Annotated in this window: 109 protein-coding genes and 1 pseudogene (2 of these 110 running past the window's edge); 71 read left to right on the top strand and 39 right to left on the bottom strand. The window is 34.7% G+C overall.

The annotated features are described in order from the left end of the window. From tolB to folE, 7 genes are all read left to right on the top strand, one after another. On the top strand, positions 1 to 806 hold the 3' portion of the coding sequence (gene tolB / locus K4G57_RS01040; RefSeq protein WP_221531321.1) for a Tol-Pal system protein TolB. It extends 475 nt beyond the left edge of the window; the window shows 806 of its 1,281 coding nt (coding positions 476-1,281); its start codon lies off the left edge, out of view; its stop codon occupies positions 804 to 806. Between the two features lie 76 nt (positions 807 to 882). Next, a complete protein-coding gene (locus tag K4G57_RS01035; protein WP_221531320.1) occupies positions 883 to 1,392 on the top strand; it encodes an OmpA family protein in 510 nt (169 codons plus the stop codon). Between the two features lie 21 nt (positions 1,393 to 1,413). Then, positions 1,414 to 2,661 carry a tetratricopeptide repeat protein gene (locus tag K4G57_RS01030; protein WP_221531319.1) on the top strand — a complete coding sequence of 416 codons (1,248 nt, stop codon included), beginning with the start codon at positions 1,414 to 1,416 and terminating at the stop codon, positions 2,659 to 2,661. Positions 2,662 to 2,679: 18 nt separating this feature from the next. After that, a complete protein-coding gene (locus K4G57_RS01025; protein ID WP_221531318.1) occupies positions 2,680 to 3,195 on the top strand; it encodes an FKBP-type peptidyl-prolyl cis-trans isomerase in 516 nt (171 codons plus the stop codon). Positions 3,196 to 3,210: 15 nt separating this feature from the next. Then, the gene (gene truD / locus K4G57_RS01020; protein WP_221531317.1) at positions 3,211 to 4,335 is read left to right on the top strand and encodes a tRNA pseudouridine(13) synthase TruD; all 1,125 of its coding nucleotides are present in this window, start codon (positions 3,211 to 3,213) and stop codon (positions 4,333 to 4,335) included. A gap of 2 nt (positions 4,336 to 4,337) precedes the next feature. Next, positions 4,338 to 5,258 (top strand): zinc metalloprotease HtpX, encoded by a 921-nt coding sequence (htpX, locus tag K4G57_RS01015; RefSeq protein WP_221531316.1) that lies wholly within the window; start codon positions 4,338 to 4,340, stop codon positions 5,256 to 5,258. 15 nt (positions 5,259 to 5,273) lie between these two features. Further along, entirely contained in the window at positions 5,274 to 5,840 is a 567-nt protein-coding gene (gene folE, locus K4G57_RS01010; RefSeq protein ID WP_221531315.1) for a GTP cyclohydrolase I FolE, read from the top strand. Here the strand turns inward: folE and nth are convergent. Then, a complete protein-coding gene (gene nth, locus K4G57_RS01005) occupies positions 5,837 to 6,520 on the bottom strand; it encodes an endonuclease III (RefSeq protein ID WP_221531314.1) in 684 nt (227 codons plus the stop codon). The genes folE and nth overlap by 4 nt on opposite strands. A 10-nt stretch (positions 6,521 to 6,530) precedes the next feature. After that, a complete protein-coding gene (locus tag K4G57_RS01000) occupies positions 6,531 to 9,074 on the bottom strand; it encodes a YhdP family protein (protein ID WP_236033136.1) in 2,544 nt (847 codons plus the stop codon). Between K4G57_RS01000 and mltG the strand changes: the two genes are divergently transcribed. From mltG to K4G57_RS00970, 6 genes are all read left to right on the top strand, one after another. Further along, positions 9,040 to 9,993 (top strand): endolytic transglycosylase MltG, encoded by a 954-nt coding sequence (gene mltG, locus K4G57_RS00995; protein WP_221531312.1) that lies wholly within the window; start codon positions 9,040 to 9,042, stop codon positions 9,991 to 9,993. The genes K4G57_RS01000 and mltG overlap by 35 nt on opposite strands. 145 nt (positions 9,994 to 10,138) lie before the next feature. Beyond that, a complete protein-coding gene (locus tag K4G57_RS00990) occupies positions 10,139 to 11,080 on the top strand; it encodes a malate dehydrogenase (RefSeq protein WP_221531311.1) in 942 nt (313 codons plus the stop codon). 97 nt (positions 11,081 to 11,177) lie between these two features. Continuing rightward, positions 11,178 to 11,489 carry a 4Fe-4S dicluster domain-containing protein gene (locus K4G57_RS00985; protein ID WP_221531310.1) on the top strand — a complete coding sequence of 104 codons (312 nt, stop codon included), beginning with the start codon at positions 11,178 to 11,180 and terminating at the stop codon, positions 11,487 to 11,489. Positions 11,490 to 11,499: 10 nt separating this feature from the next. Then, positions 11,500 to 12,627: a 2-oxoglutarate synthase subunit alpha gene (locus tag K4G57_RS00980; RefSeq protein WP_221531309.1), complete on the top strand. Its 1,128-nt coding sequence runs from the start codon at positions 11,500 to 11,502 to the stop codon at positions 12,625 to 12,627. 1 nt (position 12,628) lies between these two features. After that, positions 12,629 to 13,462, top strand: a complete 834-nt coding sequence (locus tag K4G57_RS00975) for a 2-oxoglutarate ferredoxin oxidoreductase subunit beta (protein ID WP_221531308.1) — start codon at positions 12,629 to 12,631, stop codon at positions 13,460 to 13,462. Next, positions 13,459 to 14,022, top strand: a complete 564-nt coding sequence (locus tag K4G57_RS00970) for a 2-oxoglutarate:acceptor oxidoreductase subunit OorC (RefSeq protein WP_221531307.1) — start codon at positions 13,459 to 13,461, stop codon at positions 14,020 to 14,022. The genes K4G57_RS00975 and K4G57_RS00970 overlap by 4 nt, the downstream gene beginning before the upstream one ends. Positions 14,023 to 14,527: 505 nt before the next feature. On the opposite strand, the gene K4G57_RS00965 is transcribed toward K4G57_RS00970, so the two are convergent. The 5 genes and pseudogenes from K4G57_RS00965 to K4G57_RS00945 form a co-directional block, all read right to left on the bottom strand. Further along, positions 14,528 to 15,079, bottom strand: a complete 552-nt coding sequence (locus tag K4G57_RS00965) for a restriction endonuclease subunit S (protein WP_221531306.1) — start codon at positions 15,077 to 15,079, stop codon at positions 14,528 to 14,530. Positions 15,080 to 15,176: 97 nt separating this feature from the next. Further along, a complete protein-coding gene (locus K4G57_RS00960; RefSeq protein WP_221561786.1) occupies positions 15,177 to 19,715 on the bottom strand; it encodes a restriction endonuclease subunit S in 4,539 nt (1,512 codons plus the stop codon). Between the two features lie 90 nt (positions 19,716 to 19,805). Next, on the bottom strand, positions 19,806 to 21,965 hold the full coding sequence (locus K4G57_RS00955; protein ID WP_221531304.1) for a DEAD/DEAH box helicase: 2,160 nt from the start codon (positions 21,963 to 21,965) through the stop codon (positions 19,806 to 19,808). A gap of 362 nt (positions 21,966 to 22,327) precedes the next feature. After that, positions 22,328 to 22,426: pseudogene (locus tag K4G57_RS09000) on the bottom strand (DNA methyltransferase); the annotation flags it as partial. A gap of 85 nt (positions 22,427 to 22,511) precedes the next feature. Continuing rightward, complete coding sequence (locus K4G57_RS00945; RefSeq protein ID WP_221561785.1) at positions 22,512 to 23,747, bottom strand: site-specific DNA-methyltransferase; 1,236 nt, start codon at positions 23,745 to 23,747, stop codon at positions 22,512 to 22,514. Between the two features lie 150 nt (positions 23,748 to 23,897). Between K4G57_RS00945 and K4G57_RS00940 the strand changes: the two genes are divergently transcribed. Beyond that, entirely contained in the window at positions 23,898 to 24,467 is a 570-nt protein-coding gene (locus K4G57_RS00940; protein ID WP_221531302.1) for a sugar O-acetyltransferase, read from the top strand. A 58-nt stretch (positions 24,468 to 24,525) separates the two neighbouring features. Here the strand turns inward: K4G57_RS00940 and K4G57_RS00935 are convergent, their stop codons facing one another. The 8 genes from K4G57_RS00935 to K4G57_RS00900 all read right to left on the bottom strand — a co-directional run bounded on the left by K4G57_RS00935 (position 24,526) and on the right by K4G57_RS00900 (position 31,881). Further along, positions 24,526 to 24,879 carry a hypothetical protein gene (locus K4G57_RS00935; RefSeq protein ID WP_221531301.1) on the bottom strand — a complete coding sequence of 118 codons (354 nt, stop codon included), beginning with the start codon at positions 24,877 to 24,879 and terminating at the stop codon, positions 24,526 to 24,528. 175 nt (positions 24,880 to 25,054) lie between these two features. Next, the gene (locus tag K4G57_RS00930; RefSeq protein WP_429913075.1) at positions 25,055 to 25,462 is read right to left on the bottom strand and encodes an AtpZ/AtpI family protein; all 408 of its coding nucleotides are present in this window, start codon (positions 25,460 to 25,462) and stop codon (positions 25,055 to 25,057) included. 11 nt (positions 25,463 to 25,473) lie between these two features. Next, entirely contained in the window at positions 25,474 to 26,793 is a 1,320-nt protein-coding gene (hemL, locus tag K4G57_RS00925) for a glutamate-1-semialdehyde 2,1-aminomutase (RefSeq protein ID WP_221531300.1), read from the bottom strand. An 8-nt stretch (positions 26,794 to 26,801) separates the two neighbouring features. After that, entirely contained in the window at positions 26,802 to 27,971 is a 1,170-nt protein-coding gene (locus K4G57_RS00920; protein ID WP_221531299.1) for a glutathionylspermidine synthase family protein, read from the bottom strand. Between the two features lie 3 nt (positions 27,972 to 27,974). Next, positions 27,975 to 28,607, bottom strand: a complete 633-nt coding sequence (locus tag K4G57_RS00915) for a UPF0323 family lipoprotein (RefSeq protein WP_221531298.1) — start codon at positions 28,605 to 28,607, stop codon at positions 27,975 to 27,977. A 50-nt stretch (positions 28,608 to 28,657) separates the two neighbouring features. Further along, positions 28,658 to 30,316, bottom strand: a complete 1,659-nt coding sequence (locus K4G57_RS00910) for an AAA domain-containing protein (protein ID WP_221531297.1) — start codon at positions 30,314 to 30,316, stop codon at positions 28,658 to 28,660. After that, the gene (gene hypD, locus K4G57_RS00905; RefSeq protein ID WP_221531296.1) at positions 30,316 to 31,437 is read right to left on the bottom strand and encodes a hydrogenase formation protein HypD; all 1,122 of its coding nucleotides are present in this window, start codon (positions 31,435 to 31,437) and stop codon (positions 30,316 to 30,318) included. Before hypD ends, K4G57_RS00910 begins: the two co-directional genes overlap by 1 nt. Positions 31,438 to 31,446: 9 nt before the next feature. Continuing rightward, complete coding sequence (locus tag K4G57_RS00900) at positions 31,447 to 31,881, bottom strand: hypothetical protein (protein ID WP_221531295.1); 435 nt, start codon at positions 31,879 to 31,881, stop codon at positions 31,447 to 31,449. Between the two features lie 66 nt (positions 31,882 to 31,947). Here K4G57_RS00900 and truB point away from each other — a divergent pair, with 66 nt between their 5' ends. From truB to K4G57_RS00850, 10 genes are all read left to right on the top strand, one after another. Continuing rightward, on the top strand, positions 31,948 to 32,790 hold the full coding sequence (gene truB, locus K4G57_RS00895; RefSeq protein ID WP_221531294.1) for a tRNA pseudouridine(55) synthase TruB: 843 nt from the start codon (positions 31,948 to 31,950) through the stop codon (positions 32,788 to 32,790). Then, on the top strand, positions 32,784 to 33,014 hold the full coding sequence (csrA, locus tag K4G57_RS00890; RefSeq protein ID WP_221531293.1) for a carbon storage regulator CsrA: 231 nt from the start codon (positions 32,784 to 32,786) through the stop codon (positions 33,012 to 33,014). The genes truB and csrA overlap by 7 nt, the downstream gene beginning before the upstream one ends. Then, complete coding sequence (locus K4G57_RS00885) at positions 33,014 to 33,868, top strand: 4-(cytidine 5'-diphospho)-2-C-methyl-D-erythritol kinase (RefSeq protein WP_236033134.1); 855 nt, start codon at positions 33,014 to 33,016, stop codon at positions 33,866 to 33,868. The genes csrA and K4G57_RS00885 overlap by 1 nt, the downstream gene beginning before the upstream one ends. Continuing rightward, positions 33,865 to 34,326: an SsrA-binding protein SmpB gene (gene smpB, locus K4G57_RS00880; protein WP_221531292.1), complete on the top strand. Its 462-nt coding sequence runs from the start codon at positions 33,865 to 33,867 to the stop codon at positions 34,324 to 34,326. The genes K4G57_RS00885 and smpB overlap by 4 nt, the downstream gene beginning before the upstream one ends. Before the next feature lie 25 nt (positions 34,327 to 34,351). Further along, entirely contained in the window at positions 34,352 to 34,771 is a 420-nt protein-coding gene (gene exbB / locus K4G57_RS00875; RefSeq protein WP_221531437.1) for a TonB-system energizer ExbB, read from the top strand. After that, positions 34,768 to 35,154 (top strand): TonB system transport protein ExbD, encoded by a 387-nt coding sequence (exbD, locus tag K4G57_RS00870; RefSeq protein WP_221531291.1) that lies wholly within the window; start codon positions 34,768 to 34,770, stop codon positions 35,152 to 35,154. The genes exbB and exbD overlap by 4 nt, the downstream gene beginning before the upstream one ends. Before the next feature lie 9 nt (positions 35,155 to 35,163). After that, the gene (locus K4G57_RS00865; RefSeq protein WP_221531290.1) at positions 35,164 to 35,340 is read left to right on the top strand and encodes a hypothetical protein; all 177 of its coding nucleotides are present in this window, start codon (positions 35,164 to 35,166) and stop codon (positions 35,338 to 35,340) included. A 15-nt stretch (positions 35,341 to 35,355) separates the two neighbouring features. Next, positions 35,356 to 38,007 carry a rhoptry family protein gene (locus K4G57_RS00860; protein ID WP_221531289.1) on the top strand — a complete coding sequence of 884 codons (2,652 nt, stop codon included), beginning with the start codon at positions 35,356 to 35,358 and terminating at the stop codon, positions 38,005 to 38,007. Then, positions 38,007 to 38,804, top strand: a complete 798-nt coding sequence (locus tag K4G57_RS00855; RefSeq protein ID WP_221531288.1) for an OmpA family protein — start codon at positions 38,007 to 38,009, stop codon at positions 38,802 to 38,804. Before K4G57_RS00860 ends, K4G57_RS00855 begins: the two co-directional genes overlap by 1 nt. An 84-nt stretch (positions 38,805 to 38,888) precedes the next feature. After that, complete coding sequence (locus tag K4G57_RS00850) at positions 38,889 to 40,520, top strand: N-6 DNA methylase (protein ID WP_221531287.1); 1,632 nt, start codon at positions 38,889 to 38,891, stop codon at positions 40,518 to 40,520. 107 nt (positions 40,521 to 40,627) lie between these two features. Here K4G57_RS00850 and K4G57_RS00845 read toward each other — a convergent pair whose 3' ends face one another. After that, a complete protein-coding gene (locus K4G57_RS00845; protein ID WP_221531286.1) occupies positions 40,628 to 41,797 on the bottom strand; it encodes a pyridoxal phosphate-dependent aminotransferase in 1,170 nt (389 codons plus the stop codon). A gap of 260 nt (positions 41,798 to 42,057) precedes the next feature. Between K4G57_RS00845 and groES the strand changes: the two genes are divergently transcribed. The 9 genes from groES (at position 42,058) to K4G57_RS00800 (ending at position 49,280) form a co-directional block, all read left to right on the top strand. Continuing rightward, the gene (gene groES, locus K4G57_RS00840) at positions 42,058 to 42,318 is read left to right on the top strand and encodes a co-chaperone GroES (protein ID WP_221531285.1); all 261 of its coding nucleotides are present in this window, start codon (positions 42,058 to 42,060) and stop codon (positions 42,316 to 42,318) included. Between the two features lie 28 nt (positions 42,319 to 42,346). Then, complete coding sequence (gene groL / locus K4G57_RS00835; RefSeq protein ID WP_221531284.1) at positions 42,347 to 43,987, top strand: chaperonin GroEL; 1,641 nt, start codon at positions 42,347 to 42,349, stop codon at positions 43,985 to 43,987. Positions 43,988 to 44,252: 265 nt separating this feature from the next. Beyond that, entirely contained in the window at positions 44,253 to 45,995 is a 1,743-nt protein-coding gene (locus K4G57_RS00830; protein WP_221531283.1) for a M3 family oligoendopeptidase, read from the top strand. A gap of 20 nt (positions 45,996 to 46,015) precedes the next feature. Further along, positions 46,016 to 46,489 (top strand): hypothetical protein, encoded by a 474-nt coding sequence (locus K4G57_RS00825; protein WP_221531282.1) that lies wholly within the window; start codon positions 46,016 to 46,018, stop codon positions 46,487 to 46,489. A gap of 42 nt (positions 46,490 to 46,531) precedes the next feature. Next, positions 46,532 to 47,278: a DUF5644 domain-containing protein gene (locus K4G57_RS00820; protein ID WP_221531281.1), complete on the top strand. Its 747-nt coding sequence runs from the start codon at positions 46,532 to 46,534 to the stop codon at positions 47,276 to 47,278. Positions 47,279 to 47,286: 8 nt separating this feature from the next. Beyond that, the gene (locus K4G57_RS00815) at positions 47,287 to 48,105 is read left to right on the top strand and encodes an HdrB C-terminal domain-containing protein (RefSeq protein ID WP_221531280.1); all 819 of its coding nucleotides are present in this window, start codon (positions 47,287 to 47,289) and stop codon (positions 48,103 to 48,105) included. Beyond that, positions 48,105 to 48,380 (top strand): hypothetical protein, encoded by a 276-nt coding sequence (locus K4G57_RS00810; RefSeq protein ID WP_221531279.1) that lies wholly within the window; start codon positions 48,105 to 48,107, stop codon positions 48,378 to 48,380. Before K4G57_RS00815 ends, K4G57_RS00810 begins: the two co-directional genes overlap by 1 nt. A 7-nt stretch (positions 48,381 to 48,387) precedes the next feature. After that, the gene (gene cutA, locus K4G57_RS00805) at positions 48,388 to 48,747 is read left to right on the top strand and encodes a divalent cation tolerance protein CutA (RefSeq protein WP_221531278.1); all 360 of its coding nucleotides are present in this window, start codon (positions 48,388 to 48,390) and stop codon (positions 48,745 to 48,747) included. Positions 48,748 to 48,794: 47 nt separating this feature from the next. Next, on the top strand, positions 48,795 to 49,280 hold the full coding sequence (locus K4G57_RS00800; protein WP_221531277.1) for a hypothetical protein: 486 nt from the start codon (positions 48,795 to 48,797) through the stop codon (positions 49,278 to 49,280). Here the strand turns inward: K4G57_RS00800 and uvrC are convergent. Together uvrC and K4G57_RS00790 are read right to left on the bottom strand one after the other, a co-directional pair. Further along, a complete protein-coding gene (uvrC, locus tag K4G57_RS00795; protein ID WP_221531276.1) occupies positions 49,277 to 51,112 on the bottom strand; it encodes an excinuclease ABC subunit UvrC in 1,836 nt (611 codons plus the stop codon). The two genes, K4G57_RS00800 and uvrC, sit on opposite strands and share 4 nt — an antisense overlap. Before the next feature lie 13 nt (positions 51,113 to 51,125). After that, the gene (locus tag K4G57_RS00790) at positions 51,126 to 51,575 is read right to left on the bottom strand and encodes a hypothetical protein (RefSeq protein ID WP_236033133.1); all 450 of its coding nucleotides are present in this window, start codon (positions 51,573 to 51,575) and stop codon (positions 51,126 to 51,128) included. Between the two features lie 110 nt (positions 51,576 to 51,685). Between K4G57_RS00790 and K4G57_RS00785 the strand changes: the two genes are divergently transcribed. After that, positions 51,686 to 53,161, top strand: a complete 1,476-nt coding sequence (locus K4G57_RS00785; RefSeq protein WP_221531275.1) for an L-aspartate oxidase — start codon at positions 51,686 to 51,688, stop codon at positions 53,159 to 53,161. Positions 53,162 to 53,171: 10 nt separating this feature from the next. Beyond that, a complete protein-coding gene (locus K4G57_RS00780; RefSeq protein WP_221531274.1) occupies positions 53,172 to 53,345 on the top strand; it encodes a hypothetical protein in 174 nt (57 codons plus the stop codon). A gap of 13 nt (positions 53,346 to 53,358) precedes the next feature. On the opposite strand, the gene K4G57_RS00775 is transcribed toward K4G57_RS00780, so the two are convergent. The 3 genes from K4G57_RS00775 to K4G57_RS00765 all read right to left on the bottom strand — a co-directional run bounded on the left by K4G57_RS00775 (position 53,359) and on the right by K4G57_RS00765 (position 55,514). Beyond that, complete coding sequence (locus tag K4G57_RS00775; RefSeq protein ID WP_221531273.1) at positions 53,359 to 54,096, bottom strand: amino acid ABC transporter ATP-binding protein; 738 nt, start codon at positions 54,094 to 54,096, stop codon at positions 53,359 to 53,361. An 8-nt stretch (positions 54,097 to 54,104) separates the two neighbouring features. Next, on the bottom strand, positions 54,105 to 54,758 hold the full coding sequence (locus K4G57_RS00770) for an amino acid ABC transporter permease (RefSeq protein WP_221531272.1): 654 nt from the start codon (positions 54,756 to 54,758) through the stop codon (positions 54,105 to 54,107). 111 nt (positions 54,759 to 54,869) lie between these two features. Continuing rightward, positions 54,870 to 55,514, bottom strand: a complete 645-nt coding sequence (locus K4G57_RS00765; RefSeq protein WP_221531435.1) for an amino acid ABC transporter permease — start codon at positions 55,512 to 55,514, stop codon at positions 54,870 to 54,872. Positions 55,515 to 55,671: 157 nt separating this feature from the next. Here K4G57_RS00765 and hemJ point away from each other — a divergent pair, with 157 nt between their 5' ends. From hemJ to K4G57_RS09190, 20 genes are all read left to right on the top strand, one after another. Continuing rightward, positions 55,672 to 56,103 (top strand): protoporphyrinogen oxidase HemJ, encoded by a 432-nt coding sequence (gene hemJ, locus K4G57_RS00760; protein ID WP_221531271.1) that lies wholly within the window; start codon positions 55,672 to 55,674, stop codon positions 56,101 to 56,103. 9 nt (positions 56,104 to 56,112) lie between these two features. Beyond that, the gene (gene argH / locus K4G57_RS00755; protein WP_221531270.1) at positions 56,113 to 57,522 is read left to right on the top strand and encodes an argininosuccinate lyase; all 1,410 of its coding nucleotides are present in this window, start codon (positions 56,113 to 56,115) and stop codon (positions 57,520 to 57,522) included. After that, the gene (gene ubiE / locus K4G57_RS00750; protein ID WP_221531269.1) at positions 57,522 to 58,232 is read left to right on the top strand and encodes a bifunctional demethylmenaquinone methyltransferase/2-methoxy-6-polyprenyl-1,4-benzoquinol methylase UbiE; all 711 of its coding nucleotides are present in this window, start codon (positions 57,522 to 57,524) and stop codon (positions 58,230 to 58,232) included. Before argH ends, ubiE begins: the two co-directional genes overlap by 1 nt. A gap of 3 nt (positions 58,233 to 58,235) precedes the next feature. Continuing rightward, entirely contained in the window at positions 58,236 to 59,510 is a 1,275-nt protein-coding gene (locus tag K4G57_RS00745) for an arsenic transporter (RefSeq protein WP_221531268.1), read from the top strand. A gap of 212 nt (positions 59,511 to 59,722) precedes the next feature. After that, positions 59,723 to 63,190 carry a glutamine-hydrolyzing GMP synthase gene (gene guaA, locus K4G57_RS09340; protein WP_429913074.1) on the top strand — a complete coding sequence of 1,156 codons (3,468 nt, stop codon included), beginning with the start codon at positions 59,723 to 59,725 and terminating at the stop codon, positions 63,188 to 63,190. A gap of 37 nt (positions 63,191 to 63,227) precedes the next feature. After that, positions 63,228 to 63,977, top strand: a complete 750-nt coding sequence (locus K4G57_RS00725; protein WP_221531267.1) for a BsaWI family type II restriction enzyme — start codon at positions 63,228 to 63,230, stop codon at positions 63,975 to 63,977. Then, positions 63,977 to 65,269 (top strand): modification methylase, encoded by a 1,293-nt coding sequence (locus tag K4G57_RS00720; protein WP_236033132.1) that lies wholly within the window; start codon positions 63,977 to 63,979, stop codon positions 65,267 to 65,269. The genes K4G57_RS00725 and K4G57_RS00720 overlap by 1 nt, the downstream gene beginning before the upstream one ends. A 206-nt stretch (positions 65,270 to 65,475) precedes the next feature. After that, complete coding sequence (locus K4G57_RS00715; protein WP_236033131.1) at positions 65,476 to 66,108, top strand: restriction endonuclease; 633 nt, start codon at positions 65,476 to 65,478, stop codon at positions 66,106 to 66,108. Continuing rightward, complete coding sequence (locus K4G57_RS00710) at positions 66,098 to 67,360, top strand: GMP synthase (glutamine-hydrolyzing) (RefSeq protein ID WP_221531266.1); 1,263 nt, start codon at positions 66,098 to 66,100, stop codon at positions 67,358 to 67,360. The genes K4G57_RS00715 and K4G57_RS00710 overlap by 11 nt, the downstream gene beginning before the upstream one ends. 42 nt (positions 67,361 to 67,402) lie before the next feature. Next, a complete protein-coding gene (locus K4G57_RS00705) occupies positions 67,403 to 68,083 on the top strand; it encodes a DUF3378 domain-containing protein (RefSeq protein ID WP_221531265.1) in 681 nt (226 codons plus the stop codon). Between the two features lie 24 nt (positions 68,084 to 68,107). After that, on the top strand, positions 68,108 to 69,193 hold the full coding sequence (locus tag K4G57_RS00700) for a hypothetical protein (RefSeq protein WP_221531264.1): 1,086 nt from the start codon (positions 68,108 to 68,110) through the stop codon (positions 69,191 to 69,193). Next, positions 69,183 to 70,073, top strand: a complete 891-nt coding sequence (locus K4G57_RS00695) for a DNA adenine methylase (protein WP_221531263.1) — start codon at positions 69,183 to 69,185, stop codon at positions 70,071 to 70,073. The genes K4G57_RS00700 and K4G57_RS00695 overlap by 11 nt, the downstream gene beginning before the upstream one ends. A gap of 21 nt (positions 70,074 to 70,094) precedes the next feature. Next, the gene (locus tag K4G57_RS00690) at positions 70,095 to 71,201 is read left to right on the top strand and encodes an N-6 DNA methylase (RefSeq protein WP_221531262.1); all 1,107 of its coding nucleotides are present in this window, start codon (positions 70,095 to 70,097) and stop codon (positions 71,199 to 71,201) included. After that, the gene (locus K4G57_RS08985) at positions 71,191 to 71,445 is read left to right on the top strand and encodes a hypothetical protein (RefSeq protein WP_236033130.1); all 255 of its coding nucleotides are present in this window, start codon (positions 71,191 to 71,193) and stop codon (positions 71,443 to 71,445) included. Before K4G57_RS00690 ends, K4G57_RS08985 begins: the two co-directional genes overlap by 11 nt. Positions 71,446 to 71,578: 133 nt before the next feature. Further along, positions 71,579 to 71,956, top strand: coding sequence for a R.Pab1 family restriction endonuclease (locus K4G57_RS08980; RefSeq protein ID WP_236033129.1), 378 nt, complete (start codon positions 71,579 to 71,581; stop codon positions 71,954 to 71,956). Positions 71,957 to 72,040: 84 nt separating this feature from the next. Continuing rightward, positions 72,041 to 72,817, top strand: coding sequence for a type II restriction enzyme (locus K4G57_RS00680; RefSeq protein WP_221531261.1), 777 nt, complete (start codon positions 72,041 to 72,043; stop codon positions 72,815 to 72,817). 1 nt (position 72,818) lies between these two features. Continuing rightward, a complete protein-coding gene (locus tag K4G57_RS00675; protein WP_221531260.1) occupies positions 72,819 to 73,634 on the top strand; it encodes a DNA-methyltransferase in 816 nt (271 codons plus the stop codon). Positions 73,635 to 73,917: 283 nt separating this feature from the next. Next, positions 73,918 to 75,675 (top strand): DUF262 domain-containing protein, encoded by a 1,758-nt coding sequence (locus tag K4G57_RS00670; protein ID WP_221531258.1) that lies wholly within the window; start codon positions 73,918 to 73,920, stop codon positions 75,673 to 75,675. Positions 75,676 to 76,167: 492 nt separating this feature from the next. Continuing rightward, on the top strand, positions 76,168 to 79,971 hold the full coding sequence (locus K4G57_RS00665) for a putative barnase/colicin E5 family endoribonuclease (protein ID WP_221531257.1): 3,804 nt from the start codon (positions 76,168 to 76,170) through the stop codon (positions 79,969 to 79,971). Positions 79,972 to 80,067: 96 nt separating this feature from the next. Next, positions 80,068 to 80,289 (top strand): restriction endonuclease subunit S, encoded by a 222-nt coding sequence (locus tag K4G57_RS09190; protein WP_346727922.1) that lies wholly within the window; start codon positions 80,068 to 80,070, stop codon positions 80,287 to 80,289. Positions 80,290 to 80,935: 646 nt separating this feature from the next. Here the strand turns inward: K4G57_RS09190 and cysD are convergent. The 7 genes from cysD to K4G57_RS00625 form a co-directional block, all read right to left on the bottom strand. After that, positions 80,936 to 81,817 (bottom strand): sulfate adenylyltransferase subunit CysD, encoded by an 882-nt coding sequence (gene cysD / locus K4G57_RS00655; RefSeq protein WP_221531255.1) that lies wholly within the window; start codon positions 81,815 to 81,817, stop codon positions 80,936 to 80,938. 8 nt (positions 81,818 to 81,825) lie between these two features. Beyond that, the gene (locus tag K4G57_RS00650; protein ID WP_221531254.1) at positions 81,826 to 83,205 is read right to left on the bottom strand and encodes a sulfate adenylyltransferase subunit 1; all 1,380 of its coding nucleotides are present in this window, start codon (positions 83,203 to 83,205) and stop codon (positions 81,826 to 81,828) included. Positions 83,206 to 83,370: 165 nt separating this feature from the next. Continuing rightward, entirely contained in the window at positions 83,371 to 84,096 is a 726-nt protein-coding gene (locus tag K4G57_RS00645) for a phosphoadenylyl-sulfate reductase (protein ID WP_221531253.1), read from the bottom strand. Then, entirely contained in the window at positions 84,086 to 85,117 is a 1,032-nt protein-coding gene (locus K4G57_RS00640; protein ID WP_221531252.1) for a sulfate/molybdate ABC transporter ATP-binding protein, read from the bottom strand. The genes K4G57_RS00645 and K4G57_RS00640 overlap by 11 nt, the downstream gene beginning before the upstream one ends. A gap of 8 nt (positions 85,118 to 85,125) precedes the next feature. Beyond that, positions 85,126 to 85,935, bottom strand: coding sequence for a sulfate ABC transporter permease subunit CysW (gene cysW / locus K4G57_RS00635; protein ID WP_221531251.1), 810 nt, complete (start codon positions 85,933 to 85,935; stop codon positions 85,126 to 85,128). Then, positions 85,935 to 86,753 (bottom strand): sulfate ABC transporter permease subunit CysT, encoded by an 819-nt coding sequence (gene cysT, locus K4G57_RS00630; RefSeq protein ID WP_221531250.1) that lies wholly within the window; start codon positions 86,751 to 86,753, stop codon positions 85,935 to 85,937. Before cysT ends, cysW begins: the two co-directional genes overlap by 1 nt. Then, a complete protein-coding gene (locus K4G57_RS00625; RefSeq protein ID WP_221531249.1) occupies positions 86,753 to 87,772 on the bottom strand; it encodes a sulfate ABC transporter substrate-binding protein in 1,020 nt (339 codons plus the stop codon). The genes cysT and K4G57_RS00625 overlap by 1 nt, the downstream gene beginning before the upstream one ends. 396 nt (positions 87,773 to 88,168) lie before the next feature. Here K4G57_RS00625 and K4G57_RS00620 point away from each other — a divergent pair, with 396 nt between their 5' ends. After that, entirely contained in the window at positions 88,169 to 88,363 is a 195-nt protein-coding gene (locus tag K4G57_RS00620; RefSeq protein WP_221531248.1) for a YqaE/Pmp3 family membrane protein, read from the top strand. Positions 88,364 to 88,567: 204 nt separating this feature from the next. Here K4G57_RS00620 and K4G57_RS00615 read toward each other — a convergent pair whose 3' ends face one another. Next, positions 88,568 to 88,747 carry a hypothetical protein gene (locus K4G57_RS00615; RefSeq protein ID WP_221531247.1) on the bottom strand — a complete coding sequence of 60 codons (180 nt, stop codon included), beginning with the start codon at positions 88,745 to 88,747 and terminating at the stop codon, positions 88,568 to 88,570. Between the two features lie 603 nt (positions 88,748 to 89,350). Here K4G57_RS00615 and K4G57_RS00610 point away from each other — a divergent pair. Together K4G57_RS00610 and feoB are read left to right on the top strand one after the other, a co-directional pair. Continuing rightward, entirely contained in the window at positions 89,351 to 89,593 is a 243-nt protein-coding gene (locus K4G57_RS00610; protein WP_221531246.1) for a FeoA family protein, read from the top strand. Further along, the gene (gene feoB / locus K4G57_RS00605) at positions 89,581 to 91,698 is read left to right on the top strand and encodes a ferrous iron transport protein B (RefSeq protein ID WP_221531245.1); all 2,118 of its coding nucleotides are present in this window, start codon (positions 89,581 to 89,583) and stop codon (positions 91,696 to 91,698) included. The genes K4G57_RS00610 and feoB overlap by 13 nt, the downstream gene beginning before the upstream one ends. A 12-nt stretch (positions 91,699 to 91,710) precedes the next feature. Here feoB and K4G57_RS00600 read toward each other — a convergent pair whose 3' ends face one another. Then, positions 91,711 to 92,778, bottom strand: a complete 1,068-nt coding sequence (locus K4G57_RS00600; protein ID WP_221531244.1) for a tyrosine-type recombinase/integrase — start codon at positions 92,776 to 92,778, stop codon at positions 91,711 to 91,713. Between the two features lie 339 nt (positions 92,779 to 93,117). Between K4G57_RS00600 and K4G57_RS00595 the strand changes: the two genes are divergently transcribed. Next, entirely contained in the window at positions 93,118 to 93,513 is a 396-nt protein-coding gene (locus tag K4G57_RS00595) for a hypothetical protein (protein ID WP_221531243.1), read from the top strand. Between the two features lie 140 nt (positions 93,514 to 93,653). On the opposite strand, the gene K4G57_RS09185 is transcribed toward K4G57_RS00595, so the two are convergent. Then, positions 93,654 to 95,030, bottom strand: coding sequence for a methyl-accepting chemotaxis protein (locus K4G57_RS09185; protein ID WP_221531242.1), 1,377 nt, complete (start codon positions 95,028 to 95,030; stop codon positions 93,654 to 93,656). Beyond that, a complete protein-coding gene (locus tag K4G57_RS00585; protein WP_221531241.1) occupies positions 95,027 to 95,563 on the bottom strand; it encodes a PAS domain-containing protein in 537 nt (178 codons plus the stop codon). The genes K4G57_RS09185 and K4G57_RS00585 overlap by 4 nt, the downstream gene beginning before the upstream one ends. Before the next feature lie 175 nt (positions 95,564 to 95,738). On the opposite strand from K4G57_RS00585, the gene mqnE reads away from it, so the two are divergent. Both mqnE and K4G57_RS00575 read left to right on the top strand, forming a co-directional pair. Then, the gene (gene mqnE / locus K4G57_RS00580; RefSeq protein ID WP_221531240.1) at positions 95,739 to 96,791 is read left to right on the top strand and encodes an aminofutalosine synthase MqnE; all 1,053 of its coding nucleotides are present in this window, start codon (positions 95,739 to 95,741) and stop codon (positions 96,789 to 96,791) included. 10 nt (positions 96,792 to 96,801) lie between these two features. After that, the gene (locus K4G57_RS00575) at positions 96,802 to 97,257 is read left to right on the top strand and encodes a phosphoribosyltransferase (RefSeq protein WP_221531239.1); all 456 of its coding nucleotides are present in this window, start codon (positions 96,802 to 96,804) and stop codon (positions 97,255 to 97,257) included. Positions 97,258 to 97,304: 47 nt separating this feature from the next. On the opposite strand, the gene fur is transcribed toward K4G57_RS00575, so the two are convergent. After that, on the bottom strand, positions 97,305 to 97,766 hold the full coding sequence (fur, locus tag K4G57_RS00570) for a ferric iron uptake transcriptional regulator (protein ID WP_221531238.1): 462 nt from the start codon (positions 97,764 to 97,766) through the stop codon (positions 97,305 to 97,307). A 159-nt stretch (positions 97,767 to 97,925) separates the two neighbouring features. On the opposite strand from fur, the gene K4G57_RS00565 reads away from it, so the two are divergent. Together K4G57_RS00565 and K4G57_RS00560 are read left to right on the top strand one after the other, a co-directional pair. Further along, the gene (locus K4G57_RS00565; RefSeq protein ID WP_221531237.1) at positions 97,926 to 98,237 is read left to right on the top strand and encodes a DUF2325 domain-containing protein; all 312 of its coding nucleotides are present in this window, start codon (positions 97,926 to 97,928) and stop codon (positions 98,235 to 98,237) included. 80 nt (positions 98,238 to 98,317) lie between these two features. Continuing rightward, positions 98,318 to 99,031 carry a response regulator transcription factor gene (locus tag K4G57_RS00560; protein WP_236033128.1) on the top strand — a complete coding sequence of 238 codons (714 nt, stop codon included), beginning with the start codon at positions 98,318 to 98,320 and terminating at the stop codon, positions 99,029 to 99,031. 222 nt (positions 99,032 to 99,253) lie between these two features. Here the strand turns inward: K4G57_RS00560 and K4G57_RS00555 are convergent, their stop codons facing one another. Then, entirely contained in the window at positions 99,254 to 99,622 is a 369-nt protein-coding gene (locus tag K4G57_RS00555; RefSeq protein ID WP_236033127.1) for a heat shock protein transcriptional repressor HspR, read from the bottom strand. A 9-nt stretch (positions 99,623 to 99,631) separates the two neighbouring features. Continuing rightward, entirely contained in the window at positions 99,632 to 100,492 is an 861-nt protein-coding gene (locus K4G57_RS00550; protein WP_221531235.1) for a DnaJ C-terminal domain-containing protein, read from the bottom strand. Positions 100,493 to 100,611: 119 nt separating this feature from the next. On the opposite strand from K4G57_RS00550, the gene K4G57_RS00545 reads away from it, so the two are divergent. After that, entirely contained in the window at positions 100,612 to 103,416 is a 2,805-nt protein-coding gene (locus K4G57_RS00545; protein WP_221531234.1) for a RecB-like helicase, read from the top strand. A gap of 8 nt (positions 103,417 to 103,424) precedes the next feature. Then, entirely contained in the window at positions 103,425 to 104,750 is a 1,326-nt protein-coding gene (nhaA, locus tag K4G57_RS00540) for a sodium/proton antiporter NhaA (protein ID WP_221531233.1), read from the top strand. A 335-nt stretch (positions 104,751 to 105,085) separates the two neighbouring features. Here the strand turns inward: nhaA and trmA are convergent, their stop codons facing one another. From trmA to K4G57_RS00520, 4 genes are read right to left on the bottom strand one after another with little or no spacing between them, the layout of a single operon-like run. Then, positions 105,086 to 106,138: a tRNA (uridine(54)-C5)-methyltransferase TrmA gene (gene trmA, locus K4G57_RS00535; RefSeq protein WP_236033126.1), complete on the bottom strand. Its 1,053-nt coding sequence runs from the start codon at positions 106,136 to 106,138 to the stop codon at positions 105,086 to 105,088. 56 nt (positions 106,139 to 106,194) lie between these two features. Further along, entirely contained in the window at positions 106,195 to 106,923 is a 729-nt protein-coding gene (fliP, locus tag K4G57_RS00530; RefSeq protein WP_429913076.1) for a flagellar type III secretion system pore protein FliP, read from the bottom strand. 17 nt (positions 106,924 to 106,940) lie between these two features. Further along, complete coding sequence (locus tag K4G57_RS00525; protein WP_221531230.1) at positions 106,941 to 107,828, bottom strand: flagellar motor protein MotB; 888 nt, start codon at positions 107,826 to 107,828, stop codon at positions 106,941 to 106,943. A gap of 3 nt (positions 107,829 to 107,831) precedes the next feature. After that, a complete protein-coding gene (locus K4G57_RS00520) occupies positions 107,832 to 108,596 on the bottom strand; it encodes a motility protein A (RefSeq protein WP_221531229.1) in 765 nt (254 codons plus the stop codon). A gap of 102 nt (positions 108,597 to 108,698) precedes the next feature. Between K4G57_RS00520 and glmU the strand changes: the two genes are divergently transcribed. The 6 genes from glmU to K4G57_RS00490 form a co-directional block, all read left to right on the top strand. Further along, positions 108,699 to 110,006 (top strand): bifunctional UDP-N-acetylglucosamine diphosphorylase/glucosamine-1-phosphate N-acetyltransferase GlmU, encoded by a 1,308-nt coding sequence (gene glmU, locus K4G57_RS00515; RefSeq protein ID WP_221531228.1) that lies wholly within the window; start codon positions 108,699 to 108,701, stop codon positions 110,004 to 110,006. A gap of 35 nt (positions 110,007 to 110,041) precedes the next feature. Then, positions 110,042 to 110,239: a sulfur carrier protein ThiS gene (gene thiS / locus K4G57_RS00510; RefSeq protein ID WP_221531227.1), complete on the top strand. Its 198-nt coding sequence runs from the start codon at positions 110,042 to 110,044 to the stop codon at positions 110,237 to 110,239. A gap of 66 nt (positions 110,240 to 110,305) precedes the next feature. Then, positions 110,306 to 111,316, top strand: coding sequence for an N-acetyl-gamma-glutamyl-phosphate reductase (gene argC, locus K4G57_RS00505; protein ID WP_221531226.1), 1,011 nt, complete (start codon positions 110,306 to 110,308; stop codon positions 111,314 to 111,316). Then, positions 111,306 to 112,055, top strand: a complete 750-nt coding sequence (locus K4G57_RS00500; protein ID WP_221531430.1) for a UDP-2,3-diacylglucosamine diphosphatase — start codon at positions 111,306 to 111,308, stop codon at positions 112,053 to 112,055. Before argC ends, K4G57_RS00500 begins: the two co-directional genes overlap by 11 nt. Position 112,056: 1 nt before the next feature. Then, positions 112,057 to 113,016, top strand: a complete 960-nt coding sequence (locus K4G57_RS00495; RefSeq protein ID WP_346727921.1) for a chemotaxis protein — start codon at positions 112,057 to 112,059, stop codon at positions 113,014 to 113,016. Between the two features lie 27 nt (positions 113,017 to 113,043). Continuing rightward, on the top strand, positions 113,044 to 115,343 hold the 5' portion of the coding sequence (locus tag K4G57_RS00490; protein ID WP_221531225.1) for a hybrid sensor histidine kinase/response regulator. 106 nt of this gene lie beyond the right edge of the window; only the first 2,300 of its 2,406 coding nucleotides appear in the window; its start codon is at positions 113,044 to 113,046; its stop codon lies beyond the right edge, outside the window.

Raw genomic sequence — 115,343 nt, 5'->3', positions numbered from 1 at the left:
TGGAGCGTATGGTAATTCTTGCTTATTATACAAAACCCGGAGAAAGTGATATTATAATGAGTGATTATACACTCACTTATAAAAAGGAAGTAGTGAGTGGTGGTTTAAATATTTTTCCAAAGTGGGCAAATGCTGCACAGAGCGCATTTTATTATACAAAATACTTAGATAAGCCTACGCTTTTTAGATTTGATTTAATGACAGGGCAGGATAAAAAAATGTTTGATAGCAATGGAATGCTTATAGCTTCAGATGTAAGCGGTGATGGTAATAAAATTTTGGTAACAATGGCGCCAAATGAGCAACCCGATGTTTTTATGTATGATGTGGTAAATGGTGCGTTAAAACGTCTGACAAAATATAATGGAATTGATGTTAGCGGAAATTTTATTGACGATGAAGAACGTGTGATGTTTATTTCTGATCGCTTAGGTTATCCTAATGTATTTGCGATTCCAACTAGTGGCGAAGTTTCTGGCAAAGTTGAGCAAATGGTATTTCATGGACGTAATAATAACGCAGCAAATGCACATGGTAATTACATTGTGTATTCTAGTCGTGAGAGCAGTGATGAGTTTAGTCGCAATACCTTTAATCTTTATCTCGTTTCTACAAAAAGTGATTTTATCCGTCGCTTGAGTTCAAATGGTGTCAATCAATTGCCACGCTTTTCTAAAGATGGGGAAACCATTATGTATGTTAAACATGAAGCAAACCAAAGTGCGCTTGGAATTATTCGCCTAAATTACAATAAGACACTACTTTTTCCATTACAAGGTGGTGTGATTCAGTCAATGGACTGGTAAAATAGAAAGTTTTTGCAAAAAAATAAATTTTTTCTGCTATAATATTGCGTTTTTTAAAAAAATTTAGGGAGAAGCAATGAAAAAGTTTCTAGTTTTAGGTTCATTAGCAGCTGTGTTGTTGGTAACTGGTTGTAGTCAAAAAAGTAGCGTAGATTCTAGCGCAAACGCAAATGCAAATCAGGGCAAGGGTTATGTAAGTGGTCAAGACAATTTTGCAACAATTGAAGAGAGAATTGGATATGTTGAGGGTCGTTTGCAAAATGTATTTTTTGATTTTGATAAGTTCGTTGTGCGTACTGATATGCAGAGTGTAGTTGATAGTGATGCTAGCATTTTAACATCTCCGGCAATGGGACCATTAACGGTAAGAATTGAAGGTAACACTGATGAGTGGGGAACAGATGAGTACAATTATGCTTTAGGTTTAAAAAGAGCTGTTGCTGTAAAGAGCGCACTTGTTGCTAAAGGTGTAGCAGAGGAGAGAACTGTTCTAGTGAGCTATGGCGAGAGTAAGCCGACTTGCACAACAAAAACAAAAGAATGCTGGGCTGAAAATAGAAAAGTAACATTTAAGATGTTGCCATAAAACAGCACCGGGAAATTCATATTGCAAAAGTTGTTTGCCTCAAGTTTGATTGTAGCAAGTCTAGTTTTTGCGCAAGAGCCATCTGCATTTAATGCGGGTGGTATTACCCCGCAGAAGACTGAGTTGCAAATTCTTAACGAAAAACTTTTTAATCTTTCTGCTCAAGTAAAGAATATTGAAGAATCGCAAGAAGGTTTAAAAAGTGTTTTTGAAGGACAGATTCAAAAGGTGCAAGATGTTGCAAGTAAAATTGACCTCTTAAGAGGTGAGAATAATGCGACAATTGCAGAAGTTAGAAAACATACCGATTCTAATTTTGTCTTGCAAAATGAAAATATTGAAAAGATAAAGCAAAGTATTTCTGCGCTTGGAGCACTCATTAAAAAGACAAATGCGCAAATGCAGAGCGAGATTAATATCTTAAAAGAAAAAATTGCAGTATTAGAATCCACACAGGTGATGCAGATTGCAAATAGTGAGACTGCAATAAAAGAAACAGAGAGTGCAAATGCAACGTCAAATATTTCACAAGAATCACCAGAGAGTTTAGCGGTTGATGCGTTAATTGCTAGTGCGGAGAATACGGCACAAATCAAAACGGCAAATTTAGAAACTCCAATATCAAAAACACCAAATGACAGCACAATGTCAAATGTGAAAGGCACTGAGGATTTGTCTCTTAATGAAAAAAATGAAAATACACAAAAGTTTATAAAGCAAAAAATAAACGTAGATTCTAAAACAAATTCTAAAAGTGTAAATAATAAAAGTATTGAAAAAGTTGAATCTAAAGAAGTTATTAAAGCTGAAAAAATCACAGAAATTTCAGAAAAAAATACAGAGTCTGAAAGAGTAGAATCTAAAAATAATTCTACAAAAAAAGAAACGCCAAAAGTAGTAGATTTAAAGAAAAAGTCATTAGCAAGTGTATTTAAAGATGGTGAGCAATTTTATAAAAATAAAAATTATGAAAAAGCGGATGAGTATTTGAGATTTGCAGTAAAAGGTAGTTATAAGCCAGCGCGTGGAAATTATTTGTTAGGTGAAATTTCATTTGAACAAAAACGTTATGAAGATGCAATTTACTACTATAAAACTAGTGCAACGCGTTATGATAAGGCAGAATATATGCCACGTTTAATGCTACATAGTGCGAAATCTTTTTCTGCGCTTAAAGAGGAAGATAATGCAAAGCGCTTCCTAGAGACATTAATTGCATTATATCCAAAATCTAATGAGGCAAAAGAAGCAAAAAAACTCATTAAATAATAAAACTAGGAGAAAGTAATGATTGATAAAAATCAAGTTGTAAGTATTGAATATTCTGTAAAGGAAGAGGGGACAGATGATGTTTTGGATTCCAATGTTGGCGGAAAACCGCTTGAATTTATTATGGGTGCTGGTGAGATCATCAAAGGGCTAGAAGAAGCAGTTGCCGAAATGCAAGTAGGTGATAAAAAAGAAGTAATTATTGCCCCAATTAACGCTTATGGCGAGTATGAGTCCAATTATGTGCAAGAAGTTCCTCGTGATCAATTTGTGGGGATTGACTTACAGCAAGGAATGACACTTTTTGGTCAAGGAGAAAATGGCGAAACAGTGCAAGTGATAGTAAAGGACTTTAATGATGATATAGTGATTGTCGATTATAATCATCCGCTAGCTGGCAAAACGTTAAATTTCTCTGTAACAATCTTAGCAACGCGCGAAGCAACAGAGAAAGAATTAAATTGCGGATTGCACTATCAAGAGCATAGCCATGGCGGTGGATGTTGTGGTGGCGGTGGATGTGGTTGCCACTAAAATTTATCCAATGCAATGAATCTTTCCTTTGCTTACACGCATTCCCCAATAGAATTTTATTTTAGGCAAAGTCCGCGTGATTTTGTCGTTGAAGAAGTGCCACTCTATCCCTTTAGCAGAGAAGGGATTCATCTTGTTTTAAAAATTCGTAAGAGAAATCTCACAACCTTTGAGCTATTAAAAATCTTATCCAATCATCTTGGAATTAAAGAAAAAGATATTGGCTATGCTGGATTAAAGGATAAAAATGCTCTCACAATTCAGCATATTAGTTTGCCGCTTTCTATTAGGGAAAAGCTAGAGAGTTTCATTCATGTTGATATTAAGATTTTAGAATCCACACTACATAATAATAAAATCAAAATTGGACATTTAAAAGGTAATAGGTTTTTCATTCGCATAAAAAAACTAAATTCTTTAAATGCACAAAAGGCAGTGCAGGTTATAGAATCCATTAAACAATTTGGGATTCCAAATTATTTTAGCTACCAGCGTTTTGGAATGGATTGTAAAAACTATCTGCAAGGCAAAGAAATTGTAGAGAAAAAACGTTATGTGCGTGATAAGAAAATGCGGAATTTTTTAATAAGTTCCTATCAGAGTTATTTATTTAATAAGTGGTTATCTTTGCGCATTGATATTTCACATATTATTACTACACATAGGAAACAAGAGATTCCAAAAGCAATTGAACTATATTTAAAGACAAATACGATTCCTACTTTTTTAAAAGAGTGTGCTTATTGTAATGTTTTAAAAGCCCAGAAGCATCCTTTTAAATTATTAGAGGGGGATATGCTATGCCACTATCCTTTTGGGAAGCATTTTGTATTAGAGGATTTAGAGAGGGAATCTTTACGCTTTTTGCAAAAAGATATTGCGCCAACGGGCTTACTAAGTGGAAAAAAGACAATGTTTAGTCAAAATTGTGCGAAGTTTTTTGAGGAACAATTTTTGGATTGTAGAATCCAAAGTGTGGGACAACGTCGTTATGCTTGGATTTTTCCACAGGATTTAGAATTTTTCTACAAAGAAGAAGAAGCTCAAGGAGAGCTTAGGTTTTTTTTGCCAAAGGGTGCGTATGCAACTAATTTATTACGTGAGTTAGCACACAGAGAGATTATGGAAGGGGTAGAATAAGAATGTTTGATAAGATTATAAGAGAAAACCAGTTTAAGACAAATTGTGTTATTGCATTGTATGTAATAATTTTTGTTTTAATTGGTTTGCTTGTAGATATTGTTAGAATTAATGCGAATACTCTTCTAGGAGGGTTTTATGCATTATTAAATTTGCAAGAGTTTCCGCTAGTTGCTATTATAATGCTTGGCATTGCCTTTGCTGTGGTGCTTTTTACTATTAGTAATTTTAAGCGGATTTTGCTTAGCGGGAGTGAGTATAAGGAGATTATTGCAGGTTCTGAAATAAATATGCAAGAGAAGAATCTCACAAAAATGCTTAGTGAGCTAGTAGAGACTGCAAATTTGCCCTTTTGTCCAAAACTCTATTTGATGGATGCGCCTTATATGAACGCATTCGCGAGTGGTTGGAATGCAGATAACTCACTTATTGCAGTTACTACAACTTTGGTGCGGAATCTAAGCTATGCTGAACAAAAAGCAGTGATAGCACATGAGTTAAGCCATATCCGACATGGCGATATTAGATTAACTTTAATGGTTGGAGTGTTAAGTAATATTATGCTTTTGGTTGTAAATTATGGCGTATATATGTTTTTGGGGAACTCAAGAGAGAAGGGCGCAAATACTGCACGAACAATTCTAATTGTTTTGCAATTTATTTTGCCTCTTTTGACGCTTGTATTGCAAATGTTTTTAAGTCGCTCAAGAGAATATATGGCAGATTCTGGGGCTGCGTATTTAATGGGAGATAGTGCGCCTATGATTCAAGCTTTACAAAAAATTAGCGGGAATTATGCACAATCAGATTTTTCGCAAAGTGATAGGAATCCTACAAGACAGGCGCTATATATTTTTTCAGCTGGGGAGATGTTTAGCACACATCCTAGTATTGAAAATCGTATTAAAGCACTACTTAATTAATAAGGAATTGTAAAAATGAAAAAAGAAACAAAGGATAGTGCTGAAGAGCTTATTCGTTCTATTTTTGACCACATTGGTGAAGACCGCAATCGTGAGGGGCTATTAGATACACCAAAGCGCGTGGTGAAAAGTTGGGAGCATCTTTATAGTGGATACAAAAGTAATCCTAAGGAGATTTTAGGCACGGTTTTCACAGAGGGTGCTTGCGATGAGATGGTGGTGTTAAGAGATATTGAGTTTTATTCTGTATGCGAGCACCATATGCTGCCTTTCTTTGGTAGGATTTCTATTGGTTATATTCCAGATTCTAAAGTGGTTGGAATCTCAAAATTAGCACGTCTTGTGGAAGTGTATTCTAGGCGATTGCAGATTCAAGAGAAAATGACTGCACAAATAGCCGATACATTAATGGAAGTCTTACAGCCTAAGGGTGTGATGGTTGTAGCAGAGGCAAAACATATGTGCATGGTAATGCGTGGTGTAGAGAAACAAAATAGTCAAATGCTAACAAGTGCGATTCGCGGACTCTTTAAGAGCGATCATCGCACAAGAGAAGAATTTATGGGATTAATTCGTAATTAATTACAGCGGTAAGTCGTTTTGCTTTTACACAGATGTTTTAAAAAGCATTCTTGACATTGCGGATTGACTGCTTTGCAAGTATAACGTCCAAAAAGCACCATTGCTTGATGAAGTGTAGCGAGATTATCTTTAAATATTTTTGTAAGCTCTACTTCTGTGGCAAGAGGTGTGGTAGCAGAGCTTAAACCTAAGCGGTGGGACACTCTAAAAACATGTGTATCCACAGCAATAAAATTTGCCTCTTTGGATTCTATTAATACAACATTTGCTGTTTTTTGTCCAACTCCAGGTAATGTCTTTAAAATTTCACGCTCTAGTGGAATCTCTCCATTGTATTTCTCGCAAATCTCCTTAGCCATAGCTTTTAGATTCTTTGCTTTGTTATTAAAAAAACTACAAGTCTTAATACACTCTTTAATGGAATCTAAATCAGCGTTGCTTAGTGCTTCTGGTGTGGGGAATCTTGCAAAGAGTTTTGGAGTGATAAGATTAACACGTTTGTCTGTGCATTGCGCAGAGAGCATGACCGCAATTAAAAGTTCAAAATCATTAGAAAAAACAAGCTCTGTTCTTGCTCCTTTGAAATGCTCTAAAAAGAGTGCCTTAATAGCTTTTATTTCCGCCTTAGTAGCTTTCTTTGGTGCTTTAGTTTTTATATTTTTTTTGGTAGGTTTATCCATTTGAGATTCCTTAGTTAAAAACTTCAAAAGGCGAAGTAATCGCACGTCTTAGGATATTAAAAGGAGAGAGTAGAATGTCTTGGGCTGTTTGGGTATGAATTTTTGGATCATCAATTGTTCCATTAATTTTAAAATTTGTGGAGATTGTGCCATCTTTGCCTAAAACAATGTAATTAACAAGTGGAATTTTATTGATAATTCCGCTTAAAGTTTTTGCTGTGATGAATTCTGCATTAAAATCAATATTTTTAGATTCTAGCTGGATAATTCCTTGTCCTTTAATATCAATAGAAGAACCTTTGAAATTTAGAGCATCAATGGCTAGGAATTGGTCATTTAGACCAAAATGAATGCTTCCCTCCTTTAAATAATATCCCTCTTGATTAAAACTAGGAAGTTTAAGACTCAATAAAGATGGAATCGTATCAATAAAAGCCATTAGATTCTGCAATACATTAAGTTTATTAATAGAGGTGTTAAGTAATTTCATTTCACCGATGATGACGCCTTTATCATTAGTGTTTGCATTAATAAAAAAGCGTCCTTTATTAAAAGTGTGTTCGCGTGTGATAGCATTTAGGAATGTGTCGCCAAACTCTCTTGCATCAAGAGTGATAAAAACACCACGTTTATAAATATCAGCCCTACCATTTTTATGCTTAAGAGTTCCTTGAATTGTTTCGTTATGGAGATTAAAAGTGAAAGAATCACTTAAAATTGTGCGGTCTTTAAAAATGAGATTTGTATTCCTACCTTCAATCATTGTTGGAATCTCAATATTTTTAGGATTTGTGTTTGGGAGATTCTCACTATCTAGATTAAGGTTAATGTCTTTAAAGCTTATTTTTTGCGTCTCTCCACCGCTTGTAAAGTTAAAAACATCACTATTTAGTATTAAGTTATTTTGATTATAAAGCAAGTCTAGATTAAGTGTGGAGAGTGGTGTGTTGTCGCTCTTGTTTATTAAGATATTTTGTGTGCTATTTACAGAAATTTTTGCTCGGTATTCTAAAAAATCCTGCGTGTTTAACTCTAATGTTCCATTGACAACTTTATAATCTTGTAGGATTTTAGAAAAAGGAATGAAGTGGCTTAGGTTTCCTATATAAAACGTATAAGGAGCATTTAACTTCGCATTCAATGTAAAAGTCGGTAAGGTTAGAGTGATAGCGTTTTCCTCCTTAAAGTCTATGCTAAAGGGCAAAGAATGATTAGAAGCTTGCAATATATCAGGCTCAACTAGCATTAAAGAATGGATAAGTATATCCCCACTTATATTTTTATTTTTTGTATCAATAATAAAATTAGAGTTTCCTTGTAAAATATTTTGATAAGTAATATTTTTGGATTCCACCTTGATAATGTGGTTATCAAGCGCAATCTTTAAATCCCCAAATTCCACTGGAATGCCATTAAATAAGATTTTGGAATTTTGGGCTTTAAAGATTCCTTTAGTTTCAAGCTCGTGGCTTAATAAATCCAAATGAATAAAAAGGTTTGCTGTAACATTTGTTTCTGGCGCATTTAAGGGTAACGAGATGTTATAGGCTGTTAGGACTTCGTGAATGTTAGAATCTAAAGGTGCAGTGGTATTTAGAGTTATTTCTAGACTTGGAGTTTTGCTTATTATATCTTTTAGAGCAATTGTTGTGTTATTAGCTAAGTATTGCTTGTAAGTTGGAGCATTTGGATAAAACGTTAGTGTATTGTTTTGAAAAAGAAGTTTCACAGATTTTGCATAAGCAGCTGGAAGATTAGGATGAAAAATCACTTCAACATTTTTGGCTGTGGCAAGAACATATAAAGAGTTAATGGAATCTTCTACAATATGTTTGCTATCAAGTGGAATTGTGATAGAAAAATCGTTAATTTGTGCGCTCTCTATGCTGTAATTATCAAAAATCCACGCATTGACAAGCTTGTTTTTAATGTTAGGAAGCAGTGCGTGCAAGAATTTAATATCATTAAAAACATTACTAGAACCTTTAATATTTAACGTTTTTAAGTCGCTAAAAATATTTAAATCTAAATGTGCATAAGAGTGATAACTCTCTTTATCTAGAATATTTAAGTTTCCATTCATTGTCACTTCTTGCCGCTTTAGGTCATACACACCTTCCCCGCGATAATAGATTCCATAAGACTTTAGATAAAAATCGTGAATTTGGATAAGCACTTTAGAAGTGTTTTCTACAAGATTAAGTTTTACATAAAGTTCTGGTAAGTTGAGCGTGAAATTATCTCCATCATAAAATAAATTTGCTTGATAGTCTTTAATATAGATGTTTTTTATAGCAATTTTTTGGAAGTATTGCAGGATAAAATGCACATTTTTTGCGATAGTAATTTGTGTAGAGATGGAGAGATTCTTATTAGGGTTGCTATCAAACTGCTTTAAATGCAAAGATTGGATTTCTAAAATGAGTTTTTTATCTAATCTTAGGTAAAATCCCTCAATTTGTGAGCCAACTAGACTAAAGCGTTCTAGTCTAATTCCTGTGTGTAGAAAGGTATAAAGCGTGATAAATAAGCCTATAAAAAATGTAAAAAACAAAATAAGCTTTAGTGTTTTAATAGATGGTATTTTTATTCTTTTAATCATTCTATGTTTTTATTTGCAAACTTCAATGCAATCCAGTCGTGTTGTTTATGTGCCAAAAGGTGGAACTAATGCCATTATAACATATTTACAGGCGAATAATTTTGACTTGACTAATGGGGATAAGTATTTGGTGCGGTTTTTTGGTTATCCACAAAGTGGCTGGTTGGATATTGGACAAAGCACCTTAAGCAAGGGAGATTTTCTCTATAAGCTCACAACTGCAAAGGCAGTATTAGAAGATATTATGCTAATTCCGGGGGAAACGCTATATTTTTTCATTAAAGAAATTAGCGCAAAGCTTGATTTAGATGAATATGCCTTGCAATTAGCTTATGCTAAATATGCACCGATGCCAGATGGAGTGATTTTAGCAAACACTTACAAAGTTCCAAAGGGGATTAGTGCTTCGCATTTAATGTATTATTTGGTTAATACTTCTCTAAATGAGCATAAAAAATGGGCAATTAAGTTTTTAGGAGAATATGATGAAAAGCAGTGGTTTAGATATGTGATTATTGCTTCAATTATCCAAAAGGAATCTGCAAACGAAGAGGAAATGCCCATTATTTCCGCAGTAATTCGGAATCGCTTAGAAAAGAAAATGCGCTTACAAATGGATGGCTCGTTAAATTATGGAAAATATTCGCATACAAAAATAACACCTCAAATGATACAAAATGATACAACTAGTTACAACACTTATCGCAATGATGGAATCCCGGAATCTCCTGTTGGAAGTGTCGGATTTAAGGCAATTCAAGCAGCAATATTCCCTGCAAATGTAGATTATCTTTACTTTGTGCGCAACAAAAATGGTGTGCATTCCTTTAGCAAAACTTATAAAGAGCATCTCAATAACTTTTCAAAATAGTAAAAAGAATCGCTAAAAGCATTAAAAATAAGATTAATTTAAGAAGAAATACTTAACAATACTTCAAAAGAGTTTAGTGCAAAAAGTTAAATAAAACTTTGCTTTTTTGTGTTGTGTGAGATCTTAGAATGCAAGGAAAGGCTTTATGGAGAGAGTTAAGAGAGTTGGAATTATTGGTGCAGGCAATGTGGGTTCAACTTTAGCTTATATCCTATCTGCTACAACCTCCTATGAAATTGTTTTGCAAGACAAAGATAAAGACAGAGCAAGAGGGATGCTTCTTGATATGTTTCAAGCCTCTTGTGTAGGTCCAAAATTTACCAAACTTGGTGTGATTGCATCACCTAAAGATTTAAGTGGCTGTGATGTGATAGTTATTGCCGCAGGTTCTCCAAGACTTCCTGGAATGAGTCGCAGTGATTTATTGTTAGCAAATGCAAAAGTCGTTAGCGAAATTGCAAAAGGTATTAAAGAAAATTCTCCAGAAGCAATTGTTGTTCTTGTAACAAATCCACTTGATGCAATGGTTTATACTGCTTTAAAAGAGACAGGATTTAATCCAAAGCAAATTTTAGGAATGGCAGGAGTTTTAGATAGCGCGAGAATGGCAAGTTTCATTTATGAGAAATTACAATGTGCGCCCGGTCAAATCATGTCCCCAGTTATGGGTGGGCATGGTGATGATATGGTGCCTCTTGCAAGGTTTTGTATGGTAAATGGTGTGCCTTTAGCCGAATTGCTTAGCAAAAAAGAGATTGATGAGGTAATAGAGCGCACAAGAAACGCAGGAGCAGAAATTGTTAATTGCTTAAAAAAAGGTTCTGCATATTTTGCTCCAGCTAGAGCAACAGCGGAGATGGTGGTTGCAATTATGAGTGATAGCCATAAGATTTTGCCTTGTTCTGTTTTATTGCAAGGTGAGTATGGATATAATGATGTTGTGGGTGGAGTTCCAGTAGAGCTTGGAATCCATGGCATAGAGCGTATTGTTGAGCTAAAGCTTAACACAGAAGAAAGAGCGCAATTTGATAAGTCAATTCAGTCTGTAAAAAACTTGATTGATACATTAAAAAAAGAATATTTTTAAATCTATTTCAAGGAGGCGTAGTATTAAGAAAAACTTTAATGGTTGTAGGTAATTTTAGGTGAAATAGATTTAAATTAGGAAATTTAAGGAGTTTAAAATGGGATTATTAAAAGCCCCAGATAATACACCTGTTTGGGTAAATGAAGATCGTTGTAAAGCTTGTGATTTGTGTGTATCTGTGTGTCCATCAGGAACATTAGCAATGCGCCTTGACGAGAATAGAGTATTAGGAAAAATGGTAGAGATTATCCATCCAGAAAGTTGTATCGGATGTCAAGATTGTGAGTTGCATTGTCCGGATTTTGCGATTTCGGTTGCAGATAGAAAGGAATTTAAATTTGCAAAAATAACCGATGAAGCAAAGCAAAGAGCAGAAGCAATTAAAGCTAATGGCTATATGGCTGTATAAGGAGTAACTAGTGAGTAGAGAATTAATTTCAAGCGGAAATGAGTTAGTCGCACATGCTGCGATTGATGTTGGCTGTAAGTTCTTTGGCGGGTATCCTATTACTCCCTCTAGCGAAGTAGCGCATGAAATGAGTGTAATGTTGCCACGAGAGAATGGTTCGTTTATACAAATGGAAGATGAAATTGCTGGAATCTCTGTGGCACTTGGTGCTTCAATGAGTGGTGTAAAGTCAATGACAGCGACTTCAGGACCGGGAATCTCCTTAAAAGCAGAGCAAATTGGGCTTAGTTTTATGGCAGAAGTTCCTCTAGTGATTGTGAATGTTATGCGTGGCGGTCCATCAACTGGTCTTCCAACACGTGTTGCACAAGGTGATATTGCTCAAGCTGCAAATCCAACACATGGGGATTATCAGTCTATTGCACTATGTCCGGGAAGTTTAGAGGAGGCATACACAGAAACAGTGCGTGCATTTAATTTAGCAGAGAAATTTATGACACCTGTTTTTTTACTACTTGATGAAACCTTAGGGCATATGCATGGAAAGGCAATTGTTCCAGACCTTAGTGAAGTGCAAAAAACAATTGTAAGTCGTCAAGAATATACAGGAGATAAGAACTCTTATAAGCCTTATGATGTAGCAGATGATGCGCCTGCTGTGCTAAATCCTTTCTTTAAAGGATATCGTTATCATATCACAGGACTACACCATGGACCAACAGGTTTTCCAACAGAAGATGCAGTGCTTTCTCAAAAGTTAATTGACCGCTTGTTTAATAAGATTCTAAGTAAAAAAGATGAAATCGTCACCTATGAAGAATATAAGCTTGAAGACGCAGACACTCTACTAATTGCTTATGGTTCAGCTTCAAGAAGTGCAAAAGAAGCAGTGGATAGATTAAGAGAAGAGGGCAAAAAAGTAGGGCTATTTAGACCAATCACACTTTGGCCATCTCCTAAAGAGGAATTAGTAGCACTTGGTAAACGTTTTGATAAAATTCTAGTTGCCGAGCTAAATAAGGGGCAATATGTTAAAGAGGTTGAGCATAGTATGAAAAAAGATGTGGCTCTTTTAGCAAAAGCAAATGGACGCCCACTATCTCCAATAGAAATTATTAATAAAATTAAGGAGTTATAAGATGGCATTTAATTACGATGAATATTTAAGAGTGGATAAAATGCCAACACTTTGGTGTTGGGGTTGTGGTGATGGTGTTATCTTAAAGGCGATTGTGCGGGCAATTGATAAGCTTGGTTGGAACATGGATGATGTCTGTTTAGTGAGCGGAATCGGATGTTCCGGACGTGTTAGCTCTTATGTGAATTGTAATACCGTGCATACAACACATGGAAGAACACTAGCATACGCAACAGGAATTAAACTTGCAAATCCTACAAAAAAAGTGATTGTTGTAGGTGGTGATGGAGATGGTTTAGCAATCGGTGGAAATCACACAATTCATGCTTGTAGGAGAAATATTGATATTAATTATGTTTTAATTAATAACTTCATCTATGGTCTTACAAACTCCCAAACTTCTCCAACAACGCCACAGGGAATGTGGACGGTAACTGCACAATATGGCAATGTGGATCCCGTGTTTGACCCTTGTGATTTAGCAATTGCTGCTGGGTCAAGCTTTGTAGCGCGTGAATCTGTGCTTGATCCTAAAAAACTTGAAAAGGTTTTAGTAGAAGGTTTTGCGCATGAGGGCTTTGCATTTTTTGATATTTTTAGTAATTGCCATGTAAATTTAGGTAGAAAAAACAAAATGGGCGAGGCAATTGACACATTAAAATGGATTGATAGCAAAATTATTTCTAAGAAAAAATTTGATGAGCTAAGCAATGAAGAAAAAGTTGGTAAGTATCCAACTGGAATTTTGCATCACGACACAGAAAAAATAGAATATTGTAAGGCTTACAGACAAGTGCAAGAAAAAGCACAAGCTAAAAAAGGAGGTGCAAAATGAGAAGGCAACTCCGCTTTACAGGTGTAGGAGGTCAGGGTGTTTTATTGGCTGGAGAAATCTTAGCAGAGGCACAAATTAGAACAGGTGGTTATGGCGTAAAAGCAGCAACTTATACTTCTCAAGTACGTGGTGGTCCAACAAAAGTGGATATTTTGCTAGATGAGCAAGAAATTTTATATCCCTATGCAAATGAGGGTGAGGTAGAGTATATGCTCTCCACTGCACAAGTTAGTTACAATCAGTTTAAAGATGGACTAAAACAGGGTGCAATTATCGTAGTTGAACCAAACCTTGTAACACCAAGTGATGAGGATAAAAAACGTTTTAAAATCTACCCGATTCCAATTATTAGCATTGCTAAAAACGAAGTTGGAAATGTAGTAACACAATCTGTTGTTGCTCTTGCTGTAACAGTTACACTTACAAAATGCGTAGATAGAGATTTGGTATTTAATACAATGATTAGCAAAGTTCCTGCAAAAGTTGTGGAATTAAACAAAAAAGCTTTTGAACTTGGTGAAAAATACGCTAAAGAAGCCTTAGAAAAAGGTTCTATCTAAATCCTTAAAGCTCCTAGCATAAGCTAGGGCTTTCACTTTTTAAATTTTTAGATTCTAAAACTTTTCTTATCATCGCAAATGTAGATAGAATCTTTTAAAATCTAAATAGAAATTTGATTGTTCTCCCCCTTTTATAAATGCAATTTTTGCCCACACTTGCACATATGGTAGCACAGCTTCTTAATTGCATAGACCCTCAAAAAGCTACTTAAAAAACACACAAGAGGGAAAACTAAAAAAGACAAAGCAGAATCTATAAAAGCTTTTTCTAGGTGGGGAAAAAGCATTAATTTTTAGATTCGTTGTTTTGCCTATGAAAACATATTCTAAAAAGCCCTCTTTTTTACCTTGATTTTTCTAATGCTGGGCTAAAAGCTTTGGATTTGCCTTGTTTTATCTTGTTTTTTAAGGAGGATTAAATATTTTTGCTCATTCATTCTTGCTCTTTTTGCATTTTTGCCCTTTTGCAAGCAATTTAAGCAAGAAAAAACTTAAAAATTTCTTATCATTGTGCTTGTAAATGCCTCTTAAGGATTGTGCTTTTTTGGTTCTCTAGTGCTTTAAGTTTAGAATCTAGGCTTGTGATTTTGGATTCTATATTTTCAATCACAGCAACGATTTTTTCTTGAGATTCTAGAGGGGGGAGGGGGATTTGCGAAGCATAAATATTATTGCGATTTATACCCGGAACACCTATTCCTATTTGCTTATTTTCCAAGTTTAAATCTTGAAGCACAAGATAAAGCAATTTCATATTGTATTGAGTTTTTGTTTTTACATAAAAAGTTGTATCAATAGGATAACAATTTTTTTCAATATAATTTATTTTTCCCGCTGAACCTTTTCTCCCCACGATAATACAAGGAGATTCCACAATATATTCATTATGATAACCCACAATCCCATTTGAACCCATTACAGGATATTTTCCTTGAACTCTTTGAGATTCTGGCAAAGCCCTACCATATTCTAAGGATAAAACTTCCCCGAGTTTTACCCTCTCCCAGCCTGTTTTTGGTGGGGTGGGTAAAGTTGGGAGGAGCGCAAAAAGATTCAAACTTATGCCACTTTTTTCTAAAGCCAAGCTTTTTGCATTCTGCCAAAAGGCTTTACGTGAAAGGCAAAGGGTGATTTTAGTTAAGATTAATTTAAGTTTAGAATCGTCTCTCTCTCTCTCTCTCGTTGTTTAAGCTATCATTAAGGATAATGGCTTTTTGTTTTTCTAAATTCTCAAGTTCTGCATCTAAATTTGTGATTTTGGATTCTATATTTTCAATCACAGCAACGATTTTTTCTTGAGATTCTAGAGGAGGGAGGGGGATTTGGAGGTTTGAAAATTCAGGCACGGTAAGTTGTGGAATATTCACTCCGCTATTTTGGATATTTGTATGATTTATAGAAATTTCTAAAAATTTTAAATCCGCTTTCTTTGCATTTGGTATCAAAACAATCAATCGCACAATGGGGCAAAATGGTTCAAATCTCGCAACTGCATAACCTATCGTTCCTCTTGCTGAAATAGTTAAAGCATTTTGCGTAATTGTAGGTTTATCAGTATAGCCATAAAGTCCTTTTTTCTCTACTGCATTGGCATAGATAGGTATTTGACATTCTTGCGTTTGAGTTTGTGAAAAAACTTTTGGTTTGTCTCCTCCTGCTAATAATTTCTCTGCAATTTGTGATATTTTCACAGAATCCCAGCCCTCTTTTGGTGGGGTGGGGAGGGAGGCTAAAAGGGCTTTGAGTTTTTCAATGTCTTGTTGGCTTTCTGCATTGGAATATTCATTGTCGTGTTGGGATTTCATTGTCATACTGAGGGCAATGCCCGAAGTATCTCTTAAGGATTTTTGAGTTTCTAAGTTTTGGGATTCTTCGGCTAACGCCTCAGAATGACGAGCGGGGTTAGATTCTTCGGCTAACGCCTCAGAATGACGAGTTTCCACATTGTCATATTGAGCGTTAGCGAAATATCTTTGAGATTCTTCGGCTAAAGCCTCAGAATGACAAGAGAGGGGGTCAGAATGACCAAAGGGGTTAGATTCTTCGGCTAACGCCTCAGAATGACAATTTAAGGAGTGGGATTCTTGGGCTTCATAATGGGAGGCTTGACAACTTAGAATCAAGCTCCAATCAAGTTTGGATTCTAATTCTGCGATATTTGCTAAAAGCTCTATGATGAAGGCGTTTATTGGAGTTAGGGATTCTTCGCTTTTAGATTCTTCGCTTTGCTCAGAATGACGAAGGGTATTGTCATATTGAGCATTTGAAAAATGCGAAATATCTCTATTAAGATTATTAAGGGATTCTTCGCTGCGCTCAGAATGACGAGTTTCCACATTGTCATATTGAGCGTTAGCGAAATATCTTTGAGATTCTTCGGCTAAAGCCTCAGAATGACAAATGCCGCATTTGACTAAAACCGCTTTGATTAATCTTTGGTATGTTTCTATGGTTTTTGCTATGGTGCTATGCTGTTCCTCCACTTTCTCGCACTCGCTCACGATTTGTTGTTGAATCTCTATGGGCGGTAGGGGGATTTTAAGGTTTCTAAATTCTGGTTTTTGTAAATGTTTTAATCCTGCTCCTTTAAATAAAAAATCGTTAATATAAGAAGTTTGAATTTCAAGCATATAAAAAATAAATTTTGTCAAAGCCTTTTTAGAATCTTGGCTTTTAATTACATAAGTATCGGTAGAATATGCACTCTCACCATTGTAAAACTGAACGATAGCATTTCCGCCCGTTGATAAATAAATATTTTCTCCGCTTGTTAGGGCTTCATCATAGCGATAAATGTTTAAACCGCTGGTATAAAATGGATATTTGCCTTTTGTGTTTTCTTTGGCTTCGCTGACTTTTACTTTAGATTTTGGATTTTCTAAAATTATCTCCCCCAATCTCACCAACTCATATTTAGAGTTTTTAAAGGGATTTGCGTCGAGGTTTCGGCTAGATTCAGATTCTTCGCTGCGCTCAGAATGACCACTTAAAATAACACTAGGATTTAAAGAAATTGCCTTATTAAATTCCACTCGGCTAAAATCAAGCATATCTACAAGCCTTGCGTAGTTTGCATAAGGGCTTAAGCTCTCTGGAATGCTTAGAGATTCTCCTAAAAAAGCTTGTTGGATTAAAAAATTTAGCTTGTTAGGATTGTCTGGGTTGTCTCGTTCAAAAAGTGGGGTAGCATAAGGAGAGCTAAGCTCCTTTATGCCCTCATCTCCCTTGCGATTGCTCCATTCATAGCCTAAGAATTGCTTTTGGTCTTTGTTATCTTGTGGGCTTTTGATGATTAACACCTTATTTTGCATAGCAAGGGCGAAATAGAGCAGTTTGTCCCTCTCAATGCCTTGTGCAAAGTCTAAAAATGCCTTAGTTTCTAGGCTTTCTTTATCCTCGCTGTTTGCATAGTCTTTGCTTGCTTTTAGCTTTTTAAACGCATTGCTTTGCTTAAAGGCGTGTTGGTATTCTTTAAAATGGCTGTGTTCTTTGAGTGCTTGGGGGATTTGTCCGCTTAAAAATGCTAAAAAATCTTGCCTTTGGTAGTTTTGGGACGCGCAATAGCTAGAAAAATAGCCATTGTCTTTAAAGCTGGGATTATCTTGTAAAAATTCGCTTGTGAGCCTGTCGTTCAAGTCATGGAATTTTTTTGAAAAATCCTTTTGGTGATAGGTTTGTCTTTTACTCGCAAAAAGGATAATGGTATTTGTGCCTGTGGCTCCAAAGGTCTGGCTACCTAGCTCCACAAGGGCGATAAGCTCAAAGTTTTTTAGCAAAATTTCTCTAGCACTCTTATAGATTCCACTTTTGTTTAAAATGGAGCTTGGAAGTATCATCGCTACTTTTGCCTCATCATCTAAAAGCTGGTTTGCCCTCTCGATGAAAAAGCATTCTATGGCGTTGTTGCTTTCAAGATTCAGGTTTTCGCCAAACAAACGATACGTGTCCCTTGACTTTTTGTCCAAAGTCTCTAAAAAGCCTTGCACGCTATAAGGAGGGTTGGTGATAAGCACATCAAAGCTATTGTTTGCAATCTTTACTTTGCCTTGTGTGGCGTTTGCTAAGGTGTCGCTTGATAGGGCGTCAGCATAGAGGATTGTTACTTCATTTTGCCCATACATACAGCTTGAAACTTTGGCAACCTTGCTTAAGCGGTATTCTTTTTCAATACCATAGATGTTTTTGTAATAGTCTTGTAGCTTTTCTTGTGGGATAAAAGTTCTTAAGAAATTCGCATAGGTGTTTAAGAAATGTCCCGCCCCGCACGCGTAGTCAAGCACTCTTGGAATCTTGTGAGAATAGAGCCTCTCTAGCGGCAAAGAATAGATAATGAATTCACAAATTTGCACAGGAGTGAAAAACTGCCCTTCATCTTGTTTCATACCCTTTTGTAAAAAGAGTTCAAAAAGATTGCCTAGAAATTGATTGGTTTGATTTTGGGTAAGCTTGAGATTTTCAAAGAGTTTTACCACGCTTTTTAACACTTGCGCATTTTGATAAAAAAGCTCTTCATTATGCACTTCTAAAAATGCAAAGTCATTGTTAGAATAAAATTTAAGCTGTTTGATAAAATGCTTCATTTCTTTCTTTAAGGTTTTTTCATTTTTGCTGTGATGATTGAAGGATTTTTCAATATCTTCATCAGCGATAAAGGTAATTTCTTCTTTTAAAAATTCTTTCATCGCATTTTTATAAAGGAGCATTAATCTGTCTTGCATTTCCTCAAAACTATCGGCAATCACGCCTTTGTAGATGAAATGGAGGTTGGTTTTGTTGTAGGTTTCGTCATAGATTTTGCATAAGAAAAGATTGACAAGTTTGTCAAAAGCGTTTTCTTTGCCTGAAATATTGTATTTACGCAAAATCTTCGCAAACTCGTGATATTTGCCATCTTCGTGCTTTTTGTTAGAATCTTCTCTTGTTGATTGGAGTTCTTTTAAATCCTCAAAACATAGGGCGTTTTTACCAATCTCATAGGCGTTAATGTTTTTCTCAAAAATACCAATTTGTGAAAAATCTTGCTTATAAATTTCGTTCCATACTTTGAAAATCTCCTCTTCGTTGTTGGCAGTTTTGTAGGATTCTTTAAAGTCGTGTTTTTGGAGGTATGTTTCATTATCTTGCATATTTAAAATATAGTTTTCATAGCTGAGTTTATCTGTAAAAGTGCTTGTGTAAAGGCAAAGGAATTTGGTGTTTTTATCCTGACGATAGTAGGAGAAAAGTTGCCCGCCATTTTGCTGCATTTTCGCCCATTCTTTTTTAAACTCGCTATTTTTGGAATCTGTGGTTTTGCATTCAATCAATAAATAAGAATCGCCTTGATTATCGCGCACTAAAATATCTGCCTTGCCGCCTTTTGCCTCGCGTCCTAGCTGCCATTTGGGTTCTAGTTCTATGTGTTGGGGCTTATAACCCTTTGCTAAAAGCCTATGCACGCATTCAAAAACGACAAAATTTTCAGGGTGAGAGAAGTTACAGGTGGTTAAATCGTGGATAATGATTCCATTTGGCTGGAGTTTGGAATCTGTGGCTTTTGGGTTTGGGTTTTTTATCGTGTTTTGTGGGTAGAATAGCTTTTTTTGATGAAAATCAACCTTTAAGGTGCAATCACTCCCAAAATCTTTGGAGTATTGCCCCCCCCCCCCCATTATTTGCTGGAGTAAAGCCCAAAGATAAAAGCACTTGTTCAAAATTCTCTTTATGTATCATCGCATTTGCCTTTTTGTTTTGCTTTTTGGGCGATTATTTTAATCAATATGTATTTAATATGCCTTTAAGCCTTAAGAATCTGCTAGGAAGCTTTTTAACATATCTTTGGTTAAGGGTTTTTTGATTTCTCCATTAGGTGTAGAGCACCACATAACCCAAGAATCGCCCTTTTTAGTAGGGATATAAAAATAATAGCCCGTTTTTTTGCTTATGGTTTTATAGGCGTGTTTTAAAGCATCGATTTTATTCTCATACGCTTTTGTATCAATGCTTTGATTGGCGGAAATATTTGTGCTTTTTACCTCAAAAATATGGATTCTATCTTTATAATCTTTTAAAATAAAATCCGGATAAGAAAAATGATAGCCCTCTAAATAGTATTCAAATCTCAATTGAGAATTAAAAGGAAAATTCTTGCCAAAAAGATAGAATCTTTCATTGTTAATTTCTATGCTTTTTATCAACCTTTTTTGATTGTTTGGATTCTCTGGAGCTTCCTCATCATAAAGCTTTATTAAAAATTCTAGCCACTCCTTTTCAGCCTCGCTATCAAAATAAAATTTCTTATCCAAGCTTTGCCATATCCATTTATCAATCTCACCTTTCTTAAAATCGCTTTTTTGCAAGATAGATTCCAAAGGCAGCACTTTATTTTTAGGCTCTACTATAATTCTTTTTTCATAATCAAGCATTGCGGCTAAAAATTTCTTTTTTAGCAATTCAAAATTGTTATTAAAAGCAAACCACCTTTCATAAGCTTCGCCACCATTTCCCGCTAAAACATATTTTTCGCACTCTTTATATAATTCTTGATTTTTTACAAGCTCTTTATAAAAGTCAAAAATATTTTTTCTAAGATCATCGTTTTTATACGCACTCTCTTGGCTTAAAATTTCCTCTACATCAAACGCCCCTTTTTCGCCCACACCTTTGCTTTCGCCCACTCTCTCAACCCTTGTTGTATGCAAGTAAAATTCCTCTTGCACCGCATTTGTAAAAAGCCCTTCTTGTAAGCCGCCTTTTAAGCGCACAGGTATGGTTGTCTCATTCTTTGGCTTGATACCATACACATACGCCTTGCTTACAAGTTCTTGCACTTCCTTGCTTAGATTCTCAAACTCAAGCAAACAAGGATTCCGCCTTACTCTGCCTATGACTTGCTCATCAAGTTGCTTTGATTTAGAATCGCGTATTTGATAGAGCATACAAGCTCTAGGTATATCCCAACCCTCGCTTATCACCATTTTAAAAATAATAATATCAATAGTGCTTGTGTGCTCTTTTGCGTAGTTTTTCCATTTTTTTACAGGTAAGTTTTTTGCCTTTAAATCATCATTACTATCATTTTTTTGAGAGCTTTCATCAACGATAAGCATCCACTTAAGATGTGAAAAACGCGCACTTTTAAACAATTCTTTTAAATTTTTTATCTCATTTTCTGCTTTGTCTTTGTTAGAAATTTGCACTATCAAGCAAGGGTTAATCCCTAGTTTTTCAACATAATCCTTTTTAAGCTCTATAAACTTCTCTAAAGCCTCTTGCAATGTTTCTTCCTCAAAATATTCTACCTGTTTGATAAGCTTCGCACTTACTGCTTCTTCTTCGCTTATACGCACATCAGGGATTTGTCCTTTACTAAGTTTAGGCGTAGCGGAGACATTTAGCACTTTGCTAAAAAATTCATTGCTTTTGTTTGGCTGATTTGTTTTATGGTGTTTTATAATCAACTCATCTAAATTATTCGTAGCAATATGGCACTCATCTTTTATTAAATAAATTTCTTTTTCTCTAATTCCTTGTGTAAGATTCTCAAAATCTCCTCTAAAGCCCTTTAGTTCGCGCAAAAATTGCACAAAAGCCCCCGATTTCAGCTTACTATCCTTTTTATACAAATCTCTAGGCAAAACATACACATTATAATCTGTGGGGATAAAGAGATTTTCTTCCTTTCCTGTTTCGCTCTCTATCAAATATGGCTTTAAATGCGTAAATTTGCTTTGAAATTTCACAAAGGCATTATAGTTTTGCTCACCTAAACCCCCTTTAGATAGGCTAGATACCACAAATACGATATTTGCATTTTCTTTTAAAAGCTTATTCATAAACGCTGCCATCATTATTGTTTTGCCACTACCTGTGGGAGCTTGGAAGGTGATTGTATCTTTAGTTTTAAATTTCTCTGTCAGCTTCTCTACTGCTTCTTGTTGCAAATCCTTAACCGCTTGTATCATTTTGCACCCTTTAGCTTAGAGATTTGGGCTTCATATTTCTCCTCACTAAGCCCTTGCATTTCAAGGCTTTTTCTAGTGAAATCAAAGTTTTCACACACCCATTGTATTTTCTCACAAGCATTGCTAAATTTTTCTAAGCCATAAAGCCTCTCATCAATTTTTGTAAAAATTTCTCTATCAAATGGGCTTATTTCTTTTATCCAGCTTACTTCTAGGCTATCTCCATAGGGCTTGTTTTTCTCTAACCACTTGAAGTTTGTATCCCCGTTATAGCATTCCCCGCTCATAATGCGCTTTAATCTCTTAGTCGTTACATCTATTGCTATGCCATTGGGATTTAAAGGAGTTTTTTCGTTATTAGTTACTAAGATAAATTTGCGATTACCGCCATCTTCTCTATTGAGTTCTAGCACTGCGTGGGCGGTGGTGCCACTTCCTGCAAAAAAATCTAAAATAATATCAGGCTCTGCGTTGTCTCTTTGGGGATTTTGAGATTCTTCGCTACGCTCAGAATGACAAGTGGGGTTAGAATCTTTGGATTCTAGGCTATGAGGACATTCTGCCCCCCCCCCCCCCATATAATTGCGCATTGTCTAGGTTTGTGTTATTTGCGGAGGTGGAGATTTTAAGGAGGTGTTTGATTAGATTGATAGGTTTAGGAGTATCAAAAACTTTATTTTCAAATATTGCTTGAATTTCTTTTGTAGCGTCTGTTGTTGTGCCATATTCTGTAAAAATTGTGCGAGTTTTTATCACTTTTTCTTTATTTTGCACTTCATCAAAATAAATAACTTCATAGGGAGTTAATCGTCCTTTGGAGTCTTTTTGCCAAAAGATATGCTCCTTGTCTAAATTTTCAGGCTTTTTACGCCACCGCCCCTCCACTCCATTAGGTGCGGCAGGATAAAAATCATTACCATTTGTATCTTTTATAGAATAATAAAGTGAAGGTGCATCTTCTTTCAGTGAGCCTATTCCCCATTTCTCAAGTTTTAGAATCTTTGCCTTTTTGCCATTGACAATTTTATTAAAATCTTTTTCATTTTGTTCTTGTGTTATATCATTTATTTGCCACAAAAACTTTTTATGGCATAAAATATACTCGTGTTCTCTAGCAAAATCCTGTGAATCTTGACTGCCCCCTTTTTTCTTTTGCCACACCAAACTACTTACAAAATTCCTCTCCCCAAACACTTCATCAAAAAGGCATTTCACATAGGCTTGATTCCTATCATCTATACTGCAAAATATCACACCATCATCTTTAAGCAATTCTTTAGCTAAAACTAATCGCGGATAAAGCATGGATAAAAGATTATCCCTTGAAATCGCGTTGTTATAGTTTGTCTGTGCGAACTCTCCTAAATCATCTTTGCCATAAGGGGGGTCTATGTAGATAACTTTCACCTTTTGCCTATAAGTGATGAGGAGATTTAAAAGGGCGGGGTAGTTATCACCTATGATTAAGCTATGAGTTAGCACAGAGTTAGAATCTCTAAAGCTTAAAGTCTCATCTTTTGCTAAATAATGTATAGCCTCGCTCTGTTTTTCTAATCTTTTATCAAAATGAAAGCCCGTTCTTTTATAAGTCGTGCCAAGTGCGGATATGCTTAGGGCTTCCGCTTTAGTTTCGGCGTTTTTAATAAGCTTTTCTAAAAGCTCTGCATTGTTTTCTTCTATGATTTTATCTTCTACTCTTTGCTTGAGTTCTTCTATGAGATTTGCCTTGAGTTGTGCTAGGCTTGAAGTTTGCGCGTTGGAAGTGTTTTGTGAATCTTGCATTTTGAGCCTTTTACATGGGGATTACAAAAGTATAGATTGTAATATTATTAGGCTTTTAGTATTCTTTAAGTAGATTATAAAGCTTGACAAACACTAAGTGATAGGGCTTATAATTTACATTTTAAAAGTTTAATAAAACAAAGGATAGCAATGTGGCATAAGGATATTTTTGAAAGGGATTTAAGCGGAGAATGCGTAAGCACAAAGGAAGAGGAATTTTACAAAATAAAAGAAATCATAGAAAGCACCATAAAGCTTACTCGCAAGCTTAACACACAGGATTTAAGCCCTAAGGAAGTAAGAGAGCTTTTCTCGCAGATTATTAATAAAGAAGTTGATGAAAGCACTTGGATTATTCCGCCTTTTTATGTGGATTTTGGACGTAATATAAGCGTGGGTAAGAACTTTTTTATGAATCAATGTTGCACCTTTATGGATAGGGGAGGCATAAGCATAGGTGATGATGTGTTTATAGGACCTAAAGTGTGCCTAACGACTATCAATCATGATTTGAATCCTTATGCGCGAACAAACACTTTTTGCAAAGGGATTGTGATAGAAAACCGCGTGTGGATAGGGATAAATGCCACGATTTGCCCGGGTGTGCGCATAGGGGAGAATTCCATTATCGCTGCTGGAAGTGTGGTAACAAAAGATGTTCCCGCAAATGTAATTGTAGGTGGCAACCACGCAAGAGTGATAAAAAGATTAGAATTTTAAGGGTTAAAGATTTAGGAATTTTAATCGCTCGTTAGGAAAAAGTGCAATAGCTAGAATTTTATTTTCTAAGTGCAATCCCTAAAATTACAAAAATATTTGCAAACACTAAACCGCTAAAAAAGGCAGTTATATTAAAAAGTTGGTGACGGATTAAAATTAGGATTCCAATAACTAAGATTCCATAGGTTAAAAGACGCAAAGGCATAAAAAATATTTTAAATCCAGTCTTTGCATGGATTGTGCTAAAATTATCCCAAAATTTGCGTTTTTTTAGTGGAATCTCTAGGGTTTCTTCTTTGGATTCTGTGTTTTTTGGAGTGGAATTATTTTCGGATTCCATAGTCTTAAAATATTCTTCCTCTTCCTCTAACCTTTCTTGTTTGCTTTTATAAGCTTCCGCTAAGGCTCTCAATTCCTCTTTAGAATAGTTATTTATGAGGGTTAGAATCTTTTTTTTCTGTGTGTAAAAAACACCTAAAACAATAAATAAAAAAGAAAGAAATGCAAAAGAAAAATTTAATGCAAACCCACTTCCAAAGGCAATCCAAGTAAGACAGGGAATGCCACACAACGCAACTAAAAGAAGCTTAGTCTTCATCGTATTTGGAATAGGTATATTTAGGATCATTTGCTAGAGTGTCAAATTCTTTTTTTTGTCTCTTGTAAGCTTTATAAACATTTAAAATTGCAGCACACACCCCCCAAGCAACGCCCAACCAAAACAACCAACGTATTTTAAAAAGTGATTCTAACCCATAACCTATGCCAATGCCAATTAGCACTGCTAGCACCATTGAAATTCCAAGCGTGGCGTTAGAATATGCTAGGACTGCATCTTTGTATTTTAGTTCTTGTGGATTTTCTAAGTCTTGCGCGTCTATTGTAGATTCCGTATTTTTTAGGTTGGAATCGTCTTTGGATTCCATTGTGTTAGGATTTAGCTTGAATTCTTTTTCTTGTGTTGTTTTTTCTTTAGAATCTATTTTGGATTCCATTTTAGATTCCTTTAAATCCTGTGAGTGCTGATTTCTAGCAACACTTTATGCGCTTTTTCTAAAACTTCGTCAATGAGTTTGGAATCCATTGTTGTGCAAATAAAACCCGTTTCAAATTGTGAAGGGGCAAAATACACACCAGCATTTAGCATTCCTTGATGAAAAGCTGCAAACATTTTTGTATCACTCTTTAGTGCGTCTTGAAAGTTTTTAACAGGATTTGCATTAAAGAAGAATCCAAACATACTTCCACGTACACAAGTTTGTAGCGGAATCTTAAAAGAAGTGCAAATCTCTTGCAGTCCCTTGACAAGTTGCAAGGCTAGAGATTCTAAATGTTGATAAATTGTAGGATTTGTGCGCAATTTTTGCAAAGCCACAAGTCCTGCATGCATTGCCACAGGATTGCCACTTAGTGTTCCTGCTTGATAGACTGCACCACTAGGGGAGAGGAGTCGCATAATATCATCTCTTCCGCCAAATGCTCCAACAGGCATTCCTCCTCCAATGACTTTGCCAAAAGTTGTTAAATCACCACATACTTTATAAAAGCTTTGTGAGCCACTAAGTGAGGCTCTAAAGCCGCTCATCACTTCATCTAAAATTAAGAGGATTCCATGTTTATCGCAGAGTAATCTTAAGCCCTCTAAAAACTCCGATTCACTAGGCACGAGTCCCATATTTCCAGCAATGGGTTCTAGGATTATGCAAGCGACACCGCTACCTTTGGAATTGCTTAATGCAATGCAAGACTCTACGCTTTTTAAATCATTATAAGTTGCTATAAGCGTGTGCTTTGTAAAATCGCTTGGAACACCCGGTGAGCTAGGATTTCCAAAAGTTGCTAACCCACTTCCTGCAGAAACTAAAAGTGCATCACTATGCCCATGATAACAACCTTCAAATTTGATAATATCTTCTTTATTTGTATATGCTCTAGCAAGGCGGATTGCACTCATTGTTGCTTCTGTCCCACTTGAAACAAAGCGGATTTTTTCAATTCCATCGACAAGGCTAATCACTTCCTTAGCAAGTGCAGTTTCAAGTAGGGTTGGTGCTCCAAAGGATAGACCATTTTTAACTGATTCAATCACAGCTTTTTCAATATCCTTATCGCAATGCCCAAAAATAAGTGGTCCCCAGCTTTGCACAAAATCAATATAGGTGTTATTATCTACATCAGTGATATATGCGCCATTGCCTTTAGTGATAAAAGGTGGTGTGCCACCTACGCTTTTAAATGCTCTAACAGGAGAATTAACACCACCGGGAATGACTTGTTTTGCTATATTAAAATCATTTATGCTGTTTAAATTGTCTAAAGATTCCATAATTTTCCTTATTTAATTTTATGTGCGATGAATTTTGACATATTATCTAAGATTTCTCCGCCTTTACGGAATCCTAAAGCACATGCTTCATAAGCATAAAAAACATTGGGCTGATAAAAAGCTCCATTGTGGCTATTTTGTGTGGCAAACTCTTGATAGATTTCTGGATAATTGCCATAGTCTCCGCTTCGTGTGTGGATTGGATTGCCTTGTGCATCAAGAATGCTTATGCTCTCTCCCTCTCTGCCAAATGCATGCTTTTTGACTTGTCTCTTTTCTAAGAGTTCATAAGAAGTTTCTAAAAGTAGGGGGTGATTTGGAAATAAATCCCATAAAATCTTAAGCATTCTTTTGCTTTGAAACAAAAGGGTATAAGCAGGATTTAGAAAAATCGTGTTTTTATTAGCAATCATTGCAGTAATTAGTTGTGCAAGTTCTGGTTCATCAATGGCAATACTCTCCCAAGGGATAAGTTTAAACCAAAATTCATAATTTTCTCCATTAAAACTTAATCCGTTTTGTTCATCTAAATGCGCTTGGTGTGCATAGCAGAAGTTCGTCCCAAAGCCTACTTCTTTAGCAATAACTTCAAGCAGCTTAATTGTGCGCTCTTCTTCAATACTTCCTGCAATACTAGAAAATAGAATCTTCCAACCCTCATAAATGCTTTCAAAACGTGAAATATCATCGCCTAGTGTAATCATGCGTTTAAAGTTATCTCCTAGTGCTTCGTATAAGCTATTAAACTGCAAAGATTCATTAAATCCGTTTTTCTTAAGCAAAGCCCATTGGATAATAGAGCTTTCATAAACCATTGTAGGAGTATCTGCATTAAATTCCAAAAGCTTAATAGGAATTCCATCTAAGCCTCCTGCAAAGTCAAAACGTCCATACAAATGCCAATGCACCTCATCTTCCCAACTTCTTTGAATGGCTTCTATGAGGTTAAAAGGAATCCCTAGCTCAAAAAACAAATTCTTATCAATCACATATTGTCCAGCTTCCACATACATATCATATAATGTATTTGCTGCTTCGTAGAATCCTTGCGCCTCTTGCTCACTAACCTCTATGATTTCATTGCTAACATAAGGTGTATCATCAGTATCTGTGTGCCACTCTAACCCTAACTCTTCTAAATCAGAATTGCTTAGGGGTTGTGCTTGTAAAATATGCATTACTTAACCTCCATAACTGCTTGTTGTTCCACCGGTGCTACTTGAGCGATTTTGTGTGCCTGTGTTATTGGGAGAATAAAATCCGCTACGTCCTGTGTTAGAGGTAGCACTAGAGCGATTAAAGGAATTTTGAGAACGTTCATAAGCTTGAGGTGTTTTATAAGTTGAACGTTGTTGGTTTTGAAAGTTTTGATTATTAAAAAGCTTACTTCCAATCCAGCTTCCAAGAATCGCCCCTGCTGCACTTGCTAGAATTGTCTCTCCTAGAGATAATCCACCTCCTGTTGGATTTGTAAGCTGTGAAGTGCCTTCATCAATTTTCTTAGATTCTTCAGCAATAATTTTATTAATCTCTTCTTGACTTAAAATGCGCTCATTGCCATCTTTTTCGCGTAAAATAACGCGTGTTTGCGCACTTGGAACTTCATCTAAAATTTTATAACTTCCATCGGGCTGTTGCTCAATTGTAACGGTTGCGCCTTTTTTGGTGGCTTCTGTGATTCCGCTTTGTTGTGTTTGATTTTGCTCATTTGAATTGCAGCCTGTGATTAGTAAAATTGCAACAAGCCCTAAGCCACTTTTGCTAAAAGCACCTGTAATTTTGGGGTCTGAAATTTTTTTTAAGTATTTTTGCATTGCATTCTCCTGAAAATTTTGTGAAAATTATACCTAAAATTAGAATAATCTTAAGTAATTGGTGTGTAAGGCTTTGCAATTGCGATTAAATCACTTAAAAACTGCCCTTTGAACTTTAGCCAATAACTTTTATCGCACACAATAATAATCTCCTTTCTTGCGCGTGAGAGTGCTACATTTAGAGCAAAAAGCGCACTTTGATTTTTAGAATTATTAAGATGATAATGCAAAATTACAGGGGAGAAAATCACATAATCAAATTCTTGTCCTTGTGCTGCGTGGATAGTTAGCACACATTCCTTGCTATAAAGGTGCGGCATTGTTTTTAAAATAAGTTGCCTTTGATTAACAAAGGGTGTAAGAATCGCAAAATCTAAGTCTTTTGCTATAAAATCCTTTGCAAGAGTGCAACATAGTGTTGCTTCAAGGGGATTTGTGCGCTCAATTTTGGATTCTATTTTTTGTAAGCTTGTAATATCAAGGTAATATAAATGCGTGTGTGCTTTGTGTCCTTGTAAGCCGTTTTTGTAGATATAGCTATCTAGGAGTTTTGCTAAATTATCACCATAGCGGTAAGTTTGGCTAAGAGTGAATATATGTGAAATTTGTGGCGTATCTTTGGGGTCTTTAGAATTTAATGTTTTACCAAGTTTAAAAAAAGATTCCAAAAATAGTGCAGAGAAACTCCAAAATTTTGAGAGATTCCATAGCGGAGTTTTAGAGTCTTGTGGGTTTAAGGCACTAATGGGCTGGAGTTGCTTATGGTCGCCTAGCAGAGTGATTGGCTTATTAAACGCACATAAAGGTAGAATCTTAATTAAAGGTGCAAAAGCGGCTTCATCTATAAAAAAATGCTTAAAATCTAAGGTTTGCAAATCTACGCGATGTAAGAAAGTATCTAGGGTCATTGCAAGAATTTGGGCTTTAGATAGGGATTTTTTATAAAAATTACTTGAGACATTTTTCTCTAAAGGAATTTGTTCGCAATTTTGTGGAAAGTTCTCCATAAAGCATTGCGTAGGAGACCCTAAGCGCAAAATTCCATCTGTGTTTAATCCAATGTCTCTTAGGCTAGTTAATAGAGTCTTTAGGCATTGTTCTAACGCATTATTTGTAGGTGCTAAAATTGCAATTTTCTGCCCTTGTTTAAGATAAAAGGCTAGGGCATAGAGTAGCACAACTTTTGTTTTGCCACTTCCTGCTGGTCCCCAAATATAGCAAAAGGGATTAGAAAAGATTCCATGCAATGCACGCAACTGCTCGGCGTGTGGGGGTGTTGGTAAATCTTGTAAAGAGGCAATATCTGGCATAAAATCTGGAGCATTCTTTGGCAGAGAAAGGGGATATTCTTGGGAGTAGAAGTTGATTATATTTTGAACTAAAAAGCGCAAATCAGAGATAAGCATAATAGAATCTTTTTGTGCAAATAGGGTATTGCGTAAATTAGATTCTACATTTAAATGTAATGTTTTTGTGCGCTCATCATAAGCAGAAATACTAATCTCACTCTTATTATCTCCTAGCAAATACTCCTCAAAATTTGTGCGTAAGGCTAGAGTCTCTAAGCTTTTAGGTTTGGATTCTAATTGCACACACAATCCAAAAATATCCTGCTTGATACTTCTAATTTTTACCTTTTCGTATCCTTTATCGAAGGCAGTAAGATATTGAAGATAATTTTGTGCGCAATCAAACAAAAAAGGATACATTAAGACGCGCTAATTCCTTGATACCTATAATACGCTGCACAAGCACCTTCGCTACTTACCATACAGCTACCAAGTGGATTTTGTGGGTTGCAGGCTTTGCTAAAAAGTTTGCAATCGTAGGGCTTTTTATTTCCTTTTAAAATTTCACCACATAGGCAGTTTTTATGGTCGTCTTTTGGGATTCCGCCTAAATACTCTTTAAGCACTACACTTGCATCATAGTGCGCATATTCGTCTTTTAGTCGCAAAGAAGAGTGCGCAATCTCACCCAAACCACGCCAAAAAAAGCTAGAATCTAGTGTGAAATATTTTTCTACGAGTTGCTGGGCTTTAGGATTTCCTTCTGCTGTAACAGAACGTGCGTATTGTGTTTCTACCTTTGGAATGCCTTCTATTGTTTGTTTGAGAATGCTTAGCAAACTCTCACCAACATCTAAAGGTTCAAAACCACACACAACAATTGGAATCTGGTAGCACTCTAATAAAGGCTCATAGATTTTAGAGCCTGTGATAACGCTTACATGTGATGGTGCTAGAAGCGCGTTGATTTGACAATCCTTTGCGCTTAAAATTGCGTGTAGTGGTGGCGGCACTAAAACATGATTTATGTGCAAGAGAATATTTTTTAGCTTTTCGTTAATGGTACGTTCTAAGAGTGCAGCACTCATGGGTGTTGTTGTCTCAAAACCAATGGCAAAATACACCACGCGCTTAGTTGGATTTTCTTTAGCAATTTTTAGCACATCTAAAGGAGAATAGACAAAACGCACATCAAGCCCACTAGCACGAGCATTTTGTAAGCTTCCATAACTTCCGGGAACTTTTATCATATCTCCTAGTGTTACTAAAATCACATCTTGAATTTTAGCAATTTGGTAAGCGCAGTCAATGCGGTTTTTTGGCATAACGCACACGGGGCAACCGGGTCCATGCACAAACTCAACATTCTCTGGAAGCAAGGCAGGTAGCGCGTATTTCATAATCGTATGCGTATGTCCGCCACACACTTCCATAATTTTTAGAGGTTTTTTTAGGGATTTGCTAAGTGCATTTAATGCATTAAAAACACGTTTAATTTTATGACTATCGCGGTAAATATCAATATAGGGATTTTTCTGCATATTTTGCCTTTATTGTTCCAAGATTTTACGCAAGATTCCATCAAAATCTTGTGCATATGGAGGATTGAAAGTCGTTATTGGTATGGTGTAACTTTGTGTGAAATTTTGTGTGTAGCTATGATAAATAACTTGTGTATTTAGTGTTAAGTGATAACTAGGGGTAAAACTAAAAGTTGGAATCCAAAAATCTTCGCTGTCGTTTGCATAATTGCTAAAGTAAAACCGCAATTCCTTAAGGTTTGGATTTGGTGTTTTTTCATAGAGAATCTTAAAGCGATTAATAAAGGTTTCTGCAAAGATAGAGGGGATTACATTTGAATTTTTAGTTTCTATATAGGCGATTTTTGGGTAAGGAAAATTATTGTTTGCTAAGGGTTTAGAGCAACTAGAAAACACAAAAAGCACTAAAGTTAAAATAAAAAATGTTAAGATTCTACCTTGCATTACACCTCTTTTTAAAAATTTAAATTCTAGCAAAATTATTAAGGTAAATGTATTAAGGATTGAAACTTGAATAGAATTTTTGTTGCAAAAAAACCACTTTTTATCTCTTCAAATGTTTTTTTAAGTAAGTTAAAACGTAAATACAATGTTAAAAAAGCTGGGTTTAGCGGAATCTTAGATCCTTTTGCATGTGGGGTGCTAGTTGTGGCATTTGGGCAATACACAAAGCTTTTTCACTTTTTGCAAAAATCTCCAAAAGTCTATAAAGCCACACTTTGGTTGGGATTACAAAGCGATTCTTTGGATTTAGAAAATGTCCGCAATGTGCAAAAAACTATGCCTTTAGATGAAAGTAAGGTTAGAGAAGTGTTGCAGAGTTTTTTAGGTGAAGTGCGCTTTGTGCCACCTAACTTTAGCGCAAAGAAAATTAATGGAAAAAAGGCTTATGAATTTGCTAGAAATGGCAAATTAGAGATACTAAAAGAGGGTTTAAAAGAGCAAACAATGCAAGTATTTAAGATAGAATTTTTAAACTATTCTCATCCTTTTATTAGTTTTAGAACCGCTGTGAGCGAGGGAGCGTATATCCGTTCTTTGGGTGCGCTAATTGCAGAAAAATTAGGTTGTATTGGGAGTTTAAGCTATTTGGAACGTGAGAGTGAGGGGGGATTGTGTTTTAAAGAAGAGAGAGCATTAAACCCTTTAGAGATTCTGCCCTTTACTAGAATTGATTTGCGTGGAGATTTTAAAATGCGCAATTGTATTGAAAATGGTAAAAAATTTAATCCAAAACTGCTTAAAATTTCTGAAAATACAAAATATATAGTGCAATTTGAGGATTTTTTCTCTATAATTTCAAGCAAAAATGAAAGTGTGCAATACTTGGCAAATAGGATTCCTTTATGTTGATATTATCAAGAAAAGAAAATGAGTGCATTACCATTGGAGATTCCATAAAAATTAAAGTAATTAGCATTGATAAAGGTAGTGTGAAACTCGGTTTTGAAGCTCCTCCTGAAATGTTGATCTTGCGTGAAGAGCTAAAGATTGCTGTTCAAGAAGAAAATAAAAAATCTCTCCAACATAGTGAAATTGCGCTTAATCAACTCTCTCGCATTAAAAAGAAAATTTAATGCCTTTTGATCTAGACTCTCAATTAGAAGTTTGCTCTGTGGTGGCTAAATCGTATGCAAAAATCAATTTATTTTTAAAAATTGTTGGAAAAACACAGATTAATAACACTTCTTATCATCTCTTGCAATCACGTTTTATGCGTGTTGCATCATTGTATGATACGTTAGGATTTAATTTTAATGCAAAAGAATTTAGTCTTGTAGGTGATTTTGATTGTTTAACAGAGCAAAACACAATTTATAAGGCGTTTATTGTGCTTTTGCCCTATGTGAGCAAAGAACAAGTAAAAGCACTAAATCATACGCAAATTGTCGTGCAAAAAAAAATTCCAAGTGGCGGCGGACTAGGCGGAGGAAGCTCTAATGCAGCATGTTTTTTGCAAGTTGTTAATCGTGAGCTAAATTTGGGGTTAGATAAGGCGACTCTAATGGAAATTGGTGCGAAAGTTGGGAGTGATGTTCCGTTTTTTATTAGCGATTTGGAACTTGCTAATGTGGAAGGTAGAGGAGAGATTATCACGCCTTATAATGCAGAATCTAAATTTGATATAGAGGTTATTACACCTAATGTGCATTGTAGCACAGCAGAAGTTTTTAGATTGTATGCAAAAGAATTTTATAGCACAAGTGCGATTGTGCAAACTCAAATGGAATCTTGGCTACAAAAAAGCAATGCAGAGATTTTAAATAATAATGCTTTTAGTAATAACGACTTACTAAAACCATTATTAAGATTGCATTCAGAGTTGGAATCTTATTGCCAAAAAGGTGTATTTTTAAGTGGTAGCGGAAGTTGTTTTTGGAAGAAATGCAATGCAATAGAGTATGCAGCTAAACATAAGGAAGCGCAATGAAAATTGTCGCAACAAATAAAAAAGCAACCTTTGACTTTTTTATTTTAGAGAAGTTAGAAGCTGGAATTGCATTGCAAGGAAGCGAGGTAAAGGCAATCCGTGTTGGGAGGGTCAATCTAAAAGACAGCTTTGTAAAAATTGTTAATGGAGAGGCATTTTTATTTCAAGCTCATATCGCAACACTTGCTACAACAAACCTATATTACAAGCCCGATGAAAAGCGCCCACGTAAGCTTTTATTACACCGCAAAGAAATTGATAAACTCTTTGGTAAAAGTCAAGTTGCAGGAATGAGCATTGTAGCTCTCAAGCTTTATTTCAATAATCGCAATAAGGCAAAGCTTGAAATTGCTCTTGCTAAGGGCAAGAATCTCCACGATAAACGCGAGAGTTTGAAAGAAAAGATTCAAAAACGTGAAATTGCGCAAAGTCTAAAAGAAATGCAAAAATTAAGGTAAGGAAGAAAAAGTGCCACTAAAAGAAATGGTTGAATACGGAGTGATTGGAGTTTTGGTGTTAATGAGTATCATAGCACTTTGGGCGAGCATTGAGCGTTTATTGTTTTATCATTATATTAAACTTGTGTTATATTCTAATAAAACCGAGCTAGAGATTGACTTGTCCAAAAATCTAACACTCATTGCCACTATTGGTTCAAACGCTCCTTATGTAGGACTTTTGGGCACAGTCTTTGGAATTATTTTGACTTTTGTGCAACTTGGGCAATCTGGAATAGTGGATACTTCAAGCATTATGACAGGATTAGCACTTGCTTTACAAGCAACAGCAGGTGGATTGCTTGTAGCAATTCCTAGCATTGTATTTTATAATCTTTTAATGCGCAAAAGTGAAGTGTTAGTAGCACAATGGGAGATATTACAAGAAAAAGAAGGCAAACAATGAAACGTTTTAGACGTATGGATACGATTAATATTGTCCCTTTTATTGATATTATGCTTGTTTTATTAGTGATTGTGCTAACAAGTGCGACATTTATTGCGCAAGGAAAGATTCCTATTGCTATTCCACAAGCGCAAGGCTCACAAGAGATTTCAAAAAGTAAAAAAAGCATTGAGATTACTATTGATGCACAAGGGAATTATTATTTTGATGGTAAAGAAATGGATTTAGAGGGCGTGAAAATAGAACTTTCTAAACTTCCAAAAGAGACGTCAATTCTTTTACGTGGAGACCAAAAAAGCTATTTTGAGCAATTTGTAAAGCTTATTGGAATCTTAAATCAAACAGGACATAGTAATGTTGATGTGGAAGTTGAACGCAAATAAGGAGAACATTTGTTAATAGATAGTTATGATTTATCTACACTAATTTCAGCTGTTGTTACTTTTTTGATAATTGTGCTTGCCATTCGCTTTGTGCTATATTATGCGAATCGTAAAGGCTCACAAATTCAAAAGCCAGATTGGCTAGATGATGATAGATTTGATACACAAAAGAAAAAGAAAAAATAAAAGAGAAGGAAAGTTATGGAAAATCTACTCATTAATGGAATCTTTACGCTCTTTATGCTTGCTCTTGCATTTTGGGACTATTATAGTTATGGGAAGCAAAAACACAGAGATTTTAAATCTATTATTATGAGCACAGGGGTTTTAGGGACATTTGTTGGAATCTTTGTAGGTTTGCAAGATTTTGATGTAAATCATATTGAAAACTCTGTCCCCTCGCTTTTAGCAGGTCTGCAAACTGCTTTTTATACTTCAATTTTGGGAATGGCATTAGCAATCTTGCTGTCTATTTTGCAAAAAAGCAAGGCAGTAAAGAGCGATTTTGAAAATATGTTAGACTACTTTTCATTGCAAGCAGGCAAACTAGATAAACTAGAAAAATTAGACGCACTAAGTGATGTTGGGATTGCACTCAAAGAAGTTATAAGTCAAAATAAAGAAAAGTTAGAATCACAAAATCACTACCAAGCAACACAGATTGAGAATCTAAAAACTTTAGAAAATTCCTTCAATACCACAAATGCTACTCTTAAAGAAGCAATGCACCATTTAGCAAAAGGAGCAAGTAAAGAGCTTATTGCAGCACTACAAGAAGTTATTAAGGATTTTAATTTACGTATTACAGAACAATTTGGGGATAATTTTAAAGAATTAAATAATGCTGTTACGCAAATGATTGTTTGGCAAAATAGTTATAAGGATTCCATTGCGGGGCTTGATAGTAGTTTGAAAAATACATTAAAGGCTTTTGATTCTACTAAGGAATCTTTGGAACTTATTGCAAGTCGTAATGCTGAAGTATTAGAAGTTTATAACGCATTAGCGCACAGCATTGAGGCTTCACGTATAGAAAATGAAAAGTTATCTGCATTATTAAGTGGATTTGAAAGTATGCACACAAATGCGGAATCTGCCCTTAAAGGTGTGGAAGAGTTAAGCAAAAACCTTGATGCTACACATACCAAATCCCTAGCTTACACAAAGGAATCTTTACAGGAAGTGCAAGAATTTCTAGAACAGAGTGCACAAGAGTATAAACAAAATATGCAAAACTCTTTGGAAGGCAGTTTAAAAGCACTAGAGGAGGATTCGCAAAAACAAAGAGAATCGTTGCTTACACTCCAAGAGGCATTCAATGCGTTTAATAGTGCGTATATTACACAAAATAAAGAGCAACTTACAAATCTTTTGAATTCCTTAAAAGAGGAATTAACTACTTTTATAGAATCTTTTGTTGAAAGCGATTCTAAATTAAAGCATAAAAATTTAGAAATGATTTCACACATTCAAAATAGCATTGAAGAGAGACTAGAGGGTGTGAAAGATAGCTTTAAAGCAAGTTTAGAAGTTTTGGAGAATGCACAAAAGGAATCCCTGCTTTTGATTGAAGAGCAGGCTAAACGTAGTGATGATTTGCTAATACGTCATACACAAGATATGGGAAGTGTAGTTGAAAAGGCAAGCTACCATTTGCAAGAATTAAGCGAGAAAACACAACAAAATTTAAGTAAGAATTCTGATACGTTAGAGCAACATATTGTTAATGCGGTATTGAATTTTGACACATTGCTTGGAAAAACAACAAAGAGTTTAGAGGATAATTTTGAAGATTCTAAAAATACTTTAATGGAATTAAGCAAAGAAATAGAATCACAAATGGTTGTTACAACTAAATCCTTAAATTCCTTATTAAACGATACTGCGGAAACTTTAAGCAAAAGCACACGAAGCATTGAAGAATCCTTAGTGCAAACTAACACAACTTTAAGTCAAAGTTTTCAAGACACTACAAGTTCCATTACAGAAAACCTAGAATCCACTACAAACGACATAAGACAAAGTGTAGCAAGCTTACTGGAGCAAAACCAAACTTATAGCCAAAATTTAAATACACTCTTGCAAGAGAGTGTAAAAACATTTGCTAATAGCTTAGAACAACTCCAAAAAGATTCCACACAGCATACGCAAGAAATGCAAGGGCAAATGCGTGCTAGTTTTGCGGAATCTTATAAAAACGCATTAGAATCTCTAAGTGCGTATCTTAAAAACACTACAAATGCATATCAAAATAAACTTCAAGACTTATCAAAATTTGGAGTTGAACAACATCAAGCATTAAGTGTAAATTTGCAAAATGAATTAAGTAAAATTACAAAGGGCTTTGAGGCAAATAGTCAAAAAGTAATCCAAAGTAGTGCAATATTTGCAGAAAAACTTTTGCAAACTTCTACAAATTTGTTAGATTCACATACACAAAAGATAATGGAAAATTACAAGACACTTGATTATAACATTAAAACAACCTTGCAAGAAATGGCGACAAATTATCTAGGAATGTTGGAGCTACTTACAAAGCAAAGTCTTGAAACTCCTAAAAATGTAAGTGTAGAGTTACTTAATACGTTTAATGCTTTACAAAAAAATCTAGGCGAGGCATTAACGCAAACTTATCTTTCTCTTGAAAATAATCGTAAAGAAATTGATGCAATTTTAAAAATCACTCAAACAAATATTACTACTTCATTAAGTCAAACAACAGAGCTTAATAACACATTATGCAAATCCCTAGGAGAACTAGATAGTGCGCTCTCTAATATTACTTTAGGATTCCGTCAAGATTATGAATGGTTTTTACGAAGAATCCGTGAGCTAATGGGAGCTAGAGGATAATGGCAAATTCTTATAAAGGGAATGAATGGATTAGTATTTCTGATATGATGGCAGGAATAATGATGATTTTCTTGCTGATTGCCGTTTCTTATATGGTGGTTATGAGCAAGACAGAAAAGCAGTTAGCTTTGCAAAATGCGGAGCTAAAAGAACTTAATAAACAAATGCGTGATATTGCAAAAACACATGAAAATATACAAAATGCTTTGCATAAGGATTTAATTGCGGAATTTTCTAAAAATCTAGAATCTTGGAATGCGGAGATTGATACGGATAACACAGTGCGCTTTAGAGAGCCTGAAATTTTATTTGACGCGGGTAAGAGGGAAGTTAAAATGCGATTCCAAGAAATTTTAGATGATTTTTTTCCACGTTATATTCGGATTTTGACTCAAGATAAATATAAGCAAGACATTGAAGAGATTAGAATTGAAGGACACACTTCCACAGAATGGCAGAACGCAAAAACATTAGAATCACGTTATTTAGGGAACGCAGAACTCTCACAAGCTAGAGCTTTAGAGGTGTTAAAATATTGTTTTTCTAATACGAACATTAATGCAGATAAAGAGTGGCTTGTCAAAGTTTTGCGTGCAAATGGTCTTTCTTTTGCTAAGCCTTTAGAGACACCAGAATTATCGCGTCGCGTAGAATTTAAGGCAATCACAAAAAGCAACCAAAAGATTATGGATATTTTAGATGTTAATAAAGATAGAGAAGATATAAAAGAAAATGCGCTTGAAAATACAACAATAGAAGATTCTAATACAACAAAAAGGGAGGATTATGTTCGATAGGATAATGATTAGTGATGGTTTGGGTAAATTTTGGAATCTAGTTAGTAGTCTCATAAAATATTTACCAAATGTGTGAGTAAAACCATGAAAGAGTTGCTGCAAGTTTTTAATTACATTCAAAAATACCATGAAGATAATTTTGATGTTTTGTATCTCACTTTAGAGTTTTTGCTATTTACGCAAAACAAGTCTCAAAGCAATATGTTCCTATCCCAAAAAAATAAAGAGAAAGCCTTAGAGGACTTTAAGGCTTATTTGGAATCGCTAGGCTTAGAACCTTTTGGATTCCATCTTGACCTAAATTACAAAAAAATTTTGAAATCTTTGCATGATTTTAAGATTCAAGCACTTTCTTTAGGAGAGTTTATTCAAGCTATTACAATGCAAAAAACAATTCTAAAGTTATATGAATATGCCACATCACTAGAAGTTAATGCTCTAGTGTGCGGAATCTTAGATGTGAAGAAAGGAGAGAGTGTTTATAATCCTTGCTGTGGGCTAGGGTCGTGGCTTTTGCAACTCAATGTGTATTCTAAAGATTGTGCATTTTATGGTATGGATATTAATCCAAAGGCAATCCGTATTGTTAAAGCACTTGCGTTGCTATTAGAGTTTAAAACCTGTTCCCTAAGCATAGGGGATATTTTTAGTGAGCCTTTTACCACAGAATTTAAATTTGATAAAGTCTTTTGTCATCCGCCTTTACTTAACCACTTAAATATCAAAGCACCAAAAGAATCGCAACTTGCTCCTTATAGCAAAACCGCTTTAGAGATTCCATTTATAGATTATTCTCTGATGCGCTTTAAGAAAAAGGCAGTATTTATTGTGCGCACAGCACTTTTAAATAAGGGCGTAGGGGAGCGATTGTGTGAATATTTGCTTGATCATGGATTATTAGAATCCATTATTGAGCTACCAGATAATATTTTCCCCTATAAAGCAGAGTCGTATTCTTTGTTCGTCATCTCACATGCGAACAAGCGCTGTTTATTGCTTGATGTAAGTAGCTTTTATCTAAAAGAGGGTAAATACCACAAACTCATTAACCTTGAAGAGATTTTAGATTTGTATTTTTCTAAACAGAACACGCAGTATTCTAACTTTGTAGAATATGAGAAAATTAAGGGCACTAATCCCCGTTCTTATAAGGAACAAAGCGATGCGCAAATACTTTTAGGAGAGCTTTTAGAAAGTGCGTATAGAGGTGTGCGCATTGCTTCTAGAAGAGATAGTGATTTAGTGTCCTGCTATGATTTTGGAATTAAAGATTTTAGTATGTATGGTTTTAGTGATACATTTTGCGATTCCACTTTAAAAACAAATAGTGCGCAATTAAAGACCCTAAAGATTAAGCCTTTTGATGTCTTGCTCTCTATGCGCGGTGTAACTCCAAAAGTTGCGATTATTGGCAAGGAAGCAGAGAATAAAATTGTGCTTGCTAATGCTGGAATCTTGGTGTTACGTTTTAAGGATTCTAAAGTTGCAAAGGCACTATATTTTTACTTTTTAAGTAAAGCTGGACGAGAGATATTAAAACGTTTTTATCTAAGCCATAATGAGCGTGTGAGTGAAAAGGAGATTAAAACACTAGAATTGCCAAAAAGCTTTTTGGATTCCTTAGTAACGTATAACACAAACTTTAAGAAACTATGTGAATACGGAGAGAGTATTGCTAGAGATGTAGAGAGCGCAAAAGCTTTATTAGGTTTTTAAAATACGGAATCTAAAATAGATTGTAATCTTATCTTTTTAAAAAGTTTTGTAACTTTGGAATTCAAAAAGATTCCATAGTTACAAGGGTTTAAAAGCTGGAGTTTGCTTTAACCTTTGATAAAATCTGCAATCCTTTGGATTCCTTTTTCAATACTTTTTAAATCTGTTGCAAAAGAGAATCTAAAGTATCCGTCCATTCCAAAGCCAATACCGGGAACCGTCGCCACACCCACCTGTTCTAGCAAGTCTTTGCAAAACTGCATAGAATCTTTAGTGATTGCGCTACAATTTACAAAGAGATAAAACGCTCCATCTGGCTTAATAACATTTAAACCCTTAATGGCATTCATCTTCTCACATGCAAAATCACGTCTTTGTTTGAAAGCTATACGCATATTTTCAATGTCTTTATCAGCACTGCCATTAAGCCCGACAATCGCTGCTTTTTGAGTGATAGAGTTGATATTAGAGAGGGATTGACTTTGGAATCCATTAATAAGCTTACAAAGTTTTTGATCTTTGCTAGCTAGATAGCCCATTCTCCAACCTGTCATAGCTAAAGCCTTACTTAGCCCATTAACCGTAATCGTTCGCTCTAGCATATCATTGCTGATGCTACCTGCAGAAGTAAATGTCCCATCATAAACAAGCTTCTCATAAATTTCATCACTTAGCACCCAAATATTTGTATCCTTTAACACTTCTCCGATTGCCTCTAGCTCTTGGCGGGAATATACCATACCAGTAGGATTTGAAGGGGTTGTTAGAATGAGCATTTTTGTCTTTGGTGTTATAACGGCTTTTAATTGTTCTATGGTGATTTTGAAATTATTAGCTTGTGTTGTCTTTATGAATACATTTTTGCCATTGCTAAATGTTACAAGCTCTGGGTAGGTTACCCAATAAGGACTTGGAATAATCACTTCATCGTCTTTATCAATTAGAGCTTGAAAGATATTAAAAAGCGAATGTTTTGCTCCGCTATTAACGATAATTTCTTTTGCAGAGTAATTAAGGTTATTATCTCTTGCAAGTTTTTCACTAATTGCACTAAGCAACTCTGGAATCCCAGCAGTCGCAGTATATTTAGTAAAGCCTTCTTGTATTGCCTTAATTGCACCCTCTTTAACAACTTGTGGTGTATCAAAATCTGGTTCACCTGCAGAGAATGAAAGAATATCTTTTCCTTGAGCTTTTAGTTCTCTTGCTAATGAGCTAATAGCAATTGTAATGGATTCTGAAAGGTTTGTAACGCGATTTGCATAATGGGCTTGCATAATGGCTCCTAAGCGGTTAAATTTTGAAAAAGAGAGAATATAACTTTTTTCCTTTATTGACACTAAAACTTAAGGCTGTGATAGCTTTTGGATTCTGCATGTCCTAGCATAAAAATTAAAATATTAGTATTATAAGCTAATTAATATTTAGTCAATATGGCTAAAGTAATATGAATTTTTTAACTAAATGTATTGACAAGCTTCAAAAAAATCATTATAATTCCGCGTTTTAAAAAATAAATTTTTTGGAGGTAATCCTTATGAGTTTTAAACCACTTGGAGAAAGAGTCTTAGTAGAGAGACTTGAAGAAAACACAACAACAGCATCTGGAATCATTATTCCCGATAATGCAAAAGAGAAGCCACTAGAAGGAATTGTAAAAGCAGTGGGTTCAGAGGTTAAAGAAGTTAATGTTAATGACAAAATTGTTTTTGGTAAATATTCTGGAACAGAAGTAAAACTTGATGGTAAAGAATATTTGATTTTAAAACTTGAAGATGTTTTAGGCGTGATTGCTTAATTTAAATAAAATAAAAAAGGATAAAAAAATGGCAAGTAAAGAAATTAATTTTTCAGATAGTGCAAGAAATCGTTTATATGAAGGTGTAAAGCAATTAAGTGATGCGGTTAAGGTAACAATGGGACCACGTGGACGCAATGTTTTAATTCAAAAAAGCTTTGGCGCACCTAGTATTACAAAAGATGGTGTTTCTGTGGCTAAAGAGATTGAACTAGCAGACCCTATTGCAAATATGGGTGCGCAACTTGTTAAAGAAGTTGCTAGTAAAACTGCAGATGCAGCAGGTGATGGCACAACAACAGCAACAGTGCTTGCATATAGTATCTTTAAAGAAGGTTTAAGAAACATTACAGCAGGTGCAAGTCCCGTGCAAGTTAAACGTGGTATGGATAAAGCAGCAGAGGCAATCACAGAGGAGCTTAAGAAGATTTCAAAACCTGTTGCTGGTAAAAAAGAAATTGCACAAGTTGCAACAATCTCTGCAAATTCCGATTCTAAAGTGGGTGAATTAATTGCAGAAGCTATGGAAAAAGTTGGTAAAGATGGAGTTATTACGGTAGAAGAAGCAAAGGGAATCAATGACGAATTAAGTGTTGTTGAGGGAATGCAATTTGATAGAGGTTATCTAAGTCCATATTTTGTAACAAATAGTGATAAAATGGAAGCGGAATTAGAAAATCCTTATATCTTATTAACAGATAAAAAAATCACTGCAATGAAAGATATTTTACCACTTCTTGAAGCAACAATGAAAAGTGGTAAGCCTTTATTAATCATTGCTGAAGATATTGAAGGAGAAGCTTTAACAACTTTGGTTGTAAATAAATTGCGTGGTGTGTTAAATATTGCAGCAGTAAAAGCTCCGGGCTTTGGTGATAGAAGAAAGGAAATGTTAAAAGATATTGCAACACTAACAGGTGGAGAAGTGATTAGCGAAGAGCTTGGCTTAACGCTAGAATCTGCAGGAATTAGCCACTTAGGACAAGCCGCTAGAGTAGTGATTGACAAAGATAATACAACAATCGTAGATGGCGCAGGCAGCAAAGACGCAGTGAATGCAAGAGTAGGACAAATCAAAACTCAAATTGAAGCAACAACAAGTGATTATGACAGAGAGAAACTCCAAGAGAGACTAGCAAAACTTAGTGGTGGTGTAGCTGTTATTAAAGTTGGTGCAGCAAGTGAAGTAGAGATGAAAGAGAAAAAAGATAGAGTAGATGATGCGCTAAGTGCGACAAAAGCGGCTGTTGAAGAAGGAATTATTATCGGTGGTGGTGCAGCATTAGTGCGTGCGGCTGATAAGGTAAATCTAAGCCTTGAAGGCGATGAAAAAATCGGTTATGAAATCATTAAACGCGCAATCTCTGCTCCTCTTAAGCAAATTGCAACAAATGCAGGGTTTGATGATGGTGTTGTAGTGAATAATGTAGAAAAAGATTCCAATATTAATCATGGATTTGATGCAGCAAGTGGAAATTATGTGGATATGTTTGAAGCAGGAATTATTGACCCGCTAAAAGTTGCAAGAATTGCATTACAAAATGCTGTGTCTGTTTCAAGCTTACTTTTAACAACAGAAGCAACGGTGCATGAAATCAAAGAAGATAAACCAGCAATGCCAGATATGAGCGGTATGGGCGGAATGGGAGGTATGGGTGGAATGATGTAATCCACCCCCCCCTTTTTTTTTCTTAAAGAACTCCCAAAGGGGAGTTTAGAAAATTTTTAATAATAATCTGCAATCTCCACACTTCTTTATACAAGTGAAATCTACTTTGTTTTTTAGTTTTAATAGAAGGTAATTAGGGAATATTTAAGCTAAAAATACACACAATTTGTGGAATCCTTTTTGGATTTTAAAAGAAATAAAAAATGTAATCTCGCAAAATTAAGTGCAGTTGGTGTAGAATTTCTTAAAAATTTAAAGGAATTTTATGGCAAGCACACAAGATATATGGAATCTAAAACCGCTTTTTGATAACAAAGAAACTCTTAAAGAGGCAATGCAAAATGCAATTTACAAGACACAAGCTTTTCAAAAGCAATATAAAAATAATCTTAATACGTTAAATGGAGAATCTTTTTATCAATGTCTAAAAGAATATGAAAAACTCTGTGAAGAGCTTTCGAGCATTATGACTTATGCTTTTTTGTGTTTTGCGTCTAACACGCAAGAGGGGGCATTTTATGCAGAATGTGAAATGGAGGTCAATAAAGCACAAGAGTTTTTATTATTTTTTGAGCTAGAATTTAATGCGCTTGAAAACACTAAAAAGCAGGAGTTTATGGAGAGTGCAAAGGGTTATACGTATTACTTGGAATTATTAGCAAAACAAGCAAAATATCAATTAAGCCTAAAAGAAGAAAAGGTTTTACTGAAAACACAGCCTGTGGGTGTAGAGAGTTTTAAACGTCTATTTGATGAGCATTTAAGCCATTTACGTTTTATAATCACACTTAAGGGTGTATCTAAAGAAGTCGGCGAGGAAGAGGTCTTAAGTTTGCTATACGACAAAGACAGAGAAGTGCGTAAAATGGCACAAAAATCACTAAGCAAGACATTGCAACAAAATCTCCCACTTCTAACTTATATTTATAATGTGGTGCGCAAGGATTTAAAAATTACTGCAGAGTTGCGTGGTTATGAAAGTTTGGAGGAATCAAGGCATATTTCCAACCAAACTACGCAAAAAAGTGTGGATGTAATGGTGGAGACAATTAATAAGAATGTTGGAATTGTAGAGGAGTATTACACGTTAAAAGCGAAGCTCTTGGGCTATGATTGCTTGTATGATTATGACCGCTATGCACCCATTTATAGTGAAAGTGAAGAGAGTTTTAGCTATAAGGAATCTAAAAAGATCGTGTTAGAAACCTTTGCAGACTTTTCACCAAAATTTCACGCTATTGCTAAACGTGCGTTTGATGAGGGATGGGTTGATGCACATCCTAGAGAAAATAAGAGAGGTGGAGCATTTAGTCATAGTGCTGTGCCTAGTGCGCATCCGTATTTAATGCTAAATCACACAAACCGTAGGCGTGATGCTTTCACAATGGCGCATGAGTTAGGACACACAATTCATCAATACTTATCTTATTGTGTGGGCTATCTCAATGCCGATACTCCTTTAACAACAGCAGAAACAGCGTCTGTATTTGCAGAAATGTTGCTTTTTGAAAAAATGCAGCAAAGTTTGGGGACACAAGAGAAAATTGCTCTTTATGCAGGCAAACTAGAAGATGTGTTTGCAACACTTTTTCGTCAAAATGTTTTCACAAATTTTGAACGTTTAGTGCATAAAAAAGAGGGTGAATTAAATACAGAAACACTTAATATGCTATGGCAGCAAGAAAATCAAAAAATGTTTGGTAAAAGCGTAGTTTTGACGGAGAATTATAAATTATGGTGGTCGTATATCCCGCACTTCATTCATACGCCATTTTATTGCTACGCATATAGCTATGGACAACTTTTAGTTTTTGCACTTTTTGGTGTATATCGTCGCAATAAGGCAGATTTTGTGGCAAAATACGAAGAATTTTTAAGTCTTGGCGGGAGTAAATCTCCAAAAGAGCTTGTTGAGATTTTTGGGTTTGATATTGAAAATAGTGATTTTTGGGGGATTGGAATGCAAGAGGTTAGAAACCTTTTGAATGGCTTAAAAGGGATTTTATAAAGAATAAAAGGATAAAATGTATGGAAGTTTTGTTAAAAGATAAGAAATTTCAAGCAATGCAAGGGAGGCATTGTTATGAAATTCTAGAGCATTTAATCCGTAGAAAAATCAACTTTTCAATTCTTTGCAATGTAGAGTGTGTGAAATTTGAGCCAAGTTTGCCACAAGAGATTCGCAGTGCTTTTAGTGAGCTTACTTTGTTTATTTTAGCAGGTTACACTTTTGAGAGTTTAGAGCTTGATGAGCAGAATCTTTATTTTGAAGCTGGATTTGGGGAAGAAAATTTGGGTAGTTTTGTAACAGCCCCTCTTGATAGTATTGTGCAAATTTTACTTCCTAATCACGATGGTTTGCAGTCGGATTTTTGTATTTATGTCAATCTGTTTGCAACATTTGCTAAGATTAAATCAAGTCAAACAGAAGAAGAAGAGGGAATAAATAGCTCAATGCAAGCTCTTTTAGCTAACCCAAAAAACAAAAGGTTTAAAAAATAATTTGCTATACTGCGTAGATTTTAGTGCTTTAATGGAGAGAAGATGGAGAAAAAAATTAATTTAGAGCTGTTTCGCTTTGATGTAAAAACAGATTATTTGCCTTATTTTGCGAAACTCACGCTTAAAGTTGCCCATGAGAAATCACTGCTAGATTTGCTAAAAATGATTCAAAATTTTGTGTATGATTATGGATATAATGCGTATGGCTTTAAGATTAATGGTGTTGTTGTTTTTGACTTTGAACTTCCTATTTCTAGACTTTTAAAGAGATTTGGTAGTGAATGGAGAATAGAACCTCTTAATACGCATTTAGCTCTTAAAGATTTAATTATTAATATTGAACCTTTTTTAAACAAGCTTGAACCGCTAAAGCAACTAGGGTTAGACGAGCTCGCACGTGATGAAGTGTTAAGCACCTTTAAAAATGCAGATTTCAAAGAAATTTCTATTGAAAATTTGGAATCTAGAGCTTTAAGTAATGCTTTTTTACTCTCTTTTTTGCCATTTGCTTATGCAACACCTCTTAGCGTTGAGAATCCTAATTATCTAAGTGAGGCGTATTTTTTACTTGCTGCAGCTTTATATGCAAAACACAAGACTGATAATATCTTAGAAGCAGTGAGTGATGGGGAAAATGGAATTTTAAATGCACAAGCATTAAAAACTTATCTTTTCCCACAAGATGACAAGTTTGATATTTGCATTGATGAGCTAAAGACATTGATTTTTAATCATTGTGAAAACCCTAAGATTCAGAAGTTTAAAGCTAGAATCTTAAAAAGCTTATAGGAGAAATAATGGAATCTTGTATCCTCTTGCACAATAACTTTTATAAATCTTCCGAATTTTTAATACATAACGTTAAAAAGCTATTAGATAAGCTTCATATTTCTGTTGTGCATACAGAATCTATTGCACTTGATGATAAGTTTTTACCTTTTATTGCGCCTATGACTTATTTTAAGCCTTTAATTGCATTATTAAATAGAGCGCATGAAGATGGGCAAAAGGTTTTGGTGTGTGATTCTCAAAGTTTGTTAGTCATCACAAAGCTTCTTAAAAAACTTTATGAAGATGCAGAGTTTAGAGAAGAGTTGGCTAAGACTTGTGGTTGTGGTATTGATATTTTAAATCTTGAAAATAGTTTTGCTTTTGCTTTAGAGGTGGTCTTTGATGCTATCAAAGTTGCAGAGATTAAGCATAGACGCTGGGAGGGTTTTAAATGCGCATTTATTTTTGATAGAGAACTTGAAGAGCACATTAAGGAATCGCAAATTTTATCACGCATTGAGAGTATTACAGGGCTTAAAATTTTGCCATTTTTTAAAGATAGCTATGCGTATTTATTGCAAAATAATCCCGAATTGGCTTATAAAATGGGCGCAATGGATTATTATGAAATGGTAGATTGTGGTGTGGATTTTATTGTAAGTCCAAATGTTGGAAACTTTGAGTTAATGGATAGACATATTAAAAAGTTGCAAGATATTTCTGGTCGCGACACAGCTGAGATTCCATTGCTATTTGCGCCACAAGTGATTTTGGCACTTTTTATAGACGCAAGTGCGGAATCTTTAGGTTTTAGTGCGCATAAAATCAAACCCCAAATGCTGTAATGGTTTCTGTTTTAAAAGTCATCATCTCTCTTGGAATCGCGATGGCTTGGTATCACCTAACTTCAAATCAAGAGACCGCGATTTTCTTTTTTGTTTTAATGCTTGGAATTTTTTTTATCCGTCCAATTTCTTATCAAAACCAAATAGAACGTGAAGAGTTTATTGAAAAATACAGACGTTCTAAAGAGCGTCAAAGAAACTTAGAAAAAATGCGTCAAGAGGAAAAAAAGAAGGCACTAGAAGAAAAGAAAAAAAGAATGGGTGGAGAAAAGTAGAGCTTGAATGCGATTAATGTTACTTCAAACAACCACAACAAAATCTAATGCTAAACTACTCATTCAGACTGCATTGGAGCAGGGTTTAAGCCCTTGTATTCAACAAAAACAAATCCAAAGTCATTATATGTGGGCAGAGGATTCCAAACCCAAGAAAGTCATAAGTGAAGAGGAGATTTTACTCAATTTTAAGGTCTTTAAAAAAGATTTCAAAAAATTAAAAAAGCTTATCTTAAAGCATCATAGCTATACACTCCCAGAAATTGTTGGAATCAAACTTTATAAAGTCTCTAAACCTTACAAGAAATGGTGCAAAAATGCATTTAAAGAAACAATGGAGCAGAGAGTTGCTTTAGTTTTGGAATAATTTTTGCTTTTATTTTGAGTATAACACTTTAAATAGAGGAAAAAGTTATGCAAGTTAGCGACAAAAATAACCAAATTTGGGGGCTACTAAGTCAAGCTTATAATCAAAGTAAATCTAGTGATTTAACCGGCTACACAAATCAAAGTGATTCTAATTCTATTTTCTTCACAAAAGAAACGCAAAAAACAGAAGGTATTAACGCGTTATTTGATGTGGCAAATTCTACTGGGATTACAAATGAGATAGAGGATGTCTTAACACTTAGCCATGATTTTACAAAAATGCGTGATTTTGCCAAAGATTTTAGGATTAATGGAAACCTTAGCGAATTAGGTGATGCGATGGCACAAAGTGGAATCTTAAGCAAAGAAGAAAAGATAGGTTTTGATGTGCTTTATAAATTTAATCCAAGTTTGGATTCCACACAGACACAAAACATTTTGCAAAATACAAATCTAAGCAAGGAAAATATGAACTTGTTAAGTAATGTAGATAGGAAAATCAGTGCTGTGCGCTATTTTGGAAATTTCTAATTTAAAGCCTTAAAAACAGAGAGCGCAAGGTTTTTAGAAAGCACTTTTTCTAGCTCTTGCAAACTTGCATTCTCAATTGCTTCAAAACTTCCAAAGTATGCTAAGAGTTTGTTTTGAGCCGCTTTGCCTACGCCTTTAATCTCTAAAATTTTAGAACGTTGCATTGTTTTTTGCTTTTGTTTTTGGTGAAAAGTGATAGCAAAGCGGTGCGCCTCATCGCGTAATTTTTGCACAAATTGCAGTCGCTTATCACTTGCACCCAAATGATATTCTTCTAAATTTTCATCTCTTAAAATATCCTTTGCGCCCCCTTTAGCGCGATATGCCTTATTATCAACTTTTTCTTTTGAAATTCCAATCACTTCCAAATTCACTCCAGCACTATCTAGTAGCTCTTTTGCAAGGTTAATTTGTCCAGCACCTCCATCAAGCACCCATAAATCAGGTGGAGATTCCATTTTAAAATCCTCTATGCGACGTTTTAACATTTCACGCATTTGTGAATACTCGTCTCTGCCTTCTAATAAATAATGGCGGTAGGATTCTTTAATAAATTCCTTACTATCATACACGACCATAGCCCCAACGCATTGCGTACCTTTGTGGTGTGAGGTGTCAAAAACTTCAAAGCGATGGGGTATATTTTGTAAATCGAATAATACTCTAAGCGCACTAAAAATCTCTTCTTCATCATTGTGCTCTAGTCGCAAAAGTTCTTTTCCGTTTTGGATTGCTAAATCACATAGACGCTTTTTATCCCCACTCTTTGGGAAATGGATGGCGATTTTTTTGCCTATTTTTTTGCGCAAAAAGGATTCTAATTCTTGTGTATTTTCTCCTAAATCAAAAGGGAGCAGAATCTGTTTTGGAACTAGAGGTAAGGAGTTTGAATAGTAATTAATAAGTGCTTGTTTATAAATGCTTGGAATATCAAAGCCTAGTTCGCTTTTAAGATTTTGTGTTGCACTTGAGATGATTTTGCCATTACGTATAAAAAATTTCACGAGAACTGCACGTTTCTCTTCATGCACAAATGCAAATACATCTAAATCAACTAGGTTTGCAAAATCCGTAGAAGAGAGCGGACTTAGATTCTTAATTTTAATAATCTTATCACGCAAGATTTTAGCCTCTTCAAAGCGTAAATTTTGTGAGAGTTGCAACATTTTTTTTTCTAAGGGTGCTAAGATTTTTTTAGGATTCTCTAAGCATTCTAGAGCATTTTGTAAAATTTTTGCATATTCTTTAGTGGAGATTCTGCCTTCACATGGGGCTAAACAGCGATTAATTTGATAAAAAAGACAAGCCTTTTTACCCTTTTTGCAAACCTCTTTTTGCACTAGAGGAAAAATTTCATAGATAGAATCCAAAAAATCCCTAGCTCCACTTGAAAATGGACCAAAATAGCGCAAACCCTGTTTTTTTAATACCTTTCGCGTTAGTAAAATGCGTGGAAAGTCCTCTTGTAAATCTACGCATAAATACGGATAAGTCTTGTCATCACGTAGTAAAATATTATATTTTGGCTTGAGTTGCTTAATGAGTGAGTTTTCTAAAATGAGTGCGTCGTTTTCGTTTTGAACAACAATATAGCGTAATTGCGCAATCTGGCTAACCATTTGCATAATTCTAGGGCTTAAATTTGGCGCAGGTGAGAGGCTTGGCGTAAAACGAAAATAGCTTTTGATACGATTTTTTAGATTTTTTGCTTTCCCAACATAAAGCAACCTGCCTTGTGCGTCAAAATAATGATACACTCCACTTTTGCTTGGAATCTTTTTTAATGTCTCAAGTAGGGAGCTAGAGAGAGGTTTGATATTGGATTCTGTCATTAGATTTTTGTAATTATTCTTGATTTTTTAAAATATTGCCTCGGATTGACTCAAAGAGTGCGTGAATTTCTTGGTCTTTTGCAAGGTTTTTAAATTCTCCGCGACTTAGTTCGCCATAGACTTGCGGAATCGCAATTTCTTGATTTTTTTCCACTTCTTTTTTATAGGCATCATAAGTTACAAAAATCTTAATATCTATAATCTCTAAAAGTGTATTTTTTTGTCGTTGATATTGTTTTAGGAGTTGCTTAACTAAAGCGATTTTATGATAGAATTCCTGCTTAAAACAAGGGTGACTTAATGCGATAAACAAAATTTTATCCTTAGCAAAGCTAAAAGCAATTCCATTTTTAAGGCTTAGAGGTAACATTTGGATAAAATGCTCTGATTCCCTAATTTCATAGAGTTTTTTAAAACTAGGAGAACTTAAGAGATGCGTCAAAACTTCCGATACATTTTTCATTTTTTAATTATAACACAGATTTTTTTGTTTAGTTCTTTGAGTGCTGGTTGCGGGTTCAAAGATGAACCCTTTAGACCAAAAAGTACACAAATTGCCTTAAAAGAATAGAAATGTTGCATTTTGATGTTATTATAGTAGGTGCTGGAGTTGCTGGGTTATATGCTTCGTTAAATTTACCTAAACACCTAAAAGTACTAATTCTTTGTAAAGAACAGCCTTGGGAGTGCAACACCTTTTATGCGCAAGGTGGAATTGCAGTAGCAAAAAATATTGAAGATATTGCATTACACATTAAAGACACACTAGAAGCTGGGGCTGGAATGTGCGATGAAAATGCTGTTAAAACACTTAGCAAAGAAAGTTTGGAAGTTTTAGAGGATTTAATTGTCCGCCAAACACCTTTTGACAAGGATATCAATGGCAATTTACTTTTTACTAAGGAAGCTGCACACAGCACTTCACGCATTATTCATGCAGGGGGGGATTCTACAGGACGCGTTTTGCATTCGCATTTAATGGCGCAAATCTCGCACACTTTGTGGAAAAATGCGACCGTTACAGAACTATTGATTGAAAATGAGCATTGTTATGGCGTTAGTGTACTAACAAAGCGCGGAAACTATAATCTCTATGCAAACCATATTATTCTAGCAAGTGGCGGCGTGGGAGCGCTTTTTGAGTATCACACAAACGCTTATACAATTTCTAGCGAACTCCATGGAATGATTATTGAAAATGGATTAAAGCTTAAAGATATGGAAATGTTGCAGTTTCACCCAACCGTTTTTGTCAAAACCCACCACGCACGCAAAATGCTTTTGAGTGAAGCTTTAAGGGGAGAGGGTGCTAAGATTGTGGATTTTTGGGGGAATCGCTTTTTGTTTAATTATGATGAGAAAGGTGAGTTAGCCTCGCGTGATAAGGTTGCTAGAAGTATTTTTGATTATAAGCTAAAATTACAAGAAAAGTTTAAAAAAGAAGAGGAACAAGAAATCTATTTAGATTTAAGTGAATTTTCTAAAGAATTTTTTTATAATCGCTTTCCTAATATTTCACGAAATCTTAGTGCGTTTGGATATGATTTACCTAAAGATAAGATTCCAATTTCTCCAGCATTTCATTATTGTATGGGTGGTATTGAAACTGATAATGTGGGTAAGGTTGTAGGAATGGAGAATCTCTATGCAGTGGGTGAGTGTGCTTGCACAGGTGTGCATGGTGCAAACCGTTTAGCGTCAAACTCTTTGCTTGAAGGCTTAGTTTTTTCAAGACGCAGTGTAAGAGATATTTTAGGGAATTATGGCGCAAAAGGTGAACAAAAAATTAGAGAATTTCTATTGCACACAGAGATTCTACAAAACACACAAGACGAAAATCTTAAGGCAATTCTGCGCAATTTGATGTGGAATAAGGTCGGTATTATGCGCAAAAAATCAGGACTTAATGAAGCACTAGGTGGTGTAGAAGTGATGTTGCAAAGTGGAGTTGGGCGTTTGTTGCGTTTGCGTTTGCTTACTGCAAAAAATATTATAGAATCAGCACTTAGACGTGATGCGTCCATAGGAGCACATTATCTTACAGAGTAAAGGAGAATAGATGAAAAATAAAATGCGATTACGCAATAAATTTAAAAATAAATTGCTAAAAAAACAAGAGAATGTTACGATGGATAAGTTTAGAAAGACACTCTTAAGAGATTTAGAAGAAATTCAAAAAAAGCCTAGAAAGCCTAAGAATATAGAATCTAAAAGTGATTATTCTTTCTTTTAAGATAAACTTTAACTTAAAACTCAAAAATATTTAAAAACTTCTTAGCGCGCTCACTTTTAGGGTTTGTGAAAAACTCTTGTGGTGTTGCAATTTCTGCAATTTCTCCGCGGTCAAAAAATACGATTCTATCTGCTACATGCTTTGCAAATTTCATTTCATGGGTTACTAATACCATTGTCATACCATTTTCTGCAAGCTCTTTAATCACATCTAGCACTTCTTTTACCATTTCAGGATCTAGTGAAGCAGTTACCTCATCAAAAAGCATAATTTCTGGATTCATACATAATGCACGCACGATTGCCACACGTTGTTTTTGTCCGCCGCTTAGCTCTTTGGGATAGGAATCTTTTTTGTGTGCTAACCCAACGCGCTCCAGTAGTTTAAGTGCTTGCTCTCTTGCGTCATTTATACTTCTATTTTGCACTTTAATCGGTGCTAAAGTAATGTTTTCTAACACATTTAAATGTGGAAAAAGCTCATAGTTTTGGAACACCATTCCAATTTTTTGGCGCACTTTGCTCCATTTTGTCTGCACACCTTCACCACTAATTTGCACTCCATCTAGGTAGATTTTGCCTCCTTCTATGGACTCTAATCCGTTAATGCAACGCAAAAATGTGCTTTTTCCACAACCACTAGGTCCTAAAATCGCGCATACTTCGCCTTTTTTGACCTCCAAGCTTACATGATTTAACACAAGATTGTTGTCATATTTTTTCACAATACTTTCTAATTTTAATAAAATCATTGTCGTCCTTAAACGAATTTTTTCTCTAAGTAATGGCTAAGTGAGGATAGTGGGTAGCATAGCGCAAAATACACCACAAAGATTCCACCATACACCCAAAAACTTGCTGTTGGATAGCTAATGAGATTAACCTCAATAATCTGTTGCCCAACCTTTAGCATATCACTAACTCCAATAAGTGCGGCAAGTGAAGTGGTTTTTATCATTCTAGTAAAGAGATTTACAAGGCTTGGAAGTAGACGCTTAAAACTTTGTGGAAAAATGATAAATACTTGCACTTGCCATTCTCTTAATCCTAAGGCTCTTGCGCTTTGTTCTTGGTGTTTTGGTAGGCTTGTAATTGCTCCGCGCACTAAATCCCCCATTTCAGCAATCCCCCAAAGACTAAAGGCTAGGATACAGGCACTTATACCGCTTAAATTTATTACATTTGAGAATCCAAAATAAATAATAAAAAGCCAAGCAAGGATTGGAATAATACGAATGGATTCCAAATATATGCGACAAATCCCCCTTAAAAACTTGGATTTTAATGTCATTAAATAACCAAAAATAAAGCCAAAAAGACAGGAAAAGAAAATTGCAATAAGTGCGATTTGCAAGGTTACAATCACTCCTTGTAGAATCCTTAAAATATTTTGAGGTAAAAATAATATTTCCATAGTTAAATATCCAAATTAAATACTTTTAATTGCCGTAATTCACTTTAATCAAATCCCAATGTTTTTTTGAGTTTTATAAAAGGCAATATGTGTAGATTCTAACATTGCTTCTTATCCCAAATAGCGTTTATAATGACGTTCTAATAGCAAAAAAAGAATGGATAAAGGCAGTAATACAATTAAATAGCAAAGCACCAATAAAAACAAAGTTTCGCTTGTTTTATAATAATTACCAATTAAATCTTTTGCTACAAATAATACATCTACAAGTGCAATTGCACTTACAACAGAAGTTTCTTTAAGTAAAAAAATCACATTTGCACCAATATAAGGCAAACTTACCATTAAGCTTTGAGGTAAAATGATAAAAAACACAAGTTGCCTCTCACTAAGTCCCAAGCTACGTCCTGATTCTATTTGGATTTTTCCTACGGATTCCAATCCTGCACGAAAGGATTCTGCCATATAGCTTCCTCCAAGAAAAGTTACACCAATTAATGCACAAGTGTAGCTGTCTAATTTCAATCCAATCTGTGGCAAACCATAATACAAAAAGAAAAGTTGAATTAGTAGTGGAGTATTGCGTGAGAGTTCAATGTAGCTTTGTGTTAGCGTGTTTAAAAAGCGGATTTTATAATATTGCACAATAGCAATTAAAAATCCTAAAAGGATTGAAAAAATAATTCCAAAAAACGAAAGGTGCAACGTTAGCCATAAGGCTTTTGCAAAGGTTGGAATCGCATTTTTTATAAACATAAAATCAAGACTTAAAAACAATTCTAGCACCAAATTTCCTTAGGAATTTTTAAAGAAAATTCTGCAATTATACAGAAAAATGTTTAATTTTCTTCCACTTTAAGCCTGTTTTGCTACAATCACGTATTTGAATAAATCACTTATAAGGGAGTTTGCTGTGACTTTTTATTATGTCAAGATTTTTCATATTATTTCTTTTGTGTCATGGATGGCAATGTTATTTTATCTGCCACGTCTTTTTGTCTATCATGCCGAACATATTGAAAATTCTGGCTTTGTAGAAGTGGTTAAAATCCAAGAAGAAAAGCTTTATAAGTTTATCGGTTATCCAGCACTAATTGCAACATTTGTTTCTGGGATTTGGCTACTTGTGTTAGAGCCAAGTTTCCTAACAAGTGGAGGTTGGCTACATGCTAAGATTTTGCTCGTAGTGCTACTTGTTGCGTATCATTATAGTTTGTATCGTTATATGGTGGCTTTTAGGGAGAATCGCTGTTTTAAAAGTGGTAAGTTTTTTCGTGCATATAATGAAGTGCCAACTATTGTGCTTATTATCATTACAATTTTAGTGATTTTAAAACCATTCTAAAGGTATATTATGGCAAACCAAAAACTATGGGGCGGACGTTTTAGTATGGGAGCAGCAGAAATTTTAGATACATTTAATGCGTCTTTACCTTTTGATAAAAAGCTTTACAAACAAGATATTCTAGGCTCAAAAATACACGCGCAAATGTTAGCAAAGTGTGGAATCCTAACACAAGAAGAAGCAAATTTAATCTCTAAAGGATTAGAACAGGTTAAAAGTGAAATTGAAAATGGCACATTTAAGTTTATTATTAGCGATGAAGATATTCACTTGGCTATAGAGAAACGTTTAATAGAAATTATCGGTGAGGTGGGTAAGAAGCTCCATACTGCACGTAGTCGTAATGACCAAGTAGCCCTTGATTTTAGACTTTTTGTTTTGGATTCCAATAAACACTTGCGCTTCCTTGTGTTAAATCTTATTACCACGCTTCTTAATATCGCAAGAGACCATACACAAAGTATGCTTCCGGGTATGACGCATTTACAGCATGCACAACCCATAAATTTTGGCTTTTTGCTTTGTGCATATGCGTGTATGTTTGTAAGGGATTTTGAACGTTTAGAGTCTTCTTATCAACGTAATAATTACTGCCCACTAGGCGCAGCAGCACTTGCTGGGACTCCTTATGACACAGATAGATATTTTGTTGCAAAGCAATTAGGTTTTACTGCCCCGATGCTAAATGCGACAGATTCTGTAAGCGATAGAGATTTTGCCTTAGATTTTTTATACGATACAAGTTTGCTAATAATGCATATTTCTCGCCTTGCAGAGGAGCTTGTGCTATGGAGCAGTTATGAATTTAAGTTTATTACTTTAAGCGATGCGTATTCTACGGGAAGTTCTATTATGCCACAAAAGAAAAACCCCGATGTGCCAGAGCTTTTACGTGGTAAAAGTGGGCGCGTGTATGGAAATCTTATGAGTCTTTTGGTGGTAATGAAAGGCTTACCGCTTGCTTATAATAAAGATACACAAGAGGATAAAGAGAGAGTTTTTGATAGTTTTGAAACGTTAGAGATTTCTCTAAGAATCCTAAATAGCGCACTAGAGACAATGACAATCCATACAGATTTTATGCTAAAGGCTTGCAGAGTTGGGCATTTAAGCGCGACAGATTTAGCTGATTTTCTTGTGCAACATTGCAGAATCCCATTTAGAGAGGCGCACCATATTACAGGTAAAGCAGTAGCTTATGCAGAAACTTTGCAAAAAGACTTAAGTGAGCTAAGCGTAGAGGAGCTTTGTTGCGTGGATTCTAGGATTCCAAAAGAGGCACACAAAAGCCTTGATTTAAAGGCGTCTATGGAGAGTCGTAACTCCTATGGTGGAACTTCTACACAATCCACACTTGTGCAAATTGAAAGCTTAGAGGCGTGGTTAAATCTTGCAAAAAATACATTAGAAGAAGTGTAATGTCAAAGCAACAAGAAATTATTGCAATGTTTGATGATATTGCAGGAAGTTATGATTTAACAAATCGTGTTATGAGTTGTGGAATTGATATTTCTTGGCGTAAAATTGCATGCAAACAGGCATTTAAGAACCTTCAAAAAGCAGAGGATTTGGAGATTGCTGATGTTGCTTGCGGAACAGGGGATATGATAAGCCATTGGCAAAAAAATGCACAAAAAGAGGGAGTAAAAATTCATAGCATTGTGGGTTTGGATCCAAGTGATGGAATGTTAGCAGTAGCGCGCAAAAAAATGCCAGAGATTAGTTTTATTCAATGTGAGGCGACAAATTTGCCACTAGAAGCAGGGAGTAAGGATATTTTAAGTATTGCTTATGGAATCCGAAATGTAGTAGAGCGGAAAAAGGCATTAAGTGAGTTTGCGCGTGTGCTTAAGAGAAATGGAATCTTAGTGATTTTAGAATTTACAAAATGTGAGAATCCTAGTCCTTTAGAACGTTTAATGGGATTTTATACTAAAAATATTTTACCCTTTGTTGGGGGAATTGTGTCAAGAAATTACCGCGCATATCGCTATTTGCCAGATTCCATTGAAGAATTTTTGACAACTGATAAACTCAACTGCGAGCTTAGTGAAGTAGGCTTTAAACCTCTTTACACAAGAGCATTTTCTGCGGGCGTTTGCACACTTTTTATTGCTAAAAAACTTTAATTAATGGCATTTGTGATTTTTTCTCTTGTAATGCTTGGCATTTTTACGCGTCCCTTTGGGATTCCAATTTGGCTTGTCAGCATACTTGGCGCATTCTTTAGTCTTGTTTTAGGTAGTGTTAGTCTAAGTGATGTTTTCTTTGTGTGGGGAATGGTTTGGAATAGCTCTTTAGCACTTGTTGGGCTTATCATCTTTGCGCTTGCACTTGAAAAACTTGGCTTTTTTGAGGTGTTAGCATACTCTATGCTAAAACTCTCAACGCATAAGCAGACCTTAGCATTACAGACTTGGAAATTTTATTTGCTTATGGGCTTGTTTGCAAGCCTTTTAGCAACTTTCTTTGCAAATGATGGTGCGATTTTAATCCTAACCCCCCTTGTTATCGCGCTTTTAGCACACATTAAGAATGTGAAATTCTCACGCAATCCACTCATTGTTTTCTTGCTATTTATAGGCTTTATGAGTGATTTCGCTTCTAATTTATTTACTTTTTCAAACCTCACAAATATCATCACTGCAGATTTTTTTAAGATTAAATTTTTGGATTTTATTTTTATAATGGCTCTACCACAACTTTTTGGAGTTGCAATGAGTATTTTGCTATTTTGGATTCTATTTGCGCGCAAACTGCCAAAAACGCTAGAGTTTAATATCCGCACAAATTCCTTGCCAAAGCCTAGTATCACGTTTTTTTGTGCAAGTTTGTTAGGCGTATTACTTATTGGAATTATTAGCGGAGAAAAATTTGGAATACCACTTAGTATTTTTACGCTTGTAGTAGCACTTTTAAGCGTGTTTTGTGGAATCTTAACACAAAAGTTTCAACTCTCTAATATCTTAAAAGAAGCACCTTTAAGCATTGTTGTCTTTAGTTTGGGGTTATTTGTTGTGGTTTTTGGGTTAAAAAATATAGGGCTAGTCGAGTTTTTAAAAGATGGAATTAGAAATTTCAACACATTTTCGCCATTTTTTGGAATCTTTAGTATTGGTGTAGCTTCAAGTCTTGGAGCAAGTGTGATAAATAATCTACCTATGGTAATGCTTGGAAACTTAGCACTTTTAGATTCCACTAGAGAGCTTGTGTTTGCGCATTTGCTAGGCTGTAATATCGGCGCGAAACTCACCCCCATAGGCTCTCTAGCGACATTGCTGTGGCTTGCAAGTTTGAAGCGGTATGGAATCCATATTAGCTTTTTGCAATATATGTTTGTCTCCCTGCTTATAACGCCTTTTGTGCTATTTTTTGCACTTGTTGGGTTATATTGTTATGCTGTTTAAGGAGAGTCATACGCTCTTTGTTTAGCATTTGCTTTGCTAAATTTTCGTAAATTTTTCTGCTTGTCTTAGAACTCTATTTGTATTAGAATTCTTTTTAAAAAGAATTTGGTTAAAGAAATATTAAATAAACACAAAACCCATAAAAGTTAAGCTAATTTTTGTTAGAATTTTTGCACTCATCGTTTAAAAATTCACTCTTTACAAGGTTTTTTATGCAGCAGGATTCTTTACATAATGTGGAAATTTTGGTTTTGGATTTTGGCTCTCAATACACCCAACTCATCGCACGCAGACTCCGTGAATATGGTGTTTATACAGAGATTGTCCCGTATTTTGAAAAACTAGATTCTATCAAGGCAAAAAATCCTAAAGGCATTATCCTAAGCGGAGGACCTGCTAGTGTGTATGAAAAAGACGCCTATAAGCCAGATTCTAAAATATTTGAGCTTAATATCCCTGTGCTTGGAATCTGCTATGGTATGCAGTATATCGCACATTTTTTTGGTGGCTCTGTGGTGAGGGCAGAGGCACAAGAGTTTGGTAAGGCAGTTTTAGAAATCCTCAATTTAGAAGAGAATCTAACCTTTAGTGAGTTTAATCACGACAAAATGCCACAAGCCCTAGAAGCACTTGTAGATTTATGGGAGGATTCTGTTAGAGATAGCCACGCATTTTTAGCAGAAAATGATATTTTAGAGATTAGAAGTGATGTCAATGTGCTTTTAAGGGATTCTGAAAATACGCTTGTAGCAACTGATGAAGAGAGATTTTTAGGCTTTCTTGGAATGGAACATAATCGTATTGAAATGCTTTTTGTGCATCCAAAGTTTTTTAGACGCGGTGTGGGTAGGGCATTGTTACGTGAAGCATTTATGCGGAATTTTAAGCAATTTGATAGCATTGTAGTAGATTGCAATGCAGATAATGCGCGTGGGCTAAAATTTTACCAGCAATTAGGATTTAAAGAGATAGGCAGGAGTGCGAAAGATTCTAGAGGGAGGGATTTTGCGGTTGTGCATTTAGAGGCTTCAAGCGCAATTTTGGCAAGCCATTTAAAATCGCATAATGTTTTATTCCATAATGTGAAACAAAATTCTATCGTGTGGATGAGCCATGCTGACAAGGTGGAACGCGTGCCTAGTGGCTTTGTAGAGCTTGCGAAGTCTGGCAACACGCATTATTGTGCGATAGCGGATTTGAAGCGCAATATTTATGCTTTGCAATTTCACCCTGAAGTCGTGCATAGTGAGTGTGGCGGGGAGATTCTAAGGAATTTTGCCATGCTTGTTTGTGGTGCGGATACAGATTGGAATATGCGTAATTTTGCAGAATCTGAAATTGAAAAATTGCGCCACATTGTCTATGGAGGTGAGATTCCACATTGTGAAAATCCTACTTTTATCACTCTTGCAGAATCTTTTAAACAAGTTGGGAAAGCACAAGCAATTTCGTATCTTGTCTCTATTTGGGAGGAGGGCGCAAGGGCAACGCACACAGATTTAAGCGAAGATGCGATTGCTGGTATGAGGGAGGAAATTAAGGCACATATTTCAAGCTCTAAAGATTTGCTTATAGCACAAAATGCGGGGCAATGGCTGGGCTTTATCGCGGTGAAAAAGAATGAAATCACAATGCTTTTTGTCGCTCCGCAATATTTTAACAAGGGCATAGGTAAAACACTGCTTAAAGAGGCATTGAGACGATATTTATACACATTTGAAGTGATAAAAGTCGCAAGTCTTGAGTGGGCTTTGGGATTTTATGCGCATTTGGGATTTACAAAAACAGGGGAAAAGCCTATCCCTGCGGGGAGTGGTGGAAAATTTTCACCAGAGCTTATCCCTCTAAGCATTGTGCGTGGGAGTTTGCAAAAGTCTTTGGGACTTGGAGAAGCAAGGGAGCGGGTACGTTGCGATTGGGCTAGGGATAAAGATGAGGCAGCATGTAAGCTCTATGAGGAGTATCACGATAATGAGTGGGGTGAGGCAGAACACGATGATAAGAAACTTTTTGAAAAGCTTGTGCTAGAGGGCTTTCAAGCGGGGCTTTCTTGGATTACAATTCTTAAAAAACGTGAGGGTTTTAGGGTGGCGTTTGATGGCTTTGACCCAGCACAAGTGGCGCGTTATGATAGTAAAAAGATAGAATCTCTTATGCAAAATGAGGAAATCGTGCGCAATAGGGCGAAAATTGAAGCGGCGATTCTTAATGCTCGGGCATTTTTGAAGATTCAAAAGGAGTTTGGAAGCTTTGATAAGTATATTTGGGGCTTTGTGGGGGGTAAGCCAATTATCAATGCGTTTGAAAGTGTGGAAGATTTGCCTGCTTCCACGTCACTTGCAGATATAATAGCTAAGGATTTGAAAAAACGAGGCTTTAAGTTTGTGGGCAGCACGAGTGTGTATGCGTTTATGCAAAGTGTGGGAATCGTAAATGACCACATAAGCTCGTGCTTTAAAAGACATTCAGCTTTGGGCAATCATTCCGCGGATTTTAGAGATTTTGAGGGTTCGCAGACCATTAGTCTAGTCTCACCCCAAAAATCTCTAAAAAACCACGAAAGCACCGCCACAAATCTTAGAATGTTAGATTTTAATAACCAACATTGTGGGACTAGAGATTCTAAGGTGGATTCTAAATATATAAAATCTCAAGGGAGAGAGGATTTTGAATATAAAAATGGGGCTTTGCAAGATGAGGCGAGGGAGTTACCTCAAGCGGTAATGACCGAAGCCCAAGTGAAGCAATCGCCATTTTTAGCCCAAAAGCCAACGCCCTCTAAGGTGTTGTGTGCGGTAAGTGGTGGAGTAGATTCTAGCGTCGTCGCCACTTTGCTGTATCGTGCTATCGGGGAGAATCTTATTCCTGTGTTTGTGGATACAGGGCTTTTGCGCAAAGGTGAGAGAGAGGCAGTGGAGAAGATGTTTAAAGAAAACTTAAAAGTGCCCCTTATTGTGTGTGATGCGAGTAAATTATTTTTAGGGCGACTTAAGGGCGTGATAGACCCAGAGATTAAGCGCAAAATCATCGGCGAGACTTTTATAGAGGTGTTTGAAAAAGAGGCGAAAAAGCATAATACAAAGGGTGAGATAAAGTTCTTAGCACAAGGAACACTCTATCCTGATGTGATAGAATCTGTGAGTGTGAAAGGTCCCTCTAAGACGATAAAGTCTCATCATAATGTTGGGGGCTTGCCTGAATGGATGAAGTTTGAGCTAATAGAGCCATTAAGGGAGCTTTTTAAAGATGAAGTGCGCGCACTTGGGAGAGAGCTAGGAATGCCAGAATCTATGCTTATGCGCCACCCATTCCCCGGACCTGGACTTGCCATACGTATTATGGGCGAGGTGAATAAAAGGGATTTAGATTTATTGCGCGAGGCGGATTCTATCTTTATAGAGGAGCTTCGCAAACAAGGCTATTATGATAGTGTGTGGCAGGCATTTTGTGTGCTTTTAAATGTGCGGAGTGTAGGGGTAATGGGTGATAATCGCACTTATGATAATACCATTTGTGTGCGCGCTGTGGAGGCAATAGATGGAATGACAGCGAGTTTTGCGCATTTGTCGCATAGCTTTTTAGAATCTGTGAGCAATAGAATTATTAATGAAGTAGAGGGCATTAACCGCGTGGTGTATGACATTACAAGCAAACCCCCGGGCACGATTGAGTGGGAGTAGGGGAGTATGAATAAAAACTATGGATTAGAGGTATAAAATGCTAAACAAAATGGAATTCAAAACTTTGCAAGATATAGAATCTAGATATTATATGCAACCGATGATTGCAAAAATTAATGTTGATATTTCTACTCAAAAATTTGGATTGCAAGAAATTTTTAATCATCTCTATGATTATCTTGTAGATTGCAAAGATGAAGTAGAAATTCTTATTCAAAATAGAGTTCAACAGGGCGAAATAAGAGACGCGAGTCAAGCGAGAAAAAGTATTGCTGGAGGAGCATTTTCAAACCTTATTGTTTGGGTATTTCTTAAAAATAAAGAACAAGGCAATATAAGACAAAATATTTTCATTACCTCTAAAATTTCTTCTGTTCCACAATGGCAAGATTTATTTTATATCAAAGTGGGGGAGGAGATACAAAAGCCCGATGTGGATTTGGTAATTTATAGCTTAGATTCTAAAAATAAATTCCACAAATGTTTAATTTTGTCGCTTAAAACTTCCTTGCGTGAAAGGGCGGGACAGACTTATAAATGGAAGCTTTTAATGGAAATTGCAAATGTTGAATCTAGTATTAGAGAAAAATATGACATTTCTTATAATCCCCCTATATTACCGCTTGTATGTTTTGCCACTGTAAATTTCTATAATGAAATCAATAATCCTCAACACAGGGGAATGTTCAAATTTTTTGATTGTGCATTTATTGGTAAAAATATACAAACAGGAGATTTTATAAAACCCTTAAGTGCTTTAATTGATTACATAAGCGAGAAACTCTAATGACATTTTTAGAAAAATCTTGTTTCAATGCAGACTTTGCACCAAAACACACGATTAAAGATTCTAAAAAGCAAGAATATCCAGCAATTTATAAACCCAAATACGACTTTTTGGGGCAATCTTACGCGTCAATGTATCCTAATCTACATAAATATCCCGCAACAATGCTTCCTCAAATTGGCTTAGAGTTATTAAAAGAGTTTAAAGCAAAAAAAAGTAATCTTTTAGACCCATTTTGTGGGAGTGGAAGTAGCTTTGTAAGTGGTTTAGAATATGGAATTAAACATTTTGTAGGTTTTGATTTAAATCCTTTAGCAATAACGATTTCAAAGGCGAGAATGACTTATATAGAATCTTCTTATCTTATTAGGCAAAAGGAAAGATTATTGCGTCAATTAGAATCTAAAAATAAACTTTCTTTAGATTTTAATCCTTTGGAGAATATTACCAATCTTGATTTTTGGATAGATAAAAACGCACAGCAAGATTTAAAACTGATTTTTTCTTATATTAAAGCTTTAGATGACAAAAATTTACAAAATCTCTTTATGCTTAGTTTTAGCGAGACATTAAGGGAGGCAAGTTGGACAAGAAACAATGAATTTAAGCTCTTTAGAATGAAAGATTATGAAAATTATAAGCCCAATGTGTATGCAATTTTTACTAAAAATTTAGAATCTCTCGTGAAAGATTATTTACAATTTTATCAATCCAAGTTACAAGATGTTGGTCTCAATCTTACAAATGCAAGTTTTCAAAATTTGAAACAAAAATTTGACACCTTGCTAACAAGCCCACCTTATGGAGATTCTAAAACCACTGTGGCGTATGGACAATTTAGCACTTTTATTAATGAATGGTTGGGTTTTAAAGATGCTAGGAAGTTGGATTCTAAACTAATGGGTGGAATAAAGGCACAAAAACTTTACGATACTGGTTTGATAAAAGATTATGTTTTAGAGATTTCTAAGATAGATAAAAAAAGAGCCCTAGAAATCTCAAGCTTTTATTTTGATTTGGAATCTAGCATTCAATCTTTAATAAATTCTATAAATCTCGGTGGTAAAGTATTTTTTATAGTGGGCAATCGCAGAGTAAAAAATATAGAACTTCCTACCGATAAATTTATTGCCGAAGTTTTTTGCAATAATGGTTTTATGCACTTGCAAACAATTAAACGCAAAATTTCTAACAAATCAATGCCACTTCAAAATTCCCCAACAAACAAAGCTGGGGTTCTCTCACGCACAATGAACGAGGAATATATTGTAGTGTGTAAAAGGCTATTATAGACTTTGTAGGTATAGAAAAAGAAAGTGCATTTATAAAAATATCCATAGATAGAAAAGCGGAGCTGGAGAGAGATGTTTTAGCGATGAAAAATAAAATCAGTGATTTAAAACTTTTAGAAAGTATGGGTTTATTTGCGATAGATACTAACCGCATTGTACAGACAAACACAAGCAAACCCCCGTGTAGATTAGAGTGGGAGTGAGAGATGAGTGAAAATAAAACCACATTACCCAATCTATTAAATGACATAGTAGCTTTTCTTAAAAAACAAAATTTACAACTAAGTAACCAAAGTCGTGATGGGCGGATAAATTCTGCCTTTAATGAAGATGAAATCTTTAGACTTTTAGAGGCAAATTTTACTATAAACCGCCCAAATATGCGTGATTGGGTAGATTTTAGCTTTTATGAAAATGATGTGTTTTATCCTGTAAATATTAAAGTTAGCACGACAAAAACAACTGATAATCTCAACTGCAAACTTGGAATCTATTATGCCTTAACAGGCAAAATTCCGCCTTTTAATAATGGAGTAAGCTGGGAAGTATATTTTAAAACTTTGAGTGAGAATCTAGAACCAAACAGCAAGGATTATTATTTTTTAATTATAAATAAAGATAGCCCTAGTGATGTATTTGCCGCTTCGTTAAAAAGTTTAGAATCTATCTTGCCAAATGGTAATAATCTCCCCTTTCAAGCTAAATGGGACAATAATCGCAAACTGATAAATAGAGATTTTGGAAGTGCAAAAGCCTTTTTACTTGGAACTTTTGAGGAATCTTTAAAACTTAGAGCTGATGCTTATTTGCATTTTAGGACATATTTTTATGAATCTTGATGTAGTAACTCTTGGGCAGGTTTTTACCCCACCACATATTGTGGGCGATATGTTAGCCCTTATTCAAAGCACAAAGAAACTTTCTAATCCCAGATTTCTAGAGCCAAGTTGTGGTAATGGAGCATTTTTTCAAAATTTACCTAAAAATAAAGTAGGTATTGAACTAGATTCTAGTGTGGTTTGTGATAAGGCGGTTTTGCAAGAAGATTTTTTTGCTTACTCTACAAACGAAAAATTTGATTGCATTATTGGGAATCCACCCTATGTGCGTTACCAAGACATTGCTATATCTACAAAAGCACTTCTTAAGCCTTATTCTAGACTTTTTGATTCTCGCTCAAATCTTTATCTTTTTTTTATCTATAAGTGTATTTTGCACTTGAAAGAAGGAGGAGAGTTAATTTTTATCACTCCACGAGATTTTTTAAAATCAACTTCAAGTGTGCGCTTAAATGAGTTTTTATTTCAGCAAGGCAGTATCACGCATTTTATTGATTTGGGTGATAAAAAGATTTTTGACAATGCCCAGCCAAATTGTGCGATTTGGAGGTTTGAAAAAGATAATTTTACACGTAAGACGCAGTGTTTAAGAGAGTTTTCTTGTGTAAATGGACAGCTACTTTTCACTAAAAAAGCCTACACGATTCCTTTTAAAGATTTATTTTTTGTCAAAGTTGGAGCAGTAAGTGGAGCAGATTCTATCTTTGCGAATGAAAAATGGGGTAATATGGATTTTGTTTGCTCACAAAGTGCTAAAAGTGGCAAAACGAGAAAAATGATTTATGGAATCTATGGCAAGAATTGTGTGTATTTGCAAGATTTTAAAGAACAGCTTTTGAGGCGGAGGATTAAAAAATTTAATGAATTGAATTGGTGGGAATGGGGCAGAGACTATTATAAAAGTGAGAATCCTAGAATCTATGTTAATACTAAAACACGAAACAAAAAGCCTTTTTTCTTACATCCTTGTAATGTTTATGATGGCTCTGTTTTAGCAGTTTTTCCAAAATTTAAGGTGGACTCTGTGATATTAGGAATATTATGCGAGAATCTCAATAATGTAGATTGGGAGGAACTTGGATTTGTATGTGATGGGCGATTTTTGTTTTCACAACGAAGCCTAGAAAATGCAGTGCTAGATTCTAGTTTTTTAGAATTTGCAAACAATAGAATCATTAATGAAGTAGAGGGCATTAACCGCGTGGTGTATGACATTACAAGCAAACCCCCTGGCACGATTGAGTGGGAGTAGGGGAGTATTTAAATTTTATTATTAATAAAATGGGAGGATAAAATGAGTCAGCAACAAGTATTAGAGAAATTAAAAAAATATGCAGATTTTTCTCAAGGTGGTAATGGTAGTTATAAAGCAAAAAAAGATGATGCAACAATCACTATTCATACAAATGGAAAAGTGCAGATTCAGGGTAAAAATAAAGAAAAAATAGAACAAGAAATAAATGAAATATTAGGAAGAGAAGAAATATACGAAAATAATAAGCAGTTATTTATAGTTTATGGTCATGATAAAATAGCCAAAGAACAACTTGAATACATACTCCAAAAACTTGATATTCAAACCGCTCAAATCACAAATAACACGGGTATGACTATTATTGAGGCTTTAGAAAAAGAAACATCTCGTGTTCATGCGGGTATAATTTTGCTTACCCCCGATGATATTTCTTTATCAAAAAAAGACTACGAAGCACACAAAGACAACATTGAGGGTTATATTCACGCAAGAGCAAGGCAGAATGTCATACTTGAAATGGGTATGATTATGGCAAAATTGGGCAGAAAAAATACTATTATCTTAAGCAAGGGAGAAGTTGAAACTCCATCGGATATAGATGGTATTTTTAGACTTCAATTTAAAGAAAATCCAAAAGAAATATTAAAAAAATTAGTAGAGAGATTAGAGGAATGTGGTTTTGTAATAGATAAAGAGAATGTTTTTAAAGCTATGGATTGATATTGAAATTTTAAGGAATATTTTATGTTACAAGCACAAATTAAGAATTTTTCTTATCAAAAAAATTGGCATGAGCAATTAGAAAATTTTGATTTTAAAAATATCAATTCTTTACCCGGTAAATGTTTAATTAATTTTCAAAACAAAACTTTAGCCTTAAGCAAATGGGTTAGCCCTAAACGCACCCGCTCTTATCCTTATGCGAGGGTATATGATACTTTTGATAGCCATGCAAGTAAGATTGTTACCATTATCCCAATTATCAAAGATGAGGGTATTAATGGTGATATGGATTATTTGCAATGGGATACTATTTCTTTGATGAGTCTTTTAAATGTTTATGTGATTTTGGGATTTTATGATAAGGCGGAAATTCACCCAAAGAAAGCTGATAAAATCACCAAACAAGAATTTAATAATGAATATATTTTAGGGCAACTCACCCAACTCATTAAATATCATCAATCAGCACTACATTGGAATCTTAATCAGCTAAGTAGCGAGAAACTTACAAAACTAGCAGAATTAGCAAAAAACGCTTATATTGATATTTCCAGCACATTAAAGATAAAACTTCACAACCCACGAAATATAGATAATTTTATATGCAAAATTTCTCAAAGTAGAGAAACTTTTATGGGTTTTTCAAGACAAAAGGCAAAGCAAGCTCAAACTAGAGAAAGCTTAACTTTACAGCCTAAGGAAAATATAGGTATAGGCAAGAAAGAAAAAATTATTATAAATAATTATTTGGGAGGGCAATATTTTTTTACAATTGATGAAGTGTTCTTCAAAAATGATACATTGTATTTGTGTGAGAGTAAACATAGTAAGAATAGCCTTTTGCCAAGCAATGATGATATAAAAGATGGACTTTTAAAACTTATGCTTTATAATAATTTACATAAAATTGAAGGACTTAAAAAATTTAAAATTGCATTAAGACTTACTTCAAGTCTTTTGCAAGATAGTATTATTTTACCAAATGAAAATCTGGATTCTTTTATTGAAAATAATGCTTTCTCAGGTTCTCAAACTACCACCTTAAAAGCTTTAAACATAGAATCCAAACAGAATCATTTTGAAATTTGGATAAACAATGAATGCTAGATTTTATAAAACACCGCTTCGTTATCCGGGAGGCAAAAGTAGAGCGATTAAGATTTTAAAGGATTACTTTCCGCCAAGTTTTAGTGAGTATAGAGAACCATTTTTTGGAGGTGGAAGTGTGGGGATTTATCTTGCTCAAAATCTTTTGTGTCAAAAACAAATTCAATTTTTAGCAAATGACTTCAATCAAGATGTGTATTGTTTTTGGGACATCCTAAAAACACAAAATCAAGCTTTAATCAACGAAATTCAAAGCATTAGAAAATATTATAAAAATGGCAGAGAGCTCTATGAAAATATCTTAAGTCGCAGAAATAAAGATTTAAGTAGTTTTCAAAGGGCTGTTGATTTTTTTGTGCTTAATCGCATTACTTTTAGTGGAGTGGTTGATTGTGGTGGATACTCGCAAAAAGCTTTTGAATCTCGCTTTACGCAAAGCTCTATCGAGAGACTTAAAAATATGGATGTAATCTTGCAAAATTTTATTTTTAGCAATGAGAGCTATGAGAATCTCCTGCAAAAAGAGGGCGAAGATGTCTTTATCTTTTTAGACCCGCCTTATTACTCCACTATAAAATCAAGGCTCTATGGCAAAAAAGGGGATTTACATATAGGTTTTAATCATCAAAAGCTTTGCGATAATCTCAAAAACACAAAGCATAAGTTTTTGCTTACTTATGATGATAGTGAGTTTATACGAGAATTATATAAAGATTTTTATCTACAAGAATGGACTTTACAATATGGAATGAATAACTACAAACAAGGGAAGGCAGATAAAGGCAAAGAGCTTTTAATCAGTAATTTTGAAATAAAAAATAGTATAAAGTATTTTCATTTTGAGTCTTTAACTAATGTAAATAGCAAATTAACCTGCTAGAGTGAGGGCAAGAGGGAATAAATGACTATCCAAACACATTTAAATAAAATCCAAACCATTAATCAAGGCAGTTTTTATACACCTGATTTTGTTGTGGAAATCGTGCATTCAATGCTTGCAAATCACATTAAAAATACTAAAGATTACATTTTGCTTGATAGTTCTTGTGGCTATGGAAATTTTCTAACTTTGCAAGGGTTTAAAGTGAGAATTGGTGCAGATATTGACAAACAAGCTTTAAAACAAGCAAGAGAAAACTTTAAGGATTTCACACAAAAGCCTTTGCTTTTGCATACAAATTCGCTACATCAAGCCCAAAGACAGAAATTTAATTTAACACAAAATGACAAGCTTATAATCATAGGTAATCCCCCTTATAATGATAAAACTTCTATCGTGCAAAATCACCTTAAAAATAGTGATTGTGTTCCTGTGGATTCTCATCTTAAAGCGCGAGATATTGGCATTAGTTTTTTGCGTTCTTTTGATGCATTAAGGGCGGATTATATTTGTGTGCTTCACCCGCTTTCTTATTTGATTAAGGAATCTAATTTTAAATCCTTGAGGAATTTTATTAAACATTATTGCTTGATAGATTCTATAATTATTAGTTCTGCTATTTTCTGTCCTAAATCTATGGGATTTTTTCCCATCATTATTGCTTTATACAAAAGGGACAATCAAGGAATGGATTATAATTTTATTTGTGATTTTATTTTTTATACCATAGAGGGCAAATCTTTTAAGCTTAATGATTTTGATTTTATAGCAAAATATATTGATAAATATCCTAATAAAAAACGTGTGGATTCTAGGCAAAAAGTAGCGATGTTTTATACTTTGCGCGATATTAATGCTCTGCGGCGTTCAAAGACTTTTATAACAAAAGAAAATACCAATACAATTTATGTTGCAAAAGAAAAATATAGCCTTTATTGTTATGTTGATGTGTTTAAAATGATGATTACCCATATTCCTTATTATTTTGGAAATTGTGATATTTTGATAGATTTTAAGAAATTTCAAGCCTTAGAATCTGCATTTATCAAAGCAAGTGAAAGTAAGATTTTAAGCCCAGAAATTGAAGATTATTTTAGAAAATTATTAGGAAAGCATTATGAGGATTGAAAAACTAGAAAATAATAAAATTTTTGCAGAGCTTCCGCTTACAACACAAAGTGGCAAGATTAGAGTAAAGATAAGAAATAGTTTTTATGAATATGGAATTCCAACTCCAACAAGGCAAGTTCCATTCTCTCAAAAGCATTATGTAGAGTGGCAAATCGGCTATGATGTGGATAAAAGTGATAAAGAAAAGTTAGCATTCAGCACATTGCAAGATAGCGAATTTATCGGAGCAAAGAAAAAATAAAGCACTTTATGAGTTAAGTGAGTATTTATATTATTTCGTGCAGTAGGGGATTATCAACAAGGCAGAAATTGAAAATCTTTGCACATTTTTACAAAATCTTGATAATGAGGATTTCATAGACAGCAGGGAGGATTTGCAAATTTTTAGAAGCCACCCAAGGCAGAGACAAATTTTAGATATAGAATTTTATGTAAGTGAAGTGAAATATCCACTTTTGGTGCATAAATTTGGTCATTTTGATATTTTGCTTGAGATTGTAATTAAAGAAAAACAAAGGGCAATAGGTGTGCAACCTATGCTTTATGTATGTTTTCCAATCACAGAGCTCAAAGCAAAAGAAAATATGCTATCACTTTTAGGCAGAGTGGCAGAAGTCAAAGAATGCGCTTATCTTATTTTAGATTCTAAAGATAAGAATTTTTTGCTTGAATGCTTTAAGATTTTTGGAATTTTAAGCAAGAATCATAATTATGACATTTTGCAAATTTTAAAGGTTATTAAAAATGGATAAGAACGATTTTAGAGGGCATTAACCGCGCGGAGCAGACAAGCACTAGCAAATCCGATAAGTAAATTAGAATAGGAGTGAGAAATTATGAAAACAAATAAAAAGCATTTGGTTTTAGAGGATTTATTTAAACACTGCCAAGAACAAAGGAATTTTAAATTTCATAATGATTTAGTTAAAGAATTCTCCAAAAAACACGGCTTTGGCAATCCATTTGCCGCAACAAAGCTAGATTCTAGCGATAAACTCCCTCTACTTTTTAAAAAGCGAGATATATGTTTACTTCATCTAGGTGGAGGGTATCATCAGTTTATTCAAGGCATAAACAAGCTTTATCACCCCTTTGAACTTTTGCAAGATTCTATAAAATGGCAATATAAAAAAAGTTTGCTTAATGAATACAATGATAGTGAAAGCAATATTTTAAGCGTAGCAAACAATCAAAGAATTTTGCATCATTTTTTATTTGAAGCAGATTTAGAGTTTGCAGATTTGAGTATTGAAAGTCGTCCGAAAACTTACTTTCCCCATCGCACAAAAACAAGTTTAAAATATTTTTTTGATGAGCAAGAAATCCTAGCTACAAATCAGCAGATTGAAATTGATTTAACCCTTGAATTTGAAGGCACTATTGGTATATTTGAGGCAAAAAATGGAACCCCAACAGATTTTAACATCTACCAAATTTATCACCCTTTTTTGTACTATTACAATTCAGCTTTAGCTTTTAAACAGATTATTTGTGTCTATTTAGTTCGCAATAAAGATAGTCTCAAACTCTGGGCTTATACATTTCAAAAGCCTTTGCATTTAGATTCTATCCAGTTTCTAAAATCATGCGAATACCAACTTATAAGGATTTAAAATGCAGTTTAATAAACTTTACAATGAGGATACTTTACAGGTTCTTAAATCGCTACCCGATGAGTGTTTGGATATGGTCTATGGCGACCCTGATTATAATGTAGGAATTAACTATAATGGTTCTAAATATACACAAAAATGGGAGGATTATATTGCGTGGTATTGTGAGTTAGCCAAAGAATCTATGCGCGTTTTAAAATCTAGTGGAAATCTTTTTATGATGAACTATCCTAAACAAAATGCGTATTTGCGTGTGCAATGCTTAGATTCTATTGCTTATGATGTGCAAGATTATGTATGGGTGTATAATACCAATGTTGGACACAGCAAAAGGCGGCTTACAACCGCACACAGAAGCGTATTACATGCAACAAAGAGCAAAGATAATCATTTCTATAAAGATAATATTGCGTTGCCCTATCAAAATCCAACTGATAAAAGAATTTTGCAAAGATTAAAAGAAGGACATACAGGTAGAATGCCTTATTCGTGGTTTTATTTTGATTTGGTTAAAAATGTGAGTAAGGATAAGACTTTTCATTCCTGCCAGATTCCACTTAAACTTGTGGAGATGTTAATAAAATCTTGCACAAATGAGGGAGATTCTGTATTTGTTCTTTTTGGTGGAAGTGGTGGCGAGATTATACTTTGTGAAAGTCTTAAGCGTAAATGGCTAAGTTGTGAACTCCATAAGCCTTATTATGAAATGATTTTAAATCGGCTTGAAAATCAAGGCGAGATTCAAGAACAATTTAAATTGCCAAACTTTCAAAAATCTAGCAATAAACAAAAAAATTTATTTGAGGTAAATTTATAAATTGAAATGCTTAGAATGAAAATTACTTTGTTAATCCTAATGTATAAAAATTTGAGAGATGGTTTTGTTAAAATATTAAGAGATAAAGAAATGGAATTGAAAGGAAATTTTTTAACGAAAATCAGTGATGTAAAACTTTTAGAAAGTATGGGTTTATTTGCAATAGATACTAACCGCGCGGAGCAGACAAGCACTAGCAAATCCAGTAAATTAGAGTGGGAGTAGATAAGCATATTTTAGATAAAATGATAATATTCTCAAAAATTGCGAAAAAGGAGTAAAAATGGCAGAAATGAGAGCGGAGAGGAAAAGTGTTTTTGATTATTTATCAAAAAATAAATTTTTAATCCCTATATATCAAAGAAATTATGTTTGGTCAGAAGATGAGTGCGAACAACTTTGGGACGATGTTTGTAATTTTTTTGACAATAAAGACGAAGATGAAGAATATTTTTTGGGTTCTGTTGTAATATATAAGGAAAATGGCAGACAAAATATCATTGATGGGCAACAAAGGACAACAACTTTAAATCTTTTGATACGCGCCTTATACGAAAAGGCAAGAGGGCAGAATGGGATTGATAAACTTAAAAGCAATCTCGCCTCTTGTTTATGGGATATGAGTCCCTTAACAGGAGAGATTGATTTTGAAAACACACATTTTAAAAGTGAAGTAGCGACAGATTCGGATAATCTAAAATTAGAAAATCTTTTTAAAGACACTTTAGATATAGACAAAGAGAGTAAAAATTTATCCTTATATGAGAAAAATTTTATTTTCTTTCAAAATAAAATTGATGAATTGGCTAAAAATAAGCCCTCAGAGTGGTTTGATTTTTGTTTATGTTTATTAAATTTATGTGTAATTTTACCCATTGAATGTGATGGACGTGATAAGGCTTTAAGAATTTTTAATACCTTAAATAATAGAGGGGTTTCTTTAAGTCCAGCCGATATTTTTAAAGGCTTAATTTTTGAGAGAAAGAGAGAAGAAAGTGAAAAAAATAAATTTGCAAAGGAGTGGAAAGAGTTAGAAAGTAAAATCCAAAATTCAAATTATCTAAATAAAGAAGATATAAGTTTTTTATTTGCCCAATATGAACATATCATTAGAGCAGAGCATAAGGAAGTAGATACGGTTATTCCCGGTGTGCTTGAGTTTTGGACACAAAAAGATAGAGTAAATTCTAAAAAGAAAAAAGTAAATTTTGCAGCTAATGAGGATTTGTTGAAACAAGATGAAACTTTTGAATTTATTCAAAGATTAGGTGAATTTTGGTGCAATCCTTATGATTATTTAAGTCTTAAAGCACAAAAATATTTTGCAGTTTTAAATATTTATCAAAATAAATTATGGCAAATGGTTGTTAGCGTGTGTTTTTATAAATTTGATAAGGATAAAAATAACGATATTTTTGATAGTGTCTTGCCTCAAGTTGTGGCTTATAATGCTTTAGGACTTATGTATGGAAAGGGTGGAAGTTCTGGAGTATTTTGGGGATTTATGAAAGCCAATGCAAATATTATTGAGAACAAAACAGAATGTATTTTTGAGACAGGTATAAATCTACCTAACTTAAAAGTGCCTCCATTAGAAAATTTTTTAGATTTTTCTAGCAGAGCTCTTGCTAAACAAGTTCGCTATATTCTTGCTGTTTATGCTCTGTTATATAGTGATAAACAAGAAACACAATGGAACAAAAATGGGAAGAATTACACTCTAGCTAAATCAGAAATTGAGCATATTTTCCCTAAAAAATGGCAAGATACAAATTATAATGGTTGGAATGAAGAATATGCAAAAGTGTTTTTAGAACATATTGGCAATAAAATGCTGCTTGAAAAGAAAGAAAATATAGAAGCAGGGAATGGATATTTTCACAAAAAGAAAGAGAGATATAAAAATTCTTATTATGTAGAAGCACAAGATTTAGCAAATAGCACTCAAAAAGATTGGTTAAAAGAAGATATTCAAAAGAGAGATGAGCAGATTTATCAGAGATTTGCAGAATTTTTTAAGGCTGTTTTTGGGGAGAAATAGTGCTAGAGATTGGTATGTAACAGAAACACGAGGTGGAGGAGTATGCGCGCATTTTGTCAATGTAGATAAATAAAACAACCAATCCCTAAGGCGATATTGAGCCTTTTTACTAAAGAGTGCGTTTTTTAATTAAAAAGGTGCATTTATTTATAAGTAAAATTATGTCAAAATTAAAGAATCTCACCTTTAAAAAGGCTCTTTATGACGCATAAAACTTTAGCTTAAATACTTTTTAAATCCGCGGACAAATTACGCAAAAAAATTGACGCTACCGAATACAAGCACATCGTTTAGGTTTAGTTTTAGTTTTCTTAAAATACATTTCTGATAGCTTTCAAGTCACTTTTAAGAAAATGCAAGATGAGGGTGGAGATATTGAATATAGAGACGAATACCTCGCATATAACGCATTTTTAGTGACACAAGGTGCGCTGGGGCTACATTATGGAAAACGCCAAGTAAAGCAACATTTGCAGCCTTTTAGATAATGCAATGCTTGAAATTAATCCAAGCCTTTATGATGATTTTATAGGGAAAATTATAGGATATTCTTTTGCTAGATTTAGAGAGCTAGAGAATCCAAGTGCAAGACTTTATGAGTTTTTAAGAGATGTTAAAGAGAATCTAAGAGTAGAGCTAGAGCCTACTTTATGGACTGCAGGGAGACCTCTAAGCAGTGCGGACATTTATGATTTTGCAACACTTAGCATTAAAAGCGGACAACCTACAAACACAACTAGCACACTTTTAGACTTACTTCCACAGCTAAAAGAGAAGCACGAAGCATTTAAAAAGGCAAAAGGACAAGCAAAGCAAACAAAAAATGCACAAAGCCAAAATTTAGATTTAAACACCGCAAAGACAAGCGAAGTGAGAGAAGTATTAATGCAGAAGCTCACGCCATTAATGCAAAAAGGCTTTATTAAAAGTGCGGATAATTACGAAGCATATTTAAGTAAAGATTCCATTAATAAGATGATTAGCAACAGCGCAGTGAATAAAAGCCTTAAAAATGGATTTACACGCGCAGAACACTTAAGCGCAGTAGCAGACATTGAGAATCTCTTTGCAAAAGCGTATTTAGCAAAGAGTGAGCCACACAAAAGCGGTGAGAAAAATGTAATTATTCATAGATTTAATAGTGCTTTTAAGGATAATAATGCACTCATTACCATAAAAGAAAGTGTAGAAAATGGCAAAAGAATTTATAGTGTAGAGCTAGAATTAACCCCCCGCTTTAGTGATAATGCTACACCCCTAAATAGCAAATCAAGCGAGGGCAGTTTAAACGCACTGCAAGAAACTAGAGGTGGGATAAAATCCGAATCGTCTATTGTAAAAACTGATGATAGCATTATACCACAATCCACACAGATTCCACAAAAGCTAAATGCAGACGAAATTATAGATGTTGAAATCATACAATCTGCGCCACTTCAAAAGCAAATCGCTTATAAAAGGTATAATGCAAGGGGAAATCTCATCGCAAAACTACAAGACCAACTAAGCACATTAAAGCCCGATTCCGCTACATTTAAGGCAAAAGAGCAAAAGCTACTAGAACTAAAGCGCAAAAACGAAGTAGAAGCAGAGGAATTCAAGCTAGTAAATCCGACAAGGGAGGAATTAAAGCCAAAAGAAAGAACGCAAACAAGCTACAATGCACAAAGCCAAGCAAAAGAGACTTTAACCAAACAAGACAAAGAGAAGTTAAAAGAATCTTTAGAACAATTAGCACCAGCGCAAATGCCGAAAATCCTAAGTGTAGATGAGTTTTTAAAAGCTTTAGATAATTTTCAAAACAAAGAAAACTTCATCAAACACCTACAAAGCAAAAACGATGATAAAAGTCGCTTAATGTATTTAAATCTTGTAGAGCCTACTTTTAAGAATCCAGACTTTAAATTTGATAAAATAGAAAACAAAGTTGCAAAAGAAAAGAGGATTAAGAAATTTACAGATGGCAAAGACTTCTTTTATCTTTTAGCGACAAAGGATAATGATAAAACTTTACTTACAGGGTTTAAGACAAACAAAATCAACACGATTTTAAAAGAGTTTGAGGGATTAGATACCGACATTATCCAAGCTTTCATTCGGCAGGGTAGCAAACAAGACACGCAAGGCTTGGGCTACCAAAACGCAATTATACCACAATCGACACAGATTCCACAAAAGCAAGGAATCAAAGAGGAAATCAAGCAACTCATAGACACAAGCGCACAAAAAGGGCGCGAAATGCAAATCATTGAACAAGAAAACTTTACACCAGAAGTAGTGGAATATATACAAAAACAAAATAAAAAGGTTGCTATTGAAAAGCTAAGTCAAGAGGAAGCGGAGGCTTTAGGGTTTAAATATCCGCAAGATGTGCGTGTAACAATAGATTCTAACGCAATCAACCACACATTAAAAAGGCACGGAGCGCAATCTAATCTAGCACAAAAAAGTGGACAACAAGCAGTGGAATATTCCGATATTGCAAAGTATAGAGAGTATGTAAAAAACGCAGACGAAACACTAAAAAGCGCAGATAATAGCGGTAGTAATGTGCTTGTTAGCTATAAACAAGTGAATGGGTATTTTGTCGCGGTAGAACAGATTAAGAAAAAGAATAATGAGTTAGGGTTTAAAACGCTTTTTAAAGGAATGGGGAATTATAAAGATTCTATGAGTTACAAAAATACAAAAGCCAAAGCTCAAACGCTATCCATTGGTTATGAGCCAAGTGCTAATTCTTTTGCTTTAGCTAAGAGTTTAAACTCAGAGGTATTGCTATCCCATAGCCAACGCCCTAGCACGATTCCAAGCCTTAATCTTGAAAGCCAAATGATAAACAATACTAGCGACATTATACCACAATTAGAAAAGGCAATTAAAGAAGCAGAACAAAAACAGCCTTATAAGGCACAAATTAAACCCATTTTGGAATCCTTACAAAAAGAATGGAGGGAAGATGAAAACCGCATTATTTTACATTGGAAAGAAAGGGTTAATGGGAAACTTGTAAAACGCACTCCAAACCTAAGATCAGAAGAGAGCATAAAAAATACCCTTGAAGTTTATAAAGATTACAAAGAAAAAGATGCTTCTAGGGAAATTCAAATATTGCAAAAAGCCCTAGACGCTATTCTTTTGGAGAAAAATAAAGCAAAACAAAGCCAAGAAGCTATAAAAGCAGAAATTAAAGATTTAGAGGAGAAGCTACAAAAGCAAATTGCTAAAAGCAATAATTTAGACATTTTTGCAGATGTTACACACCAAAGGCTTAAACTTTATTCCAACAAATACCAAAGCGATAGTGCTTATATTAATAAGCTTAAGAAAGATGGGTATTATACTGACAATATAGTAAATGATATTAAAAAGGTGCGAGAATCTATACAAAATACTTATAATATCACCCCCATTAAAGACTTTGGAACAAATTATGCCGAGTATTATCGCGATGGAAGCGGAGCAATAAAAAAGATTCTAGCAGAAGCAGAGGATTTTTCTAAGCGCAAGAGCTTAGGAAAACTAAGCGAAGAAGAAAAGGCTCAAGGCACATTTAAAGGACAAGTTGCAGGAGCGTTTTATAGAGAGGATTTAGAGGAGTTAAGCGGAAGTGGAGAGATTGATTTAGTATGGGGAGAAATAACCGACAAAGAAGCGCACAAAGGCTTTGGACTAGCGCACATTATGGATAAAAGAAAAAGCGAATTTATAAAAGAGGGATTAAGCGCACAAGAAGCCGAACAAAAGGCGTTAGAGTTTGTAGAATCTCTGCCTAAGATGATAGAAAATGCGGAGCTAGAAACAAAAAATAATGTCCATACATTGATTTTTAAAGACAATACAAAAGAATTTAGAATCGGATTAAGTAAGGGTTGGAATGGAAAGGGCGATAATGAGTGGATTATAACCGCTTATGAAAAGGAAAATGCCGAGACTTCCTACCACGACACTTTTACACCTAAAGAACCTTTAGGAAACCTAAGCGACATTATACCACAATTAGAAAAGGCAATTAAAGAAGAGGACTTAGGCACACTTTCACCCAAGCCTAAGATTACAGATAAATCGGACAATGCAGTATCTAACCTTGAAGCAATTATACCACAAAAGACAAATGCTAAGAATATCAAACTTAAGCGCGCGGTGTTAAACTATGCAGAGGATTTGCTAAGCCAAGATACAAAACATGCATTTTTAGGGAATCCAAAAGAGGAGCTAAAGGCTTATTATGAATATTTCAAAGAAGCGGATTATCCTGTGCCAAATTTGCGCGAACCAAAGGAATATGTAAAAATTTAAATGAAAAATTGGAAAAATTCTTAATATAAAGAAAATGATATTCTAATTAGCCTAACAGGAAATCACCCGCACACAAAAAGTCAAGTTGTAGGATAAATATCTAAATATAGACATAAACAAATTGTGCTTTTAAACCAAAGAGTTGGAAAAATAATTGTAAAAAATGTTGACAAGAATTTCTTATATTTTCTCTTTAAAACAGAAGGTATTCATAACGACTTATCTAGTCGTTCATCTAGCAGCGGTAATCAAGCAAATACTTCTAGTAACGATATAGAAAACCTCACAATCCCCATCCCTCCCCTTAAAGTCCAATAACAAATTGCAGAGATTCTAAGTAGTTTTGATGATAAGATAGACTTACTCCATCGCCAAAACAAAACTTTAGAATCTTTAGCCCAAACGCTATTCCGCCACGCCTTTATAAATAATCCCAACCGCAACGATTGGAAAATTGGAAAATTGGAAAATTGGAAAATTGGAAAATTGGAAAATTTGGGGATTATAACACCGAAAAAGGTAAAAATATTACACAAATTTACTTTTATCAAAAATCTTTAGTAAAAGATGGAGGTGTAAGAGTATGTGTTTCTTATATAGATAAACGATACTATCTCCTGATATTATAAGCAAAATTATAATATTAAAATAAAAAATTGATCTTTTAAAAATAGAGATTTTTTCTTTTTACTTTAGAGCAATTTTTGATAAGAAATTAAATAAATAATAAAGAATATTTCCAATTCTTTTTGTTCAATATCTTGCATTTTTTATCATAATCTTTTAGTCTTCTTAATCTTACACATTTTGGAGCGTAGAGAAATAATGATTTCTTTTTTTAGCTGCCATATCCCAAGAATATTTTTCATTGCAACGAGCAATGCTTGAATCTATTTTGTATTTTGTTTTCATAAATATTTAAAAAATCCGACTGGAGTAGAGCAACAATATTTCATACAAATTCTTACATATATCCTTCTTTGCGTAAAGCCTCCAAAGTTCCGCCGCCGTCTTTATCTTGCGCTCTACCGCTTCTCTCGGCTATATCTTTAAACTTGCCACTAGTTAATTCATCAATTATTTCTCTAGGATTCTTAGCATTACTTGCCACAGGATTTGTGCAAGGATAACAACCAAGAGAGCGGTATCTTTCGCCTAATCCTTGGTCAAAATAAATTGGAATCACGGGGATATTCTCACGCTCTATGTATTCCCAAATATTTAACTCTGTCCATTCAAGCAACGGATGCACGCGCACATGTGTCCCTGGTGCAAATTCTGTCTTATAGAGATTCCACAGCTCTGGTGGCTGACTAGAGGCGTCCCATTCATGTGATTTATCTCGTGTCGAGAACACCCTCTCTTTGCTACGGCTACCCTCTTCATCACTGCGAACTCCAACAATCACGGCATTATAAGGATCTGCTTTCTCTAGCACATTCCAGCTATCACTCTTTGGGTCATAAACTATGCGTTCCCAAGTGCCATCTAACGTGTGATTAAGCGGAATTGCTTTTAGGTTTTTACAGCAAACGATTCTATCTACATTGCCATCTGGAAATGTCTGCTTTAGCTGTAGTGCTTCTTTATTTTGCCCGACAACCAAGCGCAACTTCAGCTCTCTTGCAATTCTATCGCGATAAGCAATCATCTCTGGAACTTTATATTTAGTATCAATATGAATGAGTTCAAAAGGCACATGCCCAAAAAACGCCTTTTTTGCTAACCATAAAAGCACTGTGGAATCTTTACCAATGCTCCATAACATAGCAAGATTCTTAAAATTACGATAAGCCTCTCTTAAAATAAATATACTTTGTGCTTCTAATTTCCCTAATTTATCCATTTTTTCTCCTAAAATCTATGTGGAAAATACTTTCTAAGCAATGCAAAAAGCTCTTCTTCAAACTCTTTAATTTCGCTTATGTGCTTAAGGGCAGAATCTATTTCACCTTGTCCATCTAAAGTTTCACTTAGCACTTCTAACACGATCCCGCCAGCTGCAGCATCAAAGCCATCTACAAGCACAAAACGACCTAGATTTTGATTCTCTTTAAAAGTGCAGAGTGCCACAGGATGCTTTAACTCTAAGATAATCGTCCCAGCTTCGTTTTTTGTAAGTTTTATAGGTTTAGATTCTACATTAACTTCATCTTCGCTAATATGTAAAACTCTCTCAATCCCAGCCAAATACGCCTTAACTTTGACGCTACCTAATTTAAAAAGATATTCCCGCCCAGATTCTAGCGGTAAATTACCTAGCCAAATGAGATTTACACATATTTTTCTTGCGACTTTTAAAAGCGGATTCTCATCTTTTCTTACCATCACTTCACCGCTTTTTACATAAATATCTTCTTTTAAGGAGATTCCAACAGCCTCTCCAGCCTCTATAACTTCGCTATTTGGTGCATTCCAACTCTCAAATTTAGCTATCGTAGCCTCTTTAAAACTAGGTAAAAACACGACTTTATCATTAAGTCTAGCCCTGCCACCTACCACGCTTCCTGCATAAATTCGCCGCTCATCATTTTCATTGCTAAATCTGTACACATCTTGCAATGGCAGGATAAAATTGCCTTCTTTATCGTCTTTCGTATTTTTTAAAGAATCTAACGCCTCTAGCAATGTGCCACCCAAAAACCACTTCATTTTGGAGGAGGGTTTTGCGATATTATCGCCCTCTCTTGCGGAGATTGGAATCACAGCAAGAGGCTTTACATCTAATGTTTTTAAGAATCTTAAATACTCGTCTCTAATCGCACAAAATGCACTTTCATCATAGTTTAGCATATCAAGTTTATTTACCACAACGATAACTTGCGCAATTCCTAGCAATGAAAGAAGCATTCCATGTCTCTTAGAATTCTCCGCAACGCCCTCTTTTGCATCAATAACTAGCACAGCTGCTGCCGCTCGACTTGCCCCACTTAACATGTTGCGTAAAAATTCAATGTGTCCTGGTGCGTCAATTATTACATACTCTCTTGAATCGCTTTTAAAAAATATGCGCGCAGAATCTATCGTAATGCCTTGCTTTTGTTCATCTTCTAGTGCGTCAAGTAGCATAGAATATTCAAAAGGTCTCGCATTTTTTGCACAGGATTCTTTAATAGATTCTAGCTTTCCTTGCGGAAGTGAATTTGTATCTGCTAACAATCTCCCAACAAGTGTCGATTTGCCATGATCTACATGCCCTGTTATTACTATATGCATTCTCTCTTTTTGTCTCATTTTACCCCTTAATTTGTGATTTAAACTAATAGAAAATAATTCTAACTGATTCTAACAAATTTTAGTAAAAATTTTCTAATTGTCATTTTGACTTCCGCTACCATATTGAGCCATAAAATACATCTCCAGTGAATTTGCAACATTAATTTACTAAAAAGACTATCTTTATTTATCTTTTCTATGCAGTCCGCATTCTTTATGATCTGCACTCTCCCACCACCAGCGTCCAGCACGAATATCCTCTCCTTGCTCCACTGCTCTAGTACAAGGAGTGCAGCCAATGCTTAAGAATCCCTTTTTATACAGCGCATTCTGTGGAATCCCTCTAAAACTCACATATTCCCAAAGCATAGAATCTTCCCAATCAAAAAGCGGATTAACCTTATAAAGCCCGAAATTATCGTCATTTTCTAATAGTTTTGTATCACTTCTTGTGATAGATTGTGCGATTCTAATTCCGCTTATCCATAGAATCTTGTCCTCTAGCGCACTCTGTAAGGGTAGTATTTTACGCACATAGCAACATTTCTTACGCTTTTGCAAACTATCGCGCATTCCATATTCTCCTAGTTCTTTCTCTATTCTCTCTAGCTCAATTAGTGGCGAAGAATAAGATTTGATCTTTATGCCAAAGTGCTTCTCAACTGCTTCTTGATGTTCTAAACTCTCCTTAAAAAGCTTCTTAGTATCTAGTGTAAAAGCTTCAAAAAATTTAGAATTCTCCTTAAAAAAATGCGTTTGCAAAAGCATATCAAGCGCAATTACATCTTCTATCTGATGCGAAAATGCAAGTGCGAAATTATGTTTTTCTAAACTTTTTTTAATTTCTCTAGAATCCCAAACTTCCCTTAAAACCTCATCAAATCGTTTTATACTATATTCAAATAACATATTCACTCCATTCGTTGTCTTGAAAAGATTTTAAAGATAAGAAGCGGATAAATACGCTATTTTTACCGCTATTGCGCAAAATGTCAAATTGCAACTTTGGAATCTCTGCGCAAATCTCACGACCTTGTGCCATTAAATCAAGCCGCACACGTGCTCCTAAGATTCTATGTCCTATTACTCTTGCTTCTATCGCATCTATTTCTTTTTGTAAAAATACTTCAATCTCGTGAGGGCGGACGAAAAGTGTCTCTCCCTCACCCAAAACAAGCCCATTTTCTCCAACTCTCCCTGAAAAAAGATTCACATTTCCCAAAAAGCTATATACAAAAGGATTCGCTGGATTTTCATACACAGATTCTGGAGTACCTACTTGCTCTATTTTGCCATTTTGCATAATCACAATTTCATCACTAACTTCTAATGCTTCCTCTTGGTCGTGTGTTACAAACACGCTAGTTATAGAAATCTCATCATGCAATCGTCTAAGCCAACGGCGCAAATCCTGCCTCACTTTCGCATCTAGCGCACCAAATGGCTCATCTAGTAAAAGCACCTTAGGTTCAATAGCTAAGGCTCTAGCCAACGCTACGCGCTGTTTTTGTCCGCCACTTAATTCGTGCGGCATGCGATTTGCTAAAAATTCTAGCTGAATCATTGATAGAAGTGTATTGACTTTCTTTTTTATTTCTTCCTTGCTAGGTCGCACATTTTTAGGGCGAACCCTCAAACCAAAAGCAATATTATCAAACACATTCATATGCTTAAAAAGCGCGTAATGCTGAAATACGAATCCTATTCCTCTATCTTTTGCGTGTGCGTTTGTAATATCCTTGCCAAAAAAAGAGATTTTTCCCTCATCTGCATTCTCTAATCCTGCTATGATTCTAAGTAAAGTCGTCTTTCCACTCCCGCTAGGTCCTAAAAGCGCAGTTAATTTTCCTTCTTTAATATCCAAATTAATAGAATCCAACGCTACAAAACTACCAAAATTTTTAATTATATTTTCTATTTTAATGCCCATAATATTCCTTAATGTGTCCGCGATAATCTCGTGATTACTAACTTTAAGACAAGCGTTAAAATGGATAAAAGCGTTAAAAGACTAGCAATACAAAAGGCGGCTATATATTCGTATTCACTATATAGAATCTCAATGTAAAGTGGCATCGTAGTCGTAACGCCAACGATTTTACCGCTTACGACCGCTACTGCGCCAAACTCGCCCATTACTCTAGCATTTGTTAGCACCATTCCATAAAATACACCCCATTTTATATTAGGTAATGTAACAAACCAAAAGCTCTGCCACCCACTTGCACCAAGACTAAGTGCGGCTTCCTCTTCTTCTTTGCCCTGTTCTTGCATAAGCGGGATTAACTCTTTTGCTACAAAAGGAAAAGTTATAAAGGCACTTGCTAGAATGATTCCGGGGAGTGCGAATACGATTTGAATGCCAAGATTCTCTAAAGTATTTCCAAAGATTCCGCTACTTCCAAATAACAAAACAAACATTAGCCCGACAATAACAGGTGAAATTGCAAAAGGCACTTCCAAGAGTGTGTTTAAAACTCGTTTTCCAAAGAAATCAAACTTTGCCACACAATATGCAATCAAAATTCCAAAGAATGTGTTTAGCGGCAGGACAATACAAGCCACAATCAAAGTCAGAGCAATTGCCTTTAGTGTGTTCTCCTCTAAAATCGCATTCCAATATGCGCCAAAGCCTTCTTTAAACGCCTCGCTAAATAATGTAATTAAAGGCAGCAATAATATTATGCTTAAGAATCCCAACATAATGCTAAGACAAAGTGGTTTTAAAAATCTAGGTTCTATTAGCATTAATTCCTCTTTCCTTGCAAATAAGCAATAGCAAATAAAAGCAAAAATGATACGACAATCATAAATACACCAACTACACTAGCTCCTAAATAATCATGTGATTCTATTTTGCTAACAATAACAACGGGTAGGATTTGCGATTCAAAAGGAATATTGCTAGAGATGAAAATCACAGAGCCATACTCTCCTAAGCCTCTAGCAAAGGCAAGTGCAAATCCCGTAAGTGCCGCTGGTAGTAAAGATGGAATCACGACAAAGAAAAAAGTCTGCCAAAAATTCGCTCCTAAGCACATAGCAGCCTCTAAGCTAGAATCATCAAAATCTTTTATAACAGGCTCTAGCGTCCGCACTACAAAAGGCATTCCAATAAACACCAATGCTAAACAAACACCAAAAAAACTAGCCCTTTGCGCTTCAAAGCCAAAAATTCCAAGAAAGGCTCCAAGGATTCCACTTTCTGCCAATAAAAAGCTAAGTGCGATTCCAGCCACAGCGGTAGGAAGTGCAAAGGGCAAATCTACAAGCGCATCTAAAATTCTTTTTCCAAAAAACTCATATCTTGCTAAACTCCACGCAATGACGAATCCAAAGATTAGATTCACGATAGCAGCACAAAAAGAAGTGCTAAGAGAAAAGAAAAGTGCACTTAAGACTTGTTTATCCAAAATAGCCCTCAAGAATCCAGAAAAGCCTATTTGAAAGCTAAAGGCAATTAGCGTAAAAAGCGGAACAATCACCAAAAAGAATAAATAGCCAACACCAAAGCAAAAGCTAAATTTAAAACCCGGAATAATGCTAGGTTTTACGAAACTTATCATTATTTATCAGTCTTAATAGATTCAAAGATTTTATCAAAGATTCCGCCATCGCTAAAATGCTCTTCCTGTGCTACGCTCCAGCCGCCAAAGTCTTTAATGGTGAATAGCTCTAGCTCCTTAAATCGCGCGGTGTTTGCCTTTAAGACTTCTTCATTGGTTGGGCGATAGTAGTTTTTTGCAATAATTTCTTGTGCTTCTTTAGAATAAAGATATTCTAAATACGCAGTTGCAACAGCACGTGTTCCCTTAGATTCCACGACAGAATCCACAATCGCAACAGGAGTTTCAGCTAGTATGCTAATCTTTGGGGTAACTATTTCAAATTGCCCACGTCCTAGCTTTTCTATCGCTAAATATGCTTCATTCTCCCACGCAATTAGTACATCTCCTAGCCCACGTCTTACAAAAGTATTTGTAGAACCTCTAGCGCCAGTATCAAGCACAGGGACATTTGCATAAAGTTTTTTTAAATATTCTTGCGCTTGTGTGGCATTATTATTATGCAATTTTAGCGCGTAGCCATATGCAGCTAAGTGATTCCATCTAGCACCACCTGAAGTTTTAGGATTTGGTGTGATAACTTTCACATCATCACGGATTAAATCGTCCCAATTTTGAATATTTTTAGGATTCCCTTTTCGCACCAAAAAAACGATTGTAGAAGTGTAAGGTGCGGAATGGTTAGCAAACGAATTTTCCCAATCTTTTTTGATTTTTCCGCTTTTCTCCACTATTGCATCAATATCATACGCTAAGGCTAGTGTAACAACATCAGCAGGAGAGCCATCTATAACACTTCTTGCTTGCGTTCCAGAGCCACCGTGAGATTGATTAACCTTTACTAAATCGCCTGTTTTTTGTTTATAATAATCGCTAAAGGCGACATTATATTCCTTATAAAGCTCTCTTGTGGGGTCATAAGAGACATTTAGCAGTTGATATTCTGCTGCGTAGATTCCGCCACCAAATATTAATGCAGCCACACTTGCAGCCGCTATTAAGTTTTTTAACTTTCCCATAATGATTCCTTAATTAACTTTATGGATTCCGTTTAGGATTCCACTATTTTAAGGATAGGTTTGATTTCCTATCCCAACTCAACCGAGCTTGAGATAGAAAATCAAACAATCTCAAGCACATTATTTAAAATACATATTGTATTGACAATAACAATCGCTACACATCTGTGCCATAACTTCTCCTTTTTTTAGATTCTTAAAAGATTGAAACTATTATATAAATAGCCTTAAATCAATATTAATTTTTTAATATTTTTACAAATTCATATTGTATTTGTAATTTTTATATATCAAAAATTTACAATATACATCCTCTAAATGATAAAATCAAGAAGAAAGATTAATGTGATTTGTGCTATACTTTTGCCTTAAAATTCATAATAATTAAGGAAAACCATGAGACTTTTACTAGCGATTTTTATACCATTTGCGGTGTTTTTTACAATAGGACGTCCTATAGCCGGGGTTATTTGTTTAATACTTCAAGTTACACTAATTGGTTGGCTACCAGCGGCTATTTGGGCTGTTTATGCACTAGGACAATACAAAACTGATGTAAAAATTAAGGAAGCCCTAGATGATAAAAACTAAGGAGGTTATGTTTAAGATAAGCAAAAACACACTACCGCATTTTTAATCAAGAATATTAAAAATATTTCCAGATAGATTTCATTATTACCAACCCGCTTTAAATTGTGCGGTATGGAGATTTTAGAAGAGCGATTCTATGTGAAAAACTCAATGTTTAAAAGAATTTAACTGCATAAATGGGCAGATTCTCTTTACTAAAAAATCTTATAGCATTGCTTTTGAAGATTTATTTTTTGTGAAAGTCGGGGCTGTGAGTAGGGCAGATTCTATCTTTGTGAATGATAAAAAGGGGAATATGGAATTTGTAGGCTCACAAACTTGCAAAAGTGGCAAGACTAAAAAATGATTTATGGAATCTATGCTAGAGATTGTGTATATTTGCAAGATTTTAAGCCCAAATTTTTAAGGCGAAAAATCAAAAAATTTAATGAAAATAATTGGTGGGAGTGGGGTAGGGATTATCACAAAAGTGAAAAACTGCGCATTTATGTGAATACTAAAACATGTTAAAAAGCCATTTTTCCTACATTCTTGCAAGGCTTATGATGGTTCAATTTTAGCGATTTTTCCAAAATTTGAAGTGGATTTACAAACTCTTCAAGAGCTTTGCAATAAGCTTAATGCAATAGATTTGGAGGAGTTGGGCTTCGTGTGTGATGGGAGATTTCTCTTTTCACAAAGAAGTTTGAAAAATACAATGCTAGATTTGAGTTTTAAGGAGTATGTATCGCCCAATTTTACTTAATAATGGCATTATGTATTAAGCTAAGGAATCATCATAACCTAAGCAGATAAGACAATAAATAAAAAAGCTGAATACTTATTTAAACAATCCACACAAAGTTAAAATAATCTTTAGATTTCCCAATAAATTGCATCAAACAAGTATTTTCTTTAAATTTTATTAAAAATGATAATAGATTTTAATACTAGATAAAGCTTAAAATTACTAGAATCACAATTATTTTTACTACAAAGGATTACGACATGACAATAAATTCTTTAAAAGATGGGGATTGTGGCGTGATTGTGCGCGTTAATGCTGATGATAAAATGCGTGAGCGCCTATTTAGCTTTGGGATTGTTAAATCCGGACAGATTAAACGTATTAAAAGCTCACTTGGTGGCTCAACAATTTTAGTAGAGATTGATAGAAATTGCGTTGCTCTACGTGCTGAAGAGGCGGAATCTATTTTGATAGAACAGGGGGAGAATGTATGCAAAATGTAATTAAAATCGCACTTGTTGGACAACCAAATGTGGGCAAGAGTCTTCTCATTAACACGTTATGTCATGCAAATATGAAAGTTGGAAATTTCACAGGGGTAACTGTGGAAAAAGCCCAAGCACAAATGGAATATAAAGGCTATACACTTCAAATCATAGACCTCCCTGGCACTTACTCTTTATATGGTTATTCTAAAGAAGAGCAGATTACTAAGGAATTTGTAGAGAGTGATGCATATGATTTAATTGTTAATGTTGTGGATTCTACAAATTTAGAACGTAATTTGCAACTTAGTACGCAATTGCTTGATACGCAAAAAAAGATGCTCCTTGCTTTAAATATGAGCGATGAGGCACATAATGAGGGGATTAACATTAGAGTGCAAACACTAAAAGAGCTTCTTGGAATTCCTTGCGTGCAAATCTCCGCACACACAAAAGAAAATCTTAACGCTCTCCTTGATAGTATCATAGAACTCCACAAAAAAGAGCAGGGCAGCAATAAACGCATTTATAGCAATGCTATTGAAAATGAGATTCTACATATTGAAGAGTTTTTAGTAGCAAAAAATGATAAAAGCGTGATATCTTTAGGCTTAAGCACACGTCAAGTTGCTATTTTGCTCTTAAAACAAGATGAAAAGCTCTTTAAGGTTCTCCATGAAAAACCCATTTGGATGGAACTCTCTAAAGTATTGCAAAGCTCTCTAAACACTCTGTATGCCACATTTGATACACAGAGCATTCAAGAGATTTTCTTAGATGACTTACATGCCTTTGTAGGCGGCTTAATCACGGAATCAGTGCGCTATGAAAATGCTCCAAAACACAACCGCACAAGCAGTATTGACCGCATTTTAATCAATAAATACGCCGGAATCCCTATTTTTCTATTTTTTATGTGGTTGCTATTTCAATTAACATTCACACTAGGCGCGTTACCAATGGATTTGATTGAGAGCTTTTTTGGTTGGCTAGGAGAGAGTGTTAAAGAAAATATTAGTAACACTTCTCTTGCTTCCTTACTCGCTGATGGAATTATTGGAGGGGTTGGGGCTGTTGTGCTATTTTTACCAAATATTGTGATTTTATTCTTTGGAATCGCGCTACTTGAAACAACTGGTTATATGGCACGTGTAGCGTTTTTATTAGATGGATTTTTTCATAAATTTGGCTTGCATGGCAAGAGTTTTATTCCGCTAGTTACTGGTTTTGGTTGCTCTGTGCCGGCATTTATGGCAACACGCACATTAAAGAGTCAAAAAGATAGGCTTTTGACACTTTTTATTATAAACTTTATGAGTTGTGGAGCGCGACTGCCTGTGTATGTATTATTTGTAGGTGCATTTTTTCCAACAAATGAAGCAGGGAACTGGCTTTTTGGAATCTATATTTTAGGGGCAATTATTGGGCTTGTTATGGCAAAGATTCTGCGTCTAACTGCATTTAAGGGTCCTGATGAACCTTTTGTAATGGAAATGCCAAAATACCGCATGCCAAACTGGAATCTTGTGTGGTTCTCCATTGTAGCAAAGGCAAAAATGTATCTTAAAAAAGCCGGGACTTTTATCCTTGCAGCTTCTGTTTTGATTTGGTTTGCAAGCACTTATCCTAAGCAAGAATTGCTTGAAAAAACTTATGCGCAAAAGATTGAGAGTGCAACGAGTGATGAGAATAGGGAAGAGCTTGAGTTTGCGTTAGAAGAGCAATTAATTGAAAATAGTTATCTAGGAATGGCAGGAAAGGCAATAGAACCGATTTTTGCGCCACTTGGATTTGATTGGAAAATGAGTGTATCTTTACTTAGCGGACTTGCAGCAAAAGAGGTGATTATTTCAACAATGGGTGTATTATATACGCTTGGTGGAGAAGTAGATGAAACAAGTGAGAGTCTTATGGGAGTCATTAAAAATGCGATTCCATTGCAAAATGCGGTGGCATTTATTCTTTTTATAATGATTTACAACCCTTGTCTTGCTGCAACAGTGGTCTTTGGCAAGGAAGCTGGAGGCTTTAAATATATTGCGTATTTATTTTTATTCACTTGCGCTGTGGCGTATATTGCAGCATGGATTGGAAGCGTAATTTTTGGGGCTATGCTAGGTTAGAGTAACCTAGCTTTAGTTTATGATTTCAGTAGTATTCTTTAGTTTTTTCTTATCAAAGTGCATATAAATTCGTGAAGTGTCCAAATTTGCATGTCCTAAAGCTTCTTGAACAAGGACTAAATCTTGACTTTTTTGATAGAGCAGGGTAGCAAAACTATGACGAAGCATATGTGCTCCATTTTTTTCTTTTCGGATTCCATTGCTTAGTAAAATTTGTTCCACAATACGACTAATATAGGCTTGGGTAAGCTTTTTTCCTTTGTGATTGCAAAAAAGAAAATCGTCTTCAACCTGCATTGTATCACGTGCACTTTTCCAAAGTGTTAAATCCCTAAAAATATTTTTGGATTTTAACATTACAACGCGCGGTTTATTGCCTTTTCCTCGCACTTGTATGAGATAAAATTCTCCATCTAACATAATGTCTTTGATCTTCAAGGCTAAAGCCTCACCAACGCGGATTCCGGTGTAGATGATAACTTTTAAAAGCAAGCGGTTTCTAGCACCCAAATCTTGATGTTTGAAAGTAAAATTATTAATCCCTTCAATAAAGCGATGCACTTCTTCTTCATTCATAAAAGAGGGGAGCTTTTGTCCGCTTTTACCACGCAAACCACCCCAATTTTTAAGCTCAATGCGGAAATTATATGAAGTGCCTTGTTCGTCTTCATTTTGTTTGTCAATAAAACCAAAAAAGTTTAACAAAGCCATGCGATAATTCTTTTTTGTTGCGTCTGAAAGTGAGCTGGTATGAACGGTTAAAAATTCCTTTAAAAGCTCTTCATCTATATTTTTTAGGCTTTCTAAACCTAACTGCGTGAGATATTCATAGAGTTTGCTTAGTGGCGAAATGTAAGTATTGATACCGATTAAGCCAATATTACGGCACTCTTTACAAACACATTGCAAGGAATCCATAGAATCAAATCCGCCACGAAATTTTGCCAATACATTTAAAATTGCTTGCTTATTTTTGACTTGATGATTTGAAAGGCTATTGATTTTGCTGTAAATAAAGCGCTCCATCCAAAATAAAAGATTCTTCTCGAAATCATCAAAATAATCAATTGTATAACGCATTAGTTTCCCTTGATATAATTTTTAAGCTTTAATTAAAGAAAGCTTAAATAACAATATCGCATTATAGCAAAAATATACCATTTTTGTATTGAAAACTATAATTTTCAAACTTTTTTTGTTTCTTTTTAAAAGACCGCTTAAAATGGAACAAAACTCCTCTACTTAAAAAGTTAATAAAAATTATAAATTGTAAGCTTTACATAGCAAATTGAAAAGCGTCATATTTTTAAATGCGTTCCTAAAAATAAGCAATTATTGAAGCACAAATTCAACAAACTCTTAATACAATATAAAAGACGCAAGTTATGATTAGATTTTTTAATAAAGGAATAAAAAATTATGAGAAATGCAATTAAAAATTTTTTGGCAAGTGAATTGTGTTATTTTCTATACACAATTTTAGTTGCTCTTCGTAACTGCTTGATTGTTTGTATTGTGCCTCTTCTTTGGTTAGTGCCTTCTGATTGGGTTGATGCTATTGTTTCTGGTTTTTTATTTTTAGTTCTTTTTACTATTTTTGCTTTCTTTATTCTCTTTATTTTCTACAAAGAACTCTCTTTTCTAGATTTGCTCTATTTATTGCTTGGTGGAGTAATATCGCAAGATAAAAACAGAATGAAAAATAAAAGGTTAATATTTATAAGAAAACTATCAACAAGGTCTTTTTTATTTGTTGCAGTAGGATTATGGGTTGTGCTTTTTGCTACTATTGCGTTATATAATAAATTCCATTAAATATAAAATATTTGGTCACTTGGTTGCAAAAATTTTAAAGATTTTATAAAGTTTCTTTAAAAATCAAAGCACAGAACCTAAAAATAAAAGTGATTTTAAATGAATAAAGTCTCGCAATAAGCACATGTAGTGCCTATAAATTAGATAGAATCCAAAAGTGCAACAGCACGTTTAGAGGATTTCTCAATGTCTTCAAAAGTGTCAGTGATGGATTCTACATTCTCCTTAGTAAGCGTATGGCTTAGCTTTTCAAGTGCAAAATTTGTATTCTTAAGCAATGCTATTTTAGTTTGGTTTAGTCCTTCAATGTCAAGATTTCCAACCTTTTGTAGCATTTTTTCATCATCAAGATATTTAGAAATTGGATTAATTGCATTAAAATTGCAGGTCTCTTTTCTTAAGTTAAAGCTTAAATAAAGATTAGATTTATATACAATGTGTTCAAGCTTTGAGATACTACGTAATAAACGTGATGAAAGCTTATTGAAAACATCTTGAAGTGTCGTTGTGGTCTGCTCCATTTTACTAAATACTGCATTGAAATTTGTGATATTACTATGTGTGGAATTTGCATAATCCGAGATTTGAGTAAAATTATCTTGAATTTCAGCGATTTCTTGCTGCATATTTTGCACAACCATTGAGATTCCATTTGTTGCTTTATGTGTTTTTTCTGCAAGCTGACGCACTTCATCAGCAACCACAGCAAATCCACGCCCATGCTCCCCTGCTCTAGCAGCTTCAATACTAGCATTTAGTGCTAGTAAATTTGTTTGATTTGCAATATCAGCAATAATATCCACAACAGAACTAATATCTTTTGATTTTTGAGTAAAGCTCTCCACAGCAGCTAAATTTTCATTAATAATTACCATCAATGCATCAATAGATTCTGTAATGCATGCTACATCTTTTTGAGAATTTTTTGCACTTTTTGTAATGTGTGTAACATTATCATTGACAACATCAAGCTGTTGCATATCTCCGTCCAAATCTGATGAAATCTTTGTTAGATTCTCATTTTGGCTACCCAAGCTCATATCAAGCAACGCCTTAGCAAGAACATTTTGAATATTTGCTCTTGCATTTTCTTCAATTTTTAATAGTATTGCATTAATATTGTTAATGTCTTGAATGAATGCTCCTTTTAGCCCTTGTGCGTAGGCTAGACGATAATATTTGCCTTCTTGAGAAGAGCGAATTGCCGTGCTAATCTCTCGCATAAAAGCCTCTATATTATCTGTAACGGTATTGAGATTATGCGCCATTTCACATAAATCTTCATCGCCATTGATATGCAGCACACGCTGTTCAAACTGCCCTTTTTTATAAAGACTAGTTACTTTTAACATATTTTGGATAAGATACTCACGCTTTGTAAATTTTATAATTCCATATCCTAACACAGCTATAATTAACACATAGATAGCTAAATGTGGGCTAAATCCTTGCGTAAATGCTTCTAACCCAAAGCCGACTACACAAAATACGATTCCAATAATGAGTAAATTTTTCATCGGTAGCCCCCTACTTCGGCTTGTTTTTGGAGACCAATAATAAACTCATTCCAGCTGATTTTATTTTGTTCTAAATAATCCAATACGAACTGCACACTAGCATTCAAACCTTTCTCTTTTTCAATCAAAAGTAATTGTTTATAAATCTCCATAGTCGTCTCAACCCCAGCCTTGCTAGGACGACGACGCACAGAATAATAGCCAATCACTTCTCCATTTTCATTATAAGATGGGGTTACATTGACAAAAACCCAGTAAGTTTGACGTTTTTTAGAAAGATTACAAGTAAAAGCAAAAAATTCTTGTTTTGCTTCTATTGTATCCCATAAAAGTTTAAAAGCAGCACGTGGCATAAAAGGATGACGCACAATACTATGAGGCTTATCTAAAAACTCTTTCTCACTATAAGCACCATAGTGAGTAAAATCAAGATTCCCATAGGTAATGTTACCCTTTAAATCAGTCTTAGAAGTAATTAATGTATCATCTTTCAATAAAACTTCGTTTTTTAAGAGCTCTAATGCAGATTTCATTTGTTTCCTTAATTATAATTTGGTTATTAAGCCAGTATAGGAATTATTGTTAAAAATTCATAAAAAAAGTATAAAATCAAGAATGGATTTTTAAAAACAATAATGTAAATTAAAGCATTTTCTGTATAATTTCAGGTTTTTAGAATTTAAATATTTCTAATTTTTAAGGTTATGAATGCAAGATTATAAACATGCGGATTTTTTAGACCCAAAAAATGCACTAGAACTCTACTCTTTAGACCTCTTTACACTAGGCAAAATGTCAGATTCTATACGGCAGAAATATTTTGGGAAAAAAGTATTCTTTAATTCTAATCGCCACATTAATCCTACAAATGAATGTGCTGATATTTGTAAGTTTTGCGGATTTTCCGCACATAGAAAGAATCCAAATGCTTACACAATGGACAAAGCACAAGTGCTAGAGCTTGCAAGAGAATCTATAAGTATTGGCGCACTAGAACTTCATATTGTTGGTGCGCATAATCCTAAGCTAAACTTAGAATGGTATTTAGATCTATTTAGGACGCTAAAGGTAGAGTTTCCACAGATACATATTAAAGCACTAACTGCTGCAGAAGTTAATTATTTAAGTGTAATTTCAAGCAAAAGCCACAAAGAAGTTCTAGAGCTTATGGCGCAAAATGGTGTGGATTCAATGCCAGGAGGCGGGGCAGAGATTTTTGACGAAAAAGTGCGTAATTATATTTGTAAAGGCAAAGTAGATTCTAAAACTTGGTTAGAAATCCACGGAATCTGGCATAATTTAGGCAAAAAATCCAATGCTACAATGCTTTTTGGACATATAGAATCACGAGAACATCGCATCGATCATTTATTACGTCTATATCACCAACAAGAAAGAAGTGGAGGATTTAATGCGTTTATCCCTCTAGTCTATCAAAAAGAAAACAATTTTTTGAGGGTTACAGAATTTCCTAGCGGACAAGAAATTTTAAAGACTATCGCAATTGCTAGGATTTTGCTTCCAAATATCCCACACATTAAAGCTTATTGGGCTACTTTAGGGTTGAATTTAGCTCTTGTTGCGCAAGAATTTGGAGCAGATGATATTGATGGCACAATTCAAAGGGAAGCTATACAAAGTGCAAGTGGCAGTAAGAGTGCCTATGGCGTAACAAAAGATACGCTGATTGCAGAGATCAAAGATGCGGGATTTATCCCAGCAGAACGTGATAGTCTTTATAATATTATCCAAATCTATTAAAGGAGAAAAAATGCAGTATTATGGCTACGAAATGTTTAGAGAGGATATAAAGGAGCTTGTGAGTCAGATTGATTTTAATCCCGATGCGATTGTAGCAATTTCACGCGGTGGGCTAACAATGGCTCATTTTTTGGGCATTGCTTTAGATCTTAGGCGTGTTTATACCATTAATGCTTCATCTTTTTTTAATAAAGTCCAACAAAGAATCCAAATCTCAAATATCCCAGAGCTTAATGGTAATCAGCGCATTTTAATTGTAGATGAAATTGTTGATAGTGGCACAAGTATGGAGAAAGTGTATACAATTTTAAAGACGATTTATTCGCATATAGATTTCAAGACTGCATGTATTTTTCACAAACCAACAGCAAACTTTAAGCCTGATTTTATCGTGCGTGAAGCCAAAGATTGGGTGGAATTTTTCTGGGAAGTAGATATTGTTAAATCTATGCGTGAAAGGCAGTGAGTCGGTGAGCTTTTAAAAAATTGTAATTGTGGCAAAAAATGTGAATTCTAGTTTTGCCCCTCTTTTTTTAAGCATTCCTCGCAAACCACATATAGCATCATATCATGCCCCACAAGCTTACTTTTATAGGATTTTGCCACATCAACTTGTAACTTCTCAATCTCATCATTGCAAAATTCCTCAATCCTACCACACTCCAAGCAAATAATATGATCATGGTGCAAACCGCTTGCGATTTCATAGCGCTTTCCACTCTTATCTACTTCAATGGAGCTTACAAAACCTTCTTTTTCTAGAAATGACAGAATCCTATAAATAGAAGAAATGCTTGTGTTTTTGCAAGTTTTTCTAATGATAGTAAATATATCTTCAGGACTTAGATGTCCGCCATCCTCATAAATTACTTTTAAAATTAACTCTCTTTGTTTGGAGCTTTTTAAACTATTTTTTTTGATTGACAAATGCAACCTATCTAAAATCGTTTTGAGAGATTCTTTATATTTTTTCATTTAAAATCCTTTGCTATGCGGCTCTACGCTTGGAAATAATTATTGTAGCAAAAAGTAAGTAATAAATCAAAGATAAAATAAGAATCGTTTTTATTTTACTTTAAGTTAATATCAATTATCATTTTTTATTTACTTAAACTAACTTTACAAGGAGAGAAAATGTCTGTTTTGGTAATTGGTGGAGATGAAATTACCCCTATTAAAGCAGTGCTTAAAAATTTAGGATGTAAGAAAATCACACATTGGGATGGCAGAAAAGAAAGTATTAACCACAAAGATTTACCTCAAAATATTGAGTGTTTGGTAATGCTTACTAATTTTTTAAATCATAACACAATGCGTAAATTCCGCAATGCTGCAAAGAAAAAAGAGGTTCCAGTTATTTGCACCAAGCGTAGCGTAAGTTGTTTATATTGCGAGTTTATGAAAACCTTTGGTGTAAATTGCACCAAAACTTGCCCTTGCAATTAAGCTAAACTTAATTAGTTTTTAATGTTTATAGCATACAATAATCAACTTAAACTTTTAATCAAAAGCACACATAGGGAAATATGATAGCATTAGAATTATTAGAACCACTAAGTGCATTGACTTTACTAATTGTTGAGGACGATTGTGTTGCGTTGGATTTACTTAGGATTCCGCTTGAACGCCATTGTAAAAAAGTCATTACTGCAAAAAAAGGTGAGTTTGCGTTAAAATATTTTAAAAACGAAGTGGTTGATATTGTAATTACAGATGTAAAACTTGATGGAAGGCTAGATGGAATCGCAATGGTAAAAAGTATGCGAAAAATCAATCCAAATATTCCCGTAATCTTTATGACAGCTTATAGCGATAAAGAAAAAATTGCAGAAATGGTTAAACTTAATGCTACATCCCTTATTAAAAAAGCAGTGGATTTAGAGGAGCTTTTTGTGCTTTTATTAAATATTAATAAGAATTTAAACAAAGGACAAGTTATAAATCTCGGACAAGGTGTTGCTTACCGTCGTCGTGATAAATCTATCCTAAAAGGATTTGCAGTATTTGAATTAACCGATAGAGAATGCAGAATCTTAGATTTATTGCTAGAGAATAATGGCTATCCTGTCACCTACGAGGAATTTCACCAAAAAGTATGGAATGGGCAACAGATGACAATGGATTCTTTACGAATGCACATTAATGGCGTTAGGCGCAAAACTTATTATGAACTAATCCGCAACCAATCACGGCTTGGTTACAAGCTTCAGCCTATTTTAGATGAGGAAAACAAACAATAAAGTTGTAAAAACGGATTCTATGCTTTTGGAGATTTTGTAAAAGTAAAAAACTTTTTGTTTTAGTTTTCTTACAATTTAAAGATTTCAAAACCCTATAAGATTTTCTTTAAAAAAGATTCAAGTGTCCATTCTGCATACCCTAACTCTGCGCAAAACAGATATTTAAATAAATACTCAAATTATAAGTAAGCAATGTTTGAATTTTTACAATCCCTCTGCTCCCTAATATTTTTCAAAAATAATCACTTCATAAGAGCTTTGCTTTTTAACTACCGATTTACTAGGTTGATTAACTTTTAGTTTTTCTAAATTTAGGCGCAACTCTTCAATCTCTCTATCTTGCTCATCTAGCTTATCTTTAAGTCGCATAATAATATCCACACCTGCAAGATTCACACCTAAATCTCTAGTTAAACGTAGAATTGTTTTTATCTTATCAATATCTCTTTGAGAATACAAACGCATTTTACCATCTGTTCTTCCCGGCTCCACAAGCCCTTCACGTTCGTATTGACGCAAGGTCTGTGGATGAATGGACAAAATTTTTGCTACCACACTAATCAAATAAACGGGCTCATCATAACTATACATCACTTCTCCTTATAAATATTTCTCCAAAGCTTCTTTTAGTGCCTCAGGTAGCGCATCACTATCAGGAAGCACGACATTTGCCTCTAAATACAAGTCGCCATAAGTTTTACTTTTGCGATTATAACCTCCAAGCTCTTTAACTCGGAATCGTTGGGTATTTTTGGTGTTTTTTGGCACTTTTAGTGTAATAGTTTTGCGCAATGTTTCAATTTCCACTTTTCCCCCAAATAACGCAATCTTCAGTGGCACATCAAAACGCATTGTAAGATTATCTCCTTCTTGTATATATTGCGGATGGGGAGCAACACTAACTTTTAATAGCAAATCCCCACTCTGCCCTCCGACATTATTTCCCTTACCCTTTAGACGAATAGTTTCTCCACTTCTCACCCCAGCTGGAATTTTAATATCATAGCTGTTACTTTGAATATTGACATTATGCAAACCGCCTAAAAGTGCAGTTGTAAATGGAATCGTAATTTGTGCATTTATATCAAGATTTGGACTTCTTGCACTCCTAAATCCACTAAAATCTCCAAAACTAGAGCTATCAAAACCATTTTGAGAAAAACCTCCTCCAAAAATCTGACTAAGAATATCATCTAAATTTACACCACCATGAGAGCGTGTAAAATCATGAAAATTCTGTCCTCCAAACATAGAATCGCCAAATTGATCGTATTGCTTACGTTTATTTTCATCACTTAAAATTTCATAGGCAGCATTAATTTCTTTAAATTTTTCTTCTGCTCCAGACTCTTTGTTAATGTCGGGATGATATTTGCGTGCAAGGCGACGATAAGACTTTTTAATCTCATCTGCACTTGCATTTTGCGAGACTTCCAATGTTTCATATAGACTTTTTGACATTTATTTTCCTTGAAAAATGTATAACTTTTAGTATATTATATTATAATTCTTTAGTTTATGTCAATCAACTTTATTTTACTTTTTTAAAATGTTATAATTCCGATTTTTTGGAGATAGTTATGCAATATCCGTTATTATCGTTAAGCGCAAGTGCTGGGAGTGGGAAAACTTATCAACTCACAAAGCGCTATTTATACCTTTTATTGCTGGGCGCAAAACCTTCAAATATCTTAACTTTAACCTTTACCAAAAAAGCTGCAAAGGAGATGGAAGAGCGCATTACATATAATCTTGAAGAACTTTACTATAATAAATTTAATAAAGAATATATAAAAAAACTTGAGCTTATTCCTATAAATGATAACATGCAAGAGCAGGATTGGGTAGCTATAGCAGATAAAATCCACCACACATACCACGAATTTTTACGTCAAGATTTAAAAATTACCACCATTGATGCGTTTTTTCAAAAGATTTTAAAGAATTTTTGCTGGTATGTGGGTGTAGAATACGATTTTGAGCTTCAGAGTGAAAATTTGGATTCCATTTGTGAGATTTTTTTAAAACGTTTAGAGGATTCCGCATTTCAAAATACTATAAATCTTTGCTTTAGTGAACGTCAAGGTTTAGATTCTATATTGGATCTTTGTGTGTTTTTAGATGCTTTTAAAGAGAGTTTAAAACGTGAGCTTTTTGTTAAAAATATTATGGAATCTCAAATTGATTTTGAAACAAAAGCGTTAGAATATGCTCAAAAAATACAAAGCACTTATTTTGATTTTTCTCAAAAAGAAGCAGAGAGTCTAAAATTTAATGATTTTAAAGGCTTGCTAGATAAGGGTAAAACTTGGCTCACAAAAACAACTTTACAAGAATATAAAGGTTTTTCTAAAGTGCCTTTTAAACAAGAGGATTTTGAGAGGCTAAAAGAATGCGTAGCTAGTGCCTTGCAAAAAAAAGAATCACAATACTTAAGAGTGCTTTATACAATATTTCAGCATTTTTTGGAGGCTAAAGAACACTATTATAGGGAAAATAATTGTCTTAGCTTTAATGCTGTGGCTTCTAAGGTTTATACGCTCTTAAGAGAGGATTTAATTAGCAAAGATTTCTTATATTTTAGACTCGATAGCACACTTAGCCATATTTTAATTGATGAGTTTCAAGACACAAGCATTTTGCAATATGCTATCTTAAAACCACTTATTGATGAAATAAAGGCGGGAGTTGGGCAAAAAAATTTTACACGTAGTTTCTTTTATGTGGGAGATGTAAAACAATCCATTTACCGCTTCCGTGGTGGAAATCCAAAACTTTTCAAAATTGCAAGTGCTGGAATGGAGCACTCAAATTTAGAATTTAATTATCGCAGTGCTATTAATGTTGTTAAATTTGTCAATCGCACATTTCAAGGCATAATAGAGGATTTTATTCCCCAAACTCCAATGTCTAAAAACATAGGATTTGTAAGTGTAAAAAGCTATGAAAAAGACACGCTTTATAATGGTGTATTAGAATCTTTACAAGAGCTTAAAGCATTAAAAATTAAAGACGACGCCATTGCCATTTTAGTATTTGACAACAAGGCTGTCGTGGAACTAGCACAACTTTTACAAGAACAAAACTATAAAGTTGTTATTGATACAAGCGCAAAGCTTATAAATCATAACGAAGTACGCGCGATTTTAGAGCTTCTAAAATATATTATCACGCAAAATATACTTTATAAAAATGCGTTTTTTATGCTTTTGGGTTTGGAATGTGATTCTACATTTGAGGTCTTCTTGCAAAGCCTTCAAAGCTCAAAAACTCCAGCACAATTGATTTTAAAAATAATGGAACGTTACAATATTGCGAGTTTAAGTGCGAAAAAATTCCTAGAATCTACATTGGAATACTCTAGTATTACAGACCTTTTAGAAAATATCCAAAAGCAGTCTTTAGATATAGTATCTAGTGATTTTTCTGGAATTCGCATTATGACTATTCATAAATCTAAAGGGCTAGAGTTTGAAAATGTTCTAATTGTAGATAAGGCAAATCGTAGTAATACACAAAATTATAAGGTATTTTTTGAATTTAAAGAAAATGGTGTGGATATTGAGCGCATTTTTCAAACAAGTAACCCTGTGCGCAAAAGTTTAGATTCTGTATATAAAAATGCCTTAAATAAAGAAAAAGCAGAAGAGACAAAGGATTTAAAGCATCAACTCTATGTTGCCTTAACGCGTGCAAAAACTACAATGCACATTTTAAAACTCAACCAAAAGGGTGCATTTGCGGATTTGAATTTAGAAGATTCCACTTGCGGAATCCTAGAAACATCAAGCATATCTCCTAAAATAACTCCTCAAGATTTTAATACCACCACACAGAATCTAGAATTTAACAATATCATAAAAGAAAAATTTAGCCTAGAAAATCAAGGGCGTCAAAAAGACATTCAAACTTCTGATTCTACACAAAACTTAGCAGGACAAAATCTAAAAGGCATTTATTATGGAATCGCCCTACATTTTGCAATGGAGCAGAAATTAAAGCTTAGATTAAATGATACTCTACTCTTAGAAATTTTAAATAATAAAGTTGGATTTTATTTAGATTTTAAAGAATTGGAAAAAATTGTTTTGCGTAGTAATTTAGTCTTAAAAAATCAAAATTTTATTGAAATTGTAGCTAAAGGAAAGGTAAAATGTGAAATTCCTTTTTTGTCAAATGGCAAACAAAAACGCTTAGATCTTTTAATTGTGGGGGAAGATTCCGCTTGGATTGTAGATTATAAAAGTGGTGTGCCTGATGCATCCCACGCAATACAAGTGCGCGAATATATGGAATCTGTGCGTCAAATGCTAAAGAAAGAAACCTATGGTTATGTTTTTTACACCAGAGAAGAGCAAGAAGGAAAACTAATTGAAGTTACATAAGGAGAAGTATGAAAGCGGAAAATAAAAGTGGCTTTTTGGTTACACTTAGCAAGATCACGCAAAGCGAATCTTTCGCTGGTATCTTACTACTTTGTTGTGCAGTTTTAGCGATGATTGTCGCAAACTCCCCATTAAGTGAGGCGTATGCTGCACTTTGGAAGACGAAATTTGGCTTTAGCGTTAATGGTAGTTTTATTGGAATGAGCTTAGAGCATTGGATTAATGATGTCTTAATGGCGTTTTTCTTTTTGGTAGTGGGTTTAGAGATTAAGCGCGAAGTGCTTTTTGGTGAACTTGCAGGGTTTAAGCGTGCAGCATTGCCTATTATTGCAGCACTTGGGGGAATGGTAGGTCCGGGAGTTATTTATTTTACACTAAATGGGGGAACACCTTCAGAGCATGGATTTGGGATTCCAATGGCAACAGATATTGCCTTTGCGCTCGGGGTTTTAGCCACTCTTGGCAAACGTGTTTCAGTTTCTGTGAAAGTCTTTTTAGTTTCCCTTGCAGTCGCAGATGACTTAGGCGCAATCATCGTAATTGCCCTATTCTACTCTAGCGGAATCTCTTTTGCTTGGCTTGGTGTGTCTGCTGGAATTGTAGTGCTACTACTTATTCTAAATCGCCTAGGTATCAAAGCACTCACACCTTATATGATTTTGGGTGTATTTTTATGGATTGCTGTGCATAGTTGTGGTGTGCATGCAACAATTGCAGCTGTTGTGCTTGCATTTACGATTCCAGTTGCACCAAAAATTGACACAATGAGCTTTATGGAAAAAATCACAAAAATCGTCGACAATTTCAAAGAAGCTGAAAAGGAAAAATATGGAATCCTTTTGCAAAACGAACAAATCCATGCATTAAGCGAAATTGGCAATCACAAAAATGCTGTGCAAAATCCACTTTTGCGCCTAGAACACACACTTGCCCCTTATAGTAGCTTTGTGATTATGCCAATTTTTGCTTTTGCGAATGCTGGGGTTACCATTGGTTCTAATATTGATTTTAGTGTAGATTATGTGTTTCTTGGAATCTTTTTAGGATTAGTTGTTGGAAAGCCAATTGGAATCTTTTTATTCACTTTTTTAGCCGAAAAATTAGGAATCGCAGCACGTCCAAATGGTGTAACTTGGGTAGAAATCTTTGGAGCAGGTGCATTAGGTGGAATTGGTTTTACAATGTCAATGTTTGTAACAAATCTTGCTTTTTCAGGAGAACATGCACTTATTGCAACTGATGTTGCTAAAATCTCTATCCTGATTGCCTCTTTAACTGCTGGAATCTTAGGAAGTATATTTTTTCTTGTCCGTGATAAAGTTACGCACCATTAAACTAAGAGCTAAAAGCTCTTAGTTAATAAGGGTGAGATACCTAAAAATCATTCTTTTAAAATATCAAGAATAACAAGGAACAATCAGTTTTCTTTTAAACACTGTCTGTAATACATAAATTTGCAACAATAAAATTTAAAGTAATTTCACCTTAAAAGTACATTTTTCTCCTATTTCCTAATAAATTCTGCAATAAAAATTATTAAGTTTGCTAATAAAGTATTTTTAAACTTGCTCTTAATATTCTTATTTTAATTCTCTTGCCACAAGGAATCCTAAACCCAAAAAAATACTTTAAATTATCAAGCTAACTTTAGTATACTCACCAAAAGATTTCAGATTTTCTCCAAAATTACTCCAGATTCTAAATGTTTTGTATGGGGAAACTGGTCAAAGAATGCTATGTGTTTAATACAATGTGTTTGTTTTAGGATTTCTAAATCTTGCGCAAGCGTTTGTGGGTTACAAGAGATATAAATAATTTGTTTAAAGTGCTTTAGGAACTCACACGCTTCTACTCCAAGCCCAGAGCGTGGAGGATCCACAAAAACACTACCAAAATTAAATGTGTTTAAATCAATGCCTTTTAGACGATTAAACTTCCTTGTTTTATTTAAGGCTTCTATGCACTCTGCTCCACTTAATCTCGCAAAATGAATGTTTTTGATTTGATTTTTTTCACAAGCAAACCTCAAGGCATTTATTGAAATCTTAGAAATCTCAGTGGCTAGAATTTTATCAAAGTTAAAAGATAGTGGAATCGTAAAATTCCCACAACCACAATACATTTCTAGCAAATCCCCACCATGTTTTAAGTGCTCTAACACCCAAGTAATCATCTTTTGATTAATTGCGACATTAGGTTGCGTAAAAGCACCCTCATCATAGCGGTAGTAGAATTTCTTTCCTGAAACTTCTAAAGACTCCACTAAATAATCATCCTCCACAACTAGTTTCACACCACGAGACCTACCAATGATTTCAAAATGAAACCCCAAAATCTCTTTTAGGGATGTTTGCAATTTTCTTGCGTCCAAAAGCCAAGATTCTTCTAACTTTCTGTGATAAATAAGAGTTAAAAGCAAGGCATTATTTTGATTTGCAAGAATCTCTAGACTAAATAAACGCATCTTAAATGTATTAAATTCCAAAGAATTTAGAATATTCAAAAGAACAGGCAGTGTTTTTTGAATATTTGGTAAGAGATTTTGACAATTTTTAATTTTTACAAAACGTTCCTTAACTCCGTGCATTGTGTAAGAGATTTTATCTCCATTGTGGTAGATTCCAAGTTCTGCACGTGCTCTAAAGTTGGATTCCATGCTTTTAAAAACTTGAAAGTCTCTAATGTCTAGTAGATTTGAAGCTAAATTGATTTTAGATTCCAATGTGATGTCAACGCAGCCTCCACATCTATCTAAAAATTCACAAACTAGCGCCATTGCTACCGAAAACTCTGTACTAAATTCATTGTCAAAAGATTAAAACCATCTACTAAAATAAAAATTAGGATCTTAAATGGTAGGGAAATCATTGTTGGTGGCAACATCATCATTCCCATTGCCATCAAAATAGAGCTAATCACCATATCAATTACTAAAAATGGCAGATACAATAGAAATCCAATTTGAAATGCCGTTTTCATTTCGCTAATAATAAATGCTGGTAAAGCAATGGTTAAAGGGACATCTTGTGCGGTTTGGGGATTTTCAAGATTACGAATCCTATAAAATAGAGCCAAATCTTTAGGGCGCGTGTTACGGATCATAAAATCCTTAAAAGGTTGAGAAGTGCGCAAAAATGCTTCATCATACGAAATCTCTTTTGCAATATAAGGTTTTACACCTATCTCATAACCCTCTTTTGCCACAGGTTCCATGATAAACATTGTTAAAATCAGTGCAAAAGAAACTAGAAGTTGCGTAGGTGGTGATTGTTGTGTTCCCATTGCGGTGCGTAAAAAAGAAAAAACAATTAAGATTCTAGCAAAGCTTGTTGCCATTAAAATGAGTGATGGCGCTAAAACAAGCAGTGTTAGAATAACGACAATATTTAGTGTGGTAACTAAATCTTCGGGTTCTGTTGGCGCACTAAGTGTTAGATCCACGGTTGGAATTGTCGGTGCTTGTGGCTGAGGAGCTCCAAAAAGTGTGATGGCACTAAAGCACAGCACTAAAACTAGGCGTATCACTAAGGATTCCTTGCTAAAATAATTTGCGCTGAAGGTTCTACGGATTGTATTTTGGATTCTATGCCAATTATTTCTGCTTCTGCCCCACTTTCTGTTGTGTTATTTTCTAGTTGTTTTTTCTCAATAATTTGTTCCAAAATGCTTTGGTTTTTTTGTAAATGTCTATCATTTGGATAGAATCTAAACTCCACACGGCGATTCTTTTGTCGGTTTTCTTCTGTGGTATTAGGGAGAACAAAATTTGTTGCTCCATTACCAAGTGCAGTCATTTTTTTGGGATCAACATTATTTTCTAATAATACGCGCTCCACTCCAAGCGCTCTGAGTGCGCTTAAGCCAATATCATCTTTATACTTTAGTGTAGGTGTAATGGCTCTATCATCTGTGTAGCCGATCACATCTAAATGCAATGTAGGAGGCATTTTTTGTAAGATCAATGCAAGACGCTTAAGGAATAGCACTTCATCGGCATCATTAAGCGTAATCTCACCCTCATCAAAAAGCAACTTCCCACTAAAGCGCAAAATAAAACCCTCACTCCCATCATCTACAATATTAGAAGGTCCCAAAGAAGTTTTAACATTCTCTTTAAAATCTAAGATTGTACTCTCAATCAAGCGCACTTCTTCAGCACTTTCTGGCTCTGTCGTCATATCTGCTTGTTGTTGGATTCTTGTATTATCTGGCTCAATTTTAATTCCACCACTAAGCAGCGAAAGCGAACCTTTTAGACTGGATTCCGCTTCTGTGAGTTTTTTTGCATCAAAAGTAACCATTGACAAAAGCAGAATAAAAAAAGTAAGAATTAACGTAACCATATCCCCATAAGTTCCCAGCCAAAGCGGAAGAACATTAGGGCAATCACAAGGAGGACAGCGCTTTGCCATTTTTTACTCAAATTGACTAACGCGTTGATTTGGTGGCAAGAAAGTTAGCAATTTCGCCTCTAGCGCACGCGGATTATCCCCTGCTTGAATGGACATAATCCCTTCAATAATGAGAAGTTTTACAAGTGCTTCATCATTTGCACGAATCATCAAAATATTTGCAATAGGTGAGCCTACAATATTTCCAATAAAAGAACCATAAAAAGTAGTTAAAAGAGCAACAGCCATAGCAGGACCAATAGAAGCAGGATCGGACATATTTAAAAGCATTGCAACCAAACCAATAAGTGTCCCAAGCATCCCATATGCCCCAGCATATGCCGCCCAAGTATCAAAAATACCAGCATTTGACTTGTGTCGGTCAAGTGTTCTGTCCATATCAGTTTCTAGCAAATCACGAATACTATCAGGTTCAGCACCATCAATTGCCATATTTAACCCGCGTTTTAAAAACTCATTTTCTTCTTGGTTAGATTGTTGTTCTAGTGATAAAATCCCATCACGTCTTGCTTGTGTGGAATAATCCACAAGTTTTTTAATGAGACCTGGGACATCAAAAGTTTGTGGCTTAAAAGCAATCATAAAAAAAGTGAATGCTTTTTTCATACTCTCCATCTTATAACCAATCAACAAACTTGTAATAGAACCCCCAACGGTAATCAAAATGGAAGGAATATCCAAATAAGGACCAATCCCAACCCCTAGCATCATCGCAGTTCCAAGCAAAATAAGAGACAGCGATATCCCTACAACGCTTCCTAAATCCATGCTTTTCTCCAAAACTTACTTCAAGAAATTTTTAAAAAATGCCATAATTATAAACTTTGTTGTGTTAAAATCAGATTAAATTAACTTTATAATGGATTTATAATGAAAAATAACGCTTTATCAATTGTAATTCTAGCTGCTGGAAAGGGAACAAGAATGAAATCTAGCACTCCAAAGGTGCTCCATACAATCTGCGGCAAAGAAATGCTTTATTACAGCATTAAAGAATCCTTGCGTTTAAGTGATGATGTGTGTATAGTCTTAGGCTTTGAGGGTGAAAAAATCCAATCTAAAATGCAGGAATATTTTGGTGATAGAATCCGCTTTTTATTCCAAGATTTACAAAATTTTCCAGGCACTGGTGGTGCGCTAAAATCTTATTGTCCAAAATACAAAAAAGTTCTTGTGTTAAATGGCGACATGCCTTTAATTCAAGCCAGTGAGCTAGAGCAATTTTTGCATATTAATGCAGACATTGTAATGAGTGTGCTAGACCTACCAAATGTCAGTGGATATGGTCGTGTTGTCATAAATGGTGGCGAGGTTAAGGAGATCATTGAGGAAAAAGACGCAGACTCTAAAACGCTAGCTCTTAGTACGCTAAATGCTGGAATCTATTGTTTTAAAACGAAGATTTTGGATTCCTATATCCCAAAACTTAGCAATGACAATGCTCAAAAAGAATATTATCTAACCGACATTATCTCTCTTGCGCGTGAAGATAATGCAAAAATTGCTCCATTATTTGTTAAGCTTGAAAATTTTAAAGGCGTGAATGATAAATTAGATTTAGCTAATACTGAAGAAATTTTAAGCCAACGTATTAAGGATTTCTGGCTAAAAAAAGGAGTGATTATGCGACTTCCAAAAACCATATATATTGAAGAAGGTGTAGAATTTATTGGTGAATGTATTGTTGAAAATGGCGTTAGCATTTGCGGGGATTCTAAGATTACAACATCACATATTAAAGCACATAGCGTGATAGAATCTAGTATTGTTAAAAATAGCGATGTAGGTCCTTTAGCACATTTACGCCCACAAAGCGTACTAGAAAACACACATATTGGGAATTTCGTAGAAATAAAAAAATCCAATCTTGTTGGTGTGAAAGCTGGGCATTTAAGCTATATTGGTGATAGTGAAATTAATAGTGGAACAAACATTGGTGCTGGGTTTATTACTTGTAATTACGATGGCAAGGGAAAACATAAGACAAAAATTGGCAAAAATGTGTTTATTGGTAGTGATTCACAAGCTGTTGCTCCCATTATCATAGAAGATGATTGTTTAATTGGTGCTGGAAGCACGATAAGGCGGAATCTAAAAAAAGGAGAATTATTTATCACTTATGGTAAAGAGACTATCAAAGAAGGATTTTTTTATAAATTTTTCAGCAAAAAAACATAAAATTGTGGTTTCACATTGTAAGCAAGGAGCAAATAATGCAGGTCAAACTCAATGGGAATATCATAGATACAGAATCTAAAAATATTTTAGAGCTTTTATTGGAATATTCTATTGAACGCAAGAGTGTGGCAGTAGCTGTAAATACGGCAATCATCAAACAAGAAAAATGGGATTCTTATAAAATAAAGAATAATGACACAATTGAGTGTTTAACCTTTATGGGTGGCGGTTGAAATACGTTTTAAAGCGCCAAAAACAGAATTTTTAGATTTTAAATAAGAGCAATTTAAGAAAGAATTATGAATATCAAAACTTCAATCATTGGTGTGAGTGGCTATACAGGCTTAGAGCTAGTAAAACTTCTGCTCACACATAGCACATTTACACTAGTTGGTGTGTATGCAAGCGAAAACCATCAAGACATCGCAAGTCTACACCCTAGCCTAAAGAATGTTGTAAAGCTTCCTATCCAAGAAGTAAATATAGAAAAAATCGCAAAAGAATGTGAGCTGGTATTCTTAGCACTTCCTCACCAAAAGGCTATGGAATATGCGAAAGTTTTACTAGATAAAAATATTAAAGTCGTAGATCTCTCCGCAGATTATCGTTTGAGTTTAGAAAAATATGAGCAATACTACTGCTCACACAGCGACAAAGAGAATCTCCAAAAAGCTGTTTATGGGCTTCCAGAATATAATCGTGCAAATATCTCTAAAACAAATCTTGTCGCAAATCCGGGTTGCTATCCTACGGCAACCCTGCTTGCACTTCTTCCTTTTGTGGAGTATCTTGATAATGCACACAGCGTATATATTGATGCAAAAAGTGGCGTAAGTGGCGCGGGTAAAAAGCTTGTTCAAACTTCACATTTTGTAACAATCAATGAGAATCTTTTTGCTTATTCTCCTATTAGTCACCGCCATTCTCCAGAAATCAATGAACAGCTCAAGAAAATTGGCAAAATCCAACAAAAAACACTCTTTGTTCCACATTTAATCCCTTTAACACGCGGTATGTTAATCTCTGTTTATGCACGCTTGAAGGAACAAATTGATCCCATCGATATTCTGCTTAAGCGTTACAAAAGTGAGCCATTTATTAGGGTGCGTGAGAATTGTGTGCAGATTAAAAATGTCGTTGGGACACATTTTTGTGATATTTATGCTAAAGCGGACGAAAAGGATTTATTTATCACTTCTAGTATTGACAATTTACTGCGCGGTGCAAGTTCTCAAGCCCTAGCTAATGCAAATTTAATGTTTGGCTTGGACGAATGTTTAGGATTACCACAAATTGCGTATGCACCATAAACCTATTATTATAGAAGAAGGTGCAATTTTTATCGCCGATTCTCACCATAACAGCCTTTATCAAAATACTTTAGATTCCATTTTTACCGAGCTTTTGGAATCTAAAAAATGTCAAATTTTCTTGATGGGGGATATTTTTGACTTTCTTGTTGGACCTGCCCTAAAGTCAATTAGAGACAATCAACACACTTTAAAACTTCTAGAACAACTCTCACTAAAACACACAATATATTATCTAGAAGGTAATCACGACTTTTTACTTAAAACGATTCCGTATTTTAAACACATTCACTATTTTCCGCTAGATGCGCAACCGGTTTTATGTAGTTTTAACAATAAAAGTGCTTATCTTGCTCATGGAGATATATTTTTAAGTTGGCATTACAAAATCTTTTCAAAAATTATCCGAAATAAATTTCTCATCACTTTTTTGAACCTTTTTTCAAGTATTTTATATCCCAAAATCACACATTTTTTACAAAACAAAAACATCAAAAAAAAGAAATTTAATCCACATTTTAAGAAAAATTTCATGCAATTTGCGCAATTACGTATTGAAAAATATCTTCAAAAACTACCTATTTCAAGCGATTCTTATATTATTGAAGGGCATTTTCATCAAGGTGGCTGCATAGTATATCAAGAAATTAATTATGTTGGATTACCCTTTTTTGCTTGTAAAAAAAAATATTTTATTGTAGAATGCGCTAATAATTGTTTAATCCTAAAGGAGTCTTAAAGTGTCAAGCTTTGAAAAAGGTGATACCCTAAAAGTGGGAACCAATGAAATGGAGTTGGTGGATTTTAGAATCCATAAGCTTGAAAAAGGTAAGCAGTATGAAGGGATCTATGGTATCAATGTTGCTAAGGTTAATGAAATCATTCGTCTTCCTGAACTTACAGAATTACCGGGTGTTCCAGACTATATAGAGGGAATTTTTGATTTGCGCGGGGTTGTTATTCCTGTTATTAACCTTGCAAAATGGATGCATGTAGAGATTCCAAAGAATAAAAAAATTAAACCGCGCGTGATTATAGCAGAGTTTAATAATATTATGATAGGCTTTATTGTTCATGAGGCAAAACGTATCCGTCGTATTAGCTGGAAAGACATTGAACCTGCACATTTTAGTTCTTCTGCTGACGCAACAATGGATAAGAATAATAAAATCACCGGAGTAACCAGAATTGAAGGTGACCAAGTTTTATTAATTTTAGATTTAGAAAGTATTGTGCAGGAGTTGGGATTTTACCAACCAGAAATTAGTTCTGAGAGGAGTTATAATAAATTTAGCGGACTTGCGCTTGTATTAGATGATAGCTCTATTGCAAGAAAAATTATAAAAGAATTTTTAGAGAAAATGGGACTTGATGTAACTGAAGCAAGTGACGGAGAAGCTGGATTGCAGAAGCTTGAAAAACTCTATGAGGCTTATGGTGATAATCTTGGAAGAATTTTGAAAATTATTATTTCAGATATTGAAATGCCGCAAATGGATGGGTTCCATTTTGCTGCAAAAGCAAAAGAAGATCCAAGATTTTCTAAGATTCCGATCATCTTTAGCTCTTCAATTAGTGATAAATTTAGCGAAGACCGCGGACGTGAAGCTGGAGCGGAATCTTATCTTGTGAAGTTTGATGGAAACAAATTCCATGATGAAGTTTCAAGAATTATCAACAAATACAACAATGAAAACTAATCAATAATCTTAAAGAAAGGGCATATTATGGATGAAATGCAAGAAATACTAGAAGATTTTCTAATTGAAGCGTTTGAAATGATTGAACAGCTAGACCAAGATTTGGTTGAGTTAGAAAATAACCCAGATGATTTGGACCTGCTAAATAGAATCTTTAGAGTTGCACACACAATTAAAGGTTCAGGTTCATTTCTAAATTTTTCTGTGCTAACACGCTTGACACATCATATGGAAGATGTTTTAAACAAAGCAAGACATGGCGAACTAACTATCACTCCAGATATTATGGATGTTGTTTTGGAATCCATTGATTATATGAAAAAATTGTTAAATGCAATTAGGGATACAGGAACAGATGGCAATACAGGCTTAGAAGGTGATATTGATAACACAATTCAACGCTTAGATGCAATCTCAAAAGGTGAAGCTCCAAGTACTACAACTCCAGCTCCAGCAGAAAATGTTTCTGTAGAAGTTCCAGCACCGGTAGCAGAAGAAGAGCCAGAGCTAGATTATGCAAATATGTCTCCAGAAGAAGTTGAAAAAGAAATTGAACGTCTACTGAATAAGCGACAAGAAGAGGACAAACAAAAGCGTCAAGAAAAACGTGCCAAGGGTGAGCTTAATGATATTCAAGCACCAAGTGAAGTTTCTGCTGATGCAGCTCCAAACACATCAAAAACAGCTACTCCCGCAGCACCTACTACACCTAAACCAACACCCAAAAAAGAAAGTGTGGCGCCAAAAGCTACTCCGCGTGCTAATGGTGATGATAGTAAAGCCCCAGCAACAGCTGTTGAGCAAACGATCCGTGTAGATGTCAAAAGACTTGATAGCCTAATGAATCTTATTGGTGAGTTAGTTTTAGGAAAGAATCGCTTAATTAAAATTTATAATGATGTAGAAGAGCGCTATGAAGGAGAAAAATTTCTAGAAGAGTTAAACCAAGTTGTGGCTTCTGTTTCTATGGTAACAACAGATATTCAACTTGCAGTTATGAAAACAAGAATGTTGCCTATTGGAAGAGTATTTAACAAATTCCCAAGAATGGTACGTGATCTTTCAAGAGAACTTGGCAAAAATATTGATTTAGTTATCACCGGTGAAGAAACAGAACTTGACAAATCAATCGTTGAAGAGATTGGCGATCCGCTCGTGCATTTAATCAGAAATGCTTGCGACCACGGTATTGAATCAAAAGAGGAAAGAATTGCAGCTGGGAAGAGTGAGCAAGGAACAGTCAATCTAAAAGCCTATAATGAGGGGAATCATATCGTTGTAGAAATCAAAGACGATGGGCATGGTATGGATCCTGAAGTTCTGAAAACAAAAGCTGTAGAAAAAGGCATCATCAGTGAGAGAGAAGCAGATTCTATGACAGATAAGGAAGCCTATTCTCTAGTATTTAGGGCTGGATTCTCAACTGCAAAAGTTGTTACAAATGTTAGCGGTCGTGGCGTTGGTATGGATGTTGTTAAAACAAACATTGAAAAACTCAACGGAATTATTGATGTAGATAGTGAGCTAGGAGAAGGAACAACATTTAAACTAAAAATCCCATTAACGCTTGCGATTATCCAATCACTTCTTGTTGGTGTGCAAGAAGAGTTCTATGCAATTCCGCTTGCATCAGTTATTGAAACAGTTAGAATCTCTCAAGATGAAATTTACACAGTTGAAAATAAAAGTGTATTGCGCTTAAGAAATGAAGTCTTACCCCTTGTTCGTCTAGCAGATATTTTTGGTGTAGATTCTGTATTTGACAACTCCGAACAAGCTTATGTCGTTGTTATTGGACTCGCAGAAAACAAAATTGGTGTCATCGTTGATTTTCTAATTGGTCAAGAGGAAGTTGTTATCAAGTCACTTGGTTCTTATCTAAAAGGAACAGAAGGGATTGCTGGAGCAACAATCCGAGGTGATGGTAGAGTAACTTTAATTGTAGATATTGCTGCAATGATGCAAATGGCAAAAAATGTGAAAGTAGGCATTAGCAAGTTAAAACAAGAAAGCGAGACTAAGAGAGAGAAAAATTCTCCAAGCGACTATAAGGTTCTAATTGTAGATGATTCTATGACAGATCGTAGCATTATGAAAAAATCACTCAAACCTCTTGGGATATCCATTGTTGAAGCTACAAATGGTGTAGAAGCACTTGATATTGTCAAAAATGGTGATAGCAATTTTGATGCGATCTTAATTGATATTGAAATGCCAAAAATGGATGGCTATACACTTGCTGGTGAAATTAGAAAATATGCAAAATTCAAAAATTTGCCACTTATTGCTGTAACAAGTAGAACAAGTAAAACAGATAGAATGCGCGG

This window comes from Helicobacter turcicus, assembly GCF_019711685.1.
In the GTDB taxonomy this organism is placed as follows: Bacteria; Campylobacterota; Campylobacteria; order Campylobacterales; family Helicobacteraceae; genus Helicobacter_D; species Helicobacter_D turcicus.
The sequence above is the reverse complement of the archived record's forward strand: the minus strand, read 5'-3'. Positions and strand labels throughout refer to the sequence as shown.

Coding starts and splice junctions, on each gene's coding strand:
- K4G57_RS01035 (WP_221531320.1), top strand. CDS start 883: ATGAAAAAGTTTCTAGTTTTAGGTTCATTAGCAGCTGTGTTGTTGGTA.
- K4G57_RS01025 (WP_221531318.1), top strand. CDS start 2,680: ATGATTGATAAAAATCAAGTTGTAAGTATTGAATATTCTGTAAAGGAA.
- truD (WP_221531317.1), top strand. CDS start 3,211: ATGAATCTTTCCTTTGCTTACACGCATTCCCCAATAGAATTTTATTTT.
- htpX (WP_221531316.1), top strand. CDS start 4,338: ATGTTTGATAAGATTATAAGAGAAAACCAGTTTAAGACAAATTGTGTT.
- folE (WP_221531315.1), top strand. CDS start 5,274: ATGAAAAAAGAAACAAAGGATAGTGCTGAAGAGCTTATTCGTTCTATT.
- nth (WP_221531314.1), bottom strand. CDS start 6,520: ATGGATAAACCTACCAAAAAAAATATAAAAACTAAAGCACCAAAGAAA.
- K4G57_RS00990 (WP_221531311.1), top strand. CDS start 10,139: ATGGAGAGAGTTAAGAGAGTTGGAATTATTGGTGCAGGCAATGTGGGT.
- K4G57_RS00985 (WP_221531310.1), top strand. CDS start 11,178: ATGGGATTATTAAAAGCCCCAGATAATACACCTGTTTGGGTAAATGAA.
- K4G57_RS00975 (WP_221531308.1), top strand. CDS start 12,629: ATGGCATTTAATTACGATGAATATTTAAGAGTGGATAAAATGCCAACA.
- K4G57_RS00970 (WP_221531307.1), top strand. CDS start 13,459: ATGAGAAGGCAACTCCGCTTTACAGGTGTAGGAGGTCAGGGTGTTTTA.
- K4G57_RS00955 (WP_221531304.1), bottom strand. CDS start 21,965: ATGATACAAGCGGTTAAGGATTTGCAACAAGAAGCAGTAGAGAAGCTG.
- K4G57_RS00945 (WP_221561785.1), bottom strand. CDS start 23,747: ATGCAAGATTCACAAAACACTTCCAACGCGCAAACTTCAAGCCTAGCA.
- K4G57_RS00940 (WP_221531302.1), top strand. CDS start 23,898: ATGTGGCATAAGGATATTTTTGAAAGGGATTTAAGCGGAGAATGCGTA.
- K4G57_RS00930 (WP_429913075.1), bottom strand. CDS start 25,462: ATGGAATCCAAAATAGATTCTAAAGAAAAAACAACACAAGAAAAAGAA.
- hemL (WP_221531300.1), bottom strand. CDS start 26,793: ATGGAATCTTTAGACAATTTAAACAGCATAAATGATTTTAATATAGCA.
- K4G57_RS00920 (WP_221531299.1), bottom strand. CDS start 27,971: ATGCATATTTTACAAGCACAACCCCTAAGCAATTCTGATTTAGAAGAG.
- K4G57_RS00915 (WP_221531298.1), bottom strand. CDS start 28,607: ATGCAAAAATACTTAAAAAAAATTTCAGACCCCAAAATTACAGGTGCT.
- K4G57_RS00910 (WP_221531297.1), bottom strand. CDS start 30,316: ATGTATCCTTTTTTGTTTGATTGCGCACAAAATTATCTTCAATATCTT.
- hypD (WP_221531296.1), bottom strand. CDS start 31,437: ATGCAGAAAAATCCCTATATTGATATTTACCGCGATAGTCATAAAATT.
- K4G57_RS00900 (WP_221531295.1), bottom strand. CDS start 31,881: ATGCAAGGTAGAATCTTAACATTTTTTATTTTAACTTTAGTGCTTTTT.
- csrA (WP_221531293.1), top strand. CDS start 32,784: ATGTTGATATTATCAAGAAAAGAAAATGAGTGCATTACCATTGGAGAT.
- K4G57_RS00885 (WP_236033134.1), top strand. CDS start 33,014: ATGCCTTTTGATCTAGACTCTCAATTAGAAGTTTGCTCTGTGGTGGCT.
- smpB (WP_221531292.1), top strand. CDS start 33,865: ATGAAAATTGTCGCAACAAATAAAAAAGCAACCTTTGACTTTTTTATT.
- exbB (WP_221531437.1), top strand. CDS start 34,352: ATGGTTGAATACGGAGTGATTGGAGTTTTGGTGTTAATGAGTATCATA.
- exbD (WP_221531291.1), top strand. CDS start 34,768: ATGAAACGTTTTAGACGTATGGATACGATTAATATTGTCCCTTTTATT.
- K4G57_RS00860 (WP_221531289.1), top strand. CDS start 35,356: ATGGAAAATCTACTCATTAATGGAATCTTTACGCTCTTTATGCTTGCT.
- K4G57_RS00855 (WP_221531288.1), top strand. CDS start 38,007: ATGGCAAATTCTTATAAAGGGAATGAATGGATTAGTATTTCTGATATG.
- K4G57_RS00850 (WP_221531287.1), top strand. CDS start 38,889: ATGAAAGAGTTGCTGCAAGTTTTTAATTACATTCAAAAATACCATGAA.
- K4G57_RS00845 (WP_221531286.1), bottom strand. CDS start 41,797: ATGCAAGCCCATTATGCAAATCGCGTTACAAACCTTTCAGAATCCATT.
- groES (WP_221531285.1), top strand. CDS start 42,058: ATGAGTTTTAAACCACTTGGAGAAAGAGTCTTAGTAGAGAGACTTGAA.
- groL (WP_221531284.1), top strand. CDS start 42,347: ATGGCAAGTAAAGAAATTAATTTTTCAGATAGTGCAAGAAATCGTTTA.
- K4G57_RS00830 (WP_221531283.1), top strand. CDS start 44,253: ATGGCAAGCACACAAGATATATGGAATCTAAAACCGCTTTTTGATAAC.
- K4G57_RS00825 (WP_221531282.1), top strand. CDS start 46,016: ATGGAAGTTTTGTTAAAAGATAAGAAATTTCAAGCAATGCAAGGGAGG.
- K4G57_RS00820 (WP_221531281.1), top strand. CDS start 46,532: ATGGAGAAAAAAATTAATTTAGAGCTGTTTCGCTTTGATGTAAAAACA.
- K4G57_RS00815 (WP_221531280.1), top strand. CDS start 47,287: ATGGAATCTTGTATCCTCTTGCACAATAACTTTTATAAATCTTCCGAA.
- K4G57_RS00810 (WP_221531279.1), top strand. CDS start 48,105: ATGGTTTCTGTTTTAAAAGTCATCATCTCTCTTGGAATCGCGATGGCT.
- cutA (WP_221531278.1), top strand. CDS start 48,388: ATGCGATTAATGTTACTTCAAACAACCACAACAAAATCTAATGCTAAA.
- K4G57_RS00800 (WP_221531277.1), top strand. CDS start 48,795: ATGCAAGTTAGCGACAAAAATAACCAAATTTGGGGGCTACTAAGTCAA.
- uvrC (WP_221531276.1), bottom strand. CDS start 51,112: ATGACAGAATCCAATATCAAACCTCTCTCTAGCTCCCTACTTGAGACA.
- K4G57_RS00790 (WP_236033133.1), bottom strand. CDS start 51,575: ATGAAAAATGTATCGGAAGTTTTGACGCATCTCTTAAGTTCTCCTAGT.
- K4G57_RS00785 (WP_221531275.1), top strand. CDS start 51,686: ATGTTGCATTTTGATGTTATTATAGTAGGTGCTGGAGTTGCTGGGTTA.
- K4G57_RS00780 (WP_221531274.1), top strand. CDS start 53,172: ATGAAAAATAAAATGCGATTACGCAATAAATTTAAAAATAAATTGCTA.
- K4G57_RS00775 (WP_221531273.1), bottom strand. CDS start 54,096: ATGATTTTATTAAAATTAGAAAGTATTGTGAAAAAATATGACAACAAT.
- K4G57_RS00770 (WP_221531272.1), bottom strand. CDS start 54,758: ATGGAAATATTATTTTTACCTCAAAATATTTTAAGGATTCTACAAGGA.
- K4G57_RS00765 (WP_221531435.1), bottom strand. CDS start 55,514: ATGTTTATAAAAAATGCGATTCCAACCTTTGCAAAAGCCTTATGGCTA.
- argH (WP_221531270.1), top strand. CDS start 56,113: ATGGCAAACCAAAAACTATGGGGCGGACGTTTTAGTATGGGAGCAGCA.
- ubiE (WP_221531269.1), top strand. CDS start 57,522: ATGTCAAAGCAACAAGAAATTATTGCAATGTTTGATGATATTGCAGGA.
- K4G57_RS00745 (WP_221531268.1), top strand. CDS start 58,236: ATGGCATTTGTGATTTTTTCTCTTGTAATGCTTGGCATTTTTACGCGT.
- guaA (WP_429913074.1), top strand. CDS start 59,723: ATGCAGCAGGATTCTTTACATAATGTGGAAATTTTGGTTTTGGATTTT.
- K4G57_RS00725 (WP_221531267.1), top strand. CDS start 63,228: ATGCTAAACAAAATGGAATTCAAAACTTTGCAAGATATAGAATCTAGA.
- K4G57_RS00720 (WP_236033132.1), top strand. CDS start 63,977: ATGACATTTTTAGAAAAATCTTGTTTCAATGCAGACTTTGCACCAAAA.
- K4G57_RS00715 (WP_236033131.1), top strand. CDS start 65,476: ATGAGTGAAAATAAAACCACATTACCCAATCTATTAAATGACATAGTA.
- K4G57_RS00710 (WP_221531266.1), top strand. CDS start 66,098: ATGAATCTTGATGTAGTAACTCTTGGGCAGGTTTTTACCCCACCACAT.
- K4G57_RS00705 (WP_221531265.1), top strand. CDS start 67,403: ATGAGTCAGCAACAAGTATTAGAGAAATTAAAAAAATATGCAGATTTT.
- K4G57_RS00700 (WP_221531264.1), top strand. CDS start 68,108: ATGTTACAAGCACAAATTAAGAATTTTTCTTATCAAAAAAATTGGCAT.
- K4G57_RS00695 (WP_221531263.1), top strand. CDS start 69,183: ATGAATGCTAGATTTTATAAAACACCGCTTCGTTATCCGGGAGGCAAA.
- K4G57_RS00690 (WP_221531262.1), top strand. CDS start 70,095: ATGACTATCCAAACACATTTAAATAAAATCCAAACCATTAATCAAGGC.
- K4G57_RS08985 (WP_236033130.1), top strand. CDS start 71,191: ATGAGGATTGAAAAACTAGAAAATAATAAAATTTTTGCAGAGCTTCCG.
- K4G57_RS00680 (WP_221531261.1), top strand. CDS start 72,041: ATGAAAACAAATAAAAAGCATTTGGTTTTAGAGGATTTATTTAAACAC.
- K4G57_RS00675 (WP_221531260.1), top strand. CDS start 72,819: ATGCAGTTTAATAAACTTTACAATGAGGATACTTTACAGGTTCTTAAA.
- K4G57_RS00670 (WP_221531258.1), top strand. CDS start 73,918: ATGGCAGAAATGAGAGCGGAGAGGAAAAGTGTTTTTGATTATTTATCA.
- K4G57_RS00665 (WP_221531257.1), top strand. CDS start 76,168: ATGCTTGAAATTAATCCAAGCCTTTATGATGATTTTATAGGGAAAATT.
- cysD (WP_221531255.1), bottom strand. CDS start 81,817: ATGGATAAATTAGGGAAATTAGAAGCACAAAGTATATTTATTTTAAGA.
- K4G57_RS00650 (WP_221531254.1), bottom strand. CDS start 83,205: ATGAGACAAAAAGAGAGAATGCATATAGTAATAACAGGGCATGTAGAT.
- K4G57_RS00645 (WP_221531253.1), bottom strand. CDS start 84,096: ATGTTATTTGAATATAGTATAAAACGATTTGATGAGGTTTTAAGGGAA.
- K4G57_RS00640 (WP_221531252.1), bottom strand. CDS start 85,117: ATGGGCATTAAAATAGAAAATATAATTAAAAATTTTGGTAGTTTTGTA.
- cysW (WP_221531251.1), bottom strand. CDS start 85,935: ATGCTAATAGAACCTAGATTTTTAAAACCACTTTGTCTTAGCATTATG.
- cysT (WP_221531250.1), bottom strand. CDS start 86,753: ATGATAAGTTTCGTAAAACCTAGCATTATTCCGGGTTTTAAATTTAGC.
- K4G57_RS00625 (WP_221531249.1), bottom strand. CDS start 87,772: ATGGGAAAGTTAAAAAACTTAATAGCGGCTGCAAGTGTGGCTGCATTA.
- K4G57_RS00620 (WP_221531248.1), top strand. CDS start 88,169: ATGAGACTTTTACTAGCGATTTTTATACCATTTGCGGTGTTTTTTACA.
- K4G57_RS00610 (WP_221531246.1), top strand. CDS start 89,351: ATGACAATAAATTCTTTAAAAGATGGGGATTGTGGCGTGATTGTGCGC.
- feoB (WP_221531245.1), top strand. CDS start 89,581: ATGCAAAATGTAATTAAAATCGCACTTGTTGGACAACCAAATGTGGGC.
- K4G57_RS00600 (WP_221531244.1), bottom strand. CDS start 92,778: ATGCGTTATACAATTGATTATTTTGATGATTTCGAGAAGAATCTTTTA.
- K4G57_RS00595 (WP_221531243.1), top strand. CDS start 93,118: ATGAGAAATGCAATTAAAAATTTTTTGGCAAGTGAATTGTGTTATTTT.
- K4G57_RS09185 (WP_221531242.1), bottom strand. CDS start 95,030: ATGAAAAATTTACTCATTATTGGAATCGTATTTTGTGTAGTCGGCTTT.
- K4G57_RS00585 (WP_221531241.1), bottom strand. CDS start 95,563: ATGAAATCTGCATTAGAGCTCTTAAAAAACGAAGTTTTATTGAAAGAT.
- mqnE (WP_221531240.1), top strand. CDS start 95,739: ATGCAAGATTATAAACATGCGGATTTTTTAGACCCAAAAAATGCACTA.
- K4G57_RS00575 (WP_221531239.1), top strand. CDS start 96,802: ATGCAGTATTATGGCTACGAAATGTTTAGAGAGGATATAAAGGAGCTT.
- fur (WP_221531238.1), bottom strand. CDS start 97,766: ATGAAAAAATATAAAGAATCTCTCAAAACGATTTTAGATAGGTTGCAT.
- K4G57_RS00565 (WP_221531237.1), top strand. CDS start 97,926: ATGTCTGTTTTGGTAATTGGTGGAGATGAAATTACCCCTATTAAAGCA.
- K4G57_RS00560 (WP_236033128.1), top strand. CDS start 98,318: ATGATAGCATTAGAATTATTAGAACCACTAAGTGCATTGACTTTACTA.
- K4G57_RS00555 (WP_236033127.1), bottom strand. CDS start 99,622: ATGTATAGTTATGATGAGCCCGTTTATTTGATTAGTGTGGTAGCAAAA.
- K4G57_RS00550 (WP_221531235.1), bottom strand. CDS start 100,492: ATGTCAAAAAGTCTATATGAAACATTGGAAGTCTCGCAAAATGCAAGT.
- K4G57_RS00545 (WP_221531234.1), top strand. CDS start 100,612: ATGCAATATCCGTTATTATCGTTAAGCGCAAGTGCTGGGAGTGGGAAA.
- nhaA (WP_221531233.1), top strand. CDS start 103,425: ATGAAAGCGGAAAATAAAAGTGGCTTTTTGGTTACACTTAGCAAGATC.
- K4G57_RS00525 (WP_221531230.1), bottom strand. CDS start 107,828: ATGGCAAAGCGCTGTCCTCCTTGTGATTGCCCTAATGTTCTTCCGCTT.
- K4G57_RS00520 (WP_221531229.1), bottom strand. CDS start 108,596: ATGGATTTAGGAAGCGTTGTAGGGATATCGCTGTCTCTTATTTTGCTT.
- glmU (WP_221531228.1), top strand. CDS start 108,699: ATGAAAAATAACGCTTTATCAATTGTAATTCTAGCTGCTGGAAAGGGA.
- thiS (WP_221531227.1), top strand. CDS start 110,042: ATGCAGGTCAAACTCAATGGGAATATCATAGATACAGAATCTAAAAAT.
- argC (WP_221531226.1), top strand. CDS start 110,306: ATGAATATCAAAACTTCAATCATTGGTGTGAGTGGCTATACAGGCTTA.
- K4G57_RS00500 (WP_221531430.1), top strand. CDS start 111,306: ATGCACCATAAACCTATTATTATAGAAGAAGGTGCAATTTTTATCGCC.